We start from the raw sequence: 115,343 nt of genomic DNA on the forward strand, positions 1-115,343 counted from the left end.
CAGGGTTTCCAGGTCGATGCCGTCGATGATGTCCAGCGGGTCCAGTACGTTGCCCTTGGACTTGGACATCTTCTGGCCCTGGCCATCCCGCACCAGGCCGTGCACGTACACGGTCTTGAACGGAACCTGCGGGGTCCCATCTTCGTTCTTCACCAAGTGCATGGTCAGCATGATCATCCGGGCAACCCAGAAGAAAATGATGTCGAAGCCGGTGACCAGTACGTCGGTGGAGTGGAATTTCTTGAGGAATTCGGTCTGCTGCGGCCAACCCAGGGTGGAGAACGTCCACAGGCCCGAGCTGAACCAGGTGTCCAGTACGTCGTTGTCCTGCTGCAGCGCAACGTCGGCACCGAGGTTGTGCTTGGCGCGCACTTCGGCTTCGTCGCGGCCTACATAGACCTTGCCCGACTCGTCGTACCAGGCCGGAATGCGGTGGCCCCACCACAGTTGACGGCTGATGCACCAGTCCTGGATGTCACGCATCCACGAGAAGTACATGTTTTCGTACTGCTTGGGCACGAACTGGATGCGGCCGTCTTCCACGGCGGCGATGGCAGGTTCTGCCAACGGCTTGGTGGACACGTACCACTGGTCGGTCAGCCACGGCTCGATCACGGTACCGGAACGGTCGCCCTTCGGCACTTTCAGGCCGTGGTCGTCCACGCTCACCAGCAGGCCGGCAGCATCAAAGGCCGCGACGATCTGCTTGCGTGCTTCGAAACGGTCGAGGCCGGCGTATTCGGCCGGGATCTTGCCGTCGATGCTCTCGTTCAGCGTGCCGTCCAGGTTGAAGACCTGGCAGGCCGGCAATACGGCGGCGTTTTTATCGAAGATGTTCAGCAGCGGCAGGTTGTGGCGCTTGCCGACTTCGTAGTCGTTGAAATCGTGGGCCGGGGTGATTTTCACACAGCCGGTGCCGAATTCAGGGTCGCAGTAGTCGTCCGCGATGATCGGGATGCGGCGGCCAACCAAGGGCAGCTCGACGAACTTGCCAATCAGCGCCTGGTAGCGCTCGTCGTTCGGGTTAACCGCGACGGCGGCGTCGCCGAGCATGGTTTCCGGACGGGTGGTGGCGACGATCAGGTAATCATTGCCTTCAGCGGTCTTGGCGCCGTCGGCCAGCGGGTACTTGAGGTTCCACAGGAAACCCTTCTCGTCGTGGTTTTCCACTTCGAGATCGGAAATTGCCGTGTGCAACTTGGTGTCCCAGTTCACCAGACGCTTGCCGCGGTAGATCAGGCCGTCTTCATGCAGGCGCACGAAGGCTTCTTTTACGGCTTCGGACAGGCCGTCGTCCATGGTGAAGCGCTCGCGGCTCCAGTCGACGGACGAACCCAGGCGACGGATCTGACGGCTGATGTTGCCGCCGGACTGGTCTTTCCATTCCCAGATCTTTTCCAGGAATTTTTCGCGACCCAGGTCGTGGCGGCTCTGGCCGGTGGCTTCGAGTTGGCGTTCCACCAGCATCTGGGTGGCAATACCGGCGTGGTCGGTGCCTGGCTGCCACAGGGTGTTGCGGCCCTGCATGCGGCGGAAACGGATCAACGCATCCATGATCGCATTGTTGAAGCCATGGCCCATGTGCAGGCTGCCAGTGACGTTCGGTGGCGGAATCATGATGGTGTAGGAATCGCCCGCGCCTTGCGGGGCGAAATAATTCTCGGATTCCCAGGTGTTGTACCAGGAAGTTTCGATGGCGTGCGGCTGGTAGGTCTTATCCATGCGCGGCGGGACCCTAGTTGGCATTTATTCAGGAAAGCCGGCAAGTATAACGGGGCAGGGCGTGGAGGGCGAGTTGAAGACGGCCTGAAGGTCGATGCAAACCAATGTGGGAGCTGGCTTGCCTGCGATAGCTATCTGTCAGTCAACTCATCAGTGCCTGATACACCGCTATCGCAGGCAAGCCAGCTCCCACAGGAGATCTGTCCATCTCAGGACTGGTATTGGCTGAGCAATCGCTCCATCCGCGCATCCATCCGGCGTTTGATCTCCGCCTCGATATGCGGGGCAAAGTCGTCGATCACGTCCTGCATGATCAGTTGCGCGGCGGCGCGCAGTTCGTTGTCCAGGTGCAGCAGCAGGGCGTCAGGCGCTTTTTCAGCGGCGGCAGGCGCAGGTTCGGCAGCGGGAGCCTCAGCAACTGGTTCGGGTGTCACGGGCTTGCCGCCGACCATGTCGAACAGCAGCGGAATCTGTACCTCGCCTTCGACCGATTCGGTCAACAGCGGCGGTTGCAAGTCATCATCACCGAGCAACTGACGGATCGACTCCAGGTCGTCCAGCAGGTGGTCGTCTTTTTTTATAGGGTTGGGAGTGTCCATCGTTTACTCAAAGTCGTTGTAGCCGGTGATCCTGAAGAGGATAGCCCTGTTCACGGTAGAAACGGAAACTCTCCCGCGCGGCCTGACGAATAGCCGGATCTTCCACCACTACTTCGGCCACCCGGGCAAACGCCTTGGCAAAGGGCGGCACTTTCAGGTCCAGGTTGACCAGCAGGTCATGGTGATCGCCGCAACTGTCCCCTAAACCGAGGACAACCAGGCCGTCGGGTTCGGACTCGGCGGGGCCGTGGGGCACGAAGCTCTCGCCCTTGAAACGCCATAGGCGGGCGTCCAGTTCGTCGCGTTGGGCGGCATCGCTGCAGTGCAGGTAGATACGGTGGCCCATGCGCCAGGCTTTTTCGGTGAGTTTGCAGGCAAAGTCCAGGCGCGCAAGCGGGTCGGCGCTGGGCAATATATAGAAGTCGACTTGGGTCATTACATTTCCTGGGCTTACGCATACCCCCTCGTAGGAGCCCGGCTTGCCGGCGATGGCGTCTTTGAAAACGTGCGCGAAGCGTCCCCAATAGCTGGGGACTGCTTCGCAGTCCAACGGGAGCAAGCTCCCTCGCCACAACAAGCCGGGCCCTACAAGGGTGTTGCGGTTAGGCCTTGGCGCGATCCAGCAGGTACTGGGTCAGCAGGGGAACCGGACGGCCAGTGGCGCCCTTGTCCTTGCCGCCGCTGGTCCAGGCCGTGCCGGCGATGTCCAGGTGCGCCCAGTTGAAGTTCTTGGCGAAGCGCGACAGGAAGCAGGCTGCGGTGATGGTGCCGGCTTTCGGGCCGCCGATGTTGGCGATGTCGGCGAACGGGCTGTCCAGCTGTTCCTGGTACTCATCGAACAGCGGCAGTTGCCAGGCGCGGTCGTCGGCTGCTTTGCCGGCGCTGAGCAGTTGCTCGATCAGTTCGTCGCTGTTGCCCAGCAGGCCCGAGGTGTGGGAACCCAGGGCCACGATGCAGGCACCGGTCAGGGTGGCGATGTCGATCACGGCCTGCGGCTTGAAGCGCTCGGCGTAGGTCAGGGCGTCGCAGAGCACCAAACGGCCTTCGGCGTCGGTGTTGAGGATTTCGACGGTCTGGCCGCTCAGGGTGGTGACGATGTCGCCCGGACGGGTCGCGCCGCCGCTCGGCATGTTCTCAGCGCAGGCCAGGATGCACACCAGGTTGATCGGCAGCTTGAGCTCCAGCACGGCACGCAGGGTGCCGAACACGCTGGCGGCGCCGCCCATGTCGTACTTCATTTCGTCCATGCCCAGGCCCGGCTTGAGGCTGATGCCGCCGGTGTCGAAGGTGATGCCTTTGCCGACCAGGGCGTAAGGCTTCTCGGACTTCTTGCCGCCGTTGTATTGCATCACGATCAGGCGTGGCGGCTGGTCGCTGCCCTGGCCCACGGCATAGAACGAGCCCATGCCCAGTTCCTTGATCTTCTTCTCGTCCAGCACTTCGACCTTCAGGCCCTTGAACTCTTTGCCCAGCGCCTTGGCCTGTTCGCCGAGGAAGGTGGGGTGGCAGATGTTCGGTGGCAGGTTGCCCAGGTCCCGGGTAAACGACATGCCCTTGGCAATGGCGGTAGCGTGGGTCACGGCGCGTTCGACTTCAGCCTGGGCAGCCTTGATGGTCAGCAGGGTGATTTTTTTCAGGGCGCGAGGTTCGGCCTTGGTGCTCTTGAATTGGTCGAAGATATAGCCGCCATCCACCAGGCTTTCAGCCAGCAGGCGGGTCTTGCCATAGCTGTCACGGCCTTTGACCACCACTTCATCCAGCGCCAAGGCCGCATCGGTGCCGCCCAGGCCTTTGAGGGTGGTGAGGATGCCGCTGACGATCTTGCGGAAAGGGCGGTCGCCCAGTTCGGCATCTTTGCCCACGCCCACCAGCAGCACGCGGTCGGCCTTGAGGTTGGGCAGGCTTTGCAGCAGCAGGCTCTGGCCCACTTTGCCGGCCAGGTCGCCGCGCTTGAGGACCGCGCTGATGGCGCCGCCGCTCAGTTCATCCAGTTGCTTGGCGGCGACGCCGAGTTTGCGGCCTTCGCCGACAGCGACCACGAGGGTGGCGGTTTTCAACGTTTCGGGGCTAACGCTTTTTACAACCAATTCCATTTTCGGGTCCCTTATAAAGGTCTGAGAGCCTGGCGTTTGTACGCAGGCTTTAAAGCATGGCAGCTGTGTAAACCGCCAGCGACAAAGGCCGCAGTTTGAACCTCGCCAGCGGAGCCTGACAACCCTTGCCAGCAGCTTTGTGTACGCGCATGAGGTTGCGCAGTGACAGGCGCGGCCAATCACAGGATAATGCGCCATCTTTTTAGCCGGCCCGTGTAAATGGGCTGACTGGTATGCTTGCTTGTTTGGCCGCCTTAGCCTGACAACCCTGGAGTGTCTGGTTTGATCGTCTTCCGTTATCTGTCCCGCGAAGTCCTGTTGACCCTGAGTGCCGTGAGTGCGGTATTGCTGGTCATCACCATGAGTGGTCGTTTCGTCAAGTTCCTTGCCCAGGCTGCCTCGGGCGCCCTGGATCCGGGCTCGTTGTTCCTGATCATGGGCTTCCGCCTGCCGGGCTTCCTGCAACTTATCCTGCCGCTTGGCCTGTTTCTCGGCATCTTGCTGGCTTATGGCCGGTTGTACCTTGAAAGCGAGATGACCGTGCTTTCCGCCACCGGCATGAGCCAGCAGCGTTTGCTGGCCATGACCATGGTGCCGGCCGCCGGCGTTGCGCTGGTGGTGGCCTGGCTGAGCATGAGCCTGGCGCCTCAAGGGGCCATGCAGTTCCAGTTGCTGCTGAACAAGCAGGACGCCATGACCGAGTTCGACACCCTGGAACCAGGGCGTTTCCAGGCGCTCAATGACGGCACGCGAGTGACCTACACGGAAACCATGACAGAAGACCGCGCCAACCTGGGCGGCGTGTTCATCTCCCAGAAAAACCTGGGGCAGAACCAGAAAGACCGTGGCATTTCCATTCTGGTGGCCGACACCGGCCGCCAGGAAGTACGCCCTGACGGCAGCCGTTACCTGATCCTGGAAAATGGCTACCGCTATGACGGCAGCCCTGGCCTGGCGGACTATCGTGCAATCAAGTACGACACCTATGGCGTGATGCTCGCCAAGCCCGATGTCAGTGACGAAGTGACCGACCGCGATGCGCTGCCGACCTCGTCGCTGTTCGGCAGTCAGGAACTGCGCTCCATTGCCGAACTGCAGTGGCGTCTGTCCCTGCCGTTGCTGGTGTTCATTGTCACACTGATGGCCGTGCCGCTGTCGCGCGTCAACCCGCGCCAGGGCCGTTTCCTCAAGCTGCTGCCGGCGATCCTGCTGTACATGGCCTACCTCACCATCCTGATTTCCGCCCGTGGTTCCCTGGAGAAAGGCAAGCTGTCGCCGGTCCTGGGCCTGTGGTGGGTGCACGGGATTTTCCTGGCGATCGGCCTGGGGTTGCTCTACTGGGAGCCTATTCGTTTGAAAATGAAGAGCCGTCGTGGCCTGAAGGAGCTGGCTCGTGGCTAAGCTAGATCGCTACATTGGTAGCAGCGTACTGATCGCCATCCTGGCGGTATTGGGCATCATCCTCGGCCTGGCTTCGTTGTTCGCCTTTATTGATGAAGTTGGCAACGTCACCAATACCTACACGGTCATGGACGTGCTGGGCTTCGTGGCGCTCACTGCCCCGCGTCGCCTCTACGACATGATGCCGATGGCCGCGTTGATCGGTTGCCTGATCGGTCTGGGCAGCCTGGCCAGCAGCAGCGAACTGACCATCATGCGCGCAGCCGGTGTTTCCATCGGCCGCATCGTCTGGGCGGTGATGAAACCCATGCTGCTGCTGATGGCCTGCAGCGTGCTGATCGGCGAGTACGTGGCACCGCCCTCCGAAGCTGCAGCCCAGGCCAACCGAGCCCTGGCACAGGGTTCGGGCGATGCGCAAAGCTCCAAGCACGGCCTGTGGCACCGCCAGGGTGATGAGTTCATCCACATCAACGCCGTGCAACCGGGCGGCCTGTTGATTGGTGTGACGCGCTACACCTTCGACAAAGAGCGTCACATGTTGTCGTCCAGCTTCGCCAAGCGTGCGCAGTACAGTGATCAAAAGTGGCAGCTGACCGACGTCACCACCACTTACTTCCGCAATATCGGCCAGGGCATCAAGGCCAGCACCGAAGTCATCAGCGTGCCGAGCGAGGCGTGGGATATCGCGCTTAAGCCGGAACTTCTGAATACGGTAGTGATGATCCCGGAAAGCCTGCCGATCTCCGGGCTTTGGGGGTACATCCACTACCTGAAGGACCAGGGCCTGAACAACGGCCGCTACTGGCTGGCATTCTGGGTAAAAGTCTTGCAGCCGGTGGTAACCGCTGCGCTGGTGTTGATGGCCATCTCGTTCATCTTCGGCCCGCTGCGCTCCGTGACCCTGGGGCAGCGTGTGTTCACCGGCGTGCTGGTAGGTTTCACCTTCCGCATTGCCCAGGACCTGCTCGGCCCCTCGAGCCTGGTGTTTGGCTTCTCGCCGCTGTTTGCGGTGCTGGTGCCCACCACTATTTGCGCCCTGGCCGGGTTCTGGTTGTTGCGCCGGGCCGGTTGATACCGCGCTTATGTTCAAAAAATGCCCCAGTCGAGAGACCGGGGCATTTTTGTTCTGGTCAGCAAAGATGACGTCTGGCCAGAGCATCAGGTACAATTCCCGGCTATTTTTCAGCGGGCAATCTGCCTGCAGCCTTTTTGAGTGTTGATCCGTGAGTGATTTGAGTCATATCCGCAATTTCTCCATCATCGCCCACATTGACCATGGCAAGTCGACGCTGGCCGATCGATTCATCCAGATGTGCGGCGGCCTTGCCGAGCGTGAAATGGAAGCCCAGGTACTGGATTCCATGGACCTCGAACGCGAGCGCGGGATCACCATCAAGGCCCACAGCGTTACGCTGTACTACAAAGCCAAAGACGGCATCACCTACCAGCTGAACTTCATTGATACCCCGGGCCACGTCGACTTCACCTACGAAGTCAGCCGTTCCCTGGCGGCCTGTGAAGGTGCCTTGCTGGTGGTTGACGCAGGCCAGGGCGTTGAAGCGCAATCGGTTGCCAACTGCTACACCGCGATCGAGCAGGGCCTGGAAGTCATGCCCGTGCTGAACAAGATCGACCTGCCACAGGCCGAGCCCGAGCGCGTCAAGGAAGAGATCGAGAAGATCATCGGCATCGACGCCACCGACGCCGTCACCTGCAGCGCCAAGACCGGCCTGGGTGTCGACGAAGTGCTCGAACGCCTGGTGCACACCATTCCTGCGCCCACCGGCAACTACGACGATCCGCTGCAAGCGTTGATCATCGACTCCTGGTTCGACAACTACCTGGGCGTTGTCTCCCTGGTACGCGTGCGCCACGGCCGTGTGAAGAAGGGCGACAAGATCCTGGTGAAATCCACCGGCAAGATCCACCTGGTGGACAGCGTCGGTGTGTTCAACCCCAAGCACACCGCTACCGTTGATCTGAAAGCCGGTGAAGTAGGCTTCATCATCGCCGGCATCAAGGACATTCACGGTGCACCGGTGGGTGACACCCTGACCTTGAGCTCCACGCCCGACGTCGACGTGCTGCCAGGTTTCAAGCGCATCCAGCCACAGGTCTACGCCGGCCTGTTTCCGGTCAGCTCCGATGACTTCGAAGATTTCCGCGAAGCCCTGCAAAAGCTGACCCTCAACGACTCGTCGTTGCAGTACACCCCGGAAAGCTCCGACGCCCTGGGCTTCGGCTTCCGCTGCGGTTTCCTGGGCATGCTGCACATGGAAATCATCCAGGAGCGCCTCGAGCGCGAATACGACCTGGACCTGATCACCACCGCGCCAACGGTTATTTTCGAGCTGTTGCTGAAAACTGGTGAAACGATTTACGTCGACAACCCGTCCAAGCTCCCGGATCTCTCGGCCATCGACGACATGCGCGAGCCTATCGTGCGGGCCAATATCCTGGTGCCGCAGGAGCACCTGGGCAACGTCATCACCCTGTGCATCGAAAAGCGTGGCGTACAACGCGACATGCTGTTCCTCGGTACCCAGGTGCAAGTCACCTACGACATGCCGATGAACGAAGTGGTCCTGGACTTCTTCGACCGCCTCAAGTCCACCAGTCGCGGCTATGCTTCGCTGGATTACCATTTCGACCGGTACCAATCGGCTAATCTGGTGAAACTGGACGTGCTGATCAATGGCGACAAGGTCGATGCCCTGGCGCTGATCGTGCACAAGGACAACGCGCACTACAAAGGTCGCCAGTTGACCGAGAAGATGAAAGAACTGATTCCGCGCCAGATGTTCGACGTCGCGATCCAGGCCGCCATTGGCGGGCAGATCATTGCACGGACCTCCGTCAAGGCTCTCAGAAAGAACGTACTGGCCAAATGCTACGGCGGTGACGTAAGCCGTAAGCGCAAGCTGCTTGAGAAGCAAAAGGCCGGTAAAAAACGCATGAAGCAAGTAGGCAACGTGGAAGTTCCACAAGAAGCCTTCCTTGCGGTGCTCAGGTTGGATAGTTAGGTCCTATGTCACTAAATTTCCCGCTGTTGCTGGTCATCGCCGTTGCCGTTTGCGGTCTCCTGGCGTTGCTCGATCTGGTGTTCTTCGCCCCGCGTCGGCGGGCGGCTATCGCGTCCTATCAGGGCAGCGTCGGCCAGCCCGATGCCGTGGTGATCGAGAAACTGAACAAAGAGCCGCTGCTGGTTGAGTACGGCAAGTCGTTCTTCCCGGTGCTGTTCATCGTGCTGGTGTTGCGTTCGTTCCTGGTGGAGCCGTTCCAGATCCCTTCGGGGTCGATGAAGCCGACCCTGGACGTGGGCGACTTCATCCTGGTGAACAAGTTCTCCTACGGGATCCGTTTGCCGGTGATCGACAAGAAGGTCATCCAAGTGGGTGATCCGCAGCGTGGCGATGTGATGGTGTTCCGCTACCCAAGCGACCCGAACGTTAACTACATCAAGCGTGTGGTGGGCCTGCCGGGTGACGTGATCCGCTACACCAGCGACAAGCGCTTGTTCGTCAATGGCGAGTCGGTTGCCGAGAAATTGATCGGCGCCGAGCCGAACACCCTGGGCAGCGCTGAGCTGTACCTGGAAAAACTCGGTGCGGTGGAGCACGAAATCCGCAAGGAAATGAGCCGCTACCGCGCGATGCCGGATGGCGAGTGGAAAGTGCCAGCCGGGCACTACTTCATGATGGGCGACAACCGCGACAACTCCAACGACAGCCGCTACTGGGATGATCCCAACATTCCCAAGGACCTGCTGGGCATGGTCCCCGACGAGAACATCGTCGGCAAGGCCTTTGCGGTCTGGATGAGCTGGCCGGAACCCAAGCTCAGCCACCTGCCGAACTTCTCGCGGGTCGGGCTGATCAAGTAATACAAGCGGCGCTGTGAACACAGCGCCGAATGCTTTTCTGGGGCTGGGACAATTTTGTAGCCGGCCCCAAGCAGCACCAACCAGGATGTGAATTTGAACACTGCGTCAATCGTCGATGGCCGCCGGTGCCACCAACTAGATATGGATAAACCGTGACCGTTTCCCTAAGTCGTCTCGAGCGCCAGCTCGGCTACACCTTCAAGGACCAGGAATTGATGGTCCTTGCCCTCACACACCGCAGTTTTGCCGGGCGTAATAACGAGCGCCTGGAATTCCTCGGTGATGCCATCCTCAATTTCGTCGCCGGTGAAGCGCTGTTCGAGCGTTTCCCCCAAGCCCGTGAAGGCCAGCTGTCGCGCCTGCGCGCGCGCCTGGTGAAGGGCGAAACCCTGGCTGTGCTGGCCCGTGGCTTCGGCCTGGGCGAGTACCTGCGCCTGGGCTCCGGCGAATTGAAGAGCGGCGGTTTCCGTCGCGAGTCGATCCTGGCCGATGCCCTCGAAGCGCTGATCGGTGCGATCTACCTGGACGCAGGCATGGAAGCGGCCAAGGAGCGGGTCACCGCCTGGCTGACCTCCGAGATCGAAAGCCTCACGCTGGTCGACACCAACAAAGACCCCAAGACCCGCCTGCAGGAATTCCTGCAGTCCCGTGGTTGCGAACTGCCACGCTATGAAGTGGTGGATATCCAGGGTGAACCCCATTGCCGCGTGTTCTTCGTGGAATGTGAAATCACCTTACTGAACGAAAAAAGCCGAGGTCAGGGTGTGAGCCGTCGTATTGCCGAACAGGTAGCGGCCGCAGCAGCACTGATTGCCCTGGGCGTGGAGAATGGCCATGACTGATTCAACCGCAACACGCTGTGGCTATGTTGCCATCGTCGGCCGCCCGAACGTGGGCAAGTCCACGTTGCTCAACCACATCCTCGGCCAGAAGCTCGCGATCACTTCGCGCAAGCCCCAGACCACCCGCCACAACATGCTGGGCATCAAGACCGAAGGCAACGTGCAAGCGGTCTACGTCGACACCCCGGGCATGCACAAAGGCGGCGAGAAAGCCCTCAACCGCTACATGAACAAGACCGCTTCGGCGGCGTTGAAAGACGTCGACGTGGTGATCTTCGTGGTCGACCGCACCAAGTGGACCGATGAAGACCAGATGGTCCTGGAGCGCGTGCAGTACGTCACCGGCCCGCTGATCGTCGCGCTGAACAAGACCGACCGTATCGAAGACAAAGCCGAGCTGATGCCCCACCTGAGCTGGCTGCAGGAACAACTGCCGAACGCCCAGATCATCCCGATCTCGGCCCAGCACGGCCACAACCTGGATGCCCTGGAGCGCGTGATCGCCGAGCACCTGCCGGAGAACGAGCACTTCTTCCCGGAAGACCAGATCACCGACCGCAGCAGCCGTTTCCTCGCCGCCGAACTGGTGCGCGAGAAAATCATGCGCCAGATGGGTGCCGAGCTGCCGTACCAGATCACCGTCGAGATCGAAGAGTTCAAGCAGCAGGGCAAGACCTTGCACATCCATGCGCTGATCCTCGTCGAGCGCGATGGCCAGAAGAAAATCATCATTGGCGACAAGGGCGAGCGCATCAAGCGCATCGGCACCGAGGCGCGCAAGGACATGGAGCTGCTGTTCGACTCCAAGATCATGCTCAACCTGTGGGTGAAGGTGAAAGGCGGCTGGTCGGACGACGAGCGCGCACTGCGATCCCTGGGCTACGGCGACCTGTAAGCGCCCTTCGGTAACGCCGCAAGTCAAAATGTGGGAGCGGGCTTGCTCGCGAATACGGTTTATCAGTGATGAATGTATCGACTGACACTCCGCTTTCGCGAGCAAGCCCGCTCCCACATTGGATAGTCGCAGTTTTCAAGACCGTGCTTGTCAGCGAGAACCTAATGTCCCAATCCCCACCCCCCAGCCAACCCGCCTACGTCCTGCACAGCCGCGCCTACCGCGAGACCAGCGCCCTGGTGGATTTCCTGACGCCCCAAGGCCGCCTGCGCGCGGTGTTGCGCAGCGCACGGGGCAAGGCGGGCACATTGGCGCGGCCTTTCGTGGCGCTGGACGTGGAGTTTCGCGGCAAGGGCGAATTGAAAAACGTCGGCCGCATGGAAAGCGTCGGCACTTCCGCTTGGCTCAATGGCGAGGCGCTGTTCAGCGGCCTGTACCTCAACGAACTGCTGATTCGCCTGCTGCCGGCCGAAGACCCGCACCCGGCCGTGTTCGATCACTACGCTGCCACCCTGCTGGCCCTGGCCGAAGGTCGCCCTTTGGAGCCGCTGCTGCGCGCTTTCGAATGGCGCTTGCTCGACGACCTGGGCTACGGCTTTGAACTGGCCAACGACCTGCACGGCGAGCCCATCGCCGCCGATGGCATGTATCGCCTGCAAGTCGACGCGGGCTTGGAGCGGGTGTACCTGCTACAACCCGGCCTGTTCCAGGGCACCGAGTTGCTGGCCATGAGCGAAGCCGACTGGACCGCCCCCGGTGCCTTGTCCGCCGCCAAGCGCCTGATGCGCCAGGCCCTGGCCGTGCACTTGGGCGGACGGCCGCTGGTCAGTCGCGAGTTGTTTCGAAAGCCCTGACAACCCCGTGTATGCTGTGCGGCGTTTCTTTCCCTTTTCAGGAGCGCTTCCGTGACCACCAGCAATCGCATTCTTCTTGGCGTCAACATCGACCACGTCGCCACCCTGCGCCAGGCCCGGGGCACCCGTTACCCCGACCCGGTCAAGGCCGCGCTGGACGCCGAAGAAGCGGGCGCCGACGGCATCACCGTGCACCTGCGCGAAGACCGCCGCCACATCCAGGAGCGCGATGTGCTGGTGCTCAAGGATGTGCTGCAAACCCGCATGAACTTCGAGATGGGTGTGACCGAAGAGATGATGCAGTTCGCCGAACGCATCCGCCCAGCGCACATCTGCCTGGTGCCCGAAACCCGCCAGGAACTGACCACCGAAGGCGGCCTCGACGTGGCCGGCCAAGAGGCGCGGATCAAGGCGGCTGTTGAGCGCCTGTCGAAGCTGGGCAGCGAAGTCTCGCTGTTCATCGACGCCGACGAGCGCCAGATCGAAGCCTCCCGCCGTGTCGGCGCGCCGGCCATCGAACTGCACACCGGCCGTTACGCCGATGCCACCACGCCCACCGAAGTGGCGGACGAGCTGCAACGCATCATTGATGGTGTGAGCTGCGGTCTCAAGGAAGGCCTGATCGTCAACGCCGGCCATGGCCTGCATTACCACAACGTCGAAGCGGTGGCGGCGATCAACGGCATCAACGAACTGAACATCGGCCATGCGCTGGTGGCTCATGCGCTGTTCGTCGGTTTCAAAGGCGCCGTGGCCGAGATGAAGGCGCTGATCCTGGGCGCCGCTGCCAAGCACTAATTAACAGCACAATCTCCTGTGGGAATGGGCTTGTGTGGGAGCGGGCTTGCTCGCGAATACGGTGTGTCAGTCGATTCATGTATGGCTGATCCACTGCATTCGCGAGCAAGCCCGCTCCCACATAGGCGTATTCCATCTTTTGATCTCTGGTGTTTTCCCCCGCGTTTCAGCCATGCGGCAATGCGAAGCCTTACTGTTTAGCCGATGCCGGTGTATCGTATCTGCCCTTTGCAGGCCCTGGCTTGCGGCAGATACGTGAGGTTGTTGTGTCCCGATCCTTTTCCCGTCGACAAATCCTGGGTGGTCTTGCAGGCCTTGCCGTCGTGGGCGTCGGTGCCGGTGGCGCCTACCGCTACTGGCTGGGGAAAGTCGCCGAGTCCGAGGCGGGCCACGATTACGAACTGATCGCCGCGCCTCTGGATGTGGAGCTGGTGCCTGGGCACAAGACCCAGGCCTGGGCGTTCGGCCCATCGGCGCCTGGCACCGAGTTGCGTGTGCGCCAGGGCGAATGGTTGCGGGTGCGTTTCATCAACCACCTGCCGGTCGCCACCACCATCCACTGGCACGGCATCCGCCTGCCGCTGGAAATGGACGGCGTGCCCTACGTCTCCCAATTGCCGGTATTGCCCGGTGAATACTTCGACTACAAGTTCCGCGTGCCCGACGCGGGCAGCTACTGGTATCACCCCCACGTGAACAGCAGCGAAGAACTCGGCCGTGGCCTGGTCGGCCCGCTGATCATCGAAGAGCGCGAACCCACCGGTTTCAAGCACGAACGCACCCTGAGCCTGAAAAGCTGGCACGTGGACGAGGAGGGCGCCTTCGTCGCGTTCAGCGTGCCCCGTGAGGCAGCACGCGGCGGCACGGCCGGGCGCTTGTCGACCATCAATGGTGTGTCCCAGGCGGTCATCGACTTGCCGGCCGGGCAGATCACCCGCGTACGCCTGCTCAACCTCGACAACACCCTGACCTATCGCATCAACATTCCGGATGTCGAAGCGCAGATCTACGCGCTGGACGGCAACCCCATCGAGCCGCGCCCACTGGGCAAGGAATACTGGCTCGGCCCCGGCATGCGCATCTGCCTGGCGATCAAGGCGCCGGCGGCCGGCGAGGAACTGTCGATCCGCAACGGCCCGGTGCGCCTGGGCACCTTCCGGTCGGTGGCCAATGCCGATGCGCCTACCGAATGGCCACCCGCGTTGCCCGCCAACCCGATTGCCGAGCCCGACCTGGCCAATGCCGAGAAACTCAACTTCAATTTCGAATGGGTGGGCTCGGTGTCGGTCGATACCGACAACGGCAAGCCGCCCAGCCTGTGGCAAATCAACGGCAAGGCCTGGGACATCACCGACAAGACCTGCGCCGACCGCCCGATTGCCAAGCTGGTGAAGGGCAAGAGCTACATTTTCGAATTGAAGAACATGACCCAGTACCAACACCCGATCCACTTGCACGGCATGAGCTTCAAGGTGATCGCCTCGAACCGCCACAGGGTGATCCCGTATTTCACCGACACCTACCTGCTGGGCAAGAACGAACGTGCCCGCGTGGCCTTGGTGGCGGATAACCCGGGGGTGTGGATGTTCCACTGCCACGTGATCGACCACATGGAAACCGGCCTGATGGCCGCCATCGAGGTGGCGTGATGCGCCAGTTTCGCCCCGCCGCCATCATCGACCGCAGCCGCGACCAGGACTTCATGCGCGAAGCCTTGGCCCTCGCCGCCCAAGGCGCCGCGCTGGGCGAAGTGCCCGTGGGTGCGGTGCTGGTGCAGGACGGTGAAATCATCGGCCGGGGCTTCAATTGCCCCATCAGCGGCAACGACCCCAGCGCCCATGCCGAGATGGTCGCCATCCGCGCCGCCGCGCAAGCCATCAGCAATTACCGGTTGGTGGGCAGCACGCTGTATGTGACGCTGGAGCCGTGCAGCATGTGCGCCGGACTGATCGTGCATTCGCGGATTGCGCGGGTGGTGTACGGCGCACTGGAGCCCAAGGCGGGGATCGTGCAGAGCCAGGGGCAGTTTTTTACCCAGGGCTTTCTCAACCATAAGGTGCTGTTTGAAGGTGGCGTACTGGCCGAGGAGTGCGGCACCGTACTCAGCGAATTCTTCAAGGCCCGCCGCGCCAAACCACAAGCCACCTGATACCGCATACCCCTGTGGGAGCTGGCTTGCCTGCGATGCAGACACCTCGGTAGGTCAGGCAAACCCAGGTGATGCCATCGCAGGCAAGCCAGCTCCCACCGTTGATCTCCATTTATTCAGATGGCGTGGGGTTATTTCTTGGCGATGATCACCGCCCGCATCGGCGCCGGCAGCCCTTCGATCGTCTTGCTGTGATCTTGCGGGTCCAGGAAGTCACTCAGTGACTGATACTTCATCCACTCCGTCCCGCGCTGTTCCTCGACCGTCGTCACGCTCACATCCACGCAACGCACATCACTGAAGCCCGCACGGCGCAGCCACAGCATCAGCGCCGGCACTGACGGCAGGAACCACACGTTGCGCATCTGCGCATAACGGTCTTCCGGCACCAGCACCTGCTGCTGATCACCTTCCACCACCAGGGTTTCCAGCACCAGTTCGCCGCCCTTGACCAAGGTGTCTTTCAGCGCGAGTAGATGCTCGATGGGCGAACGGCGGTGGTAGAACACGCCCATGGAAAACACGGTGTCGAAGCCTTCCAGATTGCTCGGCAGGTCCTCAAACGGGAACGGCAAATGCCAGGCCTTGGGTTCTGACAGGTAACGCTGAACCGCCTGGAACTGGCAGAAGAACAACCAGTTCGGATCAACGCCAATCACGCTGTCGGCACCGGCGCCGAGCATGCGCCACATGTAGTAGCCGTTGCCGCAGCCCACATCGAGGATGCGCTTGCCCTTGAGGTTCAAGTGCGGTGCCACCCGCGACCACTTCCAGTCAGAGCGCCATTCGGTGTCCACGTGCACGCCGAACAGGTTGAACGGGCCCTTGCGCCACGGGCTCAGGCCCATCAGCGCGGTGCGCATTTGTGCGCGGGTGTCGTCGTCGCAGTCGGTGTCGAGGGTCAGGCCACCCAGCAAATCCACGTCACTGGGCTGGATTTTCGGCAACGCATCCAGCGCACTCTGCCAGCGCTCCAGGTCGCCATGACCTTTCTCCATCTTGCTATCGAGTTGCGCTTGCAGGCCCTGGGCCCAGACGGCCAGGGGAGTGCCGACCAAATGGCGGGCAAGGGGGGACAGATCAATCATGGCAAGGCAATCAACGAGGCAAAGTTAAGACACTGGAACCACGGCACGACTTTCGAGAACCCGGCCGCCAGCAGGCGTTCGCGGTGTTCTTCGAGGCTGTCGGGCTTCATGACGTTTTCGATGGCGCTGCGCTTCTGGGCGATTTCCAGTTCGCTGTAGCCGTTGGCGCGTTTGAACGCGATATGCAGGTCGGTGAGCAAGGCGTGCTCTTCGGGGTCATTGAAGCGCAGCTTCTCCGACAGGATGAGCGCACCGCCCGGCAGCAATGACTGACGAATGCGCGACAGCAACGCCAGGCGCTCATCGGGCGCGATGAATTGCAGGGTGAAGTTCAGCGCCACCACCGAGGCCGGCTGGAACTGCAGCGCGAGGATATCGCCCTCGATCACCTCAACCGGCAACAGCTCCTGGAACATCGAGTCCTGGCCATTGAGGTATTCGCGGCAACGCTCGACCATCGCCGCCGAGTTATCCACTGCGATCACCCGGCAACCGTCGGTGCGCACATGGCGGCGCAAGGCTTGGGTCACCGCGCCCAAGGACGACCCCAGGTCGTAGAGCACGCTGTTGGGTTGGGCGAATTGGGCGGCGAGCACCCCGAGGTTTTCGACGATGGTCGGATAACCCGGCACCGAGCGCTTGATCATGTCCGGGAACACCCGCACCACGTCCTCGTTAAAGGCGAAGTCCGGCACCTGGGTCAGGGGCTGGGCGAATAGGCGATCGGGTTCTTTGCTCACGGTTGTTCCGGCATTGATGGGGAAAGGCCGGCATTTTAGCCAACTTGGCCCTCGTGTGCGCGGGTTGTCTGATGGAACGCCGATGCAGTGATACCCCACTGCCCCAGCCAATAGGTGGTGATCAGCAAATAGGGCGCAGCCTCGAATGCCACCACAAACCGGTTGATCCCAATCAGCGTGTCGGAAAACACAAACGACGCCGCGCCCGCTGCCGCCAAGGCCGCCGAGCGCTTTGGCACGCCGCTGCCCAGGCGCGCCAGCGCACGCCAGAGCATGGCGGTGATCACGGTGGCGTAAACCACCACCGGTATCAGCAAATCGCCCAGGCCGTGGGAAACCAGGATGCTCAACAGCACTGCACCCACGGCCAGGGCCAACACCAACGGCAGCAGCGCCAGGCGGCGGCAGTCACTGAAATAAGCCTTGAGGTACGCCAAGTGGGCGAACAGAAAGGCGCCCAGGCCAAAGATAAACAGGTCGCCCGGCCAGGCGAGTAACACATCGCCCACCAGGGAAAAAATCAGCCCCAGGCTGATCCAGCGTCGATAGTCAGTGGGCGGTGCGTCGTGCAGCCAACCGAGCAGCGCCAATACTGGCAGCGGTTTGACCAGCAAGCACAGCAAGGTTGCATGGGTGGTCAGGCCGTAGATAAAAGTACCGGCGCCCATCAACGCAAGAATCAGCCAAGGCATATCAGTTCACCGTGATGGCGCAGTCGAAGGATTCGGCAGGTTCGGCTTCCGGTTCCCAAGGTTGTTGGGAGGTCAGGCGTAAACGGCCCTGGCCGGTGGCAAACGCCTGGAAGCGCCAGGTGGACTGGCCGCCACCGCCGACGACGCCGGACTCCGAGCTGCTGTAGACCTCGGGGCTCAAGGCGCGCAGTACGCCCCCGGCGGAATCCTGGATGGCCCAGCGGTAGCCGGTGGTGGGGTTGCTGGGCAGGGTGAGGATCAAGTTTTGCCCGTTTTTGAGCTGGAGCGGGCAGGCGCTCTGGTCTTCCACGGTGACGTTCTGTTTCGGCGCACTGGCGCACGCAGCCAGCAGGGCAAGGCTCAGGGGGAGAAGCAGGCGGGCAGCGGTCATGGGGGCTCCGTTCATTCACGACGAACGGCGAGCATAACCGAAGATGAGACAAGGTGTGACAAGAGGGAGATTTGTGTTGAATGGGCTGGCGCTTTCGCGAGCAAGCCCGCTCCCACATTCGACCGTATTCCAAAGATGGACGCGGTCAACTGTGGGAGCGGGCTTGCTCGCGAAGAGGCCAGATCAGGCACTAGAGCGTTATCAGAACAGCACCTTCGCCACATCCGCAAAGCGCTTGGCAAAATGCACCGTCATGCCTTCCTTCAAGTACTCCGGCAACTCTTCAAAACTGCCACGGTTCGGCTCCGGCAAGATCAGCTCATGAATCTTCTGGCGCCGCGCCGCAATCACCTTCTCACGTACCCCGCCAATCGGCAGTACATGCCCGGTCAACGTCAGCTCACCGGTCATGGCCACGCCTTTCTTCGGCGGCTGGTTACGTGCCAGCGACAGCAACGCACTGGCCATGGTCACGCCCGCGCTTGGGCCGTCTTTAGGCGTGGCACCTTCCGGCACGTGCAGGTGCACAAAGGCTTCGTCGAAGAACTTCGGATCACCGCCGAACGACTTCAGGTTCGAGCTGATGTAGCTGTAGGCAATTTCGGCGGACTCCTTCATCACTTCACCCAATTGCCCGGTGAGCTTGAAGCCCCGGTTGAGCGTGTGAATGCGCGTGGCCTCGATCGGCAGGGTGGCGCCGCCCATGCTGGTCCAGGCCAGCCCGGTGATGACGCCGGTGCCAGACAAGACCTGCTCGTTGCGGAACACCGGCATGCCCAGTGAGCTTTCCAGGTCCTTGTTGCCGATCTTGATCACCGAGTCCGGCTCATCCAGCAGTTTGACCACCGCCTTGCGCACCAGCTTGCCCAGCTGTTTCTCCAGCTGTCGCACCCCGGCTTCCCGCGCATAGCCGTCGATCAATGCACGCAGGGCGCCGTCGCTGATGGTCAGGCTGTTTTTCGCCACACCGGCTTTTTCCAGCTGCTTTGGCCACAGGTGGCGCTTGGCGATGGCGACTTTTTCTTCGGTGATATAGCCCGACAGGCGAATCACTTCCATACGGTCCAGCAACGGCCCGGGAATGGAGTCCAGGGTGTTGGCGGTGCACACGAACAGCACCTTGGACAGGTCCAGGCGCAGGTCCAGGTAGTGGTCGAGGAATTCGACGTTCTGCTCCGGGTCCAGGGTTTCCAGCAGCGCCGACGCCGGGTCGCCCTGGAAGCTCTGGCCCATCTTGTCGATCTCGTCGAGCATGATCACCGGGTTCATCACCTCCACATCTTTCAGCGCCTGCACCAGCTTGCCCGGCAGGGCGCCGATGTAGGTGCGGCGATGGCCCTTGATCTCGGCTTCGTCGCGCATGCCGCCGACACTGAAGCGATAGAACGGCCGCCCCAGGGACTCGGCGATGGATTTGCCGACGCTGGTCTTGCCCACGCCGGGCGGGCCGACCAGCAGCACGATGGAACCGGCGACCTCACCTTTGTAGGCACCCACCGCCAGGAATTCGAGGATGCGGCTCTTGATGTCGTCCAGGCCCGCGTGGTGTTTATCCAGCACCTTGCGCGCGTGTTTCAGGTCGAGCTTGTCCTCGCCATACACGCCCCACGGCACCGAGGTGGCCCAGTCCAGGTAGTTGCGCGTCACGGCATATTCCGGCGAGCCCGTTTCCAGGATCGACAGCTTGTTCATCTCTTCGCTGATGCGCTTTTGCGCCTGGGTCGGCAGCACTTTGCCCACCAGGCGCTGCTCGAACTGCTCGACGTCCGCGCTGCGGTCGTCCTTGGTCAGGCCCAGCTCCTGCTGGATCACCTTGAGCTGTTCCTTGAGGAAGAATTCGCGCTGATGCTCGCCGATCTTGCGGTTCACCTCGGCGGAGATTTCCTTTTGCAGGCGCGCAACTTCAACCTCCTTGCGCAGCATCGGCAGCACTTTTTCCATGCGCTTGAGCATGGGCACGCAGTCCAGTACTTCCTGCAACTCGTTACCGGTGGCCGAGGTCAGCGCGGCGGCGAAATCGGTGAGTGGCGACGGGTCGTTGGGGCTGAAGCGGTTGAGGTAGTTCTTCAACTCTTCGCTGTACAGCGGGTTGAGGGGCAGCAGTTCCTTGATCGCATTGATCAGCGCCATGCCGTAGGCCTTGACCTCATCGGTCGGCTCGGAGGGCTGGTGCGGGTATTCGACTTCCACCAGGTACGGCGGGCGGTGGTGCTTGAGCCAGGTCTTGATGCGCACCCGGGTCAGGCCCTGGGCGACGAATTGCAGCTTGCCGTTCTCGCGGCTGGCGTGATGCACCTTCACCAGCGTGCCGTACAGCGGCAGGGCGGAGGTGTCGAAATGGCGCGGGTCTTCTGGCGGCGTCTCCATGAAGAACAGGGCCAGGGAGTGGTGGTCGGACTTGCTCACCAGCTCCAGGGTTTCGGCCCAGGGTTCTTCATTGACGATCACCGGCAGCACTTGGGCCGGGAAGAACGGGCGATTGTGGATCGGGATGATGTAGACCTTGTCGGGCAGGTTCTGCCCAGGCAGCGCCAGGCCGGTGTTCGACGAAGGGGTTTCAGCGTTTTCGGGGTCGGCGTAGTCGTTCAGGTCGTAATCAGGGAAGGCTTGCTGGTCGCTCATGGGGCACCTGCATAAGGAAGTATGGAGGTTAGATGGGGCGGCGCAGCGGTGGTTTCAATGGCGTTGAGCAGTTAGCAACAAATTGCATGATATTGACTGTAGGAGCCGGCTTGCCGGCGATGGCGCCACACCTGCTGGTGCAAAGGTGTCTGACCCACCGCGATCGCCGGCAAGCCGGCTCCTACAGGTGAATAGCGTTGAGTCAGCTGATTTTGTGCAGGTAGCTGGGCAGCGGCTGTTCGGGCAATACCGACAACACCTTCAACCGCTGCAACATCCGCTGCCTGGCCCGCTGCAAATGCTCGCGCAGGTTCAACGCTGCCGCATCAAACGCCCCATGCAGCAGCAACTCCAGAATCAAGCGATGTTCGGCCAACATGGCAGGATCGGCACCGATTCCCAGCAAACGGTAGAAAATCCGGCTGATGATCATCGGGCTCTGGCCCTGGCGGATCAGCGCGGCAATCTTGCGGTTTTGCAAGCCGGCCAGGCAGCGTTGGTGCAGGTCTTCTTCGATCTGCTCGATGGCTTCCAGGCTGCAGTGGGGGCTGTCCTGGGCATCCCGCACGCGTTGCAACATGGCTTCGAGCAACTCGCGGTCCAGGTTGGGCGCGCTCTGGCGTAACGCTTCGGGTTCCAGGCAGGCGCGCAGTTCGTAGTCTTCGGTGACTTCCCGTGCGGTCAACGGCCCGGCCAGCCATTGGGAGTAGGGCTCTTTTTCCACCAGGCCACGGTCGCGCAAGCGCATCAATGCCTCACGCACCACCGCGCGGCTGACCCCGTAGTGGTCGGCGGCGGCTTGTTCATCCAGGCGGTAATGGCCGAAAGCGATGCAGGTGGACAGCGCCGCGCCGATCTCCTCGACGATGCGCTCGCCCAGTGGCCGAGTGTCCACCAAGTCCTGCTCGCCATCCAGGCCCAGGTGGGCATGGCTCAATGGCAGGCGCAGCGGCTCCATCGCCAAGCCTTCTGGGTTGATCAGGTAACCCCGGCCATTGAAGCGGCAGATCAGGCCTTCGTCATGCAGCAAATCCAGGGCCCTACGCACCGGCACGCGGCTGGTGCCGAACAGCTCGGCCAGCGGCGCTTCGAGCAACACCAGGCCGTGGCGGGCAGTGCCATTGACGATCGCATCACGCAGAACCTGGTGAATCATCGCGTAACGGGAGGCCGAGGTGGACACTGCTTTCATCGGTTTCTCTGAGGCATGTAGGACGGTGGCCGGGGATTCTCTCATAAGTCGTGCCTGTCACTCTGCGCCACGTCAGTGGCACTTATTTGGGGCCTTGCCGATGGGGTTGTTACTTTTCTGCACCAAAATGTACTTATTTATAAAAGATACATTATTTCATTGAAGGCGCTTTGCGATGCTCCGGCAAGATTTTTTTGCCTGGCTTGAAACCATCTATCCCGTAGCTCAAGGCCCAAAACCTGAGCAGCGCAAAATCTGTTCGGCAGAGACTGGCACGAAAGCTGCCTTTGTAAAATGTACATTTTATTAATATGTACGTTTTGTGAGGGTCATCTTGATGTCAGACGCCACTTCCATGGCCGAGGCTTTTGCCAGCGGTCGCAGCGACCCGGTGCAGGCCCTCGAACAGGCGCTCGATCAAGCGAGTCGCTGCCCAGGCGTATTTATTTCCCTGACCGCCGAGCGCGCCCGCCGTGAAGCCGAAGCCGCCGCCGCCCGCTGGCGAGCCGGGCAACCATTGAGTGTGTTCGACGGTGTGCCGCTGGCCTGGAAGGATTTGTTCGACATGGCCGGCAGCATCACCACGGCCGGCGCCGCCTACCGTCGTCATGCGCCCCAGGCTTTGCTGGATGCGCCCACGGTAGGCCTGTTGTGCCGCGCCGGGATGGTCAGCGTGGGCAAGACCAACCTCAGCGAACTGGCGTATTCCGGCCTGGGCCTGAACCCGCATTTCGGCACGCCGCACAATCCCCACGGGAGCGACCAACCGCGTATTCCCGGTGGCTCTTCCTCCGGGTCGGCCGTTGCCGTGGCCGCCGGGATCGTGCCCATCGCCATGGGCACCGACACGGCAGGCTCAATCCGTATTCCCGCCGCGCTCAATGGCCTGGTGGGGTACCGCAGCAGCAGTCGACGCTACAGCCGCGACGGTGTGTTTCCCCTGGCCCACACCCTCGACAGCCTCGGCCCGCTGACCCGCAGCGTGCGCGATGCCTTGGCCATCGATGACCTGCTTCACGGCCGTGCCCACACCCACAGCGCGCGCAGCCTCAAGGGCCAGCGTTTTGTGCTTGAACAAGGCGCCCTGGAAGACATCGAGCCGGCCGTGCGCAACAACCTGCTGCGCGCGGTTGACCGATTGCGAGCCCACGGCGCCCTGGTAGAGGTGCGCCCATCGGCCACGTTCCAGGCCACCCTGGCGCTGATCAAAAGCCAGGGTTGGCTCGGCTCCTTCGAAGCCTTCGCCCTGCATGAAGCCTTGCTCGACAGCGCCGATGCCGAACAGCTCGACCCTCGCGTGCGCCGTCGCCTCGAAGCCGCGCGTGCGTTGCCCGCCAGCCAACTGCTGCACCTGATGGACGCACGCCAGCGCCTGCAGCAACAACTGGTCGATGACCTCGACGGCGCCGTGCTCATCACCCCGACCGTCGCCCACGTGGCGCCGCCGCTGGCACCGCTGGAAGCCGACGATGACCTCTTCGTCACCACCAACCTCGCCACCCTGCGCCTGACCATGCCGGGCAGTTTGCTCGACATGCCAGGCGTGACCTTGCCCAGCGGCCGCGATGCCGGGGGCCTGCCCACCGGGCTGCTGCTCAGTGCCCCGACGGGGGAGGACGCTCGCCTGTTGCGCGCGGCGTTGTCCGTCGAATCCGTACTCAACGTTTAAGGAGACACACCATGGCTAAAGACATTCTCTGTGCATTCGGCGTCGACGTTGACGCCGTCGCCGGCTGGCTCGGTTCCTACGGCGGCGAAGACTCGCCGGACGACATCTCCCGCGGCCTGTTCGCCGGTGAAGTCGGCGCGCCGCGCCTGCTCAAATTGTTCGAGCGCTACGGCCTGCGCACCACCTGGTTTATTCCTGGCCACTCGATGGAAACCTTCCCCGAGCAGATGAAAGCCGTGGCCGACGCCGGCCACGAAATCGGCGTGCACGGCTACAGCCACGAAAACCCCATCGCCATGACGGCCGAGCAGGAAGAAATCGTCCTGGATAAATCCATCGAGCTGATCACCCAGGTCACTGGCAAACGCCCCACTGGTTACGTCGCGCCATGGTGGGAGTTCAGCAAGGTCACCAACGAGCTGCTGCTGAAAAAAGGCATCAAGTACGACCACAGCCTGATGCACAACGACTTTCATCCCTACTACGTGCGCAAGGGCGACAGCTGGACCAAGATCGACTACAGCCAACACCCCGACACCTGGATGAAACCCCTGGTGCGCGGCGAAGAAACCGACCTGGTGGAGATCCCGGCCAACTGGTACCTCGACGACCTGCCGCCGATGATGTTCATCAAGAAAGCCCCCAACAGCCACGGCTTCGTCAACCCGCGCCACCTCGAAGAAATGTGGCGCGACCAGTTCGACTGGGTCTACCGCGAACACGAACACGCGGTGTTCACCATGACCATTCACCCGGACGTGTCCGGCCGCCCGCAAGTGCTGCTGATGCTTGAGCGTCTGATCGAGCATATCCAGAGCCATGCCGGCGTGCGCTTCGTCACCTTCGACGAAATCGCCGACGATTTTATCCGCCGCCAACCCCGTACCTGACCCCCATGCTTCCACCCCTGAGGCGCAACCCATGTCCATCTACAACAAGCTTGACCTGACCGGCTGGAAACCCCGGCAACTGACGTCCCAGGAAGTGCGCTTCGCCACCTGGATCGCGTTCTTCGCCTGGGTGTTTGCGGTGTATGACTTCATCCTGTTTGGCACCCTGCTGCCGGAGATCGGCCGCCACTTTGGCTGGGGTGAAGTAGAGCAGGCTGAAATTGCAACCTGGGTCGCCGTGGGCACGGCGGTGGTCGCCTTTGCCATTGGCCCGGTCGTCGACAAGCTGGGTCGGCGCAAAGGCATCATCTTCACCGTGGCCGGTTCTGCGCTGTGCTCGGCGTTGACGGCAATCGGCGGCGCGTGGGGCAAATCACCGCTGATTCTGATCCGTTCGTTGGGTGGCCTGGGTTATGCCGAGGAAACCGTCAACGCCACGTATCTGAGTGAGCTGTACGGCGCCTCGGAAGACCCGCGCCTGACCAAGCGCCGTGGCTTCATCTACAGCCTGGTGCAGGGCGGCTGGCCGGTGGGCGCGTTGATCGCTGCCGGCTTGACTGCGCTGTTGCTGCCGATCATCGGTTGGCAAGGCTGCTTCATCTTCGCCGCAATCCCGGCCATCGTGATTGCGATCATGGCGCGCAAGCTCAAGGAGAGTCCGCAGTTCCAGATCCACCAGCGCATCAGCGAGCTGCGTAAAAGCGGCGCGGTGAAAGAAGCGCAAAACGTCGCCGTGACCTACGGCGTCGACTACGACGAACACAGCAAGGCCGGTCTCAAGGCGGCGTTCCGTGGCCCGGCCCGTCGCGCCACGTTGGTGATCGGCGCAGCGCTGCTGCTCAACTGGGCAGCGATCCAGGTGTTCAGCGTGTTGGGCACGTCGGTGATCGTCAGCGTGCACCACATCTCGTTCGAGAACTCGCTGATCATCCTCGTGCTGTCCAACCTGGTCGGGTACTGCGGTTATCTCAGCCACGGCTGGATGGGCGACAAGATCGGCCGTCGCAACGTGATCGGCCTGGGCTGGATGCTCGGCGGGCTGTCGTTCGCCGGCATGCTGTTCGGCCCCAGCAACATGGCGATGGTGGTTGGGCTGTACAGCCTGGGCCTGTTCTTCCTGATCGGCCCGTACTCGGCGGCGTTGTTCTTCATCAGTGAAAGTTTCCCCACCAGCATCCGCGCCACCGGGGGCGCGATCATCCATGCCATGGGCCCGATCGGTGCGGTGGTCGCAGGCTTTGGCGCCACCCAGGTGCTGTCGGCCGGCAGCGACTGGCAGACCGCCGCGCTGTGGTTCGGTGCACTGCCGTGCTTCTTGTCCGGCGCCTTGATGTTTGCCGCCCGCCATGTGCGTCCGGAAACCGTTCAGTAAGGAGTGAATGATGAGCCGTAAAGTTGCCTTGATTACCGGCGCCGCCAGCGGCATCGGCCAAGCCCTCGCCGTGGCCTATGCGCAAAAGGGCGTGGCGGTGGTCGGCGGGTATTACCCGGCCGATCCTCACGACCCGCACACCACCGTGGGCTTGGTGGAAGGGGCGGGCGGCGAGTGCCTCATGCTGCCCCTGGACGTGGGCGACAGCGCCTCGGTGAATGCGCTGGCCGAGCAGGCCGTGCAGCACTTTGGCCGGCTGGATTACGCGGTGGCCAACGCCGGCCTGTTGCGCCGCGCACCGTTGCTGGAGATGACCGATGCGCTGTGGGACGAGATGCTCAATGTCGACCTTACGGGGGTGATGCGCACCTTCCGCGCGGCGACACGGCATATGCGTGAAGGCGGCGCGCTGGTGGCGATCTCGTCGATTGCCGGTGGCGTGTATGGCTGGCAGGAGCACAGCCACTACGCGGCGGCCAAAGCCGGTGTGCCGGGGTTGTGTCGTTCGCTGGCGGTGGAACTGGCGCCGCTGGGGATTCGCTGCAATGCGGTGATCCCCGGGTTGATCGAGACGCCGCAGTCGCTGGATGCGAAGAACTCACTGGGACCGGAAGGCTTGGCCAAGGCGGCGCGAGCCATTCCGCTGGGCCGTGTCGGGCGGGCGGATGAGGTGGCCTCGCTGGTGCAGTTCTTGACCAGTGAAGCGTCGAGCTACCTCACGGGCCAAAGCATCATCATCGACGGCGGCCTTACCGTGCGCTGGCCGGACTAACGGATGTACATAGATCCAAATGTGGGAGCTGGCTTGCCTGCGATGGCGGTGGTTCAGTGAATACATGTGCTGCTGACCCACCGCTATCGCAGGCAAGCCAGCTCCCACAATGGATCGGTGTTTTGTCTGAGGAGTTTTTTGTATGAACCAACTGATTAACCGCCGCGCCGTCATCACCGGCGCCGGCAGCGGCATCGGTGCCGCCATCGCCCGTGCCTACGCCGCCGAAGGCGCGCGCCTGCTGCTGGCCGACCGCAACGCCGCGAGCCTCGCCGAAACGGCGATCACCTGCCGCAACCTCGGCGCCGAGGTGGTCGAGTGCCTGGCGGACGTCGGCACCGTCGAAGGCGCCCAGGCAGGTGTGGACCGTTGCGTCGAACACTTCGGTGGCATCGACATTCTGGTCAACAACGCCGGCATGCTCACCCAGGCGCGCTGTGTCGACCTGACCATCGAGATGTGGAACGACATGCTGCGCGTCGACCTCACCAGCGTGTTCGTCGCCAGCCAGCGCGCCTTGCCGCACATGCTGGCGCAGCGTTGGGGGCGCATCATCAACGTGGCGTCGCAACTGGGTATCAAGGGCGGTGCCGAGCTTACCCACTACGCGGCGGCCAAGGCTGGCGTGATCGGCTTTACCAAATCCCTCGCCTTGGAAGTGGCCAAGGACAACGTGCTGGTCAATGCCATCGCCCCTGGCCCGATTGAAACGCCGCTGGTGGGTGGGATCAGCGACGACTGGAAACGCGCCAAGGCCAAGGAACTGCCCCTGGGCCGCTTCGGTCTGGCTGATGAAGTGGCGCCCGCCGCCGTGCTGCTCGCCAGCGAACCGGGCGGTAATTTGTTCGTCGGCCAGACCCTGGGCCCGAACTCCGGCGATGTCATGCCATGAACGAGGTGTAGCCATGTGCGGACTCTGCGGATTGCTTGGCGAAGACCTGCACTGGAGCGACCCCCTGGGCGATGAAGTGCCAAGGCGCCGCGAGCGCCTGCGCCGGATCGCGGCGATCAACCAGGTGTTGGCGGTGTTCCGGCTCAAGGTCGAAGACTTCCAGGGCGCGTCCTACCTGTTGTTGGGCGCTACCGGTAAGCAAGAACTGGCGAGTGGCCTGGACCCACTGTGGCAGGCCGCCGAAAACATGCTCGGCCGTCCGTTGGACCCGCTCGACCCTAAGTTGCTCAACCATCTTGAACACTAAACCCAACCCCTGTGGCGAGGGAGCTTGCTCCCGCTGGAGTGCGCAGCGCTCCCAAGCTTTTGGGGCCGCTTCGCAGCCCAGCGGGAGCAAGCTCCCTCGCCACAAAGGAAAACATTGATGAGCATGGCTCTGAATGTCATCACCGGTTTCCTCGGCAGCGGCAAGACCACCTTGCTCAAGCGCCTGCTGCAAGGCGAGAGCCTGGGCGACACCGCGCTGCTGATCAACGAATTCGGCGACGTCGGTATCGACCACTTGCTGGTGGAAGAGGTGGCGCCCGACACCGTGCTGCTGCCCAGCGGCTGCGTGTGCTGTTCGATCCGTGGCGAGTTGAAAGACGCACTGCTCGGCCTGTTGCAGCGCCGTGAGCGCGGTGAGATCCCGGCGTTCAAGCGGGTGATCCTGGAGACCACCGGCCTGGCCGACCCGGCGCCGATCCTTGCCACCTTGAACAACGACGTGCAATTGCGCGGGCGTTTCCACATCGGCCTGGTGATTACCCTGGTCGACGCCAGCCACGCGACCTTGCAAGAGCGCCTGCACCCGGAGTGGCTGGCCCAGGTTGCGGCCGCCGACCGCCTGTTGCTGAGCAAGACCGACTTGGCCGGCGATTGCGCGCCGCTGCGTGCGCATTTGCAGGCGCTCAACGCGGGTACGCCGATCCTCGATACCCACGCTATCCACAGCGGCGATCAACTGCTGCTCGGTGAAGGGTTGCGCAGCGCCGAGCCGGCCGTCGAGGTTGGCCGCTGGCAACTGCATCAGCCCACTGTCGCCACCCACGGCGCTGCCCAAGTGTGCTGCCTGAGCTTCGATCAGCCACTGGACTGGGTCGGTTTCGGGGTGTGGCTGTCGATGCTGTTAAGATGCCATGGCGAACGAATCCTTCGCGTCAAAGGACTGCTCAACGTGAACGCAAGCTCGGCCCCCATCGTCATTCATGGCGTGCAGCACTGTCTGCATGCCCCGGTCCACCTGCCTGCGTGGCCGGGCAGCGACCGCCAGTCACGCCTGGTGTTTGTCCTGCGCGGCCTGGACCCGGCGCTGTTGCGCCGCTCCTTCGATGTGTTCTCGCGGCGGTTTGCAGCATGATCACCTTACGCGTCCTCGGCACCTCAGTGACCCTGCTCGAATGCCTGCGCGTGCGGGCCGAGCAAGACCTGGGCATTCGCCTGGTGTATCAGGTGCACGATGTAGAGCAGGCCCAGCGCATCGCGGTGATGCAGCCCGACAGCTACGACCTCTACGACCAGTGGTTTCACAACGTCGACTTCGTGTGGCCGGCGCGGGCGATCCAGCCGATCGACACGCGGCGTATCGCGCTGTGGCATGAAATCAACGACCTGCCCAAGCGCGGGCGCCTGTCGGCCGATGATCGCCTGGGCAGTGGCAGCGTACCGAGCGAGCGCCTGTTCGTGCAGCATGACGGCAGCCTCGGCAGCACCGTGACCGAGCGCATCAGCATGCTGCCCCTGACCCACAACGCCGACAGTTTTGCCTACCGCCCCGAGCGCTTGCCCGACGGGTTTTGCCACGGCAACGAAAGTTGGGGGTGGTTGCTGGACCCGGCCTGGAGCGCCCGCACCGCATTGCAAAGCGACGCCGCCATCGGTGCCCTGGACGCCGCGCTGGCGGTGCAGGGCGCGGGGCTGGCGCAGTTCAAGGACATCGGCAATATGAGCATCGAAGAGATCGACGTGCTCGCCGACATTCTGGTGCGCAAGCAGAGGGAAGGGCACTTTGCGGCGTTCTGGTCGGATGATGAAGAGGCGGCGCAATTGATGCTCAGCCCGACTATCGATATCCAGAGCCTGTGGTCGCCGACCTTGATGTGCCTGCATCGCGCAGGGGTGAAATACCGCCTGGCGGTGCCGCGTGAAGGTTATCGCGCGTGGTTCGGCGGGTTGTCGTTGTCACGCCATGCTCAAGGGCCGGTGCTGGATGCGGCGTATGCCTACCTCAATTGGTGGTTGTCGGGTTGGCCTGGAGCGGTGATGGCGCGCCAGGGGTATTACATCGGTAACCCGGCGCGCAGCCGTGATCACCTTAGCAGTGCCGAGTGGGATTACTGGTATGCCGGATTGCCTGCACGGGAGGAACTGCTGGGTAGCGATGGTTTGCCGTTGATCGACATGGGCGACGTGCGTGATGGGGGGTCTTATGAGCAGCGCATGGGGCATATTGCGGTGTGGAATTCGGTGATGGATGAGCACAACTACTTGGTGCGGCGGTGGGGGGATTTTATGCGGGCGCGCTGTGTTTGACTGAGTACATATCCGTTATTTAGGTAACGGCTACTTATGGTTCCGCTCTTACAGCGGCTCACTTTTGGAAAGGCCCAAAAGTAAGCAAAAGGCCTTCGCCCCAACACTCGGTGCCTCGCCTAGGCTCGGCATGCCCTCACTCCGGCTTAAATCCGTGGGCCGCCGCCACGCGCCATCCATGGCGCGGGGCGGCTAACCCGGCGTCCTGCCGGGTTACCCACGGATTCAAGCCTGCGTTCGGCCAGCGTGTTTAACGGGGCGCCTAAGATCAAAATCAAGATCAAAAGCAGACGCGGCGGCCTGGTAGCCGACCGGTATCTAACTGTCGGCCCGGGTCAACTGTGGGAGCTGGCTTGCCTGCGATGCAAACACCTCGGTACATCAGGCACACCCAATCGATGCCATCGCACGCAAGCCAGCTCCCACAGTGGGGCGCAGCGTTCATTCTGTTTATTTTGCATCATCGTTGAATAGCATCGCCGGCAAGCCGGCTCCTACAGTGGAGCGCGTTGGCCTTTGCCTTTGCTTTACACCACTCAAGCCGGCTGTCAGGCCGCTGTGCTTTTGCTTTTGATCTTGATTTTGATCTTAAGCGCCCCGTCAAACACGCTGGCCGGAATTCGGCAGGGATTTGGGGGGTAAGCCGGCAGGACGCCGGCTTAGCCGCCCCGCGCCATGGATGGCGCGTGGCGGCGGCCCCCCAAATCACTGTCGGATTACGGGCACACCGAGCGTGAGCGAGGTGCCGAGTGTTGGGGCAAGAGCCTTTTGGTTACTTTTGGGCTCTTTTCAAAAGTGACCCGCCGTAAGGGCGGAACCGTAGGCAGCCGTTACCCAAACAACGGATATGTACTCAATCCCCACGATCCCAAAAAACCCACCCCGACTGACGGCCATTGTCAGAAACTTCCCACAGGAGTACAAATGTACTCCATGACAACCCTGACCCCCCGCCGCACCGCCATCCTGACCTTCATCCGCGACCGCATCGCGCAACAAGGCCAACCCCCCAGCCTCGCCGAGATCGCCGAGGCGTTCGGCTTCGCCTCCCGCAGCGTCGCACGCAAGCACGTGGTGGCCCTGACCGAAGCCGGCTTCATCGAGGTCAACCCCAACCAGGCGCGTGGTATCCGCCTGCTCAACCAACCCACACGCCCCGAATGGCTGGACATCCCCGTCCTCGGCCGCGTCGCCGCCGGCCTGCCCATCGGCGCCGACGCCGAAGTGCACAGCCGCCTGCAACTAGACCCCGCCACTTTCGCGAAAACCCCCGACTACCTGCTGCGCGTCCAAGGCGATTCGATGATCGAAGACGGCATCCTCGACGGTGACCTCGTAGGCGTGCGCCGCAGCGCCGAAGCCTTGAACGGGCAGATCGTGGTCGCGCGCCTGGACGGCGAAGTCACCATCAAGCGTTTCGAGCGCCACGGCGAGCACGTGCGCCTGCTGCCCCGCAACCCCGCGTACCAACCCATCGTGGTTGGGCCTGACCAGGACCTGGCCATCGAAGGGGTGTTCTGCGGCCTGGTGAGGCAAGGCTGATGGGCGCCGTGGTTGCCCTGGACTCGCTGTTCAATGGCGGGCGAGTCTGGAAGGGCCGGCCCGCCGCACCTCCCGTCAGCGTGCACCCCACGGGGCTGGCGGCGCTGGATGCGGTGCTGCCCACGGGGGGCTGGCCGGAGTCGGCGCTGAGCGAAATCCTCATGGCGAAGGAGGGCGTGGGCGAGTTGCAACTGGTGTTGCCGACCCTGGCGCGTTTATCTGCGGCAGGGGAGCGCATCGTACTGGTGGCGCCGCCCTATACGCCGTACCCCCATGCCTGGCAGAACGCCGGGGTGGACCTGCGCCAACTCTCGGTGATCCAGGCCGAGGAACGCGATGCCCTGTGGGCCGTTGAACAGTGCCTGCGTTCCGGCAGTTGCGGCGCGGTGTTGTGCTGGCCGCGCAAGGCCGATGACCGGGCGTTGCGGCGCTTGCAGGTGGCGGCGGAAACCGGGCAGACCCTGGCATTTGCCTGGCGCGCCTTGAGCGAGGCAATCAATGCATCGCCTGCTGCGTTGCGCCTGGCGGTGGAGGCCAGGCCCGCGCAGGTGCGGGTGCTCAAGTGCCGGGGCGGCCTGGCCCACCCGGCGCCGATTGCGCTGGCGGGGCACTGAGGTTGCCATGCGCTGGGTGTGTATTGTCTTCCCGCAATTGGCGCTGGACGGGGTGCAGCGTGGGCATCCCGAGCCGGGCCAGCCCCTGGCCTTGCTGGCCGGTACGCCGCAGCGGCGTGTGCTGCAAACCGTCAATGACGCTGCCCGTGCCTTGGGCTTGCGCCCCGGCCAATCCCTGACCGCCGCCCATGCCTTGGCCAAGACCTTTGCCTGTGCCGAATACGACCCCGCCGAAATCGAGCGCTGGCAGCAGTTTTTGGCCGCCTGGGCCTATCGGTTCAGCTCTCAGGTCAGTGTGTATTACCCACGGGCGCTGCTGTTCGAGATCGAATCGAGCCTGGGGCTGTTCGGGCCCTGGCCGGCCTTCGAGACGCGGTTGCGCAAGGAGTTGAGCGAGCTGGGGTTTCGCCATCGCATCGTGGCCGCGCCCAACCCGGCGGCGGCCCGGGTGTTGGCGAATATTGATGATGGCCTGGCAGTTCAGGACGACGCCTTGATGCAAGCCCTGGCGCCGCTGCCCATCGACCGTGCTGGCCTTGACCCGCAGGCCGCCACCGCGTTGTCACGCATGGGCCTGCGCACCCTGGCCCAGGTGCAGGCGTTGCCCCGGCACACCTTGGCGCGGCGTTTCGACGCGAGTTTGCTCAAGCATCTCGATGCCTTGGCCGGGCAGCGCCCGTTGGCGCTGGCGTTCTACCAGCCGCCGGACCGTTTCGATGTGCGCATCGAGCTGAATTTCGACGTGCAATCCCACCAGGCCTTGCTGTTTCCGTTGCGCCGTTTGACCGCTGACCTGTCGGCCTTCCTGTGTGGCCGCGACAGTGGTGTGCAGCGTTTTGACCTGCACCTGGAACACGCCCAGGCGCCCGACAGCGTGATCAAGGTGGGCCTGCTCAGCGCCGAGCGTGAGCCGGCGATGCTGTTCGAACTGGCCCGGGGGCGCCTGGAGCAGGTGCAAGTCACCTCGCCGGTGCGCGGCTTTCGCCTGGTGGCCCAGGACCTGCCGACCTTCGTCCCGCAACGCCAGGACCTGTTCGATGACCGCCCGCAACAGACCTTGCCCTGGGAGCAATTGCGCGAACGCCTGCGCGCACGCCTGGGGGACGAGGCGGTGCAGGGCCTGCGCTTTCACGCCGACCACCGCCCCGAATGCGCCTGGCAAGCGGCGACCGATCCGCGCGTGTGCCAAGGCCTGAACAAGGTGCAACGCCCTGGCTGGTTGTTGAATGAGCCCACGTTATTGGCCGAGCACGGAGTGCAGATCCTCATGGGCCCGGAGCGCATTGAATCCGGCTGGTGGGATGGCGCCGACATCCGCCGCGACTACTACCTGATCCAGACTCGCGCCGGCCAGCAAGGCTGGGCCTTCCGCACCGTGGGGCAAAACGACGGGCTGTGGCTGCAAGGCTGGTTTGCATGAAACCCCCACACACCATGGCAGCCACCGTTGACACCCCTCCCTGTAGGAGCCGGCTTGCCGGCGAAAAACTCAAGCACGCCGCGTTCACCCAGGCACCGCGCCCATGAATTACGCCGAGCTGCATTGCCTGTCCAACTTCAGCTTCCAACGCGGCGCCTCCAGTGCGCTGGAGCTGTTCGAGCGCGCCAAGCGCCAGGGCTACAGCGCGCTGGCGATCACCGATGAATGCACGCTGTCGGGTATCGTCCGGGCTTGGCAGGCGGCGAAAGCGGTGGAGCTGCCGCTGATCATCGGCAGTGAAGTGCGCATCGAGCATGGCCCGAAACTGGTGCTGCTGGTGCAAGACCTGACCGGCTACCAGCACCTGTGTCGCTTGATCACCCTGGCCCGGCGCCGCGCCGAAAAGGGCAGTTACCGCCTGCTGTTTGAGGATTTCGAACAACCGTTGCCCGGCCTGCTGGCGCTGTGGGTGGCCGAAGACAGCGACACCCAGGCGTCGATCCAGTGGCTGCGCCGCACCTTCGCCGACCGTCTGTGGCTGGCGGTGCACCTCCACTGTGGCCAGGACGATGCGCGCCACCTGGAGCAACGCCTGCAATTGGCGGCCAGCCTACACATCCCCGCGGTGGCCTGCGGCGATGTGCACATGCATGCCCGCGGTCGCCGAGCCCTGCAAGACACCATGACCGCCATCCGTCATCACGTGCCGGTGGCCGAAGCCGGCACGCGCCTGCACCCCAACGGCGAGCGGCATTTGCGCAGCCTAGACGCCCTGGCCGCGTTGTACCCGCAAAGCCTGCTCGACGAAACCCTGGCCATCGCCCGCCGTTGCAGCTTCGACTTGAGCCAGTTGCGCTATCACTACCCGCGTGAGCTGGTGCCTGCCGGCCATGATGCCAAGTCCTGGCTGCGCGCCGTGACCGAACAGGGCATCGCCGCGCGCTGGCCCAAAGGTGTCGAGGCCAAGACCCTGAAGCAGATCAACGACGAACTGGAACTGATCAGTGAGCTGGGTTACGAGAGTTATTTCCTCACCGTGCACGACATCGTGCAGTTCGCCCGCAGCCGCTCGATCCTGTGCCAGGGCCGGGGTTCGGCGGCCAACTCGGCGGTGTGTTTTGCCCTGGGCATCACCGAGATCCACCCCGGCCTGACGAGCATGTTGTTCGAGCGCTTCCTGTCCCGGGAGCGCAACGAACCCCCGGATATCGACGTCGACTTCGAGCATGACCGCCGCGAAGAAGTGCTGCAGTACGTGTTCCAGCGCTACGGCCGCACCCGTGCGGCGCTGACGGCGGTGGTCAGCAGTTATCACGCGGCCGGCGCGGTGCGGGATGTGGCCAAGGCCCTGGGCTTGCCGCCCGACCAGATCAACGCGCTGGCCGACTGCTGCGGGCGCTGGAGCGACGATGCGCCGCCGCTGGCGCGCTTGCGTGAAGGCGGCTTCGATCCCGAGAGCCCGATCCTGCGCCGCGTGCTCACGCTCACCCAACAACTGATCGGCTTTCCCCGGCACCTGTCCCAGCACCCGGGCGGGTTCGTGATTTCCGAATACCCCCTGGATACCCTGGTACCGGTGGAAAACGCCGCCATGGCCGAGCGCACCATCATCCAGTGGGACAAGGACGACCTCGATGCCGTCGGCCTGCTCAAGGTGGATATCCTCGCCCTGGGCATGCTCAGCGCGATCCGCCGTTGCTTCGATTTGCTGCGCCGTCACCGCAACCGTGACCTGGCCCTGGCGACGATCCCCAGGGAAGACCCCGCCACTTACGCCATGATCAGCAAGGCCGACACCATCGGCGTGTTCCAGATCGAGTCGCGGGCGCAGATGTCGATGTTGCCCCGGCTCAAGCCGCAGACCTTTTACGACCTGGTGATCGAAGTGGCGATCGTGCGGCCGGGGCCGATCCAGGGCGGCATGGTGCACCCGTACCTGCGCCGGCGGAACAAGGAAGAGCCGGAGACCTACCCATCGCCTCAACTGGAGGCTGTGCTTAAACGCACCCTGGGCATTCCGCTGTTTCAGGAACAGGTGATGCAGATCGCCATGGTCGCGGCCGATTATGGCCCCGGCGAAGCCGACCAGTTGCGCCGCTCCATGGCCGCCTGGAAACGCCATGGCGGCCTGGAGCCGCATCAGGAACGCCTGCGCACCGGCATGCTGAAAAACGGCTACAGCGAGGCATTTGCCGCGCAGATCTTCGAACAGATCAAGGGCTTTGGCAGCTATGGTTTCCCCGAGTCCCACGCGGCCAGCTTTGCCTTGCTGACCTACGCCAGTTGCTGGCTCAAATGCCATGAACCTGCCGCGTTCGCCTGTGCGCTGATCAACAGCTGGCCCATGGGTTTCTACAGCCCGGACCAGATCCTGCAGGACGCGCGGCGCCATCGTTTGCAGATCCGCCCGGTGGATGTGCAGGCCAGTGATTGGGATTGCAGCCTGGAACCCATCGAGGGCGAACAGCCGGCGATTCGCCTGGGGCTGCGCATGATCGCGGGGTTTCGTGAAGAGGATGGGCGCCGTATCGAAGCGGCCCGCCAGCATCGGGCCTTCAGCGATATTGCCGACCTGGACGCCCGTGCCGGGCTGGATGCGCGCACCCAGGCGCTGCTGGCCGATTCGGGCGCCTTGCGTGCCTTGGCCGGCAACCGCCACACGGCGCGCTGGGAAGTGGCCGGGGTGCAAAAGCAGCTGGGGCTGTTTGCCGGGTTGCCGAGCCCCGATGAGGCGGTAGTCGAGCTGCCCGCGCCCACGGTGGGCGAAGACCTGCAGGCCGACTACGCCACCGTCGGCACCACCCTGGGCCCACACCCGCTGGCCTTGCTGCGTGGCGAGTTGCGCAAGCGGCGCTGCCGCAGCTCCCAGGAGTTGCTCGCGGTGGAGCATGGGCGCAACGTGAGCGTGGCGGGGCTGGTGACGGGGCGTCAGCGCCCGGGCACCGCCAGCGGTGTGACGTTTGTGACCCTGGAAGACGAATTCGGCAACCTCAATGTGGTGGTCTGGCGTGACCTGGCCGAGCGTCAGCGCCAGGCGTTGGTGGGTTCGCGGTTGCTCAAGGTGGACGGACGCTGGGAAGCGGTGGGCGAAGTGCGCCACCTGATCGCCGGGCGCCTTACCGACTTGTCGCCCCTGCTGGAAGGCATTCATGTGCGCAGTCGGGATTTTCACTGAGGTCAGTGGTTTCTGCTGTAATTACCCCCTAACGTATACGCGTTGAAACGATCTACCGCTGGTGTGCTCAAAACCTTGCCGATGTTTTCTTTTCGCACAGAGCCAACCGATGCAATTTTTATCCAACCCCCACGGCTGTGAAGGCTGGGCCGGTGAAATGGCCCAGCGGATCCGCGCGTTCGATTGGTCGGCCACCGACCTTGGCCCGATCGACAACTGGTCCACCAGCCTGGCCTGCACCGTACAGATGATGCTGGCATCACCGGTGCCGATGGTGATGTTGTGGGGGCGGGCGGGGTACATGATCTACAACGACAGCTACTCGACGTTCGCCGGCGGCCGCCACCCCTATTTGCTGGGCACGCCGGTGGAGCTGGGCTGGCCGGAAGTGGCCGACTTCAACCGGCATGTGGTCGACACCTGCCTGGCCGGTGGCACCTTGTCGTTCAACAACAAGGACCTGGTGCTGCTGCGCAACGGCAAGCCCGAAGAGGTGTGGCTGGACCTCTACTACAGCCCGGTCGCCGGCGACAATCATCAACCGGCCGGGGTGCTGGCGATTGTGGTGGAAACCACCGAGCACGTGCATTCCGAGCGCTTGCGCCAGGAACTCACCCATAACCTGGAGCAACGCGTGGCCGCCGAAGTGCAGGCCCGTTCGGCGGCCGAAGACCAGTTGCGGCAGTCGCAGAAGCTCGAAGCCATTGGCGGCCTCACCGGTGGCGTGGCCCATGACTTCAATAACCTGCTGCAGGTGATTGCCGGCAACCTGCACCTGCTGGCCCGGCACGAACCGGACAACGCCCAGGTGCAACGCCGCGTCAGCGCGGCCATTGCAGCGGTGGAGCGCGGGGCCAAGTTGTCGTCGCAGTTGCTGGCCTTTGCCCGTCGCCAACCGTTGTCGCCGGCGGTGTACAACCCGCAACGCATTTACGCCGGCCTGGGCGAGCTGTTGCAGCGGGCGCTGGGGGAAACCATCCATATCGATGTGCAATTGCCCCAGGACTCCTGGTGCATCAATGTCGACCGCAACCAGTTGGAAAATGCGCTGCTCAACCTGGCGATCAACGCCCGGGACGCCATGAAAGGCGAGGGCGTGATTCGCATCACTGGCGAAAACATTATCCTCAACCCCGCCGATTGCGTGGGCAAAAGCATCAAGCCCGGCGAGTACGTGCGCCTGGCGGTCACCGACACCGGTGTGGGCATGTCGCAGACGGTGCTCAAGCGTGCCTTCGAACCCTTCTTCACCACCAAGCGCGAGGGCCAGGGCACCGGCCTGGGCCTGAGCATGGTGTTCGGTTTTGTGCGTCAGAGCGGCGGGCATGTGGAGATGTGGAGCGAGGAGGGCAAGGGCTCGGTGGTGCAGATGTATTTCCCCCACAGCCTGGAGCCGGAGAGCCTCGACATGCACAGCGAACTGGCGCTCCACAGCGGCGGCCAGGAGACCGTCCTGGTGGTGGAGGACAATGAAGGCGTGCGCTTGACCGTGGTCGAGTTGCTGGAGCAGTCGGGCTACACCGTGCTCACCGCCGAAGACGGTGACCGCGCCATGCAGGCATTGCAAGACGGCGTGCGCCCGGACCTGATTTTCACCGACGTGGTCATGCCCGGTCGCGTCAAGAGCACTGACCTGGCCGACTGGGCCCGGGCGCAACAGCCGCCGGTGGCGGTGCTGTTCACCTCGGGCCACACCCGTGACATTCTCTCCAGCAATCACCTGCTGAGCCCCGACATTCATCTGCTGAGCAAGCCCTACAGCCCCGAAGCCCTGACGCAACGGGTGCGCAGCGTGCTCACCGCAAGACAAGGTTGCCCATGACGTCACAGCGCAGCATCCCGCCGATAACCGCCCACCCCACTGGCTTTGTCCGCGTACGCGGCGCCCGTGAACACAACTTGCGCAACGTCGATGTGGACATTCCCCGGGATGCCCTGGTGGTGTTTACCGGGGTATCGGGGTCGGGCAAGTCGTCCCTGGCGTTTTCCACGGTGTATGCCGAGGCACAACGGCGCTACTTCGAGTCGGTGGCGCCGTATGCACGGCGGCTGATCGACCAGGTTGGCGTGCCGGACGTCGATTCCATCGAAGGCCTGCCGCCTGCCGTGGCCCTGCAGCAACAGCGCGGTACGCCGAGCGCGCGCTCATCGGTGGGCAGCGTCACCACCTTGTCGAGCCTGATCCGCATGCTGTACTCCCGTGCCGGCAGCTACCCGCCGGGGCAGGCGATGCTGTATGCCGAAGACTTTTCGCCGAACCTGCCCCAGGGCGCCTGCCCGCAATGCCACGGCCTGGGCCGCGTGTACGAAGTGACCGAAGCGCTGATGGTGCCCGATCCCTCGCTGACCATCCGCCAGCGCGCCGTGGCGTCCTGGCCGTTGGCATGGCAGGGCCAGAACCTGCGCGACATCCTGGTGACCCTGGGCTATGACGTCGACATCCCGTGGCGCGACCTGCCGAAAAAGCAGCGCGACTGGATCTTGTTCACCGAAGAAACCCCCACCGTGCCGGTGTACGCAGGCTTCACCCCGGCGCAGACCCGCGACGCATTGAAGCGCAAGCTGGAACCGAGCTACCAGGGCACCTTCAGCGGTGCGCGGCGCTACATCCTGCACACCTTCACCCACACCCAAAGCGCACTGATGAAAAAGCGCGTGTCGCAGTTCATGCAAGGCAGTGCCTGCCCGTTATGCCAGGGCAAGCGCCTGACCCAGGCGGCGCTGTCGGTGAAGTTTGCCGGGGTGGATATTGGTGAGCTGTCGCAATTGTCGTTGACCCAGTTGGCCGAGTTGCTGCGGCCCGTGGCGGCGGGGCAGGACCGCATGAAGCTGTCGGTGGAAAAACGCCTGGCAGCCCAGCGCATCGCCCAGGACCTGCTGGAGCGGGTCAGCACCTTGACCGAGCTGGGGCTGGGCTATTTGTCCCTGGAGCGCAGCACGCCGACCTTGTCGTCCGGCGAATTGCAGCGCTTGCGCTTAGCGACTCAGTTAGGTTCGCAATTGTTTGGCGTGATCTACGTGCTGGACGAGCCGTCGGCGGGTTTGCATCCGGCGGATGGCGAGGCCTTGTTCACCGCGCTGGATCGGTTGAAGGCGGCCGGCAATTCGTTGTTTGTGGTGGAGCATGACCTGGAAACCATGCGCCGCGCCGACTGGCTGATCGACGTCGGCCCGGCCGCCGGCGAGCATGGCGGGCAGGTGCTGTACAGCGGCCCGCCTGCAGGGCTGGCGCACATCGAAGCGTCGCAAACCCGCGACTATCTGTTTGCCGAGCGCCGGCCTTCGACGCCGTCGCGACGTGAGCCGAGCGGCTGGTTGAAACTCGAAGGCGTGACCCGCAACAACCTCAAGGGCTTGAACGTCGACTTCCCGTTGGGCTGTTTCACGGCGGTCACCGGTATTTCCGGCTCGGGCAAGTCCAGCCTGGTCAGCCAGGCGCTGCTGGAACTGGTGGGCGCCGGCCTCGGCCGCGTGGTAGACAGCGACGAAGAACCGAGCCTGGAAGACGACGCGCCCCAGGCCAGCGGTGGGCATATCGGCAGCGGCCTGGAGCACATCCGTCGCCTGGTGCAGGTGGACCAGAAACCCATCGGCCGCACGCCGCGCTCCAACCTGGCGACCTACACCGGGCTGTTCGACAACGTGCGCAAGTTGTTCGCCGCGACACCAGCGGCCAAAAAGCAGCATTACGACGCGGGGCAGTTCTCGTTCAACGTCGCCAAGGGCCGTTGCCCCCACTGTGAGGGTGAAGGGTTTGTCAGCGTGGAACTGTTGTTCATGCCCAGCGTGTATGCGCCATGTCCTACCTGCCATGGGGCGCGCTACAACCCCGAAACACTGGCGATCAAATGGCAGGGCCTGAGCATCGCCCAGGTGCTGGGGCTGACGGTGGAACAGGCGGTGGAGGTGTTTGCCGAACAGCCTGGGGTGTTGCGTTCATTGCAGGTGCTGCGGGACATCGGGTTGGGTTACCTGCGCCTGGGGCAGCCGGCCACCGAGCTGTCGGGCGGCGAGGCGCAGCGCATCAAGCTGGCGACCGAGCTGCAACGCAATGCACGCGGCGCCACCTTGTATGTGCTGGACGAACCGACCACCGGCTTGCACCCACGGGACGTGGACCGCTTGCTCAGCCAGTTGAATCACCTGGTGGACGCCGGGCACACGGTGGTCGTGGTGGAACATGAAATGCGCGTGGTGGCGCAGAGTGACTGGGTGATCGACATCGGGCCGGGGGCCGGGGATTTGGGTGGGAAAATAGTGGCGTGCGGCACACCGCAGAAAGTCGCCAAGAGCAAGACCAGCCGCACCGCCCCCTTCCTGTCGCGAGAGCTGACCTTGTAGTGAGCGGGCTTGCCCCGCGCTGCGGTATATCAGACATACACCAGGCCCCTGACACACCGCAGCGCGGGGCAAGCCCGCTCACTACAGGTTTATAGGTTGATCTGTTGCTTGGCTTGTTTCACTACGTTCTCGACGGTGAAGCCAAACTTCTCCTGCAACTTGGCCAAGGGGGCCGATGCGCCAAAGCTGTTCATCACCACCTTGGCCCCGGTCTGCCCGACATAACGGTCCCAACCCAAGGGACCGGCCTGTTCCACCACCACCCGCGCCTTGATCGCAGGGGGCAGCACGCTGTCGCGGTAGGCCTGGTCCTGGTCTTCAAACAGCTCCCAGCTCGGCATGGACACTACCCGCGCGGCGATGCCTTCGGCTTTCAGCTGCTCGTACGCTGCCACGGCAAGGCTCACTTCGCTGCCTGTCGCCATCAGGATGACGGTGGGGTGGTCGTCACTGGCCAACACATACGCGCCCTTGGCTGCGCCGGAGGCAGCCGCGTAACGCGTGCGGTCCAGTGTCGGCAGCGCCTGGCGCGACAGCACCACGCAACTGGGGCGATGGGTTTGCGCCAGGGCCACTTTCCACACTTCCAGGGTTTCATTCGCGTCGCCCGGGCGCAGGGTCAGCAACCCTGGCGTAGCGCGCAACTGCGTGAGGTGTTCGATAGGTTGGTGCGTCGGCCCGTCCTCACCCACGCCAATCGAGTCATGGGTAAACACGAACACCACCGGCAACTCCATGATCGCCGCCAGGCGAATCGGCGGCTTCATGTAGTCGCTGAACACCAGGAACGTCGAGGTGTAGGGCCGCAGGTACGACAGCGCCATGCCGTTGGCAATCGCGCCCATGGCATGTTCGCGGATGCCAAAGTGCAGGTTGCGCCCACTGTAGTCGTCGGCACTGAAACGCCCGGCACCGTCAAAAGTGAGGTTGGTCTTGGTGGACGGTGACAAGTCGGCCGAGCCCCCCAGCAGCCAGGGGATGTGTTGCGCGAAGGCATTCAACACCTCGCCACCGGAAGCACGGCTGGCGACGCCTTTGGCGTCTGTGGCGAAGGTGGGCTGCCCCGCCTGCCATTGCTCGGGCATTTCCCCGGCGCGCATGCGCTGCAGCTCATCGGCCAGTGTCGGCTCAAGCTTGGCCAGGGCCTGGTTCCATTGCGCATACAGTGGCTCAGCACGTTCGTGCAGCGCATCACGCAATACCGTGCGCGCGCCCTCGGGCACCAGGAAGCTGGAATCCTGCGGCCAGCCATACGCGGCTTTGGTCAAGCGGATTTCTTCCTCACCCAACGGCTCGCCGTGGGCAGAGGCGGTGTTGTGCTTGTGGGGCGAGCCGTAGCCGATCACGCTGTCGACCACGATCAAGGTCGGCGCGCCGGTGTTTGACTGGAAGGTGTGCAGTGCCGTGCTCAGGGCCTGCAAGTCATTGGCATCGGTGACGTGCAGCGTGTGCCAGCCATAGGCCTGGAAGCGCTTGATCACGTCCTCACTGAACGCCAGCTCGGTGTGGCCTTCGATGCTGATGGTGTTGTTGTCGTAGATCCAGCACAGGTTATCCAGCTTCAAGTGCCCGGCCATGGAGGCGGCTTCGCTGCTGATGCCTTCCATCATGTCGCCGTCGCCACACAGGGTGTAGACGTTGTAATCGAACAGCACCTGGCCGTCGCGGTTGAAGCGTTCGCCCAGCCAGCGCTCGGCCATGGCCATGCCCACGCTGTTGGCGCAGCCTTGGCCCAGCGGGCCGGTGGTGGTTTCCACGCCGGTGGTCATGCGGTATTCGGGGTGTCCCGGGGTCTTGGAGCTCATCTGGCGGAACTGCTTGATATCGTCCAGGCTCACCGCCGGCAGGCCGGAGCGCTTGCCGTGCGCATCAATCTCCACCACGCCCGCCAGGTGCAGCAGCGAATACAGCAGCATTGACGCGTGCCCCACCGACAGCACGAAGCGGTCACGGTTGGGCCAGTCGGGATGGTCGGGGTGGTAGCGCAGGAACCGGCTCCACAGCGTATAGCCCACCGGCGCCAGGCCCATGGGCGTGCCCGGGTGGCCGGAATTGGCCTTTTGCACGGCGTCCATCGCCAGGGTGCGGATCGTGTTGATGCATTGGGTGTCGACAGCGGTGGCAGCGTGAGTCATGAAACCGGTCTCCCTCGGGTGGCGATCTACAGTGGAGGGCAGGGCGGGGCAAAGGTTTGATCGCGTTGCCGGTGCCGCGACGAACGGAGGGAATTGACCTCGAACATGACAAGACCCACTGCAATGGGCTAGCTTCAAGAGCGTAGGCCATTGATCAACGTGCGGAGGTTTTCCATGCCAGTGAAACACGACCTGTATCAGGACTTGGGATTGAGCAAGACAGTCGTTCACGAACGCAGGACGAGCGACAAACGCCTGGACTCGCTGCTCGCCCAATACGACGCAGCCGACGGGGAGGTGCTCAAGGCAGAGTCGGCCAGCGCCAGTGATGAGGACGTGGAGAAACTGAAGAAGAAGCGGCTGTTGATCAAAGACGAGATAGTGCAACGGCTGGGCTGAAGCGACGTCCGCGCCTACAGGGCGCGGACATATTTGTTCAGAATTGTCTGAAGGACAGGGCGCTTTTGACTGCCTATGATGCGCCCCGCCCACCTGGCTCTGGGGACTGTTGCGGCGCAAGGATTGCGCTGGTGAGCCAGGTGGGCACCTCTCTTCAAGCCAGCAGCGCCCGCGCGCATTCATCGATCGAGCGCTGCTGCGTTTCGCCATACAGCTTCAATTCATCAATCGTCTGACGGCCCAGCGCCTTTTCGAATTCCACCTGGTTGGCATTGGCCGCGTAGTGACTCTGCGCCGCATCCCCCAGGTTGGACTGGAAGATCCCCGCCGCGCTCACCGGCAAGAAATCCTCGTACACCAACGGTTCCACATCAATGTGGCCGGCCGTAATCAGCGCCTCCAGCGTGCGCGGCTGGTCGGCGTTGCCACGGGCGGCCACGCCCTGTTCGGTGGCGAAGTAGCGGAAGTACGCCAGGCCCTGTTCACGCATCTGCCCGTGGTTGTCGGGGAAGGCCTGGAAGTGTTGCTCCATCAATTGCATATAGCGCGCCGCGTTGCCTTCGTTCGGAAAGGCGCCCAGCTCATCACGCGCCGCATTCAGCAACTGGTCGTACAGCGCCCGGCCCTTGGGGGTCAGCGCGACACCGCGTTGTTCTATTTCACCGAAACGCGCGCTGTGGCTGCCTTGGGCGTCGGTGAAGGCGATGGGTTCATCCAGGGCCTTGAAGCTGGTCTGGCGCAGCAGGATCGGGCACTCACGGCGCGGCGGGCCTTCGATCACCGCCTTGGGGGTGATGCCTTTGCCCGGCATGGCGGCCTGCACCTGGTCGATGTCCAGGGTGCGCGGGGTGAGGTGGTTGATGTGCGGGCCTTTAAAGGCCACGACATCGGCGATCAGGCGGTGCTGGTCGCTCAGTTGCTGGTATTGCGCGCCGGTGACGGTCGCGGTGTGGTGCCAGCGGAAGGTTTCCAGGGCCTGGCGGATAAATTCATCGGCGTCTTCGGCATTGAGCCCGCCGTGCGTTTCGGCTTTCTCGATCAGGGCCAGGGCGCCAGGGGTGAAGATCGAGCGCTTGGCCAGGGCGATTTCGGCGAAGCTGCGCAGTTCGAGGTTTTCGATCAGCTCCAGACGCAGCAACGAGGTGAACACGCGGAACGGGCTGGTCTGTAGCGCATGCTCATGCACGGCGCGAAAGGCCGTGGAATGCACGGGCACACCGGCCGGCGTCAGGTCGTAGTAGCCCACCGGCTGCATGCCCATCACGGCAAACAGGCGGCCGATGGTGGCCAATTCATAGGCGGTGCCCAGGCGAATAGCACCGTGGCGTTCCATGTCCAGGCGCTGGATTTCGCCGGTGCGGTGCAGCTGTTGCGCCAGGCCCGGATCGCGGTCGAGAACGCGGGTATTGGTCTCGGCCACCAGCTCCATCAGGGCGCCGTAAAGTGGAACTTCATCTCGGTACATGTCGGACATGGCCTTGGAGAAGCCCTTGCGGATGTCGTCGGGGCTGACATGTGCGGTGGTCGGCATAGAAAAATTCCTGAACACGGTGGAGTGGGGCATGGCCTATGTCTGGATTTTGTTGGGCTGGGCCTGGCCGTGCAAACGAAGAATCCTCAGGACTTCATGCTGAAAATGAATGAAATGACGCAAATATGACAAAAAACGGCAGCTTGAAAATTTCATTTTTCGCGGACTTTCCTAACTAATTCTTCACGAGGAGCGCCCCGGTCCTCATGAAACAATCGTCACGTTTGTAGGGATGAAAGCTGTTCTGCACACACCGCACATAAAAATATGTTTAGGGGCTGTCGTTAATGAAAATTTCTACACTGGCGTTATTCATCACCGCCGCCTTGCTTGCACACCAAGCCAGCGCCGATGATTTCGGGCTCGGTTCGCTGGGCACGGGGAACGGTCACAGCGGCTTTCTGGAAGACAGCCACGCGGCTATCAGCTCGCGAACCATGTACTACAGCGCAGACAACCGCTCGGGGACGGCGAATGATCTGCGTGAAGCGGCCACCTTGCTGCGCTTCGACTACAAATCCGGCTACACCCAGGGCACCCTCGGGGTCGGTTTTGATGTGATGGCCTTCGGTGCCTTGCGTCTGGACGGCGGCGATGGCCACACCGCAGGCCCAGGCCTGGCGGGTAACGGCAACAGCTTCTTCCCAACCAAGAACAACGGCACTGAGCCGGCCGACAGTTTCGGTCGCGCTGCGGGTAACGTGAAGTTCCGCATCTCCCAGACCGAATTGCACGTGGGTGGCGGTCTGGCCCCGGTGTTGCCGATCCTGGTGTCCAACGACAGCCGTGTGGCGCCGCAGACCTTTGACGGCGGCATCCTGACTTCCAGCGACATCCCCAACGTGACCTTCACCGGTGGTGAGCTGAACCATGCCCAAGGGCGTGCTTCCAGCAACTCCACCGGCCTGAGCGTTGCCGGCGCGACCCGTGACAGCAACAGCTTCAAGTTTGGCGGCCTGGACTACAAACCATTCGGTTCTTCCGACAACGCCATCGCTAAAAACCTGACGTTGCAGTACTACTACGCCGATCTGGAAGACTTCTACAAACAGAACTATTTCGGCCTGGTACACGTGCTGCCCCTGGGCAACGACCAGTCGTTCAAGACCGACCTGCGCTACTTCGACAGCACCAGCGACGGCAAGAACGGCTCGGCCGGCTACGCGTTCAACAACAACGGCGGCTATGCCAAGCACGCCGGCGAAGTGGACAACAAAACCTACAGCGCCGCGTTCACCTACCAGTTGGGCGGCAGCAGCCTGATGCTCGGCCATATTGGCGTGAGTGATGACGGCGGTTTCGTCTGGGTCAACCAGGGCAGCATTGCTGACCCGAACGCCCAAGGCGCAGGCGGCAGCGACTTCTACCTGTTCACCGACGCCGTGGTCGGCCAGTTCTCCCGTGCGGGCGAGCAGGTCAATTTCGGTCAGTACTCGTATGACTTCAAAGCCTACGTGCCTGGCCTGAAAGCCTCCATCGCTTACTTGGACGGTACTGATATCAAGTCCAAGGTAGCTGGCGGTGCTGACCAGAAAGAAAACGAAACCGACTTCCGTCTGGACTACGTTGTGCAGGAAGGCCCGCTGAAAGGCTTCGGCACCACCTTCCGTACCGGTACTTACCACGGTCACAACACCGGCACGGCCGATCAGGATCAAACTCGCCTGATCTTCAACTACACCTACGCGATCTTCTAAGAACACGCGAGGAAACTGCGCGATTGCGCAGCGCTAAAAAACTGCAGGCCGCCTAATCAGCGGCCTCAGTCTTTTCTGGGCCAGGGTTGAGTCTTCATGTGCATCGGGGCGCGAATGGGTTCTACACTGCCCGTCACCGCGCCAGTGATGGAGGACCCGATGACGGCCACGCCCGTAACAGACATCCTTGCAACGATTGAAGGCCAACGCCTGGCCAACCCCGACGCCGAACGCTGGCGCGAGTGGGGCCCTTACTTGAGTGAACGCCAATGGGGCACCGTGCGCGAGGACTACAGCGCCGACGGTGATGCCTGGGCGTATTTCCCACACGAACATGCCCGCAGCCGCGCCTACCGCTGGGGCGAGGACGGCCTGGCCGGTTTCAGCGACAAGGCACAACGCTGGTGCCTGGGCTTGGCCCTGTGGAACGAGCGCGACAGCATTCTCAAGGAGCGCCTGTTCGGCTTGAACAACGCCGAGGGCAACCACGGTGAAGACGTCAAGGAACTGTACTTTTTCGTCGACGGCGTACCGAGCCATGCCTACCAGCGCATGCTCTACAAGTACCCCCATGCAGCCTTTCCCTACGCTGACCTGATCACCGAAAACGCCCGGCGTGGCTTGGGCGATGCCGAGTACGAGGTGCTCGACACCGGGGTGTTCGAAGACAACCGCTACTGCGATGTGAGTGTCGAATATGCCAAGCACACGCCCGACGATATCTTCATGCGCATCACCGTGCACAATCGCGCGGACCAGCCGACCCGCCTGCAAGTGCTGCCGCAGCTGTGGGCGCGCAATGACTGGAGCTGGACGGTTGATGCGCCCAAGCCACAGTTGACCCTGGCGGGCTCTCATGTACTGGCCCGTCACCCTGAACTGCCCGACCGTCACCTCAGCGCCTGGGGCCAGGACGGCGTGGAATGGCTGTTCTGTGAAAACGAAACCAACTACCCGAAGCTCGACGCCCAACCGGCGCCGGGGCCGTTCAAGGACGGTATCAACGATTACGTGGTCGACGGTGTTCAATCGGCGATTCGTCGCGATGCCGGCACCAAGGTGGCGGCGCGGTTCATTCTTGAGCTGGAAGGCCAGCAGAGCCAAATCCTCTACCTGCGTTTCGCACCCACCGATTCGCCCGAGGTCAATGCGCGCAAGCTGTTTGAACAACGCCGCGAGGAGGCCGATGACTTCTACGCGGCCTTGCAACACAACATTGCCGATGAGGATGCGCGCAACGTACAGCGTCAGGCCCTGGCCGGTTTGCTGTGGTCCAAGCAGCTCTACTATTTCGACGTCAACCAATGGCTCGACGGCGACCCGGCCCAGCCGGCGCCGCCCCCTGAGCGCCTGCATATCCGCAATACCCATTGGCGGCACCTGTCGAATTTCGACATCCTGTCGATGCCCGACACCTGGGAATACCCGTGGTACGCCTCTTGGGATCAAGGCTTCCAGGCCGTGGCGATCGCCCTGATAGACCCCGGGTACGCCAAGCAACAGTTGCTGCTGCTGGTGAAGGACCGCTTCATGCACCCCAATGGCCAGTTGCCGGCGTATGAGTGGCGGTTCGACGACGCCAACCCGCCGGTACACGCCTGGGCCAGCTGGCGCGTGTATCAGCAGGATAAGGCGCTGACGGGTGTAGGCGACATGGACTTCCTGGAGCGGATCTTCCACAAGCTGCTGCTGAATTTTTCCTGGTGGGTCAACCGCAAGGACGCCGAGGGCCGCAACCTGTTCCAGGGCGGGTTCCTGGGGCTGGACAACATCGCCTTGTTCGACCGTTCGGCCACGTTGCCCCCGGGCTATCAACTGGACCAGGCCGACGGCACTGCGTGGGTCGCTGCGTATGCGCTGGACCTGATGCGCATCGGCCTGGAGCTGGCCAAGCGCAATGTCGTGTACGTGGATATTTCGGTGAAATTCTTCGAGCACTTCCTGTACATCGCTGGTGCGATCAACCGTGTCGATGACAGCGCCGAAGGCCTGTGGGATGAGCAGGACCAGTTTTTCTACGACGTGCTGCACCGGCCCGACGGCCAGAACGAACCGGTGCGCCTGCGCTCCATTGTCGGCCTGATGCCGCTGTTTGCCGTGCTGGTGCTGGAGCAGCGTGAACATGAAGGGCTGGAGGGCCTGCGCGAGCGCCTGCTGGGCTTCATGAAACATCGGCCGGACCTGGCCAAGTTAGTCTCGCGCTGGAACGAACCGGGGCAGGGCAACCGCCTGTTGCTGGCGTTGTTGCGGGGGGAGCGCACCAAGGACCTGTTGCGGCGCATGCTCGATGACAACGAGTTCCTCTCGGCCTTTGGCGTGCGTTCCTTGTCCAAGGCCTTCGCCGAACAGCCCCTGGCGCTGAAGATGAACGGCGACACGCTGTGCGCGCGCTACCAGCCGGGGGAGTCCGACTCGCGTTTGTACGGCGGCAACTCCAACTGGCGCGGGCCGTTGTGGATGCCGGTGAATTACATGCTGATCGAGTCGCTGCGCGAGTTTCATCGCTACTACGCGGATAACTTCTCGGTGGAGTACCCGACGGGCAGTGGTTATCTGTCGTCGCTTGAAGAAGTGGCTGACAGCCTCAGCCAACGCCTGACGCGTTTGTTTTTGCGCGATGAAAATGGCCTGCGGCCGTCGATGGCGGGTTATGCGCAGTTGGAGGCCGACCCGCTAAGCCGCGACCTGGTGTTGTTTCATGAGTATTTCCACGGGGAAACCGGGCGTGGGTTGGGGGCGTCGCACCAGACGGGGTGGAGCGCGTTGGTGGCGCTGTTACTGAGTGTTCCGCCAACGGCGTGAATCGGGTAGATTCGCCGGCCCGACCCTTACAAGGATGTAGATCATGGCGAATAGCGCCACTGCTTCACGCCCAGCGAACCTGCTGGTAGCCCTGCTGATGGGCGCCGGTTTTTTTACCTTGAGCCTGTATGCCAGCAGCGCCAGCGCAGCCTCAATGAGGGCGGCCTGTGTGCAATGCCCATCTGAGACTGCCGATGCGTCCAAATGGGTCAAGAATGGCACGTATCGCCTCGAACCCGTGACTCTGTCGATTGACGATGAGGTCAGAAATGCGGACCCTGACTCGCTTCGCAAAATGACCCGGCTCAAGCCGCGGGCGCTTGGCGCTGATGAAAATGATCCTTTGGTCGATGAAGTCGTCCGCGCGATAGATATCGTCGGTGAAGCCGGTGATGTCGATATCTTGAGGGCGCAGTGGCCCGAGCTGACGCGCCGATCGCGTTACGCGTAGAGTCTTTTCATCAACGAAGGGCAAATAGCCGATTTCTATAACGTCTACGCGCGCGTGGGGCCCAACAAGTATTTGATCGTCATTGGCCGGGATGTGGAGTCCGGGGAGTTCCACGAGCGGCCGGGTGAGGGGTACCTCATCAACCGGCGGGGTACCGAGGGCCATTCGAGGGAGCTTGAGCAGTTTAGAGTTGTCGAGGCTGCAGCAGGCCGCTGACAGATCCTGATGAGCCAGAAATGATCCATCTCGCGCTGAGGGGCGTCAGGCAGGGTTGCGATGTGTCGAATGGCGCGGCGCGGGGCAGGCCCGCTCACTACAGGCCAGGATTTGGGGCAAAAAAAATCCCGCCTCGAAGGGCGGGATCGGGGACTGTCCGTGAATCAAGCCGGGAACAGTTCGCTCAGCTTCATGGCCAGCATCATGTCGCCTTCAGTGCGCAGTTTGCCGCTCATGAAGGCCTGCATGCCGTCGGTGTCGCCGCTGACGATGCCTTCCATGGTTTCGCCGTCGGTGACCAGGGTCACTTGGGCGTCAGGGTTTTCGCCTTCCAGCAGTTCGCAGGTGTTGTTTTTCACCACCAGCGAGAAGTTCTGGGTGTCGTCGATACGGAAACCGAACACCAGGTCCAGGCCGTCGGCAGCGGCTGGGTTGAATTTGGCTTTCATTGCTTCTACAGCTTTGGCTACGTCAGTCATGGTTTCGATCCTTTAGGGTGAGTCCAGTGACCTTGGGGTCACGGTTGGCCGCCATTCATCGGAAGGTGATGAGGTGCGGCGCCTTCAACAGTTGCAAGTGGGTGTGACTGTTGAAGGAAGCCAGTGCCACCTCGCGACCGCGGAATTTCAGCTGGTTGAGCGAGGTGTTAACAATTTGCCAGTTCAGCTCGAACGCCTGGGCAGCCGGCATTCGGGTAATCAGGTGGAGCAGGGCGGTGATGGTGCCGCCGGAAGTAAACACGGCGATCTTCTGCGTATTGTCGGCTGCTTCGAGGATGCGCTGCAGGCCGCCTTGTACGCGTTCCACGAAGCCCAGCCAGCTCTCCAGCCCGGGCGGGTCGTAGGTGCCGGCCAGCCAGCGCTCGATGATCAAGGCAAAGATACGTTGGAATTCGCTGCGGTTCTGCGCGGCATTGCGCAGGATATCCAGCGCCTCGGGCTCGGTTGTCAGCAGGTCGGGCAGCAGAGCGCGGATGATCGCATCGGCATCAAATTCGTTGAAGGCGCTGTCGACTTCAAGCGCGGGCACCGGCAGCCCGAGGGCTGCATATTGATCGAAGGCGGCGGTGGCGGTGTGCTGCTGGCGACGCAGGTCACCGGCGACACAGCGGTCGAACGTGAGGCCCAGTTCCGCCAGGTGGCGACCGAGCACTTGCGCTTGTTCCACGCCGGCGGGCGACAGGACGTCATAGTCGTCTGCACCGAAGGAGGCCTGGCCATGTCGAATCAGGTAGATGCTGCCCACGTCCGTTTTCCCGGTACGTTGAAAGTCTGGCGAGGTTATGAGGATGCCGAAGAGCTGTCAATGAAAAAACATACGCTTGTTTTAAAAGCTCGTTAGAGGCCCGTTGCTGGCGGTTTGAGCACTGGCCCGAAGGCAATGCCGTCGGTATGCTGGGGCCATCCGCGCCTGGCGCAGTGCATTTTTTAAGGAGTCATATGGATTTTCTGGCTGAATACGCGAGTTTCCTGGCGAAGACCGTCACCCTGGTGGTCGCCATTCTGGTGGTATTGATCAGCTTCGCGGCCCTGCGCAGCAAAGGCCGTCGCAAATCGGCTGGCCAGTTGCAGGTCAGCAAACTCAATGACTTCTACAAGGGCCTACGCGAGCGCCTGGAATCGACCTTGCTCGACAAGGACCAACTGAAGGCGCTGCGCAAAGCCGAAAGCAAGACCGAAAAGAAGAGCAGCAAGAAGAAACCCGAGGCCAAGCCACGGGTGTTCGTGCTGGATTTCGACGGCGATATCAAGGCCTCGGCCACCGAAAGCCTGCGCCATGAAATCACCGCCTTGCTGAGCCTGGCCACGCCAAAGGACGAAGTGGTACTGCGCCTGGAAAGCGGCGGCGGCATGGTGCACAGCTATGGCCTGGCCTCTTCGCAGCTGGCGCGCATTCGCCAGGCGGGCGTGCCATTGACCGTGTGCATCGACAAGGTCGCTGCCAGCGGCGGCTACATGATGGCCTGCATCGGCGAGAAGATCATCAGCGCCCCCTTCGCCATCCTGGGTTCCATTGGCGTGGTCGCGCAGTTGCCCAACGTCAACCGCCTGCTGAAAAAACACGACATCGACTTCGAAGTACTGACGGCCGGCGAGTACAAGCGCACCCTCACGGTGTTTGGCGAAAACACCGAGAAGGGCCGGGAGAAGTTCCAGGAAGATCTGGACATCACCCACCAACTGTTCAAGAACTTCGTGTCGCGCTATCGCCCGCAACTGGCGATCGACGAGGTGGCGACCGGCGAAGTGTGGCTGGGTGTTGCAGCCCTCGATAAACAATTGATCGATGAGCTGCAGACCAGCGACGAATACCTGGCCACCAAGGCCAAGACCGCTGACGTGTTCCACCTGCACTATGCCGAGCGCAAAAGCCTGCAGGAGCGCGTAGGCCTGGCTGCCAGCGGTTCGGTGGACCGCGTGTTGCTGACCTGGTGGAGCCGCTTGACCCAGCAGCGCTTCTGGTAACCCGGTCCAGCATGTAAATGCTCCCCTGTAGGAGTCCGGCTTGCCGGCGATGGCGTCCCTGAGACCGCCATCGCCGGCAAGCCGGGCTCCTACAGTTCTTGTGTGGTCAGCACGAGAGCGGGAGGAATCGGATTTCGCATCAATGTCCCCACCACCAGCGCCCCCAGCAACCCCAACACGCCCGCCAGCCACAACACCCCGCTGAAGCCTCCCACAAACGCCTGCCGCGCCAGCGGTTGCACCACCGCCCGAGCCGACTCCGGCAACAGCGCCATGGCTGCCGGCATATCGCCTGCCACCACCCGCGACGCAATACCGGCCACCTGCGCCTGCCACTGAGCCTCCACGCTCGCCCCCAGCAATTGCTCGCTGTGGCTGCTCAACAACGCGCCATACACACCAATCGCCAGCATGATCGCGCTGAAGCGCATGGTCGTGCTCATGCCCGACGCCATGCCGGCACGGTCGCGGGGTACGCAGGCCATGATGTTCTTCTGGGTGTCGCCATTGAGTAGGCCCGCACCGGCCCCCGTCACGGCAATCGCCAGGGCAAAGGGCAGGTAGCCGCCCACATTGACCGCCCAGGCGCTCAGCAGATTGCCGCCGCCCACCAGGGTCAAGCCGGTCGCCATCATCGTCGCCGGCGCAAAACGCCCGGCCAGGCGCGCGCCGATGCGGGGGCAAATCAGCATGGTCAGGGCAAAGGGCAGCATGCCCAGGCCCGAGGCAATCGCGGAAAAGCCCAGGCCGTTCTGCAGGTAGAACGGCAGCAGCGTCATCATCACCTGGGCGCACCCGGCGTAAGCAAACATGCCGAGCAGCGCGCCGATGAAACGTGGGTGACGAAACAGCTGCAAGTCGACCATGGGGCGCCGCTGCATGCGTTCGACCCGCACAAACACCCCCAGCAGCAGCGCGCCACCGATGAGCCGCGCATAGGTCAACGGGTTGTCCCAGCCAATACGGTTAGCCTCGATCAAGCCCCAGATCAGGCACAACAGGCTCGCGCTGAATGCCAGGCTGCCCCATGGGTCCAGTCGCGCCGCCTGGGTATCCCGCGATTCGGGAATGGCGCGCAGCACCAGCAGCATCAACCCGAGGCCTACCGGCAGGTTGAGGTAGAAGATCCAGCGCCAGCCCAGGTACTGCGTGATCACGCCACCTAGGGTCGGCGCGGCGGTCATCGCCACGCCCATGCAGGCGCCCCAAAACGCCCAGGCCTTGGCCCGCTCCACTTCATCGTGAAAGGTGTGGCCGATGGAGGCCAGTGCGGAGGTCAGCAACAGCGCTGCGCCCACACCTTTGACGGCGCGGGCGATGTCGAGGAACAGCGCGTTCGGCGCCGCCCCGCAGCCCAGTGAGGCCAGGATGAAAATACCCAGGCCCCACACCAGCGAACGCTTGCGACCAAAGCGATCGGCCAGGCTGCCAGCCGGCAGTAGCAAGGCCGCGAAGGCCAGCATGTAGGCACTGACTACCCATTCGATATCGGCGAAATTGGCGCCCAAATCGCGGGCGATACTCGGCAGGGTCACCGCGACAATATTGGTGTCGAGCACGATCAGCGAACAGACGCCGGAGGCCGTGAGCAGGGTCAAACGCGGGCTGACCCTGTTCATGATGAAATTACCTTGCAGGTAATATGGAAATGACGGTTGACGATCATCGCAAGGGCTCTCTAATGTTCAGGTAGCACGAGCTTATCCCCGGCTGCGTAGACCTTTGTTAGCTGGCGTGGAGCACTTCATTACCTTTGAGCTAATCCTGCGATGGAAATCCGCCATTTCCGCTACTTCCTGGCTGTCGCCCGGCAACGCAATTTCACCCGGGCCGCCGAGCAACTGGGCATCGCGCCGCCGACCTTGAGCCGGCAGATCCAGGACATGGAAGAAAGCCTGGGCACACGCTTGTTCATTCGCCAGCAACGCGAAGTCAGCCTCACCGAGGCCGGCGCGGCGTTATTGATCGAGGCGCAAGCCACCGTGCGCCAGTTCGAATTCGCCCAACGCAATGCCCAGCGCGCCGGACGCGGCGAAATCGGCCATATCGAATTGGGCTACGTGGCCTCGGCGGTGTATTCCGGGCTGCTGCAAAAGCAGATGCAGGCGTTCAGTCAGGCGTTTCCCGATGTGAGTGTGAACGTGCGTGAATGCGCGATGGCGACGTTGCCCGGTGCCGTGGCGGATGGGCGCTGCGACATTGGCTACATCCGTTCACCCATGACCCTGCCCGAGGGCGTCGAGGCCGTGCGTCTGGACAGCGAAGGCTTCGTGCTCGCCTTGCCCCAGGGCTCCTGGCTGCTGGGGTTGAAAGCCATCACCTGCGAACACCTGCAAAACGAGACCTTCATCTTGCCGGAGCAGATCAGCGGCACCCTGCACGTGGCCGCCCAGGGCGGTTTTGCACCGCGTTTGGGGCCGCAGCCGGGCGGGTTGGTCGCCGTGGTGGCGCTGGTTTCGCTGGGGCAGGGCGTGGCGGTGGTGCCCGCGTCGATGGTGGGGCATGTGAGCCTGCCGGGCGTGGTGTACCGCAGCATCCAGGGCAATGACGCGTCGTCGTGGCTGTCGCTGATTCACCGGCGCTTCGAGAAAGCGCCGGCGGTGGCGCGGTATATCCAGCAGGTCAAGCACTCAGCCGGGGCTGCACCGAGTCCGCCAGTCGAGTAAGGATCAGGCAGCAGGACACCGCCCCTGCATCCAGCACCCCCAGTGAGCGCTCGCCCAGGCGACTGGCGCGGCCGATTTTTGCCACCAGGTCCTTGGTGGAGTCGCGCCCCTGGGAGGCGGCGGTTTTCATCGCCTCCAGTGCGTCGTTGAACGAGGCCCCGCTGGCGTGGGCGCGTTCGAAGGCTTCCACGGCTGGAATCAGCGTGTCCATCAGGCACTTGTCGCCCACACCCGCGTCGGTGATGTCCTGCAGCGAGGTCAGGCCGCCGCGCAGCAAGTGCGCAAAGGTCGCCGCGTCGATCTCATCACTGGCGCGTACCTCGTCGGCCATGCCGATGAACAGGCTGCCATACAGCGGGCCCATGGAACCGCCGATACCTTCCATCAGGCTCAGGGTCAGTTCGTCGAGGGCTTCGGCGAGTGTCAGTTGACGACCTTCGATGGTGCGGCCGCAATGGGCGAAGCCCTTGGCCATGTTGATGCCGTGGTCGCCGTCGCCAATCGCGCCGTCGACTTCGCTGAGGTATTCACGGTTGGCCACGATCACGCTGACCAGGTCGGCGACAATGGCGCTGCCGTCACGGGTGGAAAAATGCTGGCTCATGGTTCACTCCGCCTGGGTCATGCCGATGGAGCGGCAGGGTTGATCGATCAGGGTTGTCAGCTCGGCATCAAGGCCGAGCAGGGTCAGGGTCACGCCCATCATTTCCAGGGAGGTGAAGTAGTTGCCGACGTAGCAACGGTGGATCTTCAAGCCCTTGGCCTTCAACTGACGTTCCACTTCGGCGTAGAAAATGTACAGCTCCATGACCGGCGTCGCGCCCAGGCCCGAGACCAGCACCACCACGCTGTCGTCGCTACTGAAGTCGCGGTCGGCGAGGATCGGCGCGAGCATGCGTTCGGCCATGGCGGCGGCGGATTCGATGGGGATCACTTCAATGCCCGGTTCGCCATGGTGGCCGATACCCAGTTCCATCTGGCCATCCGGGATCTGGAAGTTCGGCTTGCCCACCGCGGCAATGGTGCAGGGCGTGAGGCCGATGCCGATGGAGCGGCAGTTGTCGACGGTTTTCTGTGCCACGCGAATCACGCCGTCGAGGTCGTAGTGCTGGGCGGCCGCCGCCCCGCCGATCTTCCACATGAAGATCTCCCCGGCCACGCCACGGCGCTTGGCTATGTCGGCCTTGGGCGCGGAGGCCACGTCGTCGTTGGCGACCACGGTGCGGATACGCATGTCTTTGCTGGCGGCCATTTTCATCGCCAGCTTCACGTTCATGTTGTCGCCGGCATAGTTGCCGTACAGGCAGGCCACGCCCGCGCCATGGTCGGCGGCGCGGAAGGCATCGAAAAAGCTCTTGGCGGTGGGTGAGGAGAAAATCTCGCCGACCGCCACGGCGTCCACCAGGCCCGGGCCGACGTAGCCGAGGAACGCCGGTTCATGGCCCGAGCCGCCACCGGTGACGATGCCGACGCGGCCAGCGGCCGATGGCCTGGCCTTGGTGATGACCCGAGGGTTGGCCTCGTATTGGCGCAGCTCGGGGTGCGCGACCAGGATGCCGCGCAGCATGTCCTCGACCACTTGGTCCGGATCGTTGATGACTCGATTCATAACGCGGGTTCCTGTTCTTGTTTTTAAAGGGCAACAACAATCAACTGTGGGCGCTGGCTTGCCTGCGATGGCGGTGTCTCAAATACAGGTTTGCAAACTGACACTCCGCTATCGTAGGCAAGCCAGCTCCCACAGGATTATGTGCGTTGTAGGAGTCAGGGTTGCAGCACGACCTTGAGCGACTTGTCCCCACGCTCCATCACCGCAAACGCTTCCTTGAAGTCCGCCAGTGCAAATGTATGCGTCACCACGTCGCGCATGTCGATCTTGCGGTTGCCGATAAAGTCGATGGCACGCGGGTACATGTATGGCCCCAGGTGCGAGCCGAGTATGTCCAGTTCCTTGCGGTCGCCGATGATCGACCAATCTACCGTGGCCTCGTCATTGAAGACGCTGAATTCGACGAAACGCCCCAGCTTGCGCAGCATCGCCAGGCCCTGGTTCACCGCCTTGTGGTGCCCGGTGGCCTCGATGTAGATGTCGCAGCCGTAACCGTCGGTGAGCTCGCGGATCTTGGCCAGCACATCCACCTCGGCCGGGTTCCACACTTCGTCGGCACCCAGGCGCAGGGCGAGGGCGGCGCGTTCGGGTTTCATGTCCAGCACGATGAGCTTTTTCGGATTGCGCAGGCGCACCGCGCCGATGATGCCCAGGCCCAGGGTGCCGGCACCGGCGACCACCACGACGTCGTCATGGTCGACATTGGCGCGTTCCGCCGCGTGCAGCGAGCAGGCCAGGGGCTCGATCAGGATCGCTTCGTCCGGGGCGATGGACTCCGGCACTTTGTGGACGATGCCTTCCTTGGTGAAGATCATGTACTGGGCCATGGCACCCTGCACATTGTTCTGGAAGCCATAAAGGTCGTGTTTCTGGCACATCCAGTACTGGCCGTGATTGCAGAAGCGGCAGCCCCAGCACGGCACGATCTGCTCCGAGATCACTCGGTCGCCCACCGCCACGCCGCGCTTTTCCGCGCCTGGGCCCAAGGCAACCACGCGGCAGACGAATTCATGCCCGGGGATCATCGGCGGCTTCACGTAGCGCGGTTGCTCGGCATCGCCCCAGAACGACGGCGCGCCGCGATAGGTCTTGATGTCGCCCATGCAGATACCGCACAGCTCGACCTTGGTGAGGATCTCGTCCGGGCCGGGCATGGGCACGTCGACGGTTTCCAGGCGGTAGTCTTCCGGGCCATGGCAGACCACGGCCTGCATGGTTTTCGGGATGACCGGGGACAGGTGTTCAGGTGTGCGTTCGGTGACGGTGGACATGACAAAACCTCACGACAAAAAAATGAATTACTGAATGCTGTAGCCGCCGTCGATCACCATGTTGGCGCCGGTGATCATTTGCGCGGCGTCGCTGAGCAGGTACAACGCCAGCCCGGCGATTTCTTCCGGCTGGGCAAAGCGGCCGGCGGGGATCTGCAACTTGGCCTTTTCACCCACTTCACCGGCCCAGGCTTTCTTGCCCAGGGCGGTCTCGACGATAGTGGGGGAGATGGCGTTGACGTTGATCTGTGGCGCCCACTCCATGGCCAGGACCTTGGTCATGCCGACGATGGCGGCCTTGCTGGCGCAATAGGCGACGTGACGGTCCAGGCCGATCACGGCGGCTTGGGAGGCGAGGTTGACGATGCGCCCGCCACCGTTGGCGAGCATGTGCCGGGCGCAGGCCTGGGCGACGAAGAAGCTGGCCTTGAGGTTGATGTCCAGGGTGGTGTCCCAGGCGCTTTCGCCGACATCGATGGCTTTGTCCAGCAGCACCACGCCGGCGCTGTTGATCAGGTAGTCCAGGCGCTGGAAGTGTTCGAATACGCGGTCGACCGTGTGCTGTATCTGGCCGATCTGGCCGAGGTCGACGGCAATGCCCAGGTGCCCGGCACCGAGGCTGGCGGCCACTTCGACCACGGCAGGGTCGCGGTCGAGCAGGGCCACGCGTGCGCCGCGCTCAGCCAGCAGGCTGGCGCAGGCCAGGCCGATCCCGGCGGCGCCGCCGGTAATCACCGCGCAACGGCCGGTGAGGTCGAAGGCTTGGTTCCAGAATCCAGACATGAATGACTCCTCTTTCAAAAGCACTGAAGATCCAATGTGGGAGCTGGCTTGCCTGCGATGCAGGCACCTCGGTGTGTCAGTTACACCCGGTTGATGCCATCGCAGCGGTGCGGCGATCCGACAAGCCAGCTCCCACACTTGACCCTATTTCAAGTCAATACCTACTTACCGCCGCTGACTTGTTTGTACAGCGCATCGGCATTGGCATTGGTGACTGGCACCCACGGCAGGATGTAGTTCTTCGCCGTGCCGTCCCCCCATTTCACGTCCTTGCCATACCGCTCCCAGATCACCGACTGCGGCTTGTAGTCCTTGCCCGCCAACGCCCGCAGTGCCACATCCAGTGCGCCCTGGGACTGGGCCTGGGCGTCTTGCAGGAAGGTGGTGACCTCGTCTTTCTTCGCCGCCTGGATCGCATCCGGCATGCCGTCGATGGAGGTCACCGGCACGTCCTTGGAGGTTAGCCCGTGGGACTTGAGGGCCTGCACCGCGCCGAGGGCCATGTCATCGTTCTGCGCAATCACCCCGTTGATGCCCTTGGGGTGTGCGTTCAGCCAGTCTTCGGTGAGGGTCAGGGCTTGGGCGCGGTCCCAGTTGGCGGTTTTCTTTTCGATGATCTTGATGTCCGGGTGCTTGCCCAGTACTTCCAGCTCGCCTTTTTCCCGGTCGATCTGCGCCGATTGGCCAATCGGGCCCTGGATGATCACCACATTGCCCTTGCCATTGAGCTTGTCGACCATGGCCTGGGCCTGCAGGCGGCCGCCCTCCACGTCATCGTTGCCCACGTAAGGCACGGCGGCATCGGCTACTTTCGTATTGGAGGCGATGACCACCACGTCGTTGCTCATGGCTTGCTTGACGGTGCCCACGCCGGCCTTGGTGTCGATGGGCACGAAGAGGATGGCGTCGTAGTGCTGGGTCACCATGTTTTCAATCTGGTTGTTCTGGGTCAGGGCGTCGTAGTTGCCGTCGAACACGGTCAATTGCACGGTGCCGTCCTTGACCGCCGGGTGTTCCTTGAGCTCGCGGACCCAGTTCTGCATGAACTGGCCCTTGAGGCCGTAGACGGCGGCGCCGATCTTGTAAGTCTTGCCGTCGGCGGCGAAGGCGATACTGCTGGCGAGCAGGGTGAGGGTCGCCGCGGCGGCCAAAGTGGTACCAAGTTTCATGAGTAGAACTCCGGTTATTGTTGTGGGTCGTTCTCTAGCGTTTTTTCTTGCGCCACACGTCGATCAGTACTGCGAACACGATGATCAGGCCCTTGGCGACCTGCTGGTAATAAGAGGACACCCCGAGCAGGTTCAGCCCGTTGTTGATCACGCCGATCAGCAACGCGCCAAACAGCGTGCCGACAATGCTGCCGGTGCCACCCGAGAGGCTGGTGCCGCCGATCACCACGGCGGCGATGGCGTCCAGCTCATACGAGACCCCGGCCTGGGGCAGGGCGGAGGTGGTGCGGGCCGAGAGCACCACACCGGCCAATCCGGCGAGCAGGCCCGAAACCACGTACACCGAAAACATCACCTTGCGCACACCGATGCCGGAGGTGCGCGCGCTCTTTTCATTGCCGCCCACCGCGTACACGTAGCGCCCGTAAGTGGTGTAGCGCAGCACCATCCAGAAGATCAGCGCGACCACGGCGAAGATCACGATCGGCACGCCAATCGGGCCGATCTTGCCGATACCCAGCGCCAGGTAGGCGTCGGGCAGGTCAGTGATCGGGCTGCCGTCGTTGAGAATGAAGGTCATGCCCCGCGCGATGCTGAGCATGCCCAGGGTGGCCACGAAAGGCGGGATCGACAGGTTGGCGACCATGAAGCCGTTGACCACGCCGAGCATCGCACCGGCAAACATTCCCGCGCTGACCGCCGCCAGCAGGCCGTAGCCCTGGGTCGCGACCATGGCGCTGCACAGCCCGGCGAAGGCCAGGATCGAGCCCACCGACAGGTCGATGCCCTTGGTCAGGATCACGTAGGTCATGCCCACGGCGAGGATGCCGTTGATCGAGGTCTGGCGCAGGATGTCCATCCAGTTGCGCCAGGTCATGAAGTATTCGCTGGAGAACGCCATCACCACGCACAACAGGATAAACACCAGCGGCAGGCCGAAGCGGTCGAGGGACAGGCGCAGGCGGTTGCGCGGCGGGGCAGTGATGGGGGCGGTAATGGAGGTTTTGGCATTCATGAGGCAAGACTCAACAAGGCTTCCTGGGAAAGGGCGGTGTCGGTGCTGATGGTCACCAGCCGGCCGCCTTTGAATACGGCGATGCGATCACTCAGGTGCAGCAGTTCCGGGGCTTCCGACGACACCACGATGGCGGCACCACCGGCCCGCACGAACTGGTCGAGCAGGTGATAGATCTCCTGCTTGGCGCCTTCGTCGATGCCACGGGTCGGCTCATCGCAGAGCAGGCACACCGGCTCGGTGGACAGGCATTTGGCGAGCACTACTTTCTGCTGATTGCCACCGCTCATGGAGGCCACCGGCAGTTCCAGGGAGGAGGTCTTGATCTGCAGGCGCTTGACCATGTCTTCGGCCAGCCGTGCTTCTTTGCGGGCATTGATCAGCGACCAGCTCGACAGGCGCTTGTAGGCCGACAGCGCGATGTTGGAAAGAATGCTGCCGGTGAGCACCAGGCCGCTGTCCTTGCGGTCTTCGGTCACCAGGGACATGCCGGCGTCAATCGTGGCTTTGGGCAACCCCACCGGCATGGGTTTGCCTTGCAGGGTCACGCTGCCCGAATCGGCGACGGTCAGGCCGTAGATGCAGTTGAGGAATTCGCTGCGCCCCGAGCCCATCAGGCCATAGATGCCGAGGATCTCGCCCTGGCGCAGTTGCAGGCTGATGTCGTGGAATTCGCCGGCGCGGCTCAGGCTATCGACCTGCAGGCAGGTGCTGGCAGCGCATTCGCGGCCGACCTTGTGGTCGATGCGCGCCAGTTCCTGGCCGACGATGCCGCGCACCAGGTGGTTGCGGTCGATGTCGGCCATGCGTCCGCTTTCCACAAAGGCGCCATCGCGGAAGATGCTGTAGTCGTCGGCGATCTGCGCCAGTTCGCTCAAGCGGTGCGACACGTACACGATGCCGGCGCCACGAGCGGTGAGGCGGCGGATCGCCTTGAACAGGGTCTCCACTTCGCGTTCGCCAATGGCCGAAGTGGGCTCGTCCATGATCATCACCTGGCAGTCGTGGCTGAACGCTTTGGCGATTTCCACCAGTTGCATCTGCGCCACGCTCAGGCGGTGCATGGGGCTGGTGGCGTCCACGTCGAATTCGAGGCTTTCGAGCAGCTCACGGGTGCGGCGGTTGAGGGTCTTGTTGTCGACGATGCAGCCGGCGCGGCGCGGTTCGCGGCCCAGCCAGATGTTTTCGGCGACGGTCATGTGGGGGATGGGTTCCAGTTCCTGGGTGATCATCGCGATCCCCGCCGCGAGGGCTTCACTGGGGCGGTTGAACTGGACGGGTGCGCCATTGAGCAGAAGGGTTCCGGCGTCGCGCTGGGTAATGCCCATCAGGATGCTCAGGAACGTCGACTTGCCCGCGCCATTGCCTCCGCACAACGCATGCACGCTGCCGGCCCGCAATGAGAGGCGCCCGTCACGCAGGGCGGGCACCCCGGCGTAAGCCTTGGCGACGTGTTCAGCCTGGAGCAGTAATGGCGTGGCCATCGGCGTGTCCTCGTGCTGTGAATTCTTATTAGGTGCACAGTCGTGTTGCCCTGTGAGCATATGTGTATCAAATGAAATTCTGATCAGTCAATCTCTTTCACTGAAAAGGTGTAAATGTCATTTTCATGGTCATTAAGCGCTTTATATGGGGCTTTGACTGGCGAGTCAGTTAAAACTCGCTTGACAGAAGGGGGTGATTGCTTGCGAAATGAATGAGCGAAATTTCACTGAATGATCATTTGATCAGTCAAAAGCAGATCACGGCAGCGGAGCCAGACGCCATGAACACACCTTTCCCGGTGGCTATCGGATGCGACGAAGCGGGTTTTGAGCTCAAAGAGCTGTTGAAGCGCCATATCGAGGCCCTGGGTTACCCGGTGACCGACTTCGGCACCCATTCCACTGCGCCGGTGCTCTACCCGGACATCGCCCTGGCGGTTGCCACCGCCATCAATGCCGGGCAGCAACGCCTGGGGGTGCTGGTGTGCGGCACCGGCATCGGCATGGCGATCTCGGCCAACAAGGTCCTGGGAATCCGTGCGGCCCAAGCCCATGACACCTATTCGGCCGAGCGAGCGCGCAAGAGCAACGATGCGCAGATCCTGTCCATCGGCGCGCGGGTGATCGGCGCAGAGCTGGCCAAAAGCATCGTCAAGGCGTTCCTGGAGTCGGAGTTCGAGGCGGCGCGTTCCGGGGCCAAGGTCGAGCGCATCAATGCCATCGAGCGCGATGGGCATCAGTAGTGGACGGAACGGGGCAAGAGTCGGGAGAATGTGCCTTTGACGCCGAAACGGAAGCCCGTCCCCATGAGTGACAGTACCCAGCGCATTGCCAGCGATATCGATCAAATGACCGAAGTGGCGATGCTCTATTACCTTGAGAACGTCACTCAGGAAGCCATCGCCAAGCGCTTCGACCTGTCGCGGGCGAAAGTCAGCCGCTTGCTCAAGCGCGCGCGTGATGAAGGGATCGTCGAGGTGCGCGTGTTGCAGCACCCGGCCATGAACAATGAGCTGGAGCAGGCCTTGGTGCAGCGCTTCAAGCTGGACCGCGCCCTGATTGCCGTCGACCACAGCGACCCCGACACCCAGCGTTCGGCCGTCGCCAGCCTGGTGGCCAACTACCTGAACAAGACCCTCAGCGACGGCATGATCGTCGCGGTGGGCATGGGGCGCAACGTCGGCGCGGTGGCCGACAACGTGTTCCTGCCGGTGACGCGCAATTGCACATTTGTGTGTGCCATCGGCGGTTCGCTCAAGGCCGGCGAGTACATGAATCCAGACCACATCTGCCGGCGCCTGGCGCTGCGTTTCGGCGGCGAAAGTGAAAGCCTGTATGCCCCGGCCCTGGTGGCGAACCCGGAACTGCGCGGGGTGCTGATCAATAACGACACGGTACGCTCCACGCTGGATCGGGCACGGCGCGCGGACATTGCGCTGATCGGCATCGGCGACATGAGCGAGAACAGCAACATGGTGCGCATGGGCTGGTTCTCGCCCCAGGAAATCGCCCAGGCGCGGCTGTCCGGCACAGTGGGTGACATGATGGGCTATGACTTCATCGACATCCACGGGCAGCCGGCGGTCAACGCGATCCAGGGGCGGGTGATCGGCCTGACGGTGCAGGAGCTGTTTCGCATCCCCGACGTGGTGGCGATTGCCAGCGAGAACACCAAGGCGGCGGCGACCCTGGGCGCATTGCGCTCGGGGGTGATCAATACGTTGGCGACCACGGTGACTAATGCGCACACCATCCTGGCACTGGATGACGCGACGCGAAAAACCTGAATCAGCACAGATTAAAAAGTGGGAGCGGGCTTGCTCGCGAATTACGGTGCATCAGTCAATCTATAGGTCGACTGACACACCGTATTCGCGAGCAAGCCCGCTCCCACACTGGTTTTGTATGTGCTTGAAGTACAGATCTTGTAATAGTTTTGCGTTGTAGGAAATTTGTGTTTCGACTGTACGATTCAAGTCCTTTTGTCATTTCAGGACTTGCATGAACACCCTCTCGGAGCCTCCCAGTCGTCTTTCCCCAAGGCATCCACTGCCGCTGTTCCCGCTCAAGCCCCCCGTATTCCGCCTGCTAACCTTGTCCCGGTCCACTGATCGCGCATTGCCGTGCCCGGCATTCTGAACACCTTGAACACAGAGATTCTATAAATGGAATGGTTAGCGGATCCAACGGCCTGGCTCGGCCTGTTGACCTTGATTGTGCTGGAACTGGTGCTGGGCATCGACAACCTGGTGTTTATCGCGATCCTGGCGGACAAACTGCCACCGGAGCAGCGTGATCGTGCGCGGTTGATCGGTTTGTCCCTGGCACTGCTGATGCGCCTGGGCCTGTTGGCGAGTATTTCCTGGTTGGTGACCCTCACGCAGCCACTGTTCGAGGTGTTCGACAAAAGCTTCTCCGGCCGTGACTTGATCATGTTGTTTGGTGGTGTGTTCTTGCTGTTCAAGGCCACCATGGAATTGCACGAACGTCTTGAGGGCCATGTGGCCCAGCGTTCGGGCAATGTGGCCTATGCGATGTTCTGGCCGATCGTGGCGCAGATCGTGGTGCTCGACGCGGTGTTCTCCCTTGACGCGGTGATTACCGCTGTGGGCATGGTGGACGAGTTGGCGGTGATGATGATCGCGGTGATCGTGTCCATCGGCCTGATGATCGTGGCGAGCAAGCCGCTGACCCGTTTCGTCAACGCCCACCCGACGGTGATCATGCTGTGCCTGGGCTTCTTGATGATGATCGGTTTTGCCCTGACCGCTGAAGGCCTGGGCTTCCATATTCCGAAAGGCTACCTGTATGCGGCCATTGGTTTCTCGATCCTGATCGAAGGCTTCAACCAGCTTGCCCGCGCCCGCCGCAAGAAATCCGCGCAAGGCGTATTGCCCGTGCGCGAGCGTACCGCCCATGCGGTGATGCGCTTGCTGGGCGGCCGCAGCCTGGCGGTGGAAGAGGTGGGTGAAGACGTGGCCGATCTGCTCGGCGAGCCGGATGCTGCGCAAGGCCCGCTGTTCGACCGACGTGAACGCGTGATGATCAGTGGTGTGCTGCAACTGGCCGAACGGCCGATCCGCACGCTGATGACGCCGCGGGCCAAGGTCGACTCTATTGATCTGGCAGACGATCCGGAGACGATCCGACGCAAATTAATGCACTCGTCCTACTCGCGATTGCCGCTGATCCGCAACGGTGCCGTGGACGAGCCCTTGGGCTTCGTGCACAAAAAAGAGTTGCTCAAGGAATACCTGGCCGGCAACGAGCCGAACCTGGAGCACCTGGCACGTCGTGCGGTCAACCTGCTGGAGAGTTTCTCGGTGCTTAACGCCTTGGAGCAGATGCGCCAGGAATCCACCCACATCGCCTTCGTGATCAACGAATTCGGTGACTTCATGGGCGTGTTGAGCATGACTGACATCCTCGAATCCATCGCCGGTGAGTTGCCCGACGCCAGCGAAATCGAAGGCCCGGACATGGTTGAGGAGGGTGAAGGTTTTCGTGCCAATGGCGCATTGACCCTCAACCAGGTGCGCCAACGTACCGGCTTCCAGGCCGTGGCGACCGAGGACTACCAGACCCTGGCCGGCCTGGTGATGAGCTTGTTGGACCGCCTGCCGGTGGTGGGCGACAGCCTGGTGCATGAGGGCTGGCGCCTGACCGTCGCGGCGGTGGAAGAACGACGCGTAACCCAGGTGCTCATGACGCGTGAAACGTAAATCGATCCTTGCCCTCATGCTTTGAAATATAGAGCGCCTGATCAGCCTTGATCAGCGCCTGGTTCAATGTCTCACCGTCCTCCACCCGGGCCAGGCCGATGCTGATGGTCACCGGGTGTTGGGTCGGTTGCTCGCGCACGCGCTGGCAGAGCAGGGTGGCCAGTTGCTCGACGTCGCTTTTGCGCACGCCGGCCAGGTAGATGCCGAACTCTTCGCCGCCGAGGCGCGCGTAGTCGTAATCGACCATCACCGCCTTGATGTCCTGGGCTACGCGCTTGAGCACTTCATCGCCGATGTCGTGGCCGTACACATCGTTCACTTTCTTGAAGTTGTCGATGTCAATCATCGCCAGGTAGTGATCGTGGGTCTTGGGCTGCTGGCTGAGTTTCTTGCCGGCGCTGGTCATGAACGAACGGCGGTTGGGAATTTCAGTGAGGGTGTCGAGGTAGGCCTGGTCCAGCAGCAGCCTGGACATGATGAAGTTGTGCAGCTTGGCCTGGCGCAGTTTCAGGAAGCTGTAGAGCGTCAGGAAGGTCAGAAACACCGAATAGAACGTCACCAGGGCGCCGCGCACTTCCAACAGGGAAAGGTGGGCCAGGTAAAACGGATTGAGCAACGCCCAGGTGATCAGCATTGTCGTGACAAACGACCAATGCTTGAGCGGTAGCACCGAGGCGCTGTAGAGGATGCTCGACGCTGCCAGGATCAACCAGCTGGGGTGCAGGTCCATTGGCAAACCTTCGATCAGCAGGCGCGTGCCGAGGGCGATGATGGCGACGAATACCAGGTTTATCCACTGGAAGTGCTGGGCGTTGCGGGTAAATCCCAGGGTAATGGTGTTGATGGTCAGCAGTGCCAGAAACAGCATCGAAAGCCCGGTAAAACCCTGGCCCCCCGGAAAGCTGACGATCAGGTCGAAGACCAGCCAGATGCAGATGCTGGCGATATAGATCAGCAGGCAGAAGGGCTTGAGTCGCTCGAAATCATGCTGGGCGAACTCGAGTTGCAGGGCGGGCGAGGGGTGTTTCTTGAGGACTTCGGCTTCAATGGTCTTGAACATTGCTGACCCTGGATCGGCTGAGACGGCATTGAGCAGCGTAGACGCTGGCCGGGGTCTCGCCAATCCAAGACTGGTCAGGCGTGCCCGCCAAATGCCTGCAAGAGCGCCCGGTCGCTGATTCCTTCAAATGTCTTCATCAGGTTGCGGTTTTGATAGATCAATAGCGTTGGAACGCGTTCGACATTCGGATGGCGGGGCGTATTTGCACAGTCGAGGATCAATGTTCATTGGCGTGCTCCATGCGGCAACTGGGCTAATGGGGGAAGCACTGATCGTCTACTGTCAACCTTCACAGGTAGTGGCGCTCACGCGTCCTTGTCGCGCTCGATGCGTTCACGCGCCTTGCGGGCCTGGCTTGCACACTTCCTGTATTCCTCATTGTCCCGAGAGGCCTTGGCCCGGCGGTAGCCGTGGTGGTTCTGACTGGTGTAGTCGGTACTGAAAGCGTCCTTGAGTTTGCGCAACTCCTCTTTGCATTCGCGGCGGTCTTTGCTGGCCGACGCATTGCCTGCCACGAGAAGGGACAGCACCAACAGGGTAATGCCAAATTTCATCAAAGCAGGTTCCTCATCTAATCGTCCCTGTAGGAGCCGGCTTGCCGGCGAAAAACGTCCAGACACCGCGTTAAGCCTGATGGCCTGCGTCATCGTTAACGACCATCGCCGCGGTGCGACGATTCGACAAGCCGGCTCCTACAGAGTTGGTATGTTCAATTTGCCTTGAGGCTAGCGCAATGCGTCGATTTTTCCACGCATGCCGGTGCACTGAGATCGTGCGCGGTAACACCGTTGTGGCGCACTCGTTTGGGGCTGTCACCGAGGCGTGGGGCCTCTGGTAGCAATCGGTTGCGCGGTGCTGGCGTAACGCCTTGTTTGGGGAGGATATTTATCTCACTGATTTATATGGAATTTATCCCTGAGATATTTTTCTGTTACGGCGTGTGGCACACTTTCTGCTGTCTATTCCGTTGTTACATACTAAGTTCCGGTATAGCGGAATACACAACTCCTGGAGTGCTTGTCATGCATCACCGACCTTCCGTGTTTAAAGCGTGTGTTTTTCTCTTCGCCGCATCGGCTTCCCTCGCAAGCGTAGTTCAGGCGGCGGACAGCAAGCTCGATGATGTGCTCAAGCGTGGGCACCTGATCGTGGGTACAGGCAGTACCAATGCGCCGTGGCACTTCCAGGGAGCGGATGGCAAGTTGCAGGGTTTTGATATCGACATCGGCCGCATCGTGGCCAAAGGCTTGTTCAACGACCCGAGCAAAGTCGAGTTTGTGGTGCAGTCTTCCGACGCCCGTATTCCCAACCTGCTGACCGACAAGGTCGACATGAGTTGCCAGTTCATCACCGTCACCGCCAGCCGTGCGCAGCAAGTGGCCTTCACCCTGCCGTACTACCGCGAAGGTGTGGGCCTGCTGCTGCCGAACAACAGCAAGTACAAAGAGATCGAAGACCTGCAAGCGGCGGGTGATGGCGTCACCGTGGCCGTGTTGCAGAACGTGTATGCCGAGGAGCTGGTGCACCAGGCCTTGCCTAAAGCCAAGGTCGATCAGTACGACAGCGTCGACCTGATGTACCAGGCCGTGAACTCCGGTCGCGCCGATGCCGCCGCCACCGACCAGTCCTCGGTCAAATACCTGATGGTGCAGAACCCAGGCCGCTACCGCAGCCCGGTCTACGCCTGGAGCCCGCAGACCTATGCGTGCGCCGTCAAGCGTGGCGACCAGGATTGGCTGAACTTCGTCAACACCGCGCTGCATGAAGCCATGACCGGTGTGGAGTTCCCGACCTACAAGGCCTCGTTCAAGCAATGGTTTGGTGTAGACCTGCCGGAACCGGCGATCGGCTTCCCCGTTGAGTTCAAGTAAATCGTAAACGCTGGGGCGTCGCTGACGGCGCCCCATTCAGGTACTGCCCACCATGAACTATCAGTTGAACTTTGCCGCCGTGTGGCGCGACTTCCCCAGCTTGCTGGCGGGGCTCGGCCTGGGCCTGGAGCTGGCGCTGCTGTCCATCGCCATCGGCTGCGTGATCGGCCTGATGATGGCGTTTGCCATGCTGTCCAAGCACCGGGCGCTGCGTGTGCTGGCCTCGGTGTACGTGACGGTGATCCGCAATACGCCGATCCTCGTGCTGATCCTGTTGATCTACTTCGCGTTGCCGTCCCTCGGGATCCGTCTCGACAAAATCCCGTCCTTCATCATTACCCTGTCGTTGTACGCCGGTGCCTACCTCACCGAAGTGTTCCGCGCAGGCTTGCTGAACATCCCCAAGGGGTTGCGTGAAGCCGGGTTGGCCATCGGCCTGGGCGAGTGGCGTATCCGCGCCTACATCACCGTGCCGGTGATGCTGCGCAACGTGTTGCCCGCGCTGTCGAACAACTTCATTTCGCTGTTCAAGGACACCTCCCTGGCCGCTGCCATCGCAGTGCCGGAGCTGACCTATTACGCCCGCAAGATCAACGTCGAAAGCTACCGGGTGATTGAAACCTGGCTGGTCACGACCGCGCTCTACGTGGCTGCCTGTTACCTCATTGCCATGCTGCTCCGTTACTTGGAACAGCGTCTGGCGATCCGTCGTTAAGGAGGGCTTTCATGTACGAGTCCCCAAGCTGGCTGCATGAGTTGTGGATCGCCCGGGATACCCTGTGGGCGGGCTTTCAGGCCAGTGTTTATGTGTCGGCCCTGGCGATCATCTTCGGCACCCTGATCGGCATTGTCGCCGGGTTGATCCTGACCTACGGCAAATTCTGGATGCGTGCGCCGTTTCGCCTGTATGTCGACCTGATCCGTGGCACCCCGGTGTTCGTGCTGGTGCTGGCGTGTTTCTACATGCTGCCGGCGCTCGGTTGGCAGATCACCGCGTTCCAGGCTGGTGCCGTCGGGCTGACGCTGTTCTGCGGCTCCCACGTTTCGGAAATCGTGCGCGGTGCGCTGCAAGCTATTCCCCGTGGGCAACTGGAAGCGGGCAAGGCCATCGGCCTGACGTTCTACCAGTCCCTGGGCTACGTGCTGCTGCCCCAGGCGCTGCGCCAGATCCTGCCGACCTGGGTCAATTCCTCCACGGAAATCGTCAAGGCCTCCACCTTGCTCTCGGTGATAGGCGTGGCCGAGTTGCTGCTCAGTACCCAGCAAGTCATCGCGCGCACCTTCATGACCCTGGAGTTCTACCTGTTCGCAGGCTTTATGTTCTTTGTCATCAACTACGCCATCGAGTTATTCGGGCGCTACATTGAAAAGCGGGTGGCCTTGCCATGAACCAACCTCAAACCAACCAACCGCTGCTGAATATCCGCGGCCTGCGTAAACAATACGGCCAGGTCGAAGTGCTCAAGGGCGTCGACCTGTCCATGCAGCGCGGCAACGTGGTGACGTTGATCGGCTCCAGCGGCTCGGGCAAGACCACGCTGCTGCGCTGCGTCAACCTGCTGGAAGAATTCCAGGGCGGGCAGATCACCCTGGACGGCGAGTCCATCGGCTACAGCGAAATCGCCGGCAAGCGCGTGCGTCACCCCGAGCGCGTGATCGCCCAGCACCGCGCGATGACCGGCATGGCGTTCCAGCAGTTCAACCTGTTCCCGCATTTGACCGCCTTGCAGAACGTCACCCTCGGCCTGCTCAAGGTCAAGAAGATGGGCAAGGACGAAGCCGTGGCCCTCGCCGAAAAATGGCTGGACCGTGTCGGCCTGCTGGAGCGTCGCAACCATTTCCCCGGCCAGCTTTCCGGCGGCCAGCAACAACGTGTGGCGATTGCCCGCGCCATTGCCATGAACCCGAGCCTGATGCTGTTCGACGAAGTCACCTCGGCCCTCGACCCGGAGCTGGTGGGCGAAGTGCTCAGCGTGATCAAGGGCCTGGCGGAAGAGGGCATGACCATGTTGCTGGTCACCCACGAAATGCGCTTTGCCTATGAAGTGTCCGACAAGATCGTTTTCATGAACCAGGGCCGCATTGAAGAGCAGGGCACCTCGAAGGACATCTTCGAACGCCCGCAATCGCCGCGCCTGGCGGAATTTCTCAAGAACATTCGTTTTTAATCAGGAGCACAGTGTTATGAGCATTACTCGTTACGGCACCGGCAGCACCGCCGGCGGCGGCCAACCCCGTCCTTTCGCCCGTGCGGTGGAAGCCGACGGCTGGCTCTACGTCTCGGGCCAGGTGCCAGCGGTGGACGGTGAGATCATCAACGGCGGGATCATCGAGCAAACCCGGCAGACCATGCGCAATGTGGTGGCGATCCTCGAAGAAGCCGGTTACGAATTGAAAGACGTGGTACGCGTTGGCGTCTGGCTGGAAGACCCACGGGACTTCTGGAGTTTCAACAAGGTCTTCGGCGAATACTTCACCCCGGAACACGCCCCGGCGCGCGCCTGTGTGCAGGCCAACATGATGGTCGATTGCAAGGTGGAGATCGATTGCGTGGCGTACAAGAAAAAAGGCTAAATTGCCCGACTCTTGATATCACAGAAGATCAAATGTGGGAGCGGGCTTGCTCGCGAATGCAGTGGGTCAGTCACAGATGCATTCACTGACACACTGCATTCGCGAGCAAGCCCGCTCCCACAGGGGATCGCCTATGCAGCACATACCTTTGACCGGACCCACACTGCCATGACCGAAGACACCATCAAACGCCGCGCCAAAGGACTGGACCGTGCGTTCGATATCCTCGATTTTCTCAAGGAAATCGGCCAGCCCCTGCGCCCGAATGATATTGCCAGCGGCATTGGCAGCCCCAAGTCCACCGTCTACGAGCTGGTGGCCTCGCTGCTTGAGCGGCGCATCCTCGAGACCGTGGGCAAGGACGGTCACGTCTACCTGGGCCGCCAGCTGTACTTTCTGGGCCAGGCGCACCTGCGTCATTTCGACCTGACCCGCGAGGCCGATCACGCCTTGCAGGAAATTGTCAGCCAGACCCACGAAACCGCGCAGATGTGCCTGCTCAACGGGCGCAAATACACGGTGGCGCTGATGCGTGAAGGCGAGCGGCATTTCCGTATTTCCTCAGACATCGGCGAAAACGCGCCGATCCCCTGGACCGCCTCCGGGCGCCTGCTGCTGGGGCACCTGAGCGATCAGCAGATCATCGACCTGATCGACTACGATGACTTCATCCTGCCGGATGGCCAGCGCTTGCCGCTGGAAACCTTCCTGGCGCAAATCCGTCAGGCCACCCTCGATGGCTTCTTTTCCTTCGACAGCGTGGCCGACACCTTTACCCATTGCTTTGCCGCCCCGGTACGGGACGCGCAAGGCATCAGCATCGCGACCCTGTGCATCGTTGCACCCCGGGCCGACGCGATCAAAAACTACAACGACTATCGCCGGGTGTTGATCGACAGCGCCAACAACCTGGCCCGTCGCATCAACGAATAGGAGCATTTCATGTCTGCCATCAACGCCGTTGAAAAAGGCGCCGCCGCCGTCGGTGCCCACTTGGTCCGTGACGTCAGCCTGCCGGCCCTGGTGCTGCACCGCGACGCCCTGGAACACAACATTCGCTGGATGCAGCAGTTTGTCAGCAACAGCGGTGCCCAGCTGGCGCCCCATGGCAAGACCAGCATGATGCCGGCGCTGTTCCAGCGCCAGATCGAGGCAGGCGCCTGGGGCATCACCCTGGCCAACGCCGTGCAGACCCGCGCCGCCTATGCCGGTGGCGTGCGCCGTGTGTTGATGGCCAACCAACTGGTGGGCGCGCCGAACATGGCGCTGATCGCCGACCTGCTGGCCGACAAGGATTTTGATTTTCACTGCATGGTCGATCACCCGGACAACGTCGCCGACCTGGGCCTGTTCTTCGCCGCCCGTGGCCTGCGCCTGAACGTGATGATCGAATACGGCGTGGTCGGTGGTCGTTGCGGTTGCCGCAGCGAGCAGGAAGTGCGCGACCTGGCGAAGGCGATCAAGGCCCAGCCGGCCCTGGCCCTCACCGGCATCGAAGGCTATGAAGGCGTGATCCATGGCGAGCACGCCATCAGCGGCATCCGCGCGTTTGCGGCGAGCCTGGTGCGCCTGGCGGTCGACTTGCAGGACAGCGGTCATTTCGACCTGCCCAAGCCCATCGTCACCGCCTCGGGTTCGGCCTGGTACGACCTGATCGCCGAATCGTTCGAAGCACAGAACGCCGCTGGCCGCTTCCTCAGCGTGCTGCGCCCGGGCAGTTATGTGGCTCATGACCACGGCATCTACAAAGAGGCGCAATGCTGCGTGCTTGACCGTCGCAGCGACCTGAACGAAGGCCTGCGTCCGGCCCTGGAAGTCTGGGCCCACGTACAGTCGCTGCCTGAGCCGGGGTTTGCGGTGATCGCCCTGGGCAAGCGCGACGTGGCCTACGACGCCGGTCTGCCGGTGCCGCTCAAGCGCTACAAGGCGGGTATTTTGCCGGCAGAAGGCGATGACGTCGGCGCGTGCAAGGTCACGGCGGTGATGGACCAGCACGCGTTCATGACCGTGGCGCCGGGGGTTGAGCTGCGTATTGGCGACATCATTTCGTTCGGTACTTCCCACCCGTGCCTGACCTTTGACAAGTGGCAGGTCGGTTGCCTGGTGGATGAGCAGTTGCAGGTGATCGAGAGCTTGCATACCTGCTTCTAGACCGCGTCGCTCCCTTCGCGAGCAAGCCCGCTCCCACCTTTGAAATGCATTCCAATGTGGGAGCGGGCTTGCTCGCGAAGAGGCCATCAGCCACACCCGAGATGTTTGCCATGACCACCCAACCCCGCATCGCCCTCATCGGCGAATGCATGATCGAACTGCAACACCGCGCCGACGGCAGCCTGCACCAGAGCTTCGGCGGCGATACCCTGAACACGGCGGTGTACCTGCGCCGTGAACTGGGCAGCACCGGTAGCGTCGACTATGTCACCGCCCTGGGCGATGACAGCTTCAGTGATGCCATGTGCCAGCAATGGGCCGAAGAAGGCCTGGGCCTGGGCATGGTCCAGCGCCTGCCTGGGCGCTTGCCGGGCTTGTACTGCATCCAGACCGACGCCAACGGCGAGCGCAAATTCCTCTACTGGCGCAACGAAGCTGCCGTGCGCGACTGCTTCACTACGCCTGCAGCCGAGCCGATCCTGGCTGCCTTGCCAGGCTATGACGTGGTGTATTTCAGCGGCATCACCCTGGCGGTGCTGGGTGAAGTCGGGCGTGCGCGCCTGCTGCAAACGTTGATCGAAACCCGTCGGCAAGGGGGCAAGGTGGTGTTCGACAACAACTACCGGCCGCGCCTGTGGGCGTCTGTTGAAGCCGCGCGTGCGGCGTATCACCAGGTGATGGCCGAGGTGGATGTTGCCTTGCTCACCGAAGATGACGAGCGGGCGTTGTTTGGCTATGAAGACAGCGAGCAGGTGTTCGCGGCGTACCCGGCAATTGCAGAGGTGGTGCTTAAGCGTGGGGCGGATGAATGTTTGATCCGCGTGGCAGGTGAGCGCTTTGCGGTGCCGGCCATCAAGGTTGCGAAGGTAGTGGACACGACGGCGGCGGGGGATTCGTTCAGCGCGGCGTACCTGGCGAGTCGGCTCAAGGGTGGTTCGCCTGAACAGGCTGCATTGGCCGGGCATCAGTTGGCCAGCCGGGTCATTCAGATTCCAGGGGCTTTGATTCCTCGTTGAATGGCCGCCTGCAGCGGTTCGCGGGCAAGCCCGGCTCCCCCAGTTGATCGGTGTACGCCGTCCAATGTGGGAGCTGGCTTGCCTGCGATAGCGGTTTACAGCCAAGCCCCTTAGTCGCGGTAGAACACCTGCACCAGGTGATACCCGAACTTGCTCTTGATTGGCCCGTGCACCACCTTCACCGGCTTCTTGAAGATCACCGCATCAATCGCCCCCACCATCTGCCCGGGCCGCACTTCACCTAAGTCGCCCCCACGCTTGCCCGACGGGCAAGTGGAGTACTTCTTGGCCAGCACATCAAAGGCTTCGCCCTTGGCGATGCGCTGCTTGAGCTGTTCGGCTTCTTCGCTGGTTTTAACCAGGATGTGACGGGCTAGGGCTTTCATGCGGGTTACCTTGCAACGGTCAAACGTAAGGGCGCGCGATTATGCCTGAACTCACTCGACGACGCTGATCATGCTGCGGATTTTCGTGGCTAGCAGGTCGATGGAAAACGGTTTGGCCACCATGTCCATGCCGTCCTCCAAAAAGCCTTGGCGTTCGGCGGCTTTTTCAGCGTAGCCGGTCATGAACAACACGCGCAGGCCAGGCCTGTGCTGACGGGCGATTTCCGCCAGTTGCCGGCCGTTCATGCCGGGCAGGCCCACATCGGTCACCAGCAGGTCCACGCGCAGATCCGACTCCAGCAGCGGCAGCGCCGTGCGCGCATCCGCCGCCTGGTGCGCGGTGTAGCCCAGTTCATCCAGTACGTTGACCACCAGCATGCGCACAGCCGGGTCGTCCTCGACCACCACCACGGCCTCGCCGGCCAGTGCCAGCGGCGCTTCGCTCAAATGCTCCGGCAGGTTGCTTTCCAGCGCCGTGCCATGCAGGCGCGGCAGGTACAGGCGTACGCAGGTGCCCTGGCCGGGTTCGCTGTGAATGGTCACATGCCCACCGGATTGTTGGGCAAAGCCATAGATCATCGACAAGCCCAGGCCGGTGCCTTGGCCGATGGGCTTGGTGGTGAAGAAGGGGTCGAACGCTTTGGCGAGGATTTTCGGCGCCATGCCGGTGCCGTTGTCGCACACGCCAAGCATCACGTAGTCGCCGGCCTTCACCGGTTCGAGGGTGGTGATGTCGGTGCCGTCCAGGTAGCTGTTGGCGGTTTCGATCAGCAGCTCGCCGCCATCGGGCATGGCGTCGCGCGCGTTGATCACCAGGTTGAGCAGGGCGTTTTCCAGTTGGCTCGCATCGGTGTTGACCGGCCAGATATCGCGGCCCAGTTGTACCTTGAGCGTGATATGCGCGCCTTTGGTGCGACGGAACAAGTCCTCAAGCGAAGCGACCAGCTGGTTCGGGTCCAGCGGGCGACGGTCCAGCGACTGGCGCCGCGAGAACGCCAGCAGCCGGTGGGTGAGGGCGGCCGCGCGGTGGGCCGATGAGACGGCGGCGTCGGTAAAGCGGCCGATTTCATCGCTGCGCCCGGCCGCGATGTAGCGCTGCATCAGGTCCAGGCTGCCGATGATGCCGGTGAGCATGTTGTTGAAGTCGTGGGCAATGCCCCCGGTAAGCTGGCCCACCGCTTCCATTTTTTGCGCGTGGCGCAGGGCGTCTTCGGCCCGCTCGCGTTCGAACATTTCGTTCTGCAGGCGCTGGTTGGCTTCGGCCAGGGCCTGAGTGCGCTGGGCCACACGTTCTTCGAGGTTTTCGTTGAGGTGGCGCAGGGCTTCTTCGGTGAGCTTGCGTTCGGTTTCGTCGATCACAAAGATGTAGAAACCATTCACCGAGCCGTCATTGCTGAAGCGCGGCAGGTACTTCATCAACGCATGACGCGGGCGGCCGTCGCGGTGCGGGGTGATGGTCATGAAGCTGCACGCCTTGCCCTTGAGGGCGGCGGCGATCTTGTCGGCGCGCCCGGCATACACCTCGTCGCCGAGCACTTCGCGGATGGTCTTGCCGTACAGCTCCTGGGGCGTCATGCCATACCACTCCAGGTACGCGCTGTTGTTCAGGCGAAAACGCTGTTCGTGATCCACGTAGCCGATCAACACCGGCATGGCGTTGATGATCAGCTGCAATTCGGTCTGGCTTTGGCGCAGCGCCTGCTCGGTGTGCTTGCGCTCGGTCAGGTCCAGCGCGGCGCCGAGAAAACGCGCCGGGCGACCCTGATGGTCCTGGTAGCAGCGACCCCGGGCGAATACCCAGCGCACCTGGCCGTCGGCCTGCAACAGGCGGTATTCCTCGGCGTATTCGGTGCCGAAGGTGATGCAATGCTTGATGCTGCGCGCCACCATCCCACGGTCTTCGGGGTGTACGCCTTGCAGGTAGTCACTGATGGGCAACAGCCCGGCACTGTTCGGGTCGACACCGTGCAGGTAGGCGAAGTGCGCGTCGGCGATGAAGCGGTCTTCGCCGATGTCCCAATCCCAGGTGCCCACCGCGTCGGTGGCGGCCAGGGCAAGCTGCAGGCGTTGTTCGGTGTTGTGCTGGGCCTTGCGCCGTTCGTTGGTTTCGATGGCGGTGACCAGGATGCCGGCGACGGTGCCGCTTTCGTCGCGGATCGGGCTGTAGGTCAGGTCCAGCCAGATTTCGGTGTCGCGGTTGTTGCGCTGCAGCACGAAGCGCTGCTCGCTGAAGGTGCGCACCTGGCCGCTGAGCACGGCGTCGTAGATCGGCGCTGTAAAGCCCTCGAGTTCTGGCCAGGTCTGGTGCGCCGGCTGGCCCAGGGCCTCGGGGTGCTTGTTGCCCGCCAGTTGGGCGAAGCCGTCGTTGTACAGCTGGGTGAGGTGGCTGCCCCACAGCAGCAACATCGGCATGGGGGAATGCACGACGATATCCACGGCTGTGCGCAGGCTTTGTGGCCAATCGTTGGCCGCACCGAGTGGGCTTTGCGCCCAGTCCAGCCGCGCAATCAATGCAGCGGCCTCGCTACCGGTGGAGGTGTCCTTCATGAAAAAGCCCTGAGCGTAACGCTTTGAAAGATGACAACACCCATTATCCCGTGTGCCGGGCGTGGGTGACTACCCCCGAAAAATAGCATGCATTGGGGGTTTGTCTTCAAATCCGAGCATCAGGGCTGAAACCTTTCATCTTTACGCCAATTCCGGGCGGTCACGAAACTGCTCCAGCGCCTCCGGGTTGGCCAGGGCATCGGTGTTTTTCACCGGCTCGCCGTGTACCACGTTGCGCACCGCCAACTCGACGATCTTGCCGCTGATGGTGCGGGGGATATCCGTGACGGCAAAAATCTTTGCCGGTACATGGCGCGGCGTGGTGTTGGCGCGGATCACCTGGCGGATCTGCTGCTCCAGGGCCTCATCCAGCGCGAGGCCGTCGGTGAGGCGCACGAACAACACCACTCGCACATCGTCCTGCCAGCGCTGGCCGATGGCCAGGCTTTCCAGCACCTGGGGCACCTTTTCCACCTGGCGATAAATCTCGGCCGTGCCAATGCGTACGCCACCGGGGTTGAGCACGGCGTCGGAGCGCCCATGGATCAGCAGGCTGCCGTTGGGGCGTTGCTCGGCGTAGTCGCCCTGGGCCCAGACCCCGGGGAACTGGCTGAAGTAGGAGGCGCGCAGCTTCTGCTGGTCGGGGTCGTTCCACAGGCCGATGGGCATGGCGGGGAAATGCCGGGTGCACACCAGTTCGCCTTTTTCACCGACCAAGGCTTGGCCCTGATCGTCCCAGACCTCAATGGCCATCGCCAGGCTCTTGCACTGCATCTCGCCACGGCGCACCGGCAGCACCGGGTTGCCGATCACAAAGCAGGAGACGATATCGGTACCGCCGGACATGGATGACAGACACAGCTCACCTTTGATCTCGCGATACACATAGTCGTAGCTCTGGGGCGACAGCGGCGAACCCGTGGAAATCAGGCCCTTGAGGCTGCCCAGGTCATGGCTCAAACGCGGTTGCAGCCCGGCCTTTTCCAGGGTGGCGAGAAACTTGGGGCTGGTGCCGAACACGCTGATCTTTTCTGCGTCAATCAGGTCGATCAGGCGTTCGGGTCCTGGGTGGAAAGGTGAACCGTCATACAGCACGGCCGTGGCGCCAATGGCCAGCACCGACACCAGCCAGTTCCACATCATCCAGCCGCAGGTGGTGTAGTAGAACAGGCAGTCGTCCCGGGACAGGTCGGCGTGCAGGCCGTGTTCCTTGAGGTGGGTGAGCAGCACGCCACCGGTGCCATGGATGATGCACTTGGGCACGCCGGTGGTGCCGCTGGAATAGAGGATGTACAGCGGGTGATCGAAGGGCACGGCGACGAATTCAGGTACGCCGCCCGGTTGGTAGAAGTTGCTCCACCGCGTCACAGTTGCCTGGGTTTGATAGTCCTCAACCCGCGCCTGAGGCCGGGCGTACGGCACGATGATCAGCTGTTCCAGGGACGGCAGTCGTTCGAGGATTTCATTGAGCTTGGCGGTTTGGTCAATCTCCTTGCCGGCGTAACGGTAACCCGCACAGGTGATCAGCACCTTGGGTTCGATCTGGCCGAACCGGTCGATCACGCCCTGGGTGCCAAAATCCGGTGACGAACAGGACCAGATTGCCCCGAGGCTGGTGGTGGCAAGCATGCCCACCAGGGTTTGCCAGGTGTTGGGCATGCACGCCGCGACGCGGTCGCCCTCAACCACACCGGCCGCCTGCAGGCTTTGTTGCAGGCCGGCCACGTGGGCGGCCAGTTCGGCGTAGGTCAGTTGTTCGCGTTGGCCGTCTTCGCTGATCGCCACCACGGCGGGGTGATCATCGCGGCGGCGCAGCAGGTGCTCGGCAAAATTCAGGGTGGCCCCGGGGAACCACCGGGCGCTGGGCATCTCGGCGTCTTCGATCAGTACGGCGCTGGGCGGGCTGCGAAATTGCACGTCAAAGAACGCGACGATGGCCCGCCAGAAATCAGGGCGCTGGTCGATGCTCCACTGGTGCAGGGCCGGGTAGTCGTTGAGCTGCACGCCGTGGCGATCGTTGATGTAGCGACGGAACTGATCCATGCGCGTGGTGGCGATGCGTTCCGGGGAGGGTTGCCAGAGGATGTCGGACATAAAGCTGCCTCTTGTTCTTGTACAAGTCTACCTAACAACACAGTTCTAAATTGTGGGCGCTGGCTTGCCTGCGATAGCGGTATATCAGAGACAAATTAGCCACCTGACAAACCGCCATCGCAGGCAAGCCAGCTCCCACATTCGATCTCCTGTGTTTGATCTATTGGGCCAACCAGCCCCCATCAATGTTCCACGCCGCACCCCGCACCTGGCTGCCGGCTTCGCTGCACAGGAACAGTACCAGCTCACCCAACTGCGGCGGCGTCACGAACTCCAGCGACGGCTGCTTCTCCGCCAGCAAATCATGCTGCGCCTGCTGCGGGTCGACGCCGTTGGCCGCACGGTCATCGATCTGCTTCTGCACCAGCGGCGTGAGCACCCAGCCCGGGCAGATGGCGTTGCAGGTGACGTTGCTGGTGGCGGTCTCCAGGCCTACCACTTTGGTCAGGCCGATCACGCCATGTTTGGCCGCCACGTAGGCCGCCTTGCCTACCGAGCCGACCTGGCCATGCACCGAGGCGATATTCACGATGCGCCCCCAACCCTTGGCCTTCATGCCGGGCAGGCTCAAGCGCGTACTGTGAAACACCGACGACAGGTTGATCGCGATGATCGAGTCCCAGCGTTCTGCCGGGAAGTCCTCCACCGCCGCCACATGCTGGATGCCGGCGTTGTTGACCAGGATGTCCACGCCGCCGAACTCACGCTCGGCGTAGGCAATCATGTCGGCGATCTGCGCCGGGTCGCTGACGTCAGCCGGGTGATGCCCGACCTTGCCGCCAAAGGCTTGCACCTGGGCAATCACCGTGCTGGCGTCGCCGAAGCCGTTAAGGATCAGGTTGGCGCCGGCCTTGGCCAGGCTCAGGGCAATCCCCAGGCCGATGCCGCTGGTGGAACCGGTGACCAGGGCGGTCTTGCCATTCAACGTCGTCATACAAACCTCACACAATGCCGGTGGCGTAGAAAGTACCGATCACCACGAACACCGCGAGGGTCTTGATGATCGTGATGCCGAAAATGTCCTTGTAGGCTTCGCGGTGCGTCAGGCCGGTGACCGCCAGTAGCGTGATCACCGCGCCGTTGTGGGGCAGGGTGTCCATGCCGCCGCTGGCCATGGCTGCGACGCGGTGCAGCACTTCAAGGGGGATATTGGCCGCATGGGCCGCCGAAATAAAGCTTTCGGACATGGCCGCCAGGGCGATGCTCATGCCACCCGACGCCGAACCGGTGATACCGGCCAGCAAGGTCACGGTAATCGCCTCGTTGACCAGTGGGTTGGGGATGCCCTTGAGCCAGTCCGCCAGCACCAGAAAGCCCGGCAGCGAGGCGATCACCGCGCCAAAGCCGTATTCCGAGGCGGTGTTCATCGCCGCGAGCAGCGCACCGCTGACCGCGCTTTTGCTGCCCTCGGCGAGCTTGCTCTTGATGGCCGACCAGCCGAACACCAGCACCATCAAGATGCCCACCAGCAGCGCCGCCTGCACCGCCCAGATCGCGGTGAGCTTGGCAATTTCAGTGGTCACCGGCGCGCTCATGCCGGGTAGCGCGAGGCTGTGGGTCTTGCCGTACCACTGCGGGATCCAGTGGGTGAACAGCAGGTTCATCACCCCCACCAGGATCAGCGGCGACAGCGCGATCCACGGGTTGGGCAAGGCCAGGTTGTCGGCGGTTTCCGGTTCGTTGCGCAGTTCGGTGCCATACCCTTCACCTGCGCGCTGCGCCTTGTTGCGCTGGCGCGCCAGGTAGAGCATGCCGGTGCAGAACACGAAGATCGTGCCGATCAGGCCCAGCCATGGCGCGGCCCAGGCGGTGGTGTTGAAGAAGGTGCTGGGGATGATGTTCTGGATCTGCGGCGTGCCGGGCAGGGCGTCCATGGTGAACGAGAACGCACCGAGGGCGATGGTCGCCGGGATCAGGCGCTTGGGGATATTGCTCTGGCGGAACATCTCGGCCGCAAACGGGTACACCGCAAACACCACCACAAACAGCGACACGCCGCCGTAGGTGAGCAGGGCGCACACCAGCACGATCACCAGCATGGCCTGGCGCGTGCCCAGCAGACGGATCGCTGCGGCCACGATGGAACGGGAAAAGCCCGACAGCTCGATCAGCTTGCCGAACACCGCGCCGAGCAGGAACACCGGGAAATACAGTTTGATAAAGCCGACCATCTTCTCCATGAACACCCCGGTAAAGGCGGGTGCCACGGCCGACGGGTCAGTGAGCAGGACAGCGCCGAGGGCGGCGATGGGGGCAAACAGGATAACGCTATAGCCACGGTAGGCTGCCAGCATCAACAGCGCGAGGGCTGCCAGGGCAATGATCACACTCATGGTGTGTCTCCAAATCGGATTGTTATTTTTGTGGGGATGTTGCTGTGGGGAAGGGCTATAGCGAGATGCGTGCCAATAACAATAAGCTCTTGAAAATTAAGAATATTTTGTATTTTTTGAATAGCGATTCTGAATGAAATCTCAAATTGGAGACAGATGAAGTTCAGGGGTGGGAGCTGGCTTGCCTGCGATAGCGGTGGTTCAGTTGACTATTGGCCAACAGATAGGCCGCCATCGCAGGCAAGCCAGCTCCCACATTGGATTGTCTTTAAGTTGAGATTTATGTCTCGTTAATGAGATTGAGCGATGCCCAGTGCCACCATCTTCTTGTACAGCGTCGACCGTCCAAGCCCCAAACGCTTGGCCGCATCGACCACATTTCCCTCGCACGCCTGCAACGCTGCCGCAATGACCTGCCGATCAAACCGCTCCCGCGCCGCGTTGAAACTTTCGCCCTCTACCGGCGCCACCGTCGTACGCTCCACCGGCGTGAAGGTGCCGATGGCCGCGTGGATTTCCTTGGCATTCAATACCAGGTCATCACTGAGCAACGCCGCCCGCTCCAGTACATTGCGCAGCTCGCGGATGTTCCCCGGCCATGCGTGTTGTGCCAGCAGCGCCAAGGCCTCGCGGTCCAGTTCATGCTGGCTGCGCAGCTCCTCCAGGATCGCTTCGCTCAGCGCCGGAATATCCTCCAGCCGCTCGCGCAAGGGCGGTACGTGGATGGGCAGTACATTCAGCCGGTAATACAGGTCGGCACGAAACTCGCCGCGCTTGATCGCCGCTTCCAGGTCCATGGACGTGGCGGCAATCACCCGTACGTCGCTGTGCAGCATCTCGTTGGAGCCCACGGGCTCGAACTCTTTCTCCTGCAACACCCGCAGCAGTTTGCTTTGCAGCGGCAGGGGCATGTCGCCGATTTCATCGAGGAACAGCGTGCCGCCCTGGGCGATCTGGAACTTGCCGGGACGGCCCTTGCGGTCAGCGCCGGTAAACGCGCCGGGCGCGGTGCCGAAGAACTCGGCCTCCAGCAGATCCCCCGGGATGGCGGCGCTGTTGATGCTGACAAAGGCCTTGTGCGCTCGCGGCGAAGCACCATGAATCGCTTGGGCCAGCAACTCCTTGCCGGTGCCGGTTTCCCCGAGCAGCAACACCGGCGATTCGGCACTCGCACTGCGCCGTGCGCGACGCTTGACTTCAAGGCTGGCCGCGCTGGTGCCGATAAAGTGCGCAAAGTTGTACTTGCTCTGCCGTGAGCGCAACAGCGAGCGGGTCGAGGCCAGTTCCTGCTGCATGCTCAGGTAGCGCTCGATCAACGGCGACAGGTTGCGCAGCTCATCAAACAGCGCAAAGCCGATGGCCCCGATCACGGCACCGGCGTCGTCGTGGATCGGCAGGCGCATCACCACCAGCGGGCCTTTGGGCGTGTCCTGGATATCCAGCAGGATCGGCTGGTCATTGCGCACCACCTGGCGCAACAGGCTGTTGGAAATCACCTGCTCGCAAGGTTGGCCAATCGCCTCGTCGGCGCTCTTGAGGCCGAAACGCTTGGCGTAGCGCTCGTTCATCCAGACGATATTGGCGTCGCGGTCGACAATCACCGTGCCTTCGCTGGACTGCTCGATGATCTCGAACAGCGACTGGATGGCCAGGCCGCGAACCTGCTGGTAGTCCTTGAGGCTTTCGGTGATGTTCATAGTCAGGGCGTCAACACAAATTAGGGATGGGGCGTGATCCTGTGGGAGCGGGCTTGCTCGCGAAGGCGGTGTGTCAGCCAGTATATTCGCTACTGATGCACCGCTTTCGCGAGCAAGCCCGCTCCCACAAGGGGGCAAGCGTTTATAAGGGAATGTGCGCGGCAGCCAGCAGCTCTTTGGTGTACGGATGCTGCGGGGCTTCGAACACCGCATGGCTCGCGCCACGCTCCACCACCTTGCCGTCCTTGACCACGATCATGTCGTGGGCCATGGCCCGCACCACCGCCAGGTCATGGCTGATGAACAGGTAGGTCAGTCCATACTTTTCCTGCAGCTCGCGCAGCAACGTCACCACCTGCTTCTGCACCGTGCGGTCGAGGGCCGAAGTGGGCTCGTCCAGCAGCATCAGCGCCGGCTTGAGCACCAGGGCGCGGGCGATGGCGATGCGTTGGCGTTGACCACCGGAAAACTCATGGGGGTAACGATGCCGGCTCTCAGGGTCGAGGCCCACGTCCTTGAGCACCTGGATCACCTGGGCGTCGCGGTCGGCCAGGCTGCACGGCGCATGCACTTCCAGGCCCTCACTGATGATCTGCTGCACTGACATGCGTGGGCTGAGGCTGCCGTAAGGGTCCTGGAACACCACCTGCATCTGTTTGCGCCACGGGCGCATCTGCTGGTGGTTCAGCGGGTCGAGGGCCTCGCCCTGGAAACGGATGCTGCCGGTGGAATCCAGCAGGCGCAGGATCGCTTGGCCGAGGGTGGACTTGCCCGAGCCGGACTCGCCGACAATCCCCAGGGTCTTGCCGCGCTGCACGCTGAGGCTGATGCCGTCCACCGCGCGCAGGTAGGTCTTGCGTTGGAACAGCCCGCCACTCAACGGAAACTGCACGGTGAGGTCGTCCACTTGCAACACCGTCTCGTGGACGTCGCTGCACAACGGTTCGCCTGCCGGTTCAGCGTCCAGCAGCAGGCGGCTGTAAGGGTGTTGCGGCGCGTTGAACAAGGCCTGGCAGTCGGCTTGCTCGACGATTTCGCCTGCGCGCATCACGCACACCCGCTGGGCAATGCTGCGCACCAGGTTGAGGTCATGGCTGATCAGCAGCAGCGACATGCCCAGGCGTTGCTGCAACGACTTGAGCAACAGCAGGATCTTGCGCTGCACCGTCACGTCCAGCGCAGTGGTGGGCTCATCGGCGATCAGCAGCTCCGGCTCGCAGGCCAGGGCCATGGCGATCATCACCCGCTGGCGCTGGCCACCGGAGAGTTGATGCGGGTAAGCCTTGAGCCGTTCCTGGGGTTTTTGAATGCCCACCAGTTCCAGCAGTTCAAGGATGCGTGCCTGCGCCGCCTTGCCCCCCAGGCCTTTGTGCAGCAGCAGAGTTTCGCCGATCTGCTTTTCGATGCTGTGCAAAGGGTTCAGGGACGTCATCGGCTCCTGGAAGATCATCGCAATGCGGTTGCCCCGCAGCTTCTGCAGGGTGGCCGTGGACGCGCCGATCAGCTCCTGGCCGCGGTATTTGATGGAGCCAGTCGTCGTCGTGCCGGCTTCCGGCAGCAATTGCAGGACCGAGTGGGCCGTCACCGACTTGCCCGAGCCGGACTCGCCCACCAGCGCCAGGCATTCGCCGGGGCGCACGTCCAGGCACAGGTCCCGCACCACGGTCTGGCCGCTGAAGGCGACGCTGAGGTCGCGTATTTCGATCAGGTTCATAGGCGGTCACTCATGAGCGGGGGTCGAAGGCATCACGCAATGCCTCGCCGATAAAGACCAGCAGCGACAGGATCAGCGCCAGTGTGAAGAAGGCCGTCAGGCCCAGCCAGGGCGCTTGCAGGTTCTGTTTGCCCTGGGCGATCAGTTCGCCCAGGGACGCGCTGCCGGCGGGCATGCCAAAGCCAAGGAAATCCAGGGCGCTCAGGGTGGAAATCGCCCCGGTCAAGATGAATGGCAGGTAACTCAAGGTGGCGGTCATGGCATTGGGCAGGATGTGCCGGCGGATGATCTTGCCATCGCCCAGGCCCAGGGCCCGCGCTGCCTTGACGTATTCCAGGTTGCGCCCGCGCAGGAACTCGGCGCGCACCACGTCCACCAGGGCCAGCCAGGAAAACAGCGCCATGATCCCCAGCAGCCACCAGAAGTTGGGCTCCACGAACCCCGACAGGATGATCAACAGGTACAGCACCGGCAGCCCTGACCACACTTCCAGCACGCGCTGGCCGAGCAAGTCCACCCAGCCGCCGTAATAGCCTTGCAGCGCACCGGCCGCGATACCGATGGCGGCGCTGATGGCGGTGAGTGCCAGGGCAAACAGGATCGACACCCGCGCACCGAAGATCACCCGCGCCAGCACATCCCGCGACTGGTCATCGGTGCCCAGCCAGTTCACCGCCGACGGCGGGCTGGGGGCAGGGCGGGTCAGTTCGTAGTTGGGCGTGTCTTCACTGAAAGGAATGGGCGGGAACAGCATCCAGCCGCCGTCATGCTCGATCAGCTTTTTCACGTAGTCACTGCGGTAGTCGGCCTGGAACGGCAGCTGCCCGCCGAACTGTTGCTCGGTGTAGCGCTTGAACACCGGGAAATACAGCTCGTTCTTGAAACTCAGCACCAGGGGTTTGTCATTGGCGATCAGCTCGCCGCCCAGGGTCAGGATAAACAGGCCGATGAACAGCCACAGCGACCACCAGCCGCGACGGTTCTTCTTGAACCGCTCGAAACGGCGACGTGCCACAGGAGACAGATTGAGCATCAGGCGTTCCTCGCGGCAAAGTCGATACGCGGGTCCACCAGGGTGTAGCAGAGGTCACCGATGAGTTTGATCAAGAGGCCGAACAACGTGAAGATAAACAGCGAGCCGAACACCACCGGATAATCCCGGGAGAGGGCGGCCTCGTAGCTCATGCGCCCCAGGCCATCAAGGGAAAATATCACCTCGATTAGCAAGGAACCGGCGAAGAACACCGCGATAAACGCCTGGGGAATCCCGGAAATCACCAGCAGCATGGCGTTGCGAAACACATGGCCATAAAGCACACGGCGTTCACTCAAGCCTTTGGCCCGGGCAGTCACCACGTACTGGCGCGTGATTTCATTGAGGAACGAGTTCTTGGTGAGGATGGTCAAGGTTGCGAACCCGCCGATGACCAGCGACGTTACCGGCAATACCAGGTGCCAGAAGTAGTCGGCGATCTTGCCCACGGTGCTCAGTTCTTCGAAGTTTTCCGAGACCAGCCCGCGCACCGGGAACCAGTTCAGCGAGGTGCCACCGGCGAACACCACAATCAGGAACATCGCAAACAGAAACGCCGGCATCGCGTAGCCGATCACGATGGCGGTGCTGCTCCATACATCAAAGCTGCTGCCATGGCGTACCGCCTTGCGGATACCCAACGGGATCGACACCAGGTAGGTGATCAAGGTGGCCCACAGGCCCAGGGAGATGGTGACGGGCATTTTTTCCAGGATCAGGTCGATCACCGTCTTGCCACGAAAGAAACTGTTGCCGAAATCCAGCTTTGCGTAGCTCTTGAGCATCAGCCACAGGCGTTCCGGTGCCGGCTTGTCGAAGCCGTATTGTTTTTTGATGTCCTCTATCAGTTTCGGGTCCAGGCCACGGCTGGCGCGGGAGCCCGTGCCAGCGCCATCACCCGCGGCGCCGCCGACGCCACCGCCACCGATGCCTTGCAGGTGGGCAATGGCCTGTTCCACCGGGCCGCCGGGGGCGGCCTGCACGATCACGAAATTCACCAGCAGGATGATCACCAGGGTCGGGATGATCAGCAGCAAGCGCCGCACGATATAGGCAAACATCAGCGGGTCCCTCCGCGTTTTTTCAACTCGGCTTGCATTTGTTCATTGGTCAACGGCACGGGACTGATTTCCCACCAGGTCTCCAGGGCTTCGTCGTTCTTGGCCTCGATGGCCGGGCGACCGAAGCGGTTCCACCAGGCGGCGGAGGTGCCGGGCGGGTAGTAGTTGGGAATCCACAGGTAGCTCCATTGCAGCACCCGGTCCAGCGCATGGGCGTAGGTGAGCATCTGCGCCTGGGTGTTGGCCTTGACCAGGCCCTGGATCAGGCTGTCGACGGCCGGATCCTTGAGCACCATGTAGTTGTTGGCGCCCGGGTCGTAAGCCGCTGCCGAGCCAAAGTAGTTGTACAGCTCCATGCCCGGCGAGGTGGTGACCGGGAAGCCGATGACGATCATGTCGTAGTCACGCGCCATGATCCGGTTTACGTATTGCGACGAGTCGATGCGGCGTATGTTCAGGGTGATGCCGATCTGCGCCAGATTGCGTTTGTACGGCAGCAACAGGCGCTCCATGCCGGCCTGGGCGTTGAGAAAGGTGAATTCCAGCGGCTCGCCGTCGGCGTTCACCAATCTGTCGCCCTTGGGTTTCCAGCCGGCTTGTTCGAGCAGGGCCAGGGCCTGCAATTGTTTGTCGCGAATCATGCCGCTGCCGTCAGTGACGGGGGCCTTGAACACTTGGGTGAACACCTCGTCGGGGATCTTTCCGCGCAGCGGTTCGAGGATGGCCAACTCTTCTTTGGTCGGCAGTTGGCTGGCAGCCAGCGGGCTGTTGGAGAAGAAACTCTGCTGGCGGATGTACATATTGCGCATCATCTGCCGGTTGGCCCACTCGAAGTCCCACAGCATCGCCAGGGCCTGGCGCACACGACGGTCCTTGAACATCGGTTTTTGCACGTTGAACACATAACCCTGGGCCGGCTGCGGCATCTCTTTGGCCAAGTGGTCGCGTTGCAGGCGGCCATCGTCGAGGGCCGGGCCGTTGTAGCCGATGGAATAGCCGGTGGCGGAGAACTCGCGGTTGAAGTCGTAGGCGCCGCCACGGATCACCTGGCGCGCCACTTCGGTGTCGCCGAAGTACTCCAGGCTCAGGTGGTCGAAATTGTACAGGCCACGGCTGACGGGCAGGTCCTTGCCCCACCAGTTGGGGTCGCGGGTGAAGGTGATGGTGCTGCCGGAATCGATCTTGCTGATCGTGTAGGGGCCACTGCCCAGCGGGGCTTCGTAGCCGCCACCGTTGGCGAAGTCGCGGGTTTTCCACCAGTGCTCGGGGAACACTGGCAGGGTGGCGATATCCAGGGGCAGGGTGCGGTTTTCATTGCTGGAAAAATCGAAGCGGACCTGGCGCTCGCCTTCGACTTCGACGTGCTTGACGTCGGCGAACAGGGTGCGAAAACGCAGGCTGCCCTGGGTCATCAACAGGTCGAAACTGTAGCGCACGTCTTCGGCGGTGATCGGCGTGCCGTCGGCAAAGCGTGCCTTGGGGTTCAGGTAGAAGCGCAGCGACAGGCCGTCGTCGGCGCGTTCCATTTTTTCGGCCACCAGGCCGTACACCGTATAGGGCTCATCCAGGGAGCGCTGGGCCAGGGGCGCATACAGCCAGCCGTCGACCTGGGACACGCCGATGCCTTTGTCAATATATGGCAGCACGTGGTCGAAACGCCCGATCTCGATGGCGGAGCGCTTGAGGCTGCCGCCCTTGGGGGCGTTGGGGTTGGCATAGTCGAAATGGGTGAAACCGGCGGGGTACTTGGCCGGTTCGCCGTAGACCGTGAGGTAAGTCTGCGGGGCCGCGATCACGGCCGAGCTGGCCAACAGCAGGGCCAGGGCAGAGCTGAGCAGGGGGATGGGAAAAGCCAATCGCATTATCAGCCTTGAGCGCCGGGTGAACAGGAATAAGGATTTGTACGCTAACGGCGTGAGCGTCGCCAGTCATCACATGCACAACGGCCCACCAGAGGGCGGGCCGTTGTTTATAGCATCAATGCAGACAGGATCAGTCCTGGCGGCTGGTGACTTCCAGCAGGTGGTAACCGAACTGGGTTTTCACCGGGCCTTGCACGGTGTTGACCGGGGCGCTGAACACGACGGTGTCGAATTCCTTGACCATCTGGCCTGGACCGAACGAACCCAGGTTGCCACCGTCGCGGCTGGAAGGGCAGCTGGAGTTGGCTTTGGCGATCTCTGCGAAATCGGCGCCGCCTTCGATTTGGGCCTTGAGTTCGTTGCACTTGTCTTCAGTGGAAACGAGGATGTGACGGGCGGTTGCTTTGGCCATGGGGAGTAACTCCTTGAGTAAAAAGGGTGAGCCTACCGGATTCAGGCGGTTATTTCCTGGCAAAGTTCCCATGGATTGTCTCAGCGGCCTTTTGGCCTCTACACAACTTTAAAGTAGTGCAGCGTACCTGTGGGAGGGGGCTTGCTCCCGAAGGCGATAGCATTGCCTCATCAGGATCTGGCTACGAAACTCAATGTAGGAGCTGGCTTGCCGGCGATGGCTATGTGTATGGCTCTGGAGCTTTTTGGTCGGAGTACATATCCGTTTCTTCGGTAATGACTGCTTATGGTTCCGCCCTTACGGCGGCTCACTTTTGAAAAGCCGGAATGCCGGCCCAGCCAAAAGTAACCAAAAGGGCTCTTGCCCCAACACTCGGCACCTCGCTCACGCTCGGTGTGCCCGTAATCCGACAGGTATTTGGAGGGCCGCCGCCACGCGCCATCCATGGCGCGTGGCGGCTAAACCGGCATCCCTGCCGGTTTACCCCCCAAATCCCTGCCGAATTCCGGCCAGCGTGTTTGACGGGGCGCTTTAGATCAAGATCAAAAGCAAAGCAAAGCAAAGCAAAGCAAAAACCTTCACGCGCGGGCCATCGCTCCGCTGCGGGTCAGCCATTCGATGAACAGCGCGAACAGCTCGGCCTGGGAATTGATTGCCAGCTTGGTGTACAGGTTCTTACGGTGCATGCGCACGGTTTCTGGCGAAATGCCCAGCACCTGGGCGGTGGATTTTACCGAGTGCCCGCGCAGGATCAGGTGGGCGATTTCACGCTCGCGTACGGTGAGCACGCCGCTGCCAAAGCCCATGAACGCCGCTTCGATCTGCTGGTGCGCCTGGGTCTGGGTGTACGCCTCGTCACTGATCACCTTGGCCAACCCGCCGGTGGTACCAAACCGGCGCAGTAACTCGCGGACCATCGCCTGGGTCGCCTCCTGCACCGCCAATTGCTCCTCGGTGAACTGCCCGGCACTCAGGCCCTGGAACATGCACAGCGAAATCTTGCTCTGGGGGCACAGGTCAACGATGTAGTAACTCTCTTGGGCACCGCCGCTGCGCAGGTAGTAGGTCTTGTAGTACTCGCTGTTGAAAAAGTCATCGGGAGCAATTTGGGCCAGGTGGTAAAAACCTTCTGCCAGGCCCTTGTCCACCGCAAGGCAAAACGGGTCCAGCAGGTAGCCGCGGGAAAAATAGCGGTGGATGATTTCGTCTTGATACGCCCGAGGAATGCCTTGCTGATACAGCAGGTGCGGTGGCTGGCCCTGGCGCTCCAGGCTGATCATCATCGATTCGATCGGGGTGAGGGTGCACAGCGCGGCGGCCAGGTGTTCGAGGAACGAGGCCTCATCCACATGGACCAACGCCTGGGCCAGGGCGTGGTGCCAGGTTTGCAGTTGCTGCAGGGTTGGGGCAGGGCTGGCTGTGGTCATGGCAGCCAGTCTACCCGGCTGCCAGCGCCCAGGCAAAAACGCCGAGACGGGCTCGGCGTTATGGCTCATCGGCCTTGATACTCGCCGCTTTCACGCAGTTCAGCGGCCGTATCGAGGATGCACTGGCGCAAGGTCTCCACGATTTCGTCGACTTGGGCGTGGGTGATGATCAGCGGCGGTGACATCACGTTCAGGTGTCCAATGGGGCGTACCAACAAACCTTTGGCCTGGGCGCGCAGGTGGATTTTTTCACCGATGTTGACCGCATCCGGCAACAAGGCCTTGGTGCGTTTGTCCGCGACGAATTCAATACAAGCCATCAAGCGCTGGCACCGGATGTCCCCCACCAGCGGCAACTCGGCCAGGGTCTGCAGGCGTTGTTCCAGGTACACGCCGACGTCTTCCACATGGGCCAGCAGTTGTTCGCGCTCAATGATCTCGATGTTTTTCAACGCGGCCACGCAACTGACCGGGTGCCCGCTGTAGGTGAACCCGTGGGTAAAGCAGCGGCCTTTGCCCGGCTCGCCAATCACCTGCCAGATGCGGTCGGAGAAAATGCACGCACCCAGGGGCAGGTAGCCTGAGGTCAGGCCCTTGGCCGTGGTGATGATGTCGGGCTGCATGCCGAACACGTCTTCGGAAGCAAAGAATGCCCCCAGGCGCCCGAACGAAGTGACCACCTCATCGGCGACGTAAAGCAAGTCGTAGCGCTGGCAGATTTCCCACATGCGGCGGTGGTAGCCCTTGGGCGGGATGATCACGCCGCCGGAGCCCATGATCGGTTCGGCGAAGAATGCCGCCACATTGTCGGCGCCTAGGGTCAGGATCTTGTCTTCGAACTCGTTCACCAGGAAGTCGAGGAAGTCCGCCTCGCTCATCCCCTCCGGCGCCCGGTAGTAGTTGGGGCAGGAGATGTGGTGGAACAGGTCGCTCATGAAATCGAACTCGGGCGCGCGGTCGGCGGCCTTGTTGCCGATGGACATGGTCAGGAACGTGGAGCCGTGATACGCACTGAAACGCGAAATGATGTGCTTCTTGGCCGTTTTGCCACGGCTGTTCTGGTAGAACTGCACCAACCGGTAGGCGGTGTCCACGGCGGTAGAGCCACCCGTGGTGAGGAACACGTGGTCGAGGTCACCGGGTGCCAGGCTGGCAAGCTTGGCACACAGTTCGATGGCTGTGGTGTTGGCCATGTCGCAGAACGGATTGGAGTAGGCCAGTTGGCGCACCTGGTTGGCGATGGCCTCGGCCATTTCCTCACGACCCAAGCCGATATTCGTACACCACATGCCGCCCACCGCATCCAGGTAGCGGTTGCCGTGGGTGTCGTAGATGTAGGCGCCGTTACCCACCGCGATATTCAGCGAGCCTTGCTCACGGTGTTCATCGAACATGTGAAAACCGTGCATGTAGTGGGCTTTGTCGGCGGCGTCCAGCTTGTCGTGGTCAAACTGGGCGAAAAAAGCAGGATTTGGCAGAGTCATGGCATTTACCTTCAAAGGCTGGGGTTCACTTGCCGGTCTTCACGGCATTCCAGGTACGGGTGATCAGGCGCACGGCGGCCTGGGGTTGGCTTTTTTGCGTGAACAAGCGCTGCATCGTCGTCGGGTCGGGGTAGATGGCCGGGTTGTCGCGGATATCGGCGTTGACCAGCGGCTTGGACGCCAGGTTGCTGTTGGCGTAATGGATGGTGTTGCTGACGCCGGCCATGGTGCTCGGTTGGAGCAGAAACTCGATGAACTTATGGGCATTGGCCACATGGGGCGCGTCGGCCGGGATGTAGAAATTATCGAACCAGATCAGCGAACCCTCCTTGGGAATGAAGTAGTCCAGCTTGACCTTGGCCCCGGCTTCGGTGGCGCGAGCCTGGGAGGTGGCGTAATCGCCAGACCAGGTGGTTGCCAGGCACAGGTCGCCGTTGGCCAGGCCGTTGATGAAACCGCTGGAATCAAATTTGCGAATGTAAGGGCGCACTGCCATCAGCACGTCCTGGGCGGCCTTCAGGTCCTTGGGCGCCACACTGTTGGGGTCCAGGCCGAGGTAGGTCAGGGCCAGGGGGATCATGTCGGTGGGTGAGTCCATGAAGGTGATGCCACAGTCGGCAAACCGGGCGATGACCTTGGGATCGAAGATCATCGCCAGGGAACCGATAGGCGCATCCGGCATGCGCGCCTTGATCATGTCGACGTTATAGGTCACGCCGTTGCTGCCCCAGGTGTACGGTGCCGAATAGGTGACACCCGGGTCATGGGCCTCCAGGCTTTTGAGCACCACGGGGTCGAGGTTTTTCCAGTCGGGCAGTTGGGTCTTGTCCAGCGGCTGGAACACCTTGCCCTTGATCAACAGCGGCACGAGGGAGGCGTTGAGCAGCGCCAGGTCGTAGCCGGAACGCCCAGAGAGCAATTTGCCCTGCACGGTTTCGTAGGAGTCGTAGGTGTCGTAGATCACCTTGATCCCCGTGGCCTTCTCGAAGTCGGCCAGGGTGGTGTCGCCGATGTAGTCCGCCCAGTTATAGATGCGCAAGGTATTGCCCGGGTCATCAGCGGCGTGGCTCAGGGTTGAAGTGGCCAACAGGGCGGCGCTGAACAGGGCGATTAAGGCTTTATGCATGGGGACCCACCTTGTGTTGTGCTTGTTATCAGGCTGAGGGACTGATTGCACTGTCAGGCAGGTGGCAGGTGTGCGCCATACCCCGTTCGGGTAGGGGGAGGCGGTTCAGGGCAGGACGATATAGTCGTTCTGCTGGATGATCGGCCGGTGCGGGCCCTGCACCAGGTGCAGGTAACGGCCGTCCACCAGGTCGATGGGCAGGCAGTCATCGATGTCCATGACAGCGTCGGTGTGGGCCTGGGACCAATGGCGCAGCATCTGCTGCTTGCCCTTGCTCGTTGCCTCCCGTTTGTTGCGGGCAACCACCAGCAGGTAGTGGTGGGCCTCGCCAAAGCTGTTCGCCTCGTAGCCCCCAAGGTTGATGAAGTACAGGTGATGCGCGTCGGCCTGGGGTGCAAGGTGGCTGAGTTCGACCTTCCAACCGTCGAGGCCATCAATGGCCATCCACGAATCGATATGCACGCCCTTGGGGCTGCCGAACCAAGCATCGCGCAATTGCGGGTACGTGGCTTCCAGCGTATCCGCCGCGGCGAATACCACATCATGCACTTCGATTCTGGCCCGTGGGTGCTTGCCCCCGAGCATCACGACAAACAGCATTGCAGGTTCTTCCTGGCGACTTGACAGGGGGCAACCATACTGCGATTGAACCCCTTTGTCCGGCTAATGCCACATTGTTAATCCGCGAACTCATCAGGAGCTTGTCATGCGAACCATTGATCTGGCGGGCACGCCCGTCCCTGTCATCGGCCAGGGCACCTGGCGCATGGGCGAAAACCCCGGCCAGCGGCGTGCTGAAGTCGCCGCATTGCAACTGGGTATCGACGAGGGCATGACCCTGATCGACACCGCCGAAATGTATGGTGAAGGCGGTGCTGAAACGGTGGTGGGTGAAGCCATTCGCGGCCGCCGCGACCAGGTGTTCCTGGTCAGTAAAATCTACCCGCACAATGCCAGCCACCAGGGCGTGCCCCGTGCCTGCGAGGCCAGTCTCCAGCGCCTGGGCACTGATTGCATCGATCTGTATCTGCTGCACTGGCGTGGTCAATACCCCCTGGAAGAGACGGTCGATGCGTTCGAGCGCTTGCGCGAAGCTGGCAAGATCCGCCGTTGGGGTGTTTCCAATTTCGATGTGGCAGACCTGCAGGAACTCGCCTCTCCTGCCTGCGCGACAAACCAGGTGCTCTACAACATTGAAGAGCGCGGCATCGAATACGACCTGCTGCCGTGGTGGCAACAACATCATTTGCCACTCATGGCCTACTGCCCGATTGCCCAGGGTGGTGAGTTGCTGTCCAGCCCGACACTCAAGCAGATCGCCCGTCGTCACGAAGTCACGCCGGCCCAGGTTTCCCTGGCCTGGGTGCTGCGCCAGGACGGTGTGATCGCCATTCCCAAGGCCGTAACCCCGGAGCATGTGCGGCTGAACGCAGCTGCCGCCAAATTGGTGCTCGATGAGCACGACCTCGATGCCATCGACCGGGTGTTCGGAGCGCCCAAGCGTAAACACCCATTGGCGATGGTGTAGACGAGGGGCGGAGGCGACACCGTCCGTGGTGCCGCCTCTGCTTCACTCAGGTTTAGCCGGCTACCGGGCTACGCCAGTCGTCCGACCCTGAAGTGCCGGAGACCTCGTGGGTCCACACGATTTTGCGATAGGTGAAATACACATCCTCCAGGTGCGTGAAGTGGGCGTTTTCGGGGGCCTGGCAGTTGGGCATGCGCGACTGGATATCCACGATGGCCGCGCCTTCCAGTTCAATGGTGAAGTAGTGTTCCTGGGTGCCCGCCGATGACGTGCGCAGCCACTCCAGCCGGCATTTGACTTCCTCGCCACTGGTCAGCGCGCTGAACAGCAACGGTGATGACTTATCGAACACCTTGCTGATCATCAGCGGTTTATGCACCCGCTGCCCGTTGGCTGCCCCGATTGTGGGTCACGGGGGATGATCACCTGATGGGCGAACGCCTGGACCAGGATCTGGTCCTCATGACCTTCCTGATAAATATTGCCTACCGAGTCCTGGGTGAATGTGCCTGCCGTAATCAAACCCTGTTTTACACCGGTGATTGAAAGGTATGCGGGTGTTGGCATGAGTGGTTTCCTTGCCTGATTGATAAGGTAGTCCCGTACGGTGAATCCACCGGGCGGGTATTTGCCTATAACAAAAAGCGTGCCTGAAAGTGTGAGGGTCAATGAATACAGGGTGCTGGAGCTGAAGTCGGATTTGTTTTTGCGGTGTTTATATCAGTGTGGGTTGTTTTAGCGGTATTTGTTTGCGCAAAGGTGTGCAGTTAGTTGCTCGGTAGTAAGGGTGGGTAGTTTATTGGGTTGTTGGTTAATTCAGCCTGTGTTGTTTTTTAAACTGCGCAAAATGATGCGCATGTGCCGATTTTTCTGGCGTGTAGGAAATTGCTTAAGTGCAGTTCCGTCGCTTGCTGATTGGCGGTGGTGTGGCTAAGGTTTGCGAACTTCGTCAAGGTGTTTGCGAAGTTTAGATGGCGATCTGATTTGCATTGTATGTGTGGTTAGTTCGCCTTTACTTCCTTGGATAGTTACGCGTGATATTGAATGGACTCCTCAAGCAAGCTTTGTGACTACTATGTTGAACTTGCACGTTCGCCATGCTCGCAAACAAGTTTTGCGGGCAGTGATATGCGCTTTTCAAGTGAGTACGAGGCCTTGGAACTGGAGTTCGGAAAGATCCAGTCAATTCATGGTGCCTCCCAGCCAGATTGGAACAAAGTGCTGGAAACCAGCGAGTGCCTGTTGCGCGAGCACTCCAAGGATCTGCGGGTAGCAGTTTGGCTGACATGGGCATTGCACCAGCGCGAAGCCTTTCCTGGGTTGTTGGCCGGCCTTGGGATGCTGCGCTATCTCTGTGAGCACCACTGGGTACAGGTGTTTCCGGAAAAGCCGCGTACCCGTGGTGCGATCTTTGGCTGGCTGGTGTTGCGCCTGGAGCCTTTGTTCGCACAAAACCTGCCGCTTCAGGATCAACGGCCGCTGTTTCAAACCCTACTGGAGCACCTCGCGTGCCTTGACGACCTATGGGCCTTGCAGTTGGGCGATGACGCACCGCTGTTACTGCCCATGCGCCGGCAGTTGGTGCAGAGGCTTGAACAGGCGGAGCAGGGGGCTTCTCGGCCGGCAAGCCTGGTCTCCCAGGTCAGGCAGGCTGCGACTCAGTTGCTGAGCCCGCAACCTGCTATAGAGAACGAAAAAGACGCCCACAGAGCGCTGCGCACCTTGCAAGAGCAAGCCCGGCCATTGTGCGTGTGGTGGCAGCGCCAGAACGCCACCGACCTGCGTGCCCAGCGCCTCAATCGGACACTGGTCTGGTTGGCGCTGACGCGGTACCCGGACGCTGACAGCGAGCGGGTCACCGTGCTTCGCGGGCCTGCATCCGACAAGCTCAAGAAGTACCAGGAGCGCTTTGCCCAGGGGCATTACGCTGACCTGCTGGTCGAGCTGGAGGCCAGCCTGGCTGGGGCCATGTTCTGGTTCGATGGCTTGCGCCTGGTCTGGGAGTGCCTGCAAGCCTTGCAGGCCGACCAGGCCATGACCGAACTGGAAGTCATGTTCGCCTTGCTGCTGCAACGTTTGCCGAACCTGCCCGAGTTCCGGTTTCACGACGGTGTGCCGTTTGCAGATACCGCCACCCGCGACTGGATCGCGCTCCAGGTCAATCGCCATCTCCAAGCGCCCGAGCTTCCCGGTGTGGTCGACGCCAAGGCTGAACCCTGGGAAGTCGCCCTGAAGGACGTTATGCCTCGGCTACGCAAGGATGGCCTCAAAGTTGCCGTGCGCGAATTCAAGCAAGGTTTGGCCGCAGCCCAGGGTGAGCGTGCCCGATTTCATTGGCGGCTGGCGATGGCGCGTCTGTGTGTGCTGGCGGGCAAGCAGGAACTGGCGAAGGTCCAGCTCGAACAGCTGGATGACGAATTGCACCGGGCGGGTCTCGACCGCTGGGAGCCCGAGTTGGCGCTTCAGGTGGCCCAGCTCTTGTACCGATGCTGTGATCAATTGCCGCAAAGCCACGCTGTACGTGAACGCAAGGAAGACACCCATCGAAAACTGTGCCGCTTCGACCTCGAAGCGGTAATTGAATAGGTTTTTGACCCCCTCGAAAAAGGAGAACGACCGTGGCCAAAGAAGGTTCGGTAGCACCCAAGGAACGCATCAACGTCACATTCAAACCCGCAGTGGGAGGTGCGCAGGAAGAGGTTGAGTTGCCGCTCAAACTGCTGGTGCTGGGGGACTTCAGTCAGCGCGAGGACCTGCGCAAGCTCGAAGACCGCAAGCCCATCGGCATTGATAAGAACACCCTGGATGAGGTACTGGCCAAACAGGCATTGGCCTTGACGCTGAGCGTACCCAATCGGCTCCAGGAGGCGGCAGAGGTTGAAGAACTGGCTGTCCAGGTCCGGATCAACTCCATGAAGGACTTCAACCCTGCGAGCCTGGTGGAGCAGGTACCCGAACTGCAAAAGCTGATGGCGCTGCGTGAAGCGTTGATGGCGCTGAAAGGCCCCCTGGGCAATACCCCGAGTTTTCGCAGAGCCATTGAGCAGGCGCTGGCCGATGACGATGCCCGTGCCCGCGTATTGGCCGAGCTGGGCTTGAACAACCCTGCAGCCTGACATTTTCAGTAAAAGGACACTGACACAATGACCACCCAGTTAACTCCACAACCGACACAACCTGCGGGCGAATACAGCATTCTCGACCACATCATCGCCCAGACCCTGCTGAGTGCGGACGACGAGGCCTACGGTATCGCCAAGCGTGGTGTGTCGGCGTTCATCGAAGAGCTGGTCAAGCCGCAGAACAAGCATGAGCCGGTCAAGAAGCGCCTGGTAGACCGCATGATCGCCGAGATCGATACCAAGCTCAGCCTCCAGATGGACGAGATCCTTCATCACCCGGATTTTCAGGCTCTCGAAGCCTCCTGGAAGGGGCTGCAACTGCTGGTCGACCGTACTGACTTTCGTGAAAACATCAAGATAGAACTCCTGAATGTCTCGCGGCAGGACCTTCTGGACGACTTTGAAGACTCACCCGAAATTACCCAGTCAGGGCTTTACAAGCATATCTACAGCGCCGAATACGGTCAGTTTGGTGGCCAGCCTGTGGGCGCCGTCATTGCCAATTATTTCCTCTCGCCCAGCGCACCCGATGTGAAGTTGATGCAGTACGCCGCCAGTGTCGCCTGCATGGCCCACGCACCGTTCATTGCGGCGGCAGGGCCTGGCTTCTTCGGATTGGAAAGCTTCACCGGGTTGCCCGACCTGAAGGACCTCAAGGACCACTTTGAGGGCCCGCAATTTGCCAAGTGGCAGAGCTTTCGCCAAAGCGAGGACTCCCGTTACGTGGGGCTTACCGTACCCCGGTTTTTACTGAGGACGCCCTACGATCCCCTTGAATGCCCGGTCAAGACGTTTGCCTATCAGGAAAACGTGGCGCACAGCCATGAGCACTACCTGTGGGGTAATACGGCCTACGCGTTTGCCACTCGGCTGACCGACAGTTTCGCCAGGTTTCGCTGGTGCCCGAACATCATCGGCCCGCAAAGTGGGGGAGCGGTGGAGGACCTGCCATTGCATCACTTCCAGAGCATGGGGGAAATCGAAACCAAGATACCGACCGAGGTGTTGGTGTCTGATCGTCGTGAATATGAACTGGCGCAAGAGGGGTTCATCGCCCTGACCATGCGCAAGGGCAGTGATAACGCGGCTTTCTTCTCCGCAAGCTCGGTGCAAAAGCCGAAAACATTCGGTATCAGCGCGGAGGGGAAAGAAGCTGAGCTGAATTACCGCCTGGGTACTCAGTTGCCTTACATGATGGTGGTCAACCGCCTGGCTCATTACCTCAAGGTGTTGCAGCGCGAGCAGTTGGGGTCGTGGAAGGAGCGTACCGACCTCGAGTTGGAACTTAATAAATGGATCCGCCAATACGTCGCGGACCAGGAAAACCCCAGCGCAGAAGTCCGTGGGCGGCGTCCGTTGAGGGCGGCGCGTATTGTCGTCAGCGATGTCGAAGGCGAACCGGGCTGGTATCGCGTCAATCTCAGTGTGCGCCCGCACTTCAAGTACATGGGGGCGGATTTCACGCTGTCCCTGGTCGGCAAGCTCGACAAAGAATGAACATGGGCCCAGGACTCTCCGAACATCGCAGCCTCTTCGAACGGCTTGAAGGGCCGACGTCCAACCGCCTCAGTCGCGTGGCGTCTGTTGCTGCGCACCTGGGAAAGATGCTCAGCACTCGCGCCGGCAGTGTGCTTACGCTGCCCGACTATGGGCTGCCGGATCTCAATGACATGCGCTTGAGCCTGCATGAGTCGTTGAGTCAGTCGCGTCTTTCGATCGAACGGTTTATCCAGGCTTATGAACCGCGCCTGGCAAATGTACGGGTCAAGGGGGCGCCCGGTCACCATGATCCCTTGGCCCTGGCATTTTGCATTGAGGCGACGCTGGTTGTTGACGGTGTCATGCAACCGGTTGTGTTCAGTGCACGCTTGGTGGGTGCGGGACAGGTGGAGGGATCGCCTGATGTCCCTTAATCGTTTTTACCAAAGTGAGCTCAGTGCCTTGCGTCAATTGGGGCGACGCTTCTCCGAGCGTAACCCGGCCTTGGCACCGTTTCTCGCCGAGGCAGGGCAAGACCCGGATGTTGAACGCTTGCCCGAAGGCTTTGCCTTCCTGACCGGACGCCTGCGTCAGAAACTGGCGGATGAGCTTCCCGAGTTGACCCACTCGTTGATGCACCTGCTTTGGCCCAACTATATGCGGCCATTGCCGTCCTTCAGCATCTTGCAGTTTGAACCGTTGCAGCACGGCTGCACCCCCGTGACGGTCGAGCGTGATACGTCGGTTGAAAGCGTGGCCATCAAGGGTGAGCGTTGCCGTTTTCGGACCTGCTACACCACCCAGGTCCTGCCACTGCAATTGAGTGGCCTGGAGTATCGCTGCTCGGGAAGCCGGGCAGTGCTGAGCCTGCGCCTGGAAATGAGTGCCCAGGGCAGTTTCAGCGAGTGGAGCTTCAGCCAGCTGCGCTTGCACCTGACGGGGGACAAGCCTGTCAGCCAGGGGTTGTACCTGAGCCTGTTGCGTCATCTGGACGGCATCGAGTTGTTGCTTCTGGATCATGAGGGGCAGCTGGTCGATGGGCCTGACGGGCGGGTGCCATCGTTGCGGTTGGGGGCCGGCCAGGTTCAGCCCGTGGGGTTTGACGAGGATCACGCACTGATCCCTTATCCGGCGAACACCTTCGTTGGATACCGCCATCTGCAGGAGTACTTCGCATTTCCGGACAAGTACCTGTTTGTCGATGTCGGCGGTCTGGATGTTTTGCAGACGTTGCCCCGCTCCTGCCTCCAACAGGCGAGGTATGTGGAGTTGCGTTTCGAACTTCACACCCGGGAAACCGAACCGGTGCATCCGAGCCTGGACAACGTGAAGCTGTATTGCACACCCATCGTCAATCTGTTCAAGCATGACGCAGTACCGATTCGGCTGGATGGAAAGCAGGACGAATACCTGCTGATGCCAGCGGAGTTTGCGCGGGGTAATGCGGCTGTATTTTCCGTCGATCATGTCACCGGGTGGCGCCCGGGCGGGTTGGGTTACCGGCCCTATGTACCGTTTGAATCCTTCGAGCATGATCGGGGTGACGGCGCCTCGGCGCCAGCGCCCAGCTACAGCATTCGTCAGCGCACATCGGTGCAGCACGGGCTCGACACCTGGTTGAGCTTTGGTGCCGGCCTGGCTCAGGGTCAGGAGACACTTTCCATCGAATTGACCTGTACCAATCACAACCTGCCAAGGCAGTTGAAAATAGGGGACATCAACCAACCCTGTGAGCAGACGCCGGAGTTTCTGTCATTTCGCAATATCTGCGTACCAACGCCGAGTTTCAACCCACCCCTGGACCAAGACTTTCTCTGGAAGCTGATCAGCAACCTGTCGCTCAACTACCTGTCGTTGACCGACATCAGCGCCTTGAAAGTCATCCTCGAAACCTACGACCTGCCGCGGTATCACGACCGACAGGCGCAGAGCGTCAGCCAGCGCAAATTGGGCGCGCTGCGATCTGTCAGTCACGAAGCGGTCGACCGATTGCATCGAGGGTTGCCAATGCGTGGCTTGCGGATCGACCTGAACATTGACCCCCAGGGCTTCACGGGCCAAGGCGACCTGTTTGTATTCGCCTCGGCGCTCAATGAGTTTTTTGCACTTTACGCCAGCCTGAATTCGTTCCACGAACTGCGGGTCATCAGCACACAAGGAGACGTGTACCTATGGCCACCCCGGAAGGGCCAGCAGCCCCTGCTTTAACCGAATTATCCCGAGTTATCCGTGAGTACTCGTTGTTTCAAGCGGTCCTGCAAGTGATCGATCGTTTGCGCGTTGCCCATCCGCAACTGGATGAGGACGCGCTGTATGACCACCTTGAGTTCCAGGCCAACCCGGGGTTCGGGTTTCCAGGGCATGACATTGACCAGGTGGTGTTTTTTATGGAGCGCGATCAGTTGCGGGCACGCATACGTCTCAACGTACTGGGCCTGCTCGGCGCCGGTTCGCCATTGCCCGCGTTTTATGCCGAGCAGGCCACTGTTGAACACGCGGCAGGTACTACCACTCGGGATTTTATGGACGTTTTTCATCACCGCCTGCAGCGACTGCTGTTGCCGGTCTGGCGCAAGTACCGCTATCGGACGTGTTTTCGTAGAGGAGCACGCGATGGTTTTTCCGAACAGATGTTCGCGCTGCTCGGCCTGGGCGGGGCGCAGATACGCGGTGCCGCGCAATTGGACTGCAAGCGACTGTTGCCCTACCTGGGGTTGTTGAGCCTGCGGGTGCATTCGGCCGCACTGATCGAGACCGTGCTGCGTTACTACTTCAAGCACCACGATGTGTACCTCGAGCAGTGTGTAGAGCGCTCGGTGGTCATCACTGCTCGGCAGCGCAATCGACTGGGGGCAGGCAACAACACAGTGGGAGAGGACCTGGTGCTGGGAAGTCGAATTACCGACCGCAGCGGCAAGTTCAGGGTGCATGTACGGGGGCTTTCCTGGTCGCGATTTCACCAATTCCTGCCTGTAGGCATCGACTACCAACCTTTGTGTTCCCTGGTTCGATTGACGGCCAGGGACCCTCTGGAATTCGACCTGCGCCTGGCGCTGGCCAAAGGGGAGGCGAGACCGCTGCACATCGGCGACAACAACGTGTGTGGCTTGGGCTGGACCAGTTGGCTGGGACACGAATATGCCGACGGCGCGCTCACGCTCGCCGGCAACGCTCATTAGGGATTGATGATTATGATGAATGTCGATTTGCAACAACTGATCCGAACACTGACTGCCCAGGCTCGTCGCGACCTTGAGCGTTCAGCCGAGCGCTGTGTGATACGCGGTGGCAAGGAGGTCCTGGTAGAAGACCTGCTGGCGACGTTGCTGGAACATCCCGATGGTTTGCTGGTGAATGCGCTGCTGGACGCGTGTATCGAGGTCGGCGAGCTCCAGGCCACCTTGCAGCTCAAGGACCAACAGAGTGCGGCGTGTAACCCAGTGTTCGCCCAGACCCTGGTGCTTTGGCTACAGCATGCGTTGATGGTCGCCCACCTCGAACTGGGGCAAGTCGAAGTCGACCATGCCGCACTGCTGTTGGCGCTGCTGCGTCACCCGCTGCAGCATGCCGGCAGTGGCTATCAACAGGTCTTGAGCCGCCTGGATGCGCAGCGCGTGCGTGAGTTTGTTCAGGGCCAGGCAACGCAAAGTGTTCCTCGTCATTCCGACGAGTCGTGGCTGGAACGCTTTACCCATGACCTCACGCGTCAGGCCCGTGAAGGGCGGATTGACCCTGTACTGTGCCGTGATGACGAAATCCGCCAGTTGGTCGACATCCTGGTACGTCGGCGCAAGAACAACCCGATTCTTGTGGGCGAAGCCGGGGTTGGCAAGACGGCCGTGGTCGAAGGCCTGGCCTTGCAAGTGGTCTCGTCACAGGTGCCGGAACCGCTCAAGGGTGTACGCATCCTCACATTGGACATGGGCCTGCTGCTGGCGGGTGCCAGTATCAAGGGCGAGTTCGAGCGGCGGCTCAAAGGTGTGCTCGACGAGGTCAGCGCCTGCGCGCAGCCCGTAGTGCTGTTTATCGATGAGGCGCATACGTTGGTGGGAGCCGGAGCCCAAGTGGGTGGCAGCGATGCGGCCAATCTGCTCAAACCAGCCCTGGCGCGTGGCCAGTTACGCATGATTGCGGCCACCACGTGGTCAGAGTACAAAAAGTATATTGAAAAAGACCCGGCGCTGGCGCGGCGTTTCCAGCCTGTGGTGGTGGGAGAGCCGAGTGTGGAAGCGGCCGTGTCCATTCTACGTGGCCTGGTTCCAGTCTATGAGGCCAGCCACGGGGTTTATGTGCGTGATGATGCGGTCGTGGCCGCCGTGCAGATGAGTGCTCGCTACCTTGCCGGGCGGCAGTTGCCGGACAAAGCCGTCGACGTACTGGACACGGCCTGTGCCCGGGTACGTATCAGCCTGACGACCGCGCCTGACGCGTTACAACGCCTGCGTGCCGTACTGGCCGAAGGCACGCGGCAGCGCACGGCACTGACGCGCGATCGTGACGCCGGCCTGGCGATTGACGAGCAGGCGTTGCATGCGTTGACCCTGCGGTTGCAAGCCATTGAGCTTGAGTGCCAGCGCCTGGAACATTGCTGGGCCGAGCAACGAGGGGTGGCAGAACGGCTCATCTCCGAGCGTCAGCAGCGGCTTGATGGCGAGGGCATTCAGGTCACTGCAACGGTGCCGGACGCGAGTGAAGAGCGATTGCTCAACCACGAGGTCTGCCCACGGCTGGTGGCGCAGGTCATCAGTGCCTGGACCGCGATTCCTGTCGAGCAACTGGCGTACGAAAGCAGCAAGCGAGTCCTGGGTTTTGCCGACGCACTGCGCACACGCATCCTAGGGCAGGAACAGGCAGTGATTGCCCTGGATCGAAACCAGCGCGCCGTTGCTGCAGGCCTCAACGCCCCTGGCGCGCCTATCGGGGTGTTTCTGCTGGTGGGGCCCAGTGGTGTAGGCAAGACCGAAACGGCCCTGGCCCTGGCGGACCTGTTATACGGCGGTGAGCGGTTTGTGACCACGTTGAACATGTCGGAGTATCAGGAAAAACACTCCCTGTCCCGGCTGATCGGTGCCCCTGCGGGGTACGTGGGGTATGGGGAAGGTGGGGTACTGACCGAAGCGGTGCGCCAGCGTCCCTATTCGGTCGTGCTGCTCGATGAGGTCGAGAAGGCTGACCCGGAAGTATTGAACCTGTTTTACCAGGTCTTTGACCGAGGGTTTGCCAACGACGGTGAAGGCCGGGAAATCGATTTTCGCAATACGTTGATCCTCATGACGTCCAACCTGGGGAGCGACAGCATCACCACCCTGTGCGCGGAGGGCAGGCGACCCGATCCGCAGGTTCTGCAAGAAGCCATCCACCCTGAGTTGCGGGCTCACTTCAAACCGGCGTTGCTCGCCCGGATGCGGGTTGTACCGTACTACCCCCTTGCACGTGAAATGCTGGAAGACGTCCTGCGGCTGAGGCTGGAGCGGCTCGGGCGACGCATGCAACAGCGCAGGCTGGCGCTGAGCTTCACCGATGAGCTGGTGGCGCACATGGCCGATCGATGCCTGCACAGCGACAGCGGCGCCAGGTACATCGACCAATGGATCGAGCTGAACCTGCTGCCGCGGATGGTCGACCGACTTCTCGAGGACATGGCCGTTGGCGAGTCCTTTTCACGGGTCCATGCAACCCTGGACGGTGATGGCTTGCCAACCTGCGAGTTCAGCCAATGATGGACACCTTGTTTGGTCATTTGCCTCAACCGCTGGCGTATGCAGAGCGCCTGCTGGGCTGGTATGCACGTTTGGGGGCTGACAGTGATGCATCGATGTTGCCTCAACTGTGCGTGACGGCTGTAGCTCAGTTGAGTGATTGCGAGCTTTGCCAGCTGTACGAGCGAGATGAAACGACCGGCCGGCTCTGGCTGATCGCTCAGCATCTGCCTTGTTCAACGCCTGTTGGCGAACGGGCGGCGGACGAGGATTTCCAGAACGAACCGCTGTTGCATTACGTGTTGAATCAACGTTGCGCCCTGAACCTTGACGACGTGTGCGGCAGTGTCCATGACAGTGGTTTCCTGCCCGCGACCACGACGCCTTGGCGCTCGCTGTCATGCCTGCCATTGTTCAACCGGCACAACGTGATCTGTGGTGTGGTGTTGTACGCAAGCGCGCACGCGGTGTGCTTGCAAGGCTATGCCGCTTCAGTGGCCCAACTGGCCGGCTTTGCGCTGAGTCAATGGGGCAGGTGGCGCAGTGTTCAGCGGGGGGCGTGCACAACGGTTCGCCAACGCAACACCCCAGTCGCAGGGGGCTATGGCTTGATCGGCAGCAGCACGGCGATGGAAGCAACCTGTCGCTTGATAGACAAGGTTCTGCGGGCACCGTTTACCGTACTGCTGCGCGGTGAAACCGGCACCGGCAAGGAGGTGGTGGCACGCGCAATCCATAACGCGGGCCCGCGCAGTGCCCGGCCGTTTGTGGTGCAGAACTGCGCGGCCTTCCCCGAAGGCTTGCTGGAGAGTGAACTGTTCGGCTATCGCAAAGGTGCGTTCACCGGTGCCGAGCGCAACCATGCGGGCCTGTTTGATGCCGCCCAGGGAGGCACGCTGCTGCTGGATGAAATTGGCGACATGCCGCTGTCCCTGCAGGCGAAACTGCTGAGGGTGTTGCAGGAGGGGGAGGTTCGCCCGCTGGGTGCCAGTGCTTCCCACAAGGTCGATGTGCGGATCATCGCCGCGACTCACCGTGACCTGGCGGCGATGGTCGCGCAGGGCCAGTTTCGCGAGGACCTCTACTACCGCCTGGCGCAATTTCCCATCGAGCTGCCTGCCTTGCGCGACAGGGGCGCAGATGTGCTGCTACTGGCTCGTCACTTCGCCGAGCAGGCGTGTTCTTCCCTCGAAAAGCCCACGCTGAGCTGGTCCGGCGCCGCGCTTGATCAACTCTCCAGCCATGGCTTCCCGGGCAACGTGCGCGAACTCAAATGCCTGGTGGAGCGAGCGGTGTTGATGTGCGATGACGGTGTGATCCTGCCGGAGCATCTGTCGCTGTCACCTGCGCCAGAGCTTGCCAATGCCGCCGCTGAGTCGACGTTACGCCAGCGACTGGAACGCGTAGAGCGCGTGTTCCTGATTGATTGCCTGCACAAGAATCGTGGCAATCGTACGCGCACTGCCCGGGAGCTTGGGGTTGCTCGTCGCACACTGCTCTATCGGCTTGCACGCTTGAACATTCCTGTTGGTGACGCCCGGGGGGAGTGCTGAATGGACTGCCTGTGTTTGTCGCGCGCTGACGCCCTACCTTCCCTGGAGAAACCTGATGTTTGATCGCCTGTGGCAAGCCTTGATGCTTGTGCTGTGTCTGTTGGCCGGTTGTAACGCCAATTATGTGTTTGATGATGCTGACTATCGTCCTTTGGGTGACCCCCAGGCGACTCGTCGTGGCCAATGATGGGGGAGACCTGCCATGCAACTTGTGTTTGAACTGTGTGATGCCGCTACCGGCGAGCCCCCCTTGCGCAAGGTGTTTGAGAGCACCGGCGGGGTGATCGGTCGTGGTGCCGGTTGCGACTGGGTTATCCCTGACGCCAGCCGGCTTCTGTCCAGTCACCATGCCCTGATCAGCTACCGTGACGGGCAGTATTTCCTGACCGATATCAGCCGCAACGGCATCCGGTTGATCGATACCGATACACCGCTGCACAAAGGCCAGGCCCACCTGATCGTCGAAGGTGAAGTCTTCCTGCTGGGGTCGTTATCGATACGCGCCAGTCTGGTCGTGCAGGCTGCGCGGACTGGCCCGCAATTGCCTGCCTTCAGAGGCATCATCCCGGACGATGCGTACTTGGATCCGCTCGATGCTTTGGTGCATGGGCAGTCGCCTGAGGCAACGTTGGAACGACCGTCTGTGTTCAAAGACCCTGCGGGTGTACCTGATCCGTGGGCATGCCGTGACTCAGTGGAGCGAGACCATCTGGTTGTGCCAAGCCGGGCTGCGCCCTGTGCAGAGGCCCTCCCTGTGAAGCCCGTTGCATGCACGGCTTCGGACGACTCGGCGTTCTGGGCACGCTTCGGCGAGGCGCTGGGTATCTGCCTGGATACGCTCGATGCGTCGGGTCGCGAAGCGTTGGCGATCAAGGTCGCAGGTCTGCTCAGGCAGTCGGTGGATGGGCTGCAGCAAAGCCTGCGCACCCACGATGAACTCAAACATGAGTTCAACCTGGGGGAGGCCGGTCGCTTGGTCAAAAGCCAGAACCCGTTGAAAGACAGTGTGGACGTTCAAGGTGCTATCAGCGCTTTGCTGGGAGCAGGTGAGTTGGGCCAGTTGCCGGCCGAATTGGCCATTGCTCAAGTGTATCGGGACATACAGGTGCATCAGGTCGCTATGCTGGTGGCCTGTCGAACGGTGGCGCGCAACACGATGGCGGCATTCTCACCGGGGCATTTGCTGCTCTGCTTCGAGCGCGTGGGCAAGTCTCCCAGGTTTGCTGTTGACGGAGCGCATTGGCGTGCCTATCGACGTCATTATCAACAGCGTATGGAAGACGACGCCCAGGGCGAACATCAACTGCGAGCGGATTTCGCTCGGGCCTACGACGAGCAGGTGCGCCTGGTTTCAACGCTTTATGCGGGGTACCCGGGATGATGATCGCAACACGTGCCACGGCCATTTCAATACCGCTTGTACTGGGCTTGCTCGTAGGCTGCAGCAGCGTTTCGCCGTTGTCGACGGTGACCAAGCTGGAGCTGGTATTGACGGCCAGTGAACAGCTCAACCCCGATCTTCATGGGCGCCCCTCCCCTGTGGTGGTGCAACTGCTTGAACTGACCCATCCGGTGGCATTCGAGCACGCGGATTTTTTCAGCCTCTACGGTCGTGGCGAGCGCGCGTTATCCAAGGATTGGGTGAGCAGCGAGGAGCTGGAACTGCGCCCTGGGGAACGTCAGGTATTAAAACTCAAGGTCGAGCCACAGAGCCGGTACGTAGGGGTGCTGGCGGCCTACCGTGACCTGCCCCATGTGCGATGGCGGTTTGTGGTGCCCCTGGCTCCGCGACAATTGACCCGTAGCCATCTGTTACTTGACCAGGCCGGAATACGCGCCGTCAGCCCGCACCCTAGCCAGGGGGAGAACTGACATGCAGGTTCATAAGGTTAACTGGCGTGAAGGCATGCTGCTGCGGCCCCAGCACTTGCAACACAACGATCGTTATTATGACCAACAGCTCAACCGTACGCGCTTGCTTGACAGCAACGCATGGGGGTTCCTGAGCCTGGACGTCGACTTGCAGTACCTCAATCTGGGCAAATTCGTGGTTAACGGGGCCCGCGGGGTATTACCGGATGGCAGCCTGTTCGAGTTGGGTGGGCCCATGGAACCGCTCGTACTGGAAGTCCCCGTCAACGCCGCCAGCCAGGGCATCTACCTCGCACTCAGGCTCGCCGCCAGCAGTCAGGTTGAGACCCGCACACGGGAGCAGCCCGAGGTGCAGGCACGTTACGTCGCCTGCGAAGCGGAAGTAGGGGATTCGAATGCCGGTGCAGACTCCCGCTGCCAGATCCATTGCGCCCGGCCGGACCTGCGCCTGGTGCTCGGTGAGCAACGCAGCGAAAACACCTACGTGACGCTCCAGATTGCTCAGTTGCTGAGTTCAAGTATCGAAGGGGGCATTACCCTGGATACCGATTTCTCGCCGACCTTCATCTACCTGCAGGAGGCGGGCTACGTGGCGTCCTGCCTCAAGGAGGTGATCAGCTTGCTGGCGAGTCGGGGCGATGCGATTGCCGAAAGGATTCGTGGGAACGATGGCGCAACCGGTGCACAAGTGGGGGATTTCCTGATGCTGCAGTTGATCAACCGCAGCGAGCCGGTGTTGCGTCACTACCTGGCCCAAGCGCAAGTACGCCCGGAGGGGGTGTACCGTGAACTGTTGTCGGTCCTGGGCGAGTTGTCGACCTTTGCCAGCGAGAGCAAGCGCGCGCACCTCGACATGCGCTACCAGCACAGCGACCAGGGGGCGAGCTTTCGTGCGGTGATGGGCGGCCTGCGTGCTGCGCTGTCGATAGTGCTGGAGCAGCACGCGATCGAGTTGGCGCTGCAGCAGCGTCAATACGGTGTGATGGTGTGCCCGATCAGTGACATCACGCTACTGGGCACTGCGACGTTCATCCTGGTGGCGGCGGCCCCGTGTGATGGAGACGTGCTCCGGTATCGTTTACCGGCCCACCTGAAGATCGGCCCCGTGGAGCGGATACGCGAGCTGGTCAACTTGCAACTGGCGGGCATCAAGGTGCGGCCACTGCCGGTGGCGCCACGCCAGATGCCGTTTCATGCAGGCAAAACCTATTTCATGCTTGAACTCAGCGCGTCTGACGTCACGCGATTGGAACAGTCGGGTGGCTTTGCCTTCCACGTGAGTGGCGAGTTCACTGAGTTGGAGCTCAGCTTCTGGGCTATCAGGAATTGAATACGATGAACAAGGACAGTGAATACCCCTCCGACGAAAAAACCGTGCTGCTTGACCGCGAGGTGGACGGGCCGCCACAGGGGCCGGTGACAGACTTCGTTTCCACCCCCCGGTTCGAGCAGTTGGAAGACCGGATGATCTATGCCGCCACTTGGCAGGGTGCACGGCCTTGCAAAGTGGGGCCTAACACGTTGGTATCAGCCGCCTGGGAGGTGCTGTGTGAAGTGATCCGGCTCAAGCTCAGTACCGGTCGGGAAAACCTGCTGTCCCTCAATGACCGCCTGGGTGCATGCATTGCCCGCTTCGAAACCTGTGCTTTGAATGAGGGCATCGAGAGCAGCCAGGTGATGTGCGCACGTTACGTGTTATGCAGCGTGCTGGATGAGGGGGTGGTCACCACGGCATGGGGCAATCACAGCGACTGGTCGAAGGTCAGCCTGCTGAGCCGGTTTCACCACGAGACGTTTGGTGGAGAAAAGTTTTTCGAGGTACTGGATCGCCTGTCACGGGATCCGGTCAAGCACCTGGCAACCCTGGAGCTTCTGTACCTGTGCCTGGCGTTGGGGTTCGAAGGCAAATACAGGGTGATGACGCGAGGAGGGGAGCAGCTTGAGGCGATTCGGGATGCCTTGTATCGACAGATCAGGCATGTGCGTGGCGACCCGCCGCCTCTCTTCACGGCGCCACCCTCGGCAGGCGCGCCGCGCCGCAGGCGACTGCCTGTTGTTTCGGCCACCGGGTGCGCCGTGTGTGGCCTGGTCGTAGTGCTGGCGATGTATTCGGGAGCCGCCTGGGTATTGGGGCAACAGCGCGACGACATACTGCAACGCTATCAATCTTCAGCGCCGGTTTTGACGCGCGCGACTCAGTAACGCAGGGAATATTCAATGAACGCATTCTTCAAGGGCGCGGGCACCGTGCTGCGCAAGCGTTGGGCATGGAGCCTGCTGCTGGTGCTTTCGATGGCCTGTATGGTCTGGTTCCTCGGGCCACTGCTGGCCGTGGATGACCACCGGTTCTGGAAAAGTCCAACGGCCCGACTGTCGACGATCAGCCTGTTGTTTCTGCTGTGGGGCCTGGCGATGGTGATTGCCAGCGCGCGTCACACCGTTCGGCAGGGTAAACCTGAGCACCAGGCGCGAAACAGGCATCAAGGTCTTGTGGAGAACGAACGCAGGCACGTACGCGGGCGTTTCAAGGAGGCCCTGCATACCCTGAAAACCACTCACCGTTATGCGGGTTGAGGCACAGGATGGCGTCGCGATTTGCCCTGGTACTTGCTGATCGGCCAGCAGGGGAGTGGCAAGTCCAGCCTGTTGGCCGCCAGCGGTGTGCAATCGCCGCTGGATCGCACAGAGCCGGCAACCCCTCAGGGTACGGCCTTCTGTGACTGGTATTTCGCCGACCAGGGTGTGCTGGTGGAAACCGCTGGACGTTACTTGAGCCAGCTCGACAGCCCGGTAGATGCTGCGGGCTGGGCGACCTTGCTGGGCCTGTGCAAGGCCAGGCGCCGGACTCGACCGCTCAATGGCGTGGTTGTGACAGTGTCGATCGAGACCTTGCTGGGCAGCAACGCGCACGACCTGAACCTGCATGCCCGGCAGGTTCATTCCCGACTACAGGACATCCAGCAGGTGTTGCATGTCGACGTACCGATCTATCTGGTCCTGACCCAGGCAGACCACCTGCCGGGATACGCCGAATTCTTCGATACGCCTCTGAACGAGGGGGCCGACGGCGTATTGGGTGCGCCTGTGGTGATCGGCAAGGCTGGGGCCGACGTCGGTGTGGTGCGCCAGGCATTCGAGGCGTTGGTGCAGCGCTTGAGCGGTGAATTGATCACGCGTTTGCACCAGGAGCGCAGCACGGAGCGTCGCGCTCGGATTCTGGATTTCCCACTACAGTTGGCGCAAATCGGTGAGCGTTTGTGCCAGTTCATCGAATTGGCGTTCTGCGCCCATCGTTATCAGCGCATCAACGGGCTGCGCGGTTTTTACCTGAGCAGCGCTGCTGAACGTCGCCCTCCCTTCGGGCAGGGCCTGTTCGCCCGGGTGATTTTTGCCGAGGCGGATCTTGCGGGGCTTCAGAGGCCAGAGTTGCGCCGCCTGCGCCGACGCCAGGGAGCCCTGGCGATTACGGCTGTCCTCGTCGTGGGCCTCGCCGCCGGGCTGTGGTGGCACAGCTACTCGGCCAATCATCAGCGGCTTGAACAGCTGGCCTTTCTGGCCGAGGCTTCGACTCCGGCGCAACCCGGTGCGGACGAAACCCTGGCGCTGCTGCCCTTGCTGGACAACCGCCTGGCATCCACGCGGGTGTTTGCGCTTGCGGCGGACACGCACTGGATTGAACGGGCTGGCTTGTACCAGGGAGAGGCCACGCGGGCGCCGTTGGTCAGGGCCTATGAAGAGGCGTTGCTGCAACTGTTTTTGTCCCAGGTGACCCGTCTCCTCGAAGCCCAGGTGCGAACGAGCCTTGGCAACCGTGAACACTTGCTGGACAACCTGCGTGCGTACCTGATGCTCAGCCTGCCCGCACGCCGTGATACGGGATGGTTGGCGCAACGCATGGCGGGGCATTGGTCCTTGCGCCATGCGGGTGAGCCGGCGGTACAGGCGCGTTTGAATGAACATTTCAGTCGCCTGCTCGAGCATCCTTTCGCTGCCCGGTTGGATGAAAACCTGATAGCTCAGGCACGCCAAGCGCTGCGGGGCGAGTCGCTGGCGGAGGTGGTCTATCGCGTGTTGCGCGAACAATCGCGCAACCTGGAGCCGTATCGCCTCGCAGATGGCCGTGTGTTCGAGGGGCTCGATCCCCCCATTCCCGGTTTCTACGGCAAACGGTACCTGCAGTATTTCGAGAAGCAAGGTCCCCGGCTGGTCAATGCGATTGCTCAGGACAATTGGGTATTGGGAGAGGCCACCGATCTCAGTGCGATGGACCTGCGCCGCTTGATGGTCGAGTTACAGCAACGCTACTTCAGTGAATATGCCGACGCCTGGGCCAATGCCCTGGGCGGTATCCGCTTGCGCAGCACCGAGGACCTCAAGCAGGGCGCCGAGCAGTTGGCGAACCTGACCTCGGCGCAGTCACCGCTGGTGCTGATGTTGCAGCAGATTCTTGAAAATACGCGTTTGCTGCCTGGCAACGCCACGCTGGAGACCTTGACCCACGACGCGGGCGGGGCGCTCGGCACGGCGATAGAGTCGAGGGTACCCGAGGCGCTGCTTGGCCAGCTGCCCTTGGCCGGCCCTGATGATGCCGCGCGGCGGGCATTGCAGCGCCGTTTCGAACCTCTGCATCAGCTGCTGGATGACCAGCAGAACCCGGGTGCCGAGTTGACCCAGGTGCTACGCCAGCTCGACGCTTTGCACCTGCAGCTGGCAGCCCTGGACAGAGAGGGAACACCCGAGCAGGCCGCCTTCCAGCTTGCCAAACGGCGCATGGAGGGGCAGCAGGACGCATTGAGTCAGTTGCGTAACGCTACGACACGCCTGCCGCTTCCGATCAAGGGTTGGCTCGAAGGCATTGCCGACGACAGTTGGCGCCATCTGCTCGATGACGCCTATGTGTATGTAAACCAGCGCTATCAAGGCGAGGTGTACGGCCTTTATGCCAAGGCAATCCGGCAGCGATACCCGTTTAATGCCCACGCCGCCAGTGACGTGGCACTGAGCGATTTTCAGGAGTTTTTCAAACCCCAGGGCGTTCTGGCGCGGTTCCACGACGCTTACTTGAAGCCATTTGTAGGCATCGACGCCAACCGCTATCGCTTGCGCGGGCTGGAGGGCCGCAGCCTGCCGATGTCGCGCTCGCTGCTGGAACAGTTGACCAAGGCACATACCGTCCGCCGCAGCTTTTTCAGCGGGGACCAGGGGGAGTGGGCGGTTCGTTTCACACTGGCGCCCTACAGCCTGGACCAGGCTGTCAGCCGTGCGACCCTGCGGGTTGGCGACCAGCAACTGGAGTACCGTCATGGGCCAATCATGCCATTGGCACTGGCCTGGCCCTATGAGGCTGAAAATGGCCGCAGCAGCCTGGTGCTTGAGCGGGAAGCCGAGCAACCCCTGGGCATCGAGAAAAACAGCGGCGCCTGGTCGTTGTTTCGATTCTTTGAATTGATGCAGAGCGAGCCGGCGAACGGTCGGGATACGCAAATACTCAAGGCGGACCTTGCCGGTTTGCGTGCCAACTACCTATTGGTCAGCCAGCGCACGCCCAGCCCATTCCAGATGGATGCCTGGCGCACCTTCCGTTTGCCGGAGCAACTATGAATGCGCA

The 115,343-nt window shown here is 62.0% G+C and carries 95 protein-coding genes and 2 pseudogenes (2 of these 97 running past the window's edge); 57 read left to right on the forward strand and 40 right to left on the reverse strand.

Going from position 1 to position 115,343, the window contains the following annotated elements; genetic code table 11:
• From ACVWVP_RS05535 to ACVWVP_RS05550, 4 genes are all read right to left on the reverse strand, one after another.
• Positions 1 to 1,722 carry the 5' portion of a valine--tRNA ligase gene (locus ACVWVP_RS05535; protein WP_457404645.1) on the reverse strand. The gene continues 1,125 nt to the left of window position 1, outside the view, so only the first 1,722 of its 2,847 coding nucleotides appear in the window; the start codon lies at positions 1,720 to 1,722; the stop codon falls past the left edge of the window.
• A 209-nt stretch (positions 1,723 to 1,931) separates the two neighbouring features.
• Positions 1,932 to 2,321, reverse strand: a complete 390-nt coding sequence (locus ACVWVP_RS05540; RefSeq protein ID WP_176994936.1) for a DNA polymerase III subunit chi — start codon at positions 2,319 to 2,321, stop codon at positions 1,932 to 1,934.
• A gap of 7 nt (positions 2,322 to 2,328) precedes the next feature.
• Positions 2,329 to 2,757 (reverse strand): DNA polymerase III subunit chi, encoded by a 429-nt coding sequence (locus tag ACVWVP_RS05545; RefSeq protein ID WP_060754987.1) that lies wholly within the window; start codon positions 2,755 to 2,757, stop codon positions 2,329 to 2,331.
• Between the two features lie 166 nt (positions 2,758 to 2,923).
• A complete protein-coding gene (locus ACVWVP_RS05550) occupies positions 2,924 to 4,414 on the reverse strand; it encodes a leucyl aminopeptidase (RefSeq protein WP_178922924.1) in 1,491 nt (496 codons plus the stop codon).
• A gap of 282 nt (positions 4,415 to 4,696) precedes the next feature.
• Here ACVWVP_RS05550 and lptF point away from each other — a divergent pair, with 282 nt between their 5' ends.
• From lptF to tadA, 10 genes are all read left to right on the forward strand, one after another.
• Positions 4,697 to 5,815: an LPS export ABC transporter permease LptF gene (gene lptF, locus ACVWVP_RS05555; RefSeq protein WP_178922926.1), complete on the forward strand. Its 1,119-nt coding sequence runs from the start codon at positions 4,697 to 4,699 to the stop codon at positions 5,813 to 5,815.
• A complete protein-coding gene (gene lptG / locus ACVWVP_RS05560; RefSeq protein WP_259171884.1) occupies positions 5,808 to 6,887 on the forward strand; it encodes an LPS export ABC transporter permease LptG in 1,080 nt (359 codons plus the stop codon). Before lptF ends, lptG begins: the two co-directional genes overlap by 8 nt.
• Positions 6,888 to 7,038: 151 nt before the next feature.
• The gene (gene lepA / locus ACVWVP_RS05565) at positions 7,039 to 8,838 is read left to right on the forward strand and encodes a translation elongation factor 4 (RefSeq protein WP_178922930.1); all 1,800 of its coding nucleotides are present in this window, start codon (positions 7,039 to 7,041) and stop codon (positions 8,836 to 8,838) included.
• Between the two features lie 5 nt (positions 8,839 to 8,843).
• Complete coding sequence (lepB, locus tag ACVWVP_RS05570; RefSeq protein WP_176994930.1) at positions 8,844 to 9,698, forward strand: signal peptidase I; 855 nt, start codon at positions 8,844 to 8,846, stop codon at positions 9,696 to 9,698.
• A gap of 152 nt (positions 9,699 to 9,850) precedes the next feature.
• Positions 9,851 to 10,540 (forward strand): ribonuclease III, encoded by a 690-nt coding sequence (gene rnc, locus ACVWVP_RS05575; protein ID WP_033902449.1) that lies wholly within the window; start codon positions 9,851 to 9,853, stop codon positions 10,538 to 10,540.
• A complete protein-coding gene (era, locus tag ACVWVP_RS05580; RefSeq protein ID WP_016978271.1) occupies positions 10,533 to 11,435 on the forward strand; it encodes a GTPase Era in 903 nt (300 codons plus the stop codon). Before rnc ends, era begins: the two co-directional genes overlap by 8 nt.
• A 164-nt stretch (positions 11,436 to 11,599) precedes the next feature.
• A complete protein-coding gene (gene recO, locus ACVWVP_RS05585; protein WP_176994929.1) occupies positions 11,600 to 12,289 on the forward strand; it encodes a DNA repair protein RecO in 690 nt (229 codons plus the stop codon).
• A 51-nt stretch (positions 12,290 to 12,340) separates the two neighbouring features.
• A complete protein-coding gene (pdxJ, locus tag ACVWVP_RS05590) occupies positions 12,341 to 13,087 on the forward strand; it encodes a pyridoxine 5'-phosphate synthase (protein WP_457404648.1) in 747 nt (248 codons plus the stop codon).
• A 266-nt stretch (positions 13,088 to 13,353) separates the two neighbouring features.
• Complete coding sequence (locus tag ACVWVP_RS05595; protein WP_457404649.1) at positions 13,354 to 14,736, forward strand: multicopper oxidase family protein; 1,383 nt, start codon at positions 13,354 to 13,356, stop codon at positions 14,734 to 14,736.
• The gene (gene tadA / locus ACVWVP_RS05600; RefSeq protein WP_178922937.1) at positions 14,736 to 15,236 is read left to right on the forward strand and encodes a tRNA adenosine(34) deaminase TadA; all 501 of its coding nucleotides are present in this window, start codon (positions 14,736 to 14,738) and stop codon (positions 15,234 to 15,236) included. Before ACVWVP_RS05595 ends, tadA begins: the two co-directional genes overlap by 1 nt.
• Positions 15,237 to 15,367: 131 nt before the next feature.
• Here the strand turns inward: tadA and cmoB are convergent, their stop codons facing one another.
• From cmoB to ACVWVP_RS05630, 6 genes are all read right to left on the reverse strand, one after another.
• The gene (gene cmoB / locus ACVWVP_RS05605; protein WP_178922939.1) at positions 15,368 to 16,324 is read right to left on the reverse strand and encodes a tRNA 5-methoxyuridine(34)/uridine 5-oxyacetic acid(34) synthase CmoB; all 957 of its coding nucleotides are present in this window, start codon (positions 16,322 to 16,324) and stop codon (positions 15,368 to 15,370) included.
• On the reverse strand, positions 16,321 to 17,064 hold the full coding sequence (gene cmoA, locus ACVWVP_RS05610) for a carboxy-S-adenosyl-L-methionine synthase CmoA (RefSeq protein ID WP_178922941.1): 744 nt from the start codon (positions 17,062 to 17,064) through the stop codon (positions 16,321 to 16,323). Before cmoA ends, cmoB begins: the two co-directional genes overlap by 4 nt.
• Before the next feature lie 35 nt (positions 17,065 to 17,099).
• Positions 17,100 to 17,756 carry a lysoplasmalogenase gene (locus tag ACVWVP_RS05615; RefSeq protein WP_178922943.1) on the reverse strand — a complete coding sequence of 219 codons (657 nt, stop codon included), beginning with the start codon at positions 17,754 to 17,756 and terminating at the stop codon, positions 17,100 to 17,102.
• Position 17,757: 1 nt separating this feature from the next.
• Positions 17,758 to 18,147: a protease inhibitor I42 family protein gene (locus ACVWVP_RS05620; protein ID WP_178922945.1), complete on the reverse strand. Its 390-nt coding sequence runs from the start codon at positions 18,145 to 18,147 to the stop codon at positions 17,758 to 17,760.
• 201 nt (positions 18,148 to 18,348) lie between these two features.
• The gene (gene lon, locus ACVWVP_RS05625; protein ID WP_178922947.1) at positions 18,349 to 20,769 is read right to left on the reverse strand and encodes an endopeptidase La; all 2,421 of its coding nucleotides are present in this window, start codon (positions 20,767 to 20,769) and stop codon (positions 18,349 to 18,351) included.
• 202 nt (positions 20,770 to 20,971) lie between these two features.
• Positions 20,972 to 21,961: a GntR family transcriptional regulator gene (locus ACVWVP_RS05630; RefSeq protein WP_178922949.1), complete on the reverse strand. Its 990-nt coding sequence runs from the start codon at positions 21,959 to 21,961 to the stop codon at positions 20,972 to 20,974.
• A gap of 337 nt (positions 21,962 to 22,298) precedes the next feature.
• Between ACVWVP_RS05630 and ACVWVP_RS05635 the strand changes: the two genes are divergently transcribed.
• From ACVWVP_RS05635 to uvrA, 14 genes are all read left to right on the forward strand, one after another.
• Positions 22,299 to 23,630, forward strand: coding sequence for an amidase (locus ACVWVP_RS05635; RefSeq protein WP_259171880.1), 1,332 nt, complete (start codon positions 22,299 to 22,301; stop codon positions 23,628 to 23,630).
• An 11-nt stretch (positions 23,631 to 23,641) separates the two neighbouring features.
• Positions 23,642 to 24,520 carry a polysaccharide deacetylase family protein gene (locus tag ACVWVP_RS05640; protein ID WP_010212857.1) on the forward strand — a complete coding sequence of 293 codons (879 nt, stop codon included), beginning with the start codon at positions 23,642 to 23,644 and terminating at the stop codon, positions 24,518 to 24,520.
• 31 nt (positions 24,521 to 24,551) lie between these two features.
• Complete coding sequence (locus tag ACVWVP_RS05645; protein WP_178922953.1) at positions 24,552 to 25,892, forward strand: MFS transporter; 1,341 nt, start codon at positions 24,552 to 24,554, stop codon at positions 25,890 to 25,892.
• Between the two features lie 10 nt (positions 25,893 to 25,902).
• The gene (locus ACVWVP_RS05650; RefSeq protein ID WP_178922955.1) at positions 25,903 to 26,664 is read left to right on the forward strand and encodes an SDR family NAD(P)-dependent oxidoreductase; all 762 of its coding nucleotides are present in this window, start codon (positions 25,903 to 25,905) and stop codon (positions 26,662 to 26,664) included.
• A 142-nt stretch (positions 26,665 to 26,806) separates the two neighbouring features.
• Positions 26,807 to 27,556 carry an SDR family NAD(P)-dependent oxidoreductase gene (locus ACVWVP_RS05655; RefSeq protein ID WP_457404654.1) on the forward strand — a complete coding sequence of 250 codons (750 nt, stop codon included), beginning with the start codon at positions 26,807 to 26,809 and terminating at the stop codon, positions 27,554 to 27,556.
• Between the two features lie 13 nt (positions 27,557 to 27,569).
• On the forward strand, positions 27,570 to 27,863 hold the full coding sequence (locus tag ACVWVP_RS05660; protein ID WP_178922959.1) for a hypothetical protein: 294 nt from the start codon (positions 27,570 to 27,572) through the stop codon (positions 27,861 to 27,863).
• Between the two features lie 117 nt (positions 27,864 to 27,980).
• Positions 27,981 to 28,955, forward strand: coding sequence for a CobW family GTP-binding protein (locus ACVWVP_RS05665; RefSeq protein ID WP_457404656.1), 975 nt, complete (start codon positions 27,981 to 27,983; stop codon positions 28,953 to 28,955).
• Positions 28,952 to 30,127 (forward strand): ABC transporter substrate-binding protein, encoded by a 1,176-nt coding sequence (locus tag ACVWVP_RS05670; RefSeq protein WP_457404658.1) that lies wholly within the window; start codon positions 28,952 to 28,954, stop codon positions 30,125 to 30,127. Before ACVWVP_RS05665 ends, ACVWVP_RS05670 begins: the two co-directional genes overlap by 4 nt.
• Positions 30,128 to 31,051: 924 nt before the next feature.
• A complete protein-coding gene (lexA, locus tag ACVWVP_RS05675; protein WP_259171696.1) occupies positions 31,052 to 31,669 on the forward strand; it encodes a transcriptional repressor LexA in 618 nt (205 codons plus the stop codon).
• Positions 31,669 to 32,283, forward strand: coding sequence for a translesion DNA synthesis-associated protein ImuA (imuA, locus tag ACVWVP_RS05680; RefSeq protein WP_259171695.1), 615 nt, complete (start codon positions 31,669 to 31,671; stop codon positions 32,281 to 32,283). The genes lexA and imuA overlap by 1 nt, the downstream gene beginning before the upstream one ends.
• Positions 32,284 to 32,290: 7 nt before the next feature.
• Positions 32,291 to 33,703: a Y-family DNA polymerase gene (locus tag ACVWVP_RS05685; RefSeq protein ID WP_178922295.1), complete on the forward strand. Its 1,413-nt coding sequence runs from the start codon at positions 32,291 to 32,293 to the stop codon at positions 33,701 to 33,703.
• A gap of 103 nt (positions 33,704 to 33,806) precedes the next feature.
• Positions 33,807 to 36,878 (forward strand): error-prone DNA polymerase, encoded by a 3,072-nt coding sequence (locus ACVWVP_RS05690; RefSeq protein ID WP_457404659.1) that lies wholly within the window; start codon positions 33,807 to 33,809, stop codon positions 36,876 to 36,878.
• A 109-nt stretch (positions 36,879 to 36,987) separates the two neighbouring features.
• Positions 36,988 to 38,700, forward strand: coding sequence for an ATP-binding protein (locus ACVWVP_RS05695; RefSeq protein WP_178922299.1), 1,713 nt, complete (start codon positions 36,988 to 36,990; stop codon positions 38,698 to 38,700).
• Positions 38,697 to 41,219, forward strand: coding sequence for an excinuclease ABC subunit UvrA (gene uvrA / locus ACVWVP_RS05700; RefSeq protein ID WP_178922301.1), 2,523 nt, complete (start codon positions 38,697 to 38,699; stop codon positions 41,217 to 41,219). The genes ACVWVP_RS05695 and uvrA overlap by 4 nt, the downstream gene beginning before the upstream one ends.
• Positions 41,220 to 41,308: 89 nt before the next feature.
• On the opposite strand, the gene tkt is transcribed toward uvrA, so the two are convergent.
• Positions 41,309 to 43,354: a transketolase gene (gene tkt, locus ACVWVP_RS05705; RefSeq protein WP_457404662.1), complete on the reverse strand. Its 2,046-nt coding sequence runs from the start codon at positions 43,352 to 43,354 to the stop codon at positions 41,309 to 41,311.
• A gap of 174 nt (positions 43,355 to 43,528) precedes the next feature.
• On the opposite strand from tkt, the gene ACVWVP_RS05710 reads away from it, so the two are divergent.
• Entirely contained in the window at positions 43,529 to 43,753 is a 225-nt protein-coding gene (locus tag ACVWVP_RS05710) for a DUF465 domain-containing protein (RefSeq protein WP_457404664.1), read from the forward strand.
• Between the two features lie 154 nt (positions 43,754 to 43,907).
• Here the strand turns inward: ACVWVP_RS05710 and hglS are convergent, their stop codons facing one another.
• Complete coding sequence (gene hglS, locus ACVWVP_RS05715; RefSeq protein WP_457404665.1) at positions 43,908 to 45,284, reverse strand: 2-oxoadipate dioxygenase/decarboxylase HglS; 1,377 nt, start codon at positions 45,282 to 45,284, stop codon at positions 43,908 to 43,910.
• Positions 45,285 to 45,571: 287 nt separating this feature from the next.
• On the opposite strand from hglS, the gene ACVWVP_RS05720 reads away from it, so the two are divergent.
• From ACVWVP_RS05720 to ACVWVP_RS05730, 3 genes are all read left to right on the forward strand, one after another.
• A complete protein-coding gene (locus tag ACVWVP_RS05720; RefSeq protein ID WP_457404666.1) occupies positions 45,572 to 46,981 on the forward strand; it encodes an OprD family outer membrane porin in 1,410 nt (469 codons plus the stop codon).
• A 159-nt stretch (positions 46,982 to 47,140) separates the two neighbouring features.
• Positions 47,141 to 49,783, forward strand: a complete 2,643-nt coding sequence (locus tag ACVWVP_RS05725) for an MGH1-like glycoside hydrolase domain-containing protein (RefSeq protein WP_457404667.1) — start codon at positions 47,141 to 47,143, stop codon at positions 49,781 to 49,783.
• Positions 49,784 to 49,826: 43 nt separating this feature from the next.
• Positions 49,827 to 50,234, forward strand: a complete 408-nt coding sequence (locus tag ACVWVP_RS05730; protein WP_457404669.1) for a hypothetical protein — start codon at positions 49,827 to 49,829, stop codon at positions 50,232 to 50,234.
• A 380-nt stretch (positions 50,235 to 50,614) separates the two neighbouring features.
• On the opposite strand, the gene ACVWVP_RS05735 is transcribed toward ACVWVP_RS05730, so the two are convergent.
• The gene (locus tag ACVWVP_RS05735) at positions 50,615 to 50,929 is read right to left on the reverse strand and encodes an SCP2 sterol-binding domain-containing protein (RefSeq protein WP_016969749.1); all 315 of its coding nucleotides are present in this window, start codon (positions 50,927 to 50,929) and stop codon (positions 50,615 to 50,617) included.
• Between the two features lie 55 nt (positions 50,930 to 50,984).
• Positions 50,985 to 51,695, reverse strand: coding sequence for a histidine phosphatase family protein (locus ACVWVP_RS05740; protein ID WP_178922314.1), 711 nt, complete (start codon positions 51,693 to 51,695; stop codon positions 50,985 to 50,987).
• Between the two features lie 194 nt (positions 51,696 to 51,889).
• Here ACVWVP_RS05740 and sohB point away from each other — a divergent pair, with 194 nt between their 5' ends.
• Entirely contained in the window at positions 51,890 to 52,915 is a 1,026-nt protein-coding gene (gene sohB, locus ACVWVP_RS05745) for a protease SohB (RefSeq protein ID WP_178922316.1), read from the forward strand.
• An 89-nt stretch (positions 52,916 to 53,004) separates the two neighbouring features.
• Here sohB and ACVWVP_RS05750 read toward each other — a convergent pair whose 3' ends face one another.
• A complete protein-coding gene (locus ACVWVP_RS05750; protein WP_457404670.1) occupies positions 53,005 to 54,534 on the reverse strand; it encodes an MFS transporter in 1,530 nt (509 codons plus the stop codon).
• A gap of 150 nt (positions 54,535 to 54,684) precedes the next feature.
• Between ACVWVP_RS05750 and ACVWVP_RS05755 the strand changes: the two genes are divergently transcribed.
• A complete protein-coding gene (locus ACVWVP_RS05755; protein ID WP_259171685.1) occupies positions 54,685 to 55,581 on the forward strand; it encodes a LysR family transcriptional regulator in 897 nt (298 codons plus the stop codon).
• Here the strand turns inward: ACVWVP_RS05755 and dhaL are convergent.
• From dhaL to ACVWVP_RS05790, 7 genes are all read right to left on the reverse strand, one after another.
• Positions 55,538 to 56,185, reverse strand: a complete 648-nt coding sequence (dhaL, locus tag ACVWVP_RS05760; protein WP_259171684.1) for a dihydroxyacetone kinase subunit DhaL — start codon at positions 56,183 to 56,185, stop codon at positions 55,538 to 55,540. The two genes, ACVWVP_RS05755 and dhaL, sit on opposite strands and share 44 nt — an antisense overlap.
• A 3-nt stretch (positions 56,186 to 56,188) precedes the next feature.
• A complete protein-coding gene (locus ACVWVP_RS05765; protein WP_178922324.1) occupies positions 56,189 to 57,190 on the reverse strand; it encodes a dihydroxyacetone kinase subunit DhaK in 1,002 nt (333 codons plus the stop codon).
• A 155-nt stretch (positions 57,191 to 57,345) separates the two neighbouring features.
• Entirely contained in the window at positions 57,346 to 58,461 is a 1,116-nt protein-coding gene (locus ACVWVP_RS05770; protein ID WP_457404672.1) for an MDR/zinc-dependent alcohol dehydrogenase-like family protein, read from the reverse strand.
• Between the two features lie 27 nt (positions 58,462 to 58,488).
• Complete coding sequence (locus ACVWVP_RS05775) at positions 58,489 to 59,244, reverse strand: SDR family oxidoreductase (protein WP_259171682.1); 756 nt, start codon at positions 59,242 to 59,244, stop codon at positions 58,489 to 58,491.
• A 161-nt stretch (positions 59,245 to 59,405) separates the two neighbouring features.
• Positions 59,406 to 60,413 (reverse strand): substrate-binding domain-containing protein, encoded by a 1,008-nt coding sequence (locus tag ACVWVP_RS05780; protein ID WP_259171681.1) that lies wholly within the window; start codon positions 60,411 to 60,413, stop codon positions 59,406 to 59,408.
• A gap of 34 nt (positions 60,414 to 60,447) precedes the next feature.
• Positions 60,448 to 61,428, reverse strand: a complete 981-nt coding sequence (locus ACVWVP_RS05785) for an ABC transporter permease (RefSeq protein WP_259171680.1) — start codon at positions 61,426 to 61,428, stop codon at positions 60,448 to 60,450.
• Positions 61,425 to 62,912, reverse strand: coding sequence for a sugar ABC transporter ATP-binding protein (locus ACVWVP_RS05790; RefSeq protein ID WP_457404673.1), 1,488 nt, complete (start codon positions 62,910 to 62,912; stop codon positions 61,425 to 61,427). The genes ACVWVP_RS05785 and ACVWVP_RS05790 overlap by 4 nt, the downstream gene beginning before the upstream one ends.
• A 281-nt stretch (positions 62,913 to 63,193) precedes the next feature.
• Between ACVWVP_RS05790 and rpiB the strand changes: the two genes are divergently transcribed.
• The 3 genes from rpiB (at position 63,194) to ACVWVP_RS05805 (ending at position 66,634) form a co-directional block, all read left to right on the forward strand.
• A complete protein-coding gene (rpiB, locus tag ACVWVP_RS05795; RefSeq protein ID WP_178922335.1) occupies positions 63,194 to 63,655 on the forward strand; it encodes a ribose 5-phosphate isomerase B in 462 nt (153 codons plus the stop codon).
• A gap of 63 nt (positions 63,656 to 63,718) precedes the next feature.
• Entirely contained in the window at positions 63,719 to 64,699 is a 981-nt protein-coding gene (locus ACVWVP_RS05800; protein WP_177018287.1) for a sugar-binding transcriptional regulator, read from the forward strand.
• Between the two features lie 378 nt (positions 64,700 to 65,077).
• Complete coding sequence (locus ACVWVP_RS05805; RefSeq protein ID WP_178922339.1) at positions 65,078 to 66,634, forward strand: TerC family protein; 1,557 nt, start codon at positions 65,078 to 65,080, stop codon at positions 66,632 to 66,634.
• Here ACVWVP_RS05805 and ACVWVP_RS05810 read toward each other — a convergent pair.
• Positions 66,615 to 67,694 (reverse strand): GGDEF domain-containing protein, encoded by a 1,080-nt coding sequence (locus ACVWVP_RS05810; protein ID WP_178922341.1) that lies wholly within the window; start codon positions 67,692 to 67,694, stop codon positions 66,615 to 66,617. The genes ACVWVP_RS05805 and ACVWVP_RS05810 overlap by 20 nt on opposite strands.
• Positions 67,695 to 67,999: 305 nt before the next feature.
• Entirely contained in the window at positions 68,000 to 68,248 is a 249-nt protein-coding gene (locus tag ACVWVP_RS05815; protein WP_178922342.1) for a hypothetical protein, read from the reverse strand.
• Between the two features lie 468 nt (positions 68,249 to 68,716).
• Here ACVWVP_RS05815 and ACVWVP_RS05820 point away from each other — a divergent pair, with 468 nt between their 5' ends.
• The 8 genes from ACVWVP_RS05820 to ACVWVP_RS05855 all read left to right on the forward strand — a co-directional run bounded on the left by ACVWVP_RS05820 (position 68,717) and on the right by ACVWVP_RS05855 (position 75,306).
• Positions 68,717 to 69,565, forward strand: a complete 849-nt coding sequence (locus tag ACVWVP_RS05820) for a transporter substrate-binding domain-containing protein (protein WP_178922344.1) — start codon at positions 68,717 to 68,719, stop codon at positions 69,563 to 69,565.
• A 52-nt stretch (positions 69,566 to 69,617) separates the two neighbouring features.
• The gene (locus ACVWVP_RS05825; protein ID WP_176995730.1) at positions 69,618 to 70,280 is read left to right on the forward strand and encodes an amino acid ABC transporter permease; all 663 of its coding nucleotides are present in this window, start codon (positions 69,618 to 69,620) and stop codon (positions 70,278 to 70,280) included.
• Positions 70,281 to 70,291: 11 nt separating this feature from the next.
• Entirely contained in the window at positions 70,292 to 70,954 is a 663-nt protein-coding gene (locus tag ACVWVP_RS05830) for an amino acid ABC transporter permease (protein ID WP_016976586.1), read from the forward strand.
• Complete coding sequence (locus ACVWVP_RS05835) at positions 70,951 to 71,733, forward strand: amino acid ABC transporter ATP-binding protein (RefSeq protein ID WP_065907741.1); 783 nt, start codon at positions 70,951 to 70,953, stop codon at positions 71,731 to 71,733. The genes ACVWVP_RS05830 and ACVWVP_RS05835 overlap by 4 nt, the downstream gene beginning before the upstream one ends.
• Positions 71,734 to 71,749: 16 nt before the next feature.
• Positions 71,750 to 72,139: a RidA family protein gene (locus ACVWVP_RS05840; RefSeq protein WP_032896881.1), complete on the forward strand. Its 390-nt coding sequence runs from the start codon at positions 71,750 to 71,752 to the stop codon at positions 72,137 to 72,139.
• Positions 72,140 to 72,307: 168 nt separating this feature from the next.
• Positions 72,308 to 73,072, forward strand: coding sequence for an IclR family transcriptional regulator (locus ACVWVP_RS05845; protein ID WP_106580124.1), 765 nt, complete (start codon positions 72,308 to 72,310; stop codon positions 73,070 to 73,072).
• Between the two features lie 9 nt (positions 73,073 to 73,081).
• Entirely contained in the window at positions 73,082 to 74,290 is a 1,209-nt protein-coding gene (locus ACVWVP_RS05850) for an amino acid deaminase (RefSeq protein ID WP_457404677.1), read from the forward strand.
• 110 nt (positions 74,291 to 74,400) lie between these two features.
• Positions 74,401 to 75,306: a sugar kinase gene (locus ACVWVP_RS05855; protein WP_457404679.1), complete on the forward strand. Its 906-nt coding sequence runs from the start codon at positions 74,401 to 74,403 to the stop codon at positions 75,304 to 75,306.
• A gap of 110 nt (positions 75,307 to 75,416) precedes the next feature.
• Here the strand turns inward: ACVWVP_RS05855 and ACVWVP_RS05860 are convergent, their stop codons facing one another.
• The 15 genes from ACVWVP_RS05860 to ACVWVP_RS05930 all read right to left on the reverse strand — a co-directional run bounded on the left by ACVWVP_RS05860 (position 75,417) and on the right by ACVWVP_RS05930 (position 95,082).
• Positions 75,417 to 75,692, reverse strand: a complete 276-nt coding sequence (locus ACVWVP_RS05860) for a peptidylprolyl isomerase (protein ID WP_060752567.1) — start codon at positions 75,690 to 75,692, stop codon at positions 75,417 to 75,419.
• Between the two features lie 51 nt (positions 75,693 to 75,743).
• Positions 75,744 to 78,239, reverse strand: a complete 2,496-nt coding sequence (locus tag ACVWVP_RS05865; protein ID WP_178922349.1) for a PAS domain-containing hybrid sensor histidine kinase/response regulator — start codon at positions 78,237 to 78,239, stop codon at positions 75,744 to 75,746.
• Between the two features lie 141 nt (positions 78,240 to 78,380).
• Positions 78,381 to 80,333 (reverse strand): acetoacetate--CoA ligase, encoded by a 1,953-nt coding sequence (locus ACVWVP_RS05870; RefSeq protein WP_457404682.1) that lies wholly within the window; start codon positions 80,331 to 80,333, stop codon positions 78,381 to 78,383.
• A gap of 160 nt (positions 80,334 to 80,493) precedes the next feature.
• Positions 80,494 to 81,267, reverse strand: coding sequence for a 3-hydroxybutyrate dehydrogenase (locus ACVWVP_RS05875; RefSeq protein ID WP_178922353.1), 774 nt, complete (start codon positions 81,265 to 81,267; stop codon positions 80,494 to 80,496).
• A 7-nt stretch (positions 81,268 to 81,274) separates the two neighbouring features.
• Positions 81,275 to 82,666 carry a GntP family permease gene (locus ACVWVP_RS05880; protein WP_178922355.1) on the reverse strand — a complete coding sequence of 464 codons (1,392 nt, stop codon included), beginning with the start codon at positions 82,664 to 82,666 and terminating at the stop codon, positions 81,275 to 81,277.
• A gap of 290 nt (positions 82,667 to 82,956) precedes the next feature.
• Positions 82,957 to 84,363 (reverse strand): sigma-54 interaction domain-containing protein, encoded by a 1,407-nt coding sequence (locus tag ACVWVP_RS05885; protein ID WP_259171671.1) that lies wholly within the window; start codon positions 84,361 to 84,363, stop codon positions 82,957 to 82,959.
• A gap of 142 nt (positions 84,364 to 84,505) precedes the next feature.
• Positions 84,506 to 86,077: an ABC transporter ATP-binding protein gene (locus ACVWVP_RS05890; RefSeq protein WP_259171670.1), complete on the reverse strand. Its 1,572-nt coding sequence runs from the start codon at positions 86,075 to 86,077 to the stop codon at positions 84,506 to 84,508.
• Positions 86,078 to 86,087: 10 nt separating this feature from the next.
• Entirely contained in the window at positions 86,088 to 87,110 is a 1,023-nt protein-coding gene (locus tag ACVWVP_RS05895; protein WP_178922361.1) for an ABC transporter permease, read from the reverse strand.
• Positions 87,110 to 88,171 carry a microcin C ABC transporter permease YejB gene (locus tag ACVWVP_RS05900; protein ID WP_178922363.1) on the reverse strand — a complete coding sequence of 354 codons (1,062 nt, stop codon included), beginning with the start codon at positions 88,169 to 88,171 and terminating at the stop codon, positions 87,110 to 87,112. Before ACVWVP_RS05900 ends, ACVWVP_RS05895 begins: the two co-directional genes overlap by 1 nt.
• Positions 88,171 to 90,033 carry an extracellular solute-binding protein gene (locus ACVWVP_RS05905; protein ID WP_457404684.1) on the reverse strand — a complete coding sequence of 621 codons (1,863 nt, stop codon included), beginning with the start codon at positions 90,031 to 90,033 and terminating at the stop codon, positions 88,171 to 88,173. The genes ACVWVP_RS05900 and ACVWVP_RS05905 overlap by 1 nt, the downstream gene beginning before the upstream one ends.
• A 130-nt stretch (positions 90,034 to 90,163) precedes the next feature.
• Complete coding sequence (locus ACVWVP_RS05910) at positions 90,164 to 90,445, reverse strand: peptidylprolyl isomerase (RefSeq protein ID WP_010210937.1); 282 nt, start codon at positions 90,443 to 90,445, stop codon at positions 90,164 to 90,166.
• Between the two features lie 578 nt (positions 90,446 to 91,023).
• The gene (locus ACVWVP_RS05915; protein WP_178922366.1) at positions 91,024 to 91,872 is read right to left on the reverse strand and encodes a response regulator transcription factor; all 849 of its coding nucleotides are present in this window, start codon (positions 91,870 to 91,872) and stop codon (positions 91,024 to 91,026) included.
• A 65-nt stretch (positions 91,873 to 91,937) separates the two neighbouring features.
• Entirely contained in the window at positions 91,938 to 93,356 is a 1,419-nt protein-coding gene (locus ACVWVP_RS05920) for an aminotransferase (RefSeq protein ID WP_457404686.1), read from the reverse strand.
• 25 nt (positions 93,357 to 93,381) lie between these two features.
• On the reverse strand, positions 93,382 to 94,482 hold the full coding sequence (locus ACVWVP_RS05925; protein ID WP_457404687.1) for a polyamine ABC transporter substrate-binding protein: 1,101 nt from the start codon (positions 94,480 to 94,482) through the stop codon (positions 93,382 to 93,384).
• 105 nt (positions 94,483 to 94,587) lie between these two features.
• Positions 94,588 to 95,082 carry a DUF1543 domain-containing protein gene (locus ACVWVP_RS05930; protein ID WP_259171663.1) on the reverse strand — a complete coding sequence of 165 codons (495 nt, stop codon included), beginning with the start codon at positions 95,080 to 95,082 and terminating at the stop codon, positions 94,588 to 94,590.
• A gap of 106 nt (positions 95,083 to 95,188) precedes the next feature.
• Here ACVWVP_RS05930 and ACVWVP_RS05935 point away from each other — a divergent pair, with 106 nt between their 5' ends.
• Positions 95,189 to 96,010 carry an aldo/keto reductase gene (locus ACVWVP_RS05935; protein WP_178922375.1) on the forward strand — a complete coding sequence of 274 codons (822 nt, stop codon included), beginning with the start codon at positions 95,189 to 95,191 and terminating at the stop codon, positions 96,008 to 96,010.
• 52 nt (positions 96,011 to 96,062) lie between these two features.
• Here ACVWVP_RS05935 and ACVWVP_RS05940 read toward each other — a convergent pair.
• Positions 96,063 to 96,577: pseudogene (locus tag ACVWVP_RS05940) on the reverse strand (Hcp family type VI secretion system effector).
• A 477-nt stretch (positions 96,578 to 97,054) separates the two neighbouring features.
• Here ACVWVP_RS05940 and tssA point away from each other — a divergent pair.
• The 15 genes and pseudogenes from tssA to ACVWVP_RS06015 form a co-directional block, all read left to right on the forward strand.
• Positions 97,055 to 98,596, forward strand: a complete 1,542-nt coding sequence (gene tssA / locus ACVWVP_RS05945) for a type VI secretion system protein TssA (RefSeq protein WP_457404689.1) — start codon at positions 97,055 to 97,057, stop codon at positions 98,594 to 98,596.
• Between the two features lie 32 nt (positions 98,597 to 98,628).
• Positions 98,629 to 99,126, forward strand: coding sequence for a type VI secretion system contractile sheath small subunit (gene tssB, locus ACVWVP_RS05950; RefSeq protein WP_178922381.1), 498 nt, complete (start codon positions 98,629 to 98,631; stop codon positions 99,124 to 99,126).
• 27 nt (positions 99,127 to 99,153) lie between these two features.
• Positions 99,154 to 100,629: a type VI secretion system contractile sheath large subunit gene (gene tssC, locus ACVWVP_RS05955; protein ID WP_259171660.1), complete on the forward strand. Its 1,476-nt coding sequence runs from the start codon at positions 99,154 to 99,156 to the stop codon at positions 100,627 to 100,629.
• Positions 100,626 to 101,045, forward strand: a complete 420-nt coding sequence (gene tssE, locus ACVWVP_RS05960; protein WP_457404691.1) for a type VI secretion system baseplate subunit TssE — start codon at positions 100,626 to 100,628, stop codon at positions 101,043 to 101,045. Before tssC ends, tssE begins: the two co-directional genes overlap by 4 nt.
• Positions 101,035 to 102,819, forward strand: coding sequence for a type VI secretion system baseplate subunit TssF (gene tssF / locus ACVWVP_RS05965; protein ID WP_457404692.1), 1,785 nt, complete (start codon positions 101,035 to 101,037; stop codon positions 102,817 to 102,819). The genes tssE and tssF overlap by 11 nt, the downstream gene beginning before the upstream one ends.
• Positions 102,783 to 103,790: a type VI secretion system baseplate subunit TssG gene (tssG, locus tag ACVWVP_RS05970; protein ID WP_457404693.1), complete on the forward strand. Its 1,008-nt coding sequence runs from the start codon at positions 102,783 to 102,785 to the stop codon at positions 103,788 to 103,790. The genes tssF and tssG overlap by 37 nt, the downstream gene beginning before the upstream one ends.
• Before the next feature lie 12 nt (positions 103,791 to 103,802).
• Entirely contained in the window at positions 103,803 to 106,331 is a 2,529-nt protein-coding gene (gene tssH / locus ACVWVP_RS05975) for a type VI secretion system ATPase TssH (RefSeq protein WP_457404694.1), read from the forward strand.
• Positions 106,328 to 107,863 carry a sigma-54 interaction domain-containing protein gene (locus ACVWVP_RS05980; RefSeq protein ID WP_457404696.1) on the forward strand — a complete coding sequence of 512 codons (1,536 nt, stop codon included), beginning with the start codon at positions 106,328 to 106,330 and terminating at the stop codon, positions 107,861 to 107,863. Before tssH ends, ACVWVP_RS05980 begins: the two co-directional genes overlap by 4 nt.
• Before the next feature lie 55 nt (positions 107,864 to 107,918).
• Complete coding sequence (locus ACVWVP_RS05985; protein ID WP_178922396.1) at positions 107,919 to 108,050, forward strand: type VI secretion protein; 132 nt, start codon at positions 107,919 to 107,921, stop codon at positions 108,048 to 108,050.
• A gap of 15 nt (positions 108,051 to 108,065) precedes the next feature.
• Entirely contained in the window at positions 108,066 to 109,244 is a 1,179-nt protein-coding gene (tagH, locus tag ACVWVP_RS05990) for a type VI secretion system-associated FHA domain protein TagH (protein ID WP_457404698.1), read from the forward strand.
• On the forward strand, positions 109,241 to 109,735 hold the full coding sequence (tssJ, locus tag ACVWVP_RS05995; protein WP_457404701.1) for a type VI secretion system lipoprotein TssJ: 495 nt from the start codon (positions 109,241 to 109,243) through the stop codon (positions 109,733 to 109,735). Before tagH ends, tssJ begins: the two co-directional genes overlap by 4 nt.
• Before the next feature lies 1 nt (position 109,736).
• Positions 109,737 to 111,065: a type VI secretion system baseplate subunit TssK gene (gene tssK / locus ACVWVP_RS06000; protein ID WP_457404704.1), complete on the forward strand. Its 1,329-nt coding sequence runs from the start codon at positions 109,737 to 109,739 to the stop codon at positions 111,063 to 111,065.
• 5 nt (positions 111,066 to 111,070) lie between these two features.
• Complete coding sequence (gene icmH / locus ACVWVP_RS06005; protein WP_259171651.1) at positions 111,071 to 111,937, forward strand: type IVB secretion system protein IcmH/DotU; 867 nt, start codon at positions 111,071 to 111,073, stop codon at positions 111,935 to 111,937.
• Positions 111,938 to 111,952: 15 nt separating this feature from the next.
• Positions 111,953 to 115,336, forward strand: a pseudogene (gene tssM / locus ACVWVP_RS06010) (type VI secretion system membrane subunit TssM).
• Positions 115,333 to 115,343, forward strand: partial view of a PP2C family protein-serine/threonine phosphatase gene (locus ACVWVP_RS06015; RefSeq protein ID WP_178922408.1) — the beginning only. Its footprint extends 706 nt past the window's final position; 11 of the gene's 717 nt are visible here — the first part of the coding sequence; it begins with the start codon at positions 115,333 to 115,335; the stop codon falls past the right edge of the window. Before tssM ends, ACVWVP_RS06015 begins: the two are co-directional and overlap by 4 nt.

The organism is Pseudomonas sp. TE24901 (assembly GCF_054058375.1).

What these genes read in the sequence shown, in the direction of transcription:
- era (WP_016978271.1), top strand. Translation starts at nt 10,533, where the DNA reads ATGACTGATTCAACCGCAACACGCTGTGGCTATGTTGCCATCGTCGGC.
- ACVWVP_RS05885 (WP_259171671.1), bottom strand. Translation starts at nt 84,363, where the DNA reads ATGAACATCACCGAAAGCCTCAAGGACTACCAGCAGGTTCGCGGCCTG.
- ACVWVP_RS05880 (WP_178922355.1), bottom strand. Translation starts at nt 82,666, where the DNA reads ATGAGTGTGATCATTGCCCTGGCAGCCCTCGCGCTGTTGATGCTGGCA.
- ACVWVP_RS05835 (WP_065907741.1), top strand. Translation starts at nt 70,951, where the DNA reads ATGAACCAACCTCAAACCAACCAACCGCTGCTGAATATCCGCGGCCTG.
- ACVWVP_RS05720 (WP_457404666.1), top strand. Translation starts at nt 45,572, where the DNA reads ATGAAAATTTCTACACTGGCGTTATTCATCACCGCCGCCTTGCTTGCA.
- ACVWVP_RS05815 (WP_178922342.1), bottom strand. Translation starts at nt 68,248, where the DNA reads ATGAAATTTGGCATTACCCTGTTGGTGCTGTCCCTTCTCGTGGCAGGC.
- ACVWVP_RS05540 (WP_176994936.1), bottom strand. Translation starts at nt 2,321, where the DNA reads ATGGACACTCCCAACCCTATAAAAAAAGACGACCACCTGCTGGACGAC.
- ACVWVP_RS05920 (WP_457404686.1), bottom strand. Translation starts at nt 93,356, where the DNA reads ATGACTCTGCCAAATCCTGCTTTTTTCGCCCAGTTTGACCACGACAAG.
- ACVWVP_RS05725 (WP_457404667.1), top strand. Translation starts at nt 47,141, where the DNA reads ATGACGGCCACGCCCGTAACAGACATCCTTGCAACGATTGAAGGCCAA.
- ACVWVP_RS05910 (WP_010210937.1), bottom strand. Translation starts at nt 90,445, where the DNA reads ATGGCCAAAGCAACCGCCCGTCACATCCTCGTTTCCACTGAAGACAAG.
- ACVWVP_RS05630 (WP_178922949.1), bottom strand. Translation starts at nt 21,961, where the DNA reads ATGAAAGCAGTGTCCACCTCGGCCTCCCGTTACGCGATGATTCACCAG.
- rpiB (WP_178922335.1), top strand. Translation starts at nt 63,194, where the DNA reads ATGAACACACCTTTCCCGGTGGCTATCGGATGCGACGAAGCGGGTTTT.
- ACVWVP_RS05935 (WP_178922375.1), top strand. Translation starts at nt 95,189, where the DNA reads ATGCGAACCATTGATCTGGCGGGCACGCCCGTCCCTGTCATCGGCCAG.
- ACVWVP_RS05695 (WP_178922299.1), top strand. Translation starts at nt 36,988, where the DNA reads ATGCAATTTTTATCCAACCCCCACGGCTGTGAAGGCTGGGCCGGTGAA.
- ACVWVP_RS05635 (WP_259171880.1), top strand. Translation starts at nt 22,299, where the DNA reads ATGTCAGACGCCACTTCCATGGCCGAGGCTTTTGCCAGCGGTCGCAGC.
- ACVWVP_RS05645 (WP_178922953.1), top strand. Translation starts at nt 24,552, where the DNA reads ATGTCCATCTACAACAAGCTTGACCTGACCGGCTGGAAACCCCGGCAA.
- dhaL (WP_259171684.1), bottom strand. Translation starts at nt 56,185, where the DNA reads ATGAGCCAGCATTTTTCCACCCGTGACGGCAGCGCCATTGTCGCCGAC.
- ACVWVP_RS05785 (WP_259171680.1), bottom strand. Translation starts at nt 61,428, where the DNA reads ATGAATGCCAAAACCTCCATTACCGCCCCCATCACTGCCCCGCCGCGC.
- ACVWVP_RS05770 (WP_457404672.1), bottom strand. Translation starts at nt 58,461, where the DNA reads ATGTCCACCGTCACCGAACGCACACCTGAACACCTGTCCCCGGTCATC.
- ACVWVP_RS05985 (WP_178922396.1), top strand. Translation starts at nt 107,919, where the DNA reads ATGTTTGATCGCCTGTGGCAAGCCTTGATGCTTGTGCTGTGTCTGTTG.
- uvrA (WP_178922301.1), top strand. Translation starts at nt 38,697, where the DNA reads ATGACGTCACAGCGCAGCATCCCGCCGATAACCGCCCACCCCACTGGC.
- ACVWVP_RS05845 (WP_106580124.1), top strand. Translation starts at nt 72,308, where the DNA reads ATGACCGAAGACACCATCAAACGCCGCGCCAAAGGACTGGACCGTGCG.
- ACVWVP_RS05820 (WP_178922344.1), top strand. Translation starts at nt 68,717, where the DNA reads ATGCATCACCGACCTTCCGTGTTTAAAGCGTGTGTTTTTCTCTTCGCC.
- ACVWVP_RS05545 (WP_060754987.1), bottom strand. Translation starts at nt 2,757, where the DNA reads ATGACCCAAGTCGACTTCTATATATTGCCCAGCGCCGACCCGCTTGCG.
- ACVWVP_RS05980 (WP_457404696.1), top strand. Translation starts at nt 106,328, where the DNA reads ATGATGGACACCTTGTTTGGTCATTTGCCTCAACCGCTGGCGTATGCA.
- ACVWVP_RS05925 (WP_457404687.1), bottom strand. Translation starts at nt 94,482, where the DNA reads ATGCATAAAGCCTTAATCGCCCTGTTCAGCGCCGCCCTGTTGGCCACT.
- ACVWVP_RS05620 (WP_178922945.1), bottom strand. Translation starts at nt 18,147, where the DNA reads ATGACCGCTGCCCGCCTGCTTCTCCCCCTGAGCCTTGCCCTGCTGGCT.
- tkt (WP_457404662.1), bottom strand. Translation starts at nt 43,354, where the DNA reads ATGACTCACGCTGCCACCGCTGTCGACACCCAATGCATCAACACGATC.
- tssC (WP_259171660.1), top strand. Translation starts at nt 99,154, where the DNA reads ATGACCACCCAGTTAACTCCACAACCGACACAACCTGCGGGCGAATAC.
- ACVWVP_RS05875 (WP_178922353.1), bottom strand. Translation starts at nt 81,267, where the DNA reads ATGACGACGTTGAATGGCAAGACCGCCCTGGTCACCGGTTCCACCAGC.
- tssH (WP_457404694.1), top strand. Translation starts at nt 103,803, where the DNA reads ATGATGAATGTCGATTTGCAACAACTGATCCGAACACTGACTGCCCAG.
- ACVWVP_RS05730 (WP_457404669.1), top strand. Translation starts at nt 49,827, where the DNA reads ATGGCGAATAGCGCCACTGCTTCACGCCCAGCGAACCTGCTGGTAGCC.
- ACVWVP_RS05550 (WP_178922924.1), bottom strand. Translation starts at nt 4,414, where the DNA reads ATGGAATTGGTTGTAAAAAGCGTTAGCCCCGAAACGTTGAAAACCGCC.
- ACVWVP_RS05825 (WP_176995730.1), top strand. Translation starts at nt 69,618, where the DNA reads ATGAACTATCAGTTGAACTTTGCCGCCGTGTGGCGCGACTTCCCCAGC.
- cmoB (WP_178922939.1), bottom strand. Translation starts at nt 16,324, where the DNA reads ATGATTGATCTGTCCCCCCTTGCCCGCCATTTGGTCGGCACTCCCCTG.
- ACVWVP_RS05850 (WP_457404677.1), top strand. Translation starts at nt 73,082, where the DNA reads ATGTCTGCCATCAACGCCGTTGAAAAAGGCGCCGCCGCCGTCGGTGCC.
- ACVWVP_RS05690 (WP_457404659.1), top strand. Translation starts at nt 33,807, where the DNA reads ATGAATTACGCCGAGCTGCATTGCCTGTCCAACTTCAGCTTCCAACGC.
- ACVWVP_RS05755 (WP_259171685.1), top strand. Translation starts at nt 54,685, where the DNA reads ATGGAAATCCGCCATTTCCGCTACTTCCTGGCTGTCGCCCGGCAACGC.
- ACVWVP_RS05650 (WP_178922955.1), top strand. Translation starts at nt 25,903, where the DNA reads ATGAGCCGTAAAGTTGCCTTGATTACCGGCGCCGCCAGCGGCATCGGC.
- ACVWVP_RS05655 (WP_457404654.1), top strand. Translation starts at nt 26,807, where the DNA reads ATGAACCAACTGATTAACCGCCGCGCCGTCATCACCGGCGCCGGCAGC.
- ACVWVP_RS05905 (WP_457404684.1), bottom strand. Translation starts at nt 90,033, where the DNA reads ATGCGATTGGCTTTTCCCATCCCCCTGCTCAGCTCTGCCCTGGCCCTG.
- tssK (WP_457404704.1), top strand. Translation starts at nt 109,737, where the DNA reads ATGCAGGTTCATAAGGTTAACTGGCGTGAAGGCATGCTGCTGCGGCCC.
- ACVWVP_RS05665 (WP_457404656.1), top strand. Translation starts at nt 27,981, where the DNA reads ATGAGCATGGCTCTGAATGTCATCACCGGTTTCCTCGGCAGCGGCAAG.
- ACVWVP_RS05735 (WP_016969749.1), bottom strand. Translation starts at nt 50,929, where the DNA reads ATGACTGACGTAGCCAAAGCTGTAGAAGCAATGAAAGCCAAATTCAAC.
- tssJ (WP_457404701.1), top strand. Translation starts at nt 109,241, where the DNA reads ATGATGATCGCAACACGTGCCACGGCCATTTCAATACCGCTTGTACTG.
- ACVWVP_RS05800 (WP_177018287.1), top strand. Translation starts at nt 63,719, where the DNA reads ATGAGTGACAGTACCCAGCGCATTGCCAGCGATATCGATCAAATGACC.
- ACVWVP_RS05660 (WP_178922959.1), top strand. Translation starts at nt 27,570, where the DNA reads ATGTGCGGACTCTGCGGATTGCTTGGCGAAGACCTGCACTGGAGCGAC.
- ACVWVP_RS05915 (WP_178922366.1), bottom strand. Translation starts at nt 91,872, where the DNA reads ATGACCACAGCCAGCCCTGCCCCAACCCTGCAGCAACTGCAAACCTGG.
- ACVWVP_RS05840 (WP_032896881.1), top strand. Translation starts at nt 71,750, where the DNA reads ATGAGCATTACTCGTTACGGCACCGGCAGCACCGCCGGCGGCGGCCAA.
- lepB (WP_176994930.1), top strand. Translation starts at nt 8,844, where the DNA reads ATGTCACTAAATTTCCCGCTGTTGCTGGTCATCGCCGTTGCCGTTTGC.
- ACVWVP_RS05810 (WP_178922341.1), bottom strand. Translation starts at nt 67,694, where the DNA reads ATGTTCAAGACCATTGAAGCCGAAGTCCTCAAGAAACACCCCTCGCCC.
- sohB (WP_178922316.1), top strand. Translation starts at nt 51,890, where the DNA reads ATGGATTTTCTGGCTGAATACGCGAGTTTCCTGGCGAAGACCGTCACC.
- ACVWVP_RS05870 (WP_457404682.1), bottom strand. Translation starts at nt 80,333, where the DNA reads ATGTCCGACATCCTCTGGCAACCCTCCCCGGAACGCATCGCCACCACG.
- ACVWVP_RS05805 (WP_178922339.1), top strand. Translation starts at nt 65,078, where the DNA reads ATGGAATGGTTAGCGGATCCAACGGCCTGGCTCGGCCTGTTGACCTTG.
- lon (WP_178922947.1), bottom strand. Translation starts at nt 20,769, where the DNA reads ATGAGCGACCAGCAAGCCTTCCCTGATTACGACCTGAACGACTACGCC.
- ACVWVP_RS05710 (WP_457404664.1), top strand. Translation starts at nt 43,529, where the DNA reads ATGCCAGTGAAACACGACCTGTATCAGGACTTGGGATTGAGCAAGACA.
- ACVWVP_RS05900 (WP_178922363.1), bottom strand. Translation starts at nt 88,171, where the DNA reads ATGTTTGCCTATATCGTGCGGCGCTTGCTGCTGATCATCCCGACCCTG.
- icmH (WP_259171651.1), top strand. Translation starts at nt 111,071, where the DNA reads ATGAACAAGGACAGTGAATACCCCTCCGACGAAAAAACCGTGCTGCTT.
- tssG (WP_457404693.1), top strand. Translation starts at nt 102,783, where the DNA reads ATGGCCACCCCGGAAGGGCCAGCAGCCCCTGCTTTAACCGAATTATCC.
- recO (WP_176994929.1), top strand. Translation starts at nt 11,600, where the DNA reads ATGTCCCAATCCCCACCCCCCAGCCAACCCGCCTACGTCCTGCACAGC.
- lexA (WP_259171696.1), top strand. Translation starts at nt 31,052, where the DNA reads ATGTACTCCATGACAACCCTGACCCCCCGCCGCACCGCCATCCTGACC.
- tssA (WP_457404689.1), top strand. Translation starts at nt 97,055, where the DNA reads ATGGACTCCTCAAGCAAGCTTTGTGACTACTATGTTGAACTTGCACGT.
- ACVWVP_RS05790 (WP_457404673.1), bottom strand. Translation starts at nt 62,912, where the DNA reads ATGGCCACGCCATTACTGCTCCAGGCTGAACACGTCGCCAAGGCTTAC.
- ACVWVP_RS05830 (WP_016976586.1), top strand. Translation starts at nt 70,292, where the DNA reads ATGTACGAGTCCCCAAGCTGGCTGCATGAGTTGTGGATCGCCCGGGAT.
- tssE (WP_457404691.1), top strand. Translation starts at nt 100,626, where the DNA reads ATGAACATGGGCCCAGGACTCTCCGAACATCGCAGCCTCTTCGAACGG.
- ACVWVP_RS05780 (WP_259171681.1), bottom strand. Translation starts at nt 60,413, where the DNA reads ATGAAACTTGGTACCACTTTGGCCGCCGCGGCGACCCTCACCCTGCTC.
- ACVWVP_RS05930 (WP_259171663.1), bottom strand. Translation starts at nt 95,082, where the DNA reads ATGCTGTTTGTCGTGATGCTCGGGGGCAAGCACCCACGGGCCAGAATC.
- ACVWVP_RS05765 (WP_178922324.1), bottom strand. Translation starts at nt 57,190, where the DNA reads ATGAATCGAGTCATCAACGATCCGGACCAAGTGGTCGAGGACATGCTG.
- ACVWVP_RS05615 (WP_178922943.1), bottom strand. Translation starts at nt 17,756, where the DNA reads ATGCCTTGGCTGATTCTTGCGTTGATGGGCGCCGGTACTTTTATCTAC.
- ACVWVP_RS05640 (WP_010212857.1), top strand. Translation starts at nt 23,642, where the DNA reads ATGGCTAAAGACATTCTCTGTGCATTCGGCGTCGACGTTGACGCCGTC.
- imuA (WP_259171695.1), top strand. Translation starts at nt 31,669, where the DNA reads ATGGGCGCCGTGGTTGCCCTGGACTCGCTGTTCAATGGCGGGCGAGTC.
- ACVWVP_RS05685 (WP_178922295.1), top strand. Translation starts at nt 32,291, where the DNA reads ATGCGCTGGGTGTGTATTGTCTTCCCGCAATTGGCGCTGGACGGGGTG.
- ACVWVP_RS05860 (WP_060752567.1), bottom strand. Translation starts at nt 75,692, where the DNA reads ATGAAAGCCCTAGCCCGTCACATCCTGGTTAAAACCAGCGAAGAAGCC.
- ACVWVP_RS05775 (WP_259171682.1), bottom strand. Translation starts at nt 59,244, where the DNA reads ATGTCTGGATTCTGGAACCAAGCCTTCGACCTCACCGGCCGTTGCGCG.
- ACVWVP_RS05855 (WP_457404679.1), top strand. Translation starts at nt 74,401, where the DNA reads ATGACCACCCAACCCCGCATCGCCCTCATCGGCGAATGCATGATCGAA.
- tagH (WP_457404698.1), top strand. Translation starts at nt 108,066, where the DNA reads ATGCAACTTGTGTTTGAACTGTGTGATGCCGCTACCGGCGAGCCCCCC.
- tadA (WP_178922937.1), top strand. Translation starts at nt 14,736, where the DNA reads ATGCGCCAGTTTCGCCCCGCCGCCATCATCGACCGCAGCCGCGACCAG.
- ACVWVP_RS05865 (WP_178922349.1), bottom strand. Translation starts at nt 78,239, where the DNA reads ATGAAGGACACCTCCACCGGTAGCGAGGCCGCTGCATTGATTGCGCGG.
- ACVWVP_RS05670 (WP_457404658.1), top strand. Translation starts at nt 28,952, where the DNA reads ATGATCACCTTACGCGTCCTCGGCACCTCAGTGACCCTGCTCGAATGC.
- hglS (WP_457404665.1), bottom strand. Translation starts at nt 45,284, where the DNA reads ATGCCGACCACCGCACATGTCAGCCCCGACGACATCCGCAAGGGCTTC.
- ACVWVP_RS05895 (WP_178922361.1), bottom strand. Translation starts at nt 87,110, where the DNA reads ATGCTCAATCTGTCTCCTGTGGCACGTCGCCGTTTCGAGCGGTTCAAG.
- tssF (WP_457404692.1), top strand. Translation starts at nt 101,035, where the DNA reads ATGTCCCTTAATCGTTTTTACCAAAGTGAGCTCAGTGCCTTGCGTCAA.
- ACVWVP_RS05890 (WP_259171670.1), bottom strand. Translation starts at nt 86,077, where the DNA reads ATGAACCTGATCGAAATACGCGACCTCAGCGTCGCCTTCAGCGGCCAG.
- ACVWVP_RS05750 (WP_457404670.1), bottom strand. Translation starts at nt 54,534, where the DNA reads ATGAACAGGGTCAGCCCGCGTTTGACCCTGCTCACGGCCTCCGGCGTC.